Below are 115029 nucleotides of genomic sequence, written 5' to 3'. Positions count from 1 at the left end.
CGCGGCCCGCCGAGCACCAGCAGCTCGGCGTCGGCGGCCAGCTCGCCGAGTACTTCGGCCGGGTCCCCGAATGGCATGTCGTTGCGCACCTCGAGCTCCGCGTCGATCTCCCGGCACTCGTCCCGGAGTTCCGCGAGTTCCTGACGCAGGATCTTCTGGAGCGGTTCCAGCACATCGCCTTCGCCCGGCACCTTGATCGGGGTGTGTTCCTCGAACGGCCAGGTGAGGACGTGGACGAGCAGCAGTGGCCGGCGTCGGCTGGACGCCTCGCGCGCTGCCCACCGGACTGCCCGGCGGGAGGGCTCGGTCAGATCGAACCCCACTACGACCGCCTTGCGGATTGCCTCTGCCATCCGAATCGCCTCCCTGCCGCGCGCTGCGCCTTCATGATGGGCCGCCCGTCGTCGCACGGCATTAGATCCGAGCGCGTCCTAGCCCAGCACGGGGTCGATGTCGGCCACGCCGTCCTGCTTGTTCCACTCGACCCGTTCCGGCATTCCCTTGGGGACGACCACCACCGGGCATCGTGCCTTGTGGATGCACCGCAGTGCCGTGCTACCCAGGACCGCGTCGGCGACCCGGCCGCGCCCGCGATCGCCCAGGACGAGCATGGCGGCGTGCGCCGACCGTTCGGTCAGCACCTCGGCGGCGTTGCCTTCGACGAGCTCGGTGTGGACTTCCGGCGTCGTGGACTCGCCCAGGCTGGCGCGCACGACACGGTTCAGGTCCTGCCAGTGCTGTTCCCGGGCGTGGTGCGGCGCCAGGTCGGGGTACATCAGCAGAGGGCCCGGACCGGAGAGGACTGCGTGCGATTCCCACACCATGATCGCGTGCACCGGGATGCAGCGGCGTTGTCCTTCGTCCAGGGCCCAGCGCAGCGCTCGCGCGCTGGCGTCCGATCCGTCCACGCCCACCACAAGAACCTCATGATGTCTCATGAGTCCCACCCCATACTCCTGCCACAGCCCTCACCGCCGGAAGTGAGTCCACTTCGGTTCGACGATCTCCCACTCCCGGTGCCAGGCCCGCTCCGCGAGCGCGTCGGTGGCCACCCGGGTGACGAAAATCAGTGCGGCGCACAGGGCCTGCCAGGCGACCAGGGCGAACACCGCGGACGTGACGGCACCGGCCATCACCTTTGCATTGCTGTCCGGGGGCTGCGTGACGTGCTCGGCAGAGTCCACCCACACCGGCACCGTGCTGCCCACCTCGGTGCTCGGCTGCACGCGAACGGTGTCCGTGTGCGGGAGGCCGTACAGCCCGCGCCACTGAACGTCCGACCACCAGGTGAGGGTCTGGATCTCCCGGTTTTCGCCGGAATACCGCGCCTCCGGCGGTTTCATGACGACGGCCGCCACCGAGCGAGTGCTGGCAGCCGCAGTCGCTGCCTCGGCCGTTTCCCGCGCGTGAACGCCGATCCCGAACCACACGGCGACCGGCACCCCGAGCAGCGCGGCAGCCAGCAGCACGACCATGATCGTGGCCGCGGCGCGATCGGTCCAGCGGCGCAACGGGTTCGGCGTCGGTCGCAGTGCGTTGACCAGCCACCGCAGGTTATCTCGCGGCGAACCATCCATTGCGGCTCCCCGAGTGGGTTGGCGTTGATTCCAAGGTTGCGGCATGCGTTCGACCGGAAATTAGGGCACTTCGTCACTCGTGCCCCGGGTGCGGGTTAGAGGTCGTTGGACTCTCGCCGGGCGAGCACAGCGCCGTCACAGTGACGACATCGAACGTGCGGGTGAGGAGTCGCGCATGCGAACGTTTCCCACGGCCTTCGAACTGACGACCGATCAGATGGAGCAGATCATCCGGCGGGCCGGGATGGCGCCGTCGCTGCACAACAGCCAGCCCTGGCGCTTCCGGATCCTGCCCCACCTGATCGAACTGCACGCCGACCCGAAGCGGCGCCTGCCCGCGGCCGACCCCGAAGACCGGGAGCTGCGGTTGGCCTGCGGGGCGGCGCTGTTCAACCTGCGCCTCGCCCTGGAGCACGCAGGAATCCGGGCGGTGGTGACCTTGCTCCCGCACCTGGCCGCCCCGACCGCGCTCGCCGAGGTGCGCAGCGGCGGCCAGGCACATCCACGCCCCGAGGACACCCGGCTCTACGAGGCGATCGCCGAACGGCACAGCCACCGCCAGCCCTTCCGGAGTACCTCAGTGTCCACAGAGGATCGGCATCTGCTGATGCATGCTGCCCACGAGGAGCACGCCTGGTTGCACGTGGTGCAGCCAGGCCAACACGGCACCCTTGAAGGGTTGGTGCATCGCGCGCACCGGGTGCAGATGGCCAATGCCCGTTTCCGGGCGGAGCTGGACGCCTGGGTCGGGCGCACCGGTGACACCACCGAGGGGGTGCCGGTGTCGGCGGCCGGGCCCAAGCCGGAGCCCGGGGACCAGTGGGTGCACCGCGATTTCACCGCCGGCCAGGCACCGCGATCGCCGGGCACCGAATTCGAAGCGCATCCGCTGCTGGTGGTGCTCTGCTCGCGGCACGGCAGCCGGGAAGCCGATCTGCAGGCCGGGCAGGCGCTGCAACGGCTGTGGCTGACCGCGACCGCACAGGGCCTCGCCGCCTCGATGATCTCGCAGGTCGTCGAGGTACGCGAGACCCGCGAGGAGCTTCGGGAGCTGCTGGGCGGGAACGTCACCCCACAAGCACTGCTGCGCATCGGCCACGGCACACCATCGGTACCCTCACCCCGCCGCAATGTCGAGGACATGCTCGTCAACGGCGTCGCCGAACCCTTCCAGTCCTAAGCTCCGGCGCGAACCCGGTAGCGGTAGAACTCGTCGGCACCCCACACCAGCACTGGGAAGAGCACCATGCCCGCGAATACCCAAGACGGTGGTGGCGCGGTGCCGAACACCACCTGCAACGGGGGCAGGTAGACGATGGCGGCGGCGAAAAGAAGCTCGAAAGCGCATCCTGCCAGCAGCAGCCGATTGGTCCCCAGTCCGATCTCGCGCAATGCGGCGTGGTCGGTGCGCGAGGCGAACGCGGTGCCGAGTTGGCAGAACACGATGGCCAGAAACGTCGCCGTCGTCGCCTGCAGGTAGACGTGGTGCAGGCCGGGATCGGCGGCGATGTCGGTGTCTGGTCGCCATCCGCCGCCGATCAGCACCGCGAAAAAGGCGGCGAGGGCGAGGATTGCGGACACGCTTCCCATGATTCCCCATGCCCGCAGCAGCATGCGGCGGGTGACCACGCTTTGCTTGCGCTCGCGGGGCGGTTGCCGCATCGCGCCTGGCTCCGGGCGTTCGCGTCCCAACGCCAGTGCGGGCAGGGTTTCGGTGCCCAGGTCGATCGCCAGGATCTGCAGCACGGTCAACGGCAACGGGATCACGCCGCCGGAGAGTGCGAACAGCAGGAACGGCAGGACTTCCGGTGTCAGGTGGGCGAAGATGTAGACGATGAACTTGCGGACGTTGGCATAGACCCGGCGGCCTTCCTCAATGCCACCCACGATGGTGGCGAAGTTGTCGTCGGTGAGCACGATCGTGGCGGCCTCCCGGGCCACGTCGGTGCCACTTGCACCCATGGCCACGCCGAGGTCCGCCCGGCGCAACGCGGGGGCGTCGTTGACGCCGTCGCCGGTCATGGCGACCACGTGCCCGCAGTGGTGCAGCGCGTCGGCGATGCGCAGTTTGCTTTCCGGTGCCGCCCGGCAGAAGACGATCTCCTGCTCACTGGTTAGCAGCCCGTCCAGCTCGGCCTCCGGCATGGCGTCCAACGCCGGTCCGTCGACGACGTTATCGGCCCCGATACCGACCTGCCGGGCGATCGCCGCGGCGGTGCGCCCGTTGTCCCCGGTCACAACGTGCACCCGGATCCCGGCCGAATGACAGGCGCTGACTGCCTCGGCCACCTCCGGCCGGGGCGGGTCGATCAACCCAACAAGGCCGAGCAGGCACAACTCCGACTCCGCAGTACCCCGATCGTCCGGTAATGCGGTGAAATCTCGCTTGGCCACCGCGAGAACGCGCAGCCCGCGATCGGCCATGTCGTCGACAACACCGGCCAACGCGGCCCGCGCCGCCCCGGTCAGCGGCTGGGTACCACCACGGGCGGGCAGCGTGCTGGTGCACCGGGCGAGCACTTCCTCCGGCGCGCCTTTGACATGAGCGACGAACCCGCTCGGAGACGGGTCCACAGTGGTCATTCGTTTGAAGTGCGGATCGAACCGAAACAGCCGCACCCGCTCCTGATCGCGGGTTTCCGCATCAACGGACACGCCAGAAGAGCGCGCGAAATCCAGTAATGCCAACTCCATCGGATCCCCGGACGAAGTGCGCTCATCCGCAGTTGCGCAGCTGGCCAGGGCCGTTGCGAACTTGAACCCGGGGGACGTCTTCTCCCCGGCTCCGTCCCGTGCCTCCACGACCCGCATGACGTTGCGGGTCAACGTGCCCGTCTTGTCTGTGCAGATCACCGTCGTCGAACCCAAGGTCTCCACCGCCGACAGGCGCTTGACCAACGCCCCGCGTCGCGCCATGCCACGCACCCCGGCCGCCAGCGCGAGAGTGATCGTCGGCAGCAAACCCTCGGGCACGTTGGCCACGATCAACCCGATTGCGAACAGGAACGCCTGCGCCCAGCTCAACCCCGCCAGCACACCCAGCGGCAGAAACGCCACGGCCACGGCGACCGCCACCGCGGCGATCAGCCAGGCGACCCGACGCACTTGCCGCTCCAGCGGGCTTTCCGCGATCCGCACCCGCACCGACAACGCCGCGATGCGCCCCAACTCGGTGTGACGACCGGTCGCGTGCACCACCGCCTCCGCCGCACCACCCGTGCACACCGTGCCGGAGAACACCAGCACCGCGGAATCCAACCGCCGCAACGCGGTATCCGGCAGATCCGCGGCACGCTCCACCGGAGACGATTCACCGGTCAGCGCGGAGGCGTCGATCTCCACCGCGCCACTGAGCAACCGCGCATCGGCCGGCACCCGGTCGCCCTCGTCCAGGAGCAGGACATCGCCGGGGACGAGCTCGGTGACCAGCACCGACCGGGCATGGCCGTCGCGTCGCACCCGGCAGTGCTGGGGCAGGTACTCGCCCAGCGACTCCACCGCCTGCTCGGCCTGCTCCTCCTGCCAGAACGCCAGCACCGCGTTGAGCACGATCACCGCCACGATCGCCCACGCCAGCTCCCGAGTCCCGGCAATCCACGCCAGCGCCGCGGCCACCCACAACAGCAGCGCCAGCGGGTGGGTGAACTGCCGCAACAGCGCCGCAGGCCACTGCCGCGCCCGATGCCGGGGCAACTCGTTGGGCCCATGCACCTCCAGCCGCCGTCGAGCCTCCCGCTCGGTGAGCCCCTCCACGCGCGTCCGCAAATCGCGCAGGAGCCGCCCGGCCGACTCACGCGGGTCGACCGCCATCGACTCGCCATTCCGTTCAGCAGTTCGAACGTGATGTGGATGCGCCACCGGCCCTCCTCCCATCCAGGGCCGACACGAGCGCCAGTGTGCGACCGCCGAACCACGCGCGCAGCCGACGCCGGGAAGTACTCAGCAGGGGCGAACCGGGCAGGCGAGGCACGCCGGGGAGCGCCCTTCCCGCATCAACGGAGAACCAGCAAGCCCCGGCGCCGGGCTGGTAGTGCGATCGCTAGCGGACGACTGCCACCGGACTGCGGGCGTGGTGGAGTACGCCCGCGGCCACCGAACCCAGCAGCAGCCCGGTGAACCCACCGCGTCCGCGGTGCCCGACGACCAGCAACCGCGCTTCGTCGGCCGCGGCGGCGAGCTCGGCGACCGGGTGTCCGCGCTGCGCGACGTTGCGGACGGCGACGTTCGGGTAGGACTCGGCCCAGCCCGCGAGTTGCTCGGCGAGACCGCGCAGCGCCTCGTCGCGCAGGTCGATCAGCTCGTCCTCCATCCGCGGCACGACCGGGGCGTACTCAACGTCCGCCCACACCTGCACCGCCACGAGCTCGCTGTCGTACCGGGACGCGGCGGCGTAGGCGAACTCCAGCGCCGAGCGGCTGTACGGAGAGTTGTCCAGCCCCACGACGACCGGGCCGCTGTCGTGGTGGTCCTTGACCACGACGACCGGGCAGTGTGCGTGGGTGGCCACCTGGGCGCTGACCGACCCCAGAAGCGTCGCGCTCAGCGTGCTTCGTCCTCGTGAACCGACCACGACGAGCTGGGCGTCGGTGGAGAGGTGGCACAGCACGTCGGCCGGATGCCCGTGGACGACGTCCAGTGAGATGTCCAGGTTCGGGTACCGGACAGCGAGCTGATCCACCACCGGCCCGGTGCTCTCCCACGCCTCGTCGTCGTGCAGGGGGTCCTCGGTGACCGCTACGGCACGCACGCGTTTCGCACCACGCAGGTCTGCTTCCCCGGTGGCCCAGGCAGCGGCCCACCACGACCGTTCGGAGCCGTCCACCCCCACGACCACCGGCCCATTCGCCGTCATCTCAGCCCCCTGCCAGGCGAACCCGGGCGACGTTGCCGCGCCCAGAATGCGGGAGCGCCGACAACGCCGCACGGCCACAGACCGCACGGCCACGACGCTCGGTGTGCCACGTCATCGGTTCGGCGCCCGTTCGAGGTGGTGCCTGGCCGCGAGGGACCGATGCAAGGCCTCGGTGGACTGCACCAGCACGGGTGTCCACGTCACGTCGACCGGTATGGGGCCGGTGAGCAGCCGGGCCGGGACTGGTAGCCATCGCAGGTCGTGTTCGAACCGCTGCTGCGCGTCCGGGATCGACTCCGGCTGGGTCAGCCGCACGCCGCCGCACATGACCGGGTGCAGGAGTGGTTCTCGTTCCGCTGGGGGTTTTTCGGTGCGCAGCGCGAGCACGTCTGGTTGTCCGGGTTCGCCGCGGTAGACCTGCTTGGCGCCGGGTGCGGTCAGTTTTCCCGTGGACAGTTTCATCACCGGCGCTCAGTCGTATTCGACCAGCTTGTAGGCGCTGTCCAGGGACGGCGCGTCGGCGGAGACGCCCATGCGGGTTCCCACGCCGAACAGGTCGATCGGCGCCTCGGCGAGCTCTGCGAGCGCGTGTTCGTCGAACCCGCCGCTGGCCATGATCCGCGCGCTCGTGAGTCCTGCGTCGTCGAGCAGTCGACGGGCCTGCACCGCGAGGTCGCCGAGGTCGCCGGAGTCCAGCCGGATCCCGATCTGGCTGCCGACGGGCAGGTCCTGGGCGACCTCGATCGCCGTGCACACCCCGTGCAGGGTGTCGTAGGTATCGACTAGGAACACCGTGGCGTCCGGGAAATCGTCGGCGAAGGCGCGGAACGCGGTGCTCTCGTCGGGGAAGGCCTCGATGTAGGAGTGCGCCATCGTCCCGACGGCCTGCAGCCCGAACTCGCGCGCAGCCGCCACGTAGCTGGTGCCCGTGAAGCCGGTGATGGCTGAAGCGCGAGCGACCGCCCGGGCGGCCTCCAGACCGTGGGTGCGGCGCGCGGCGAAATCGACCAGATCCGCCTGCGGTGCGGCGAGGCGGCACCGCGCCGCCTTGGCCGCCACCGACGACTGGAACGTCACAAAGTTCAGCAACGCCGTCTCCACCAGCTGTGCCTGCGGAAGCGGTGCCGTGACCTCCAGGAACGGTTGGCCGGCGAAGACCACCCGGCCTTCCGGTACGGCCCACACGTCACCGGTGAACCGCATGTTCCCCAGTGCGGCCAGATCCCCGTGGGGCAGGTGCACCACGTCACCGAGATAAGCCAACTCGTCGGCACCGAAATGCAGCCGTTCCAGGAAATCCAGGCAATCGGCCAGGCCCGCAGCCACCAGGAAACCCCGCTCGCGCGGCAATTTTCGGGCGAACAGGCTAAAGGTCGCCGGTGCGGTCATGCCCCGGCGCAAGTAACTGGCCGCCATCCGGATCTCGTAGAGATCTGTGCACAAACCCGTCATGGCCGTCGCCGCCTCTTCTCGGGGTCGAACTCGCATTTCCCGACTCGAACGTCGCCACCTGGGCAGTGCTACTCGACGGCGAAAAGCTCGAAGAAGCTGGGAAAGGTGCCCAGCACGCCGAGGCCGATGAGGATGAGCGCGATGGTCAGGGCAGGCCGTGTCTCGGTGGGCCTATTGCGCAGTGCGACATGCAGCAGAGCCCACGACACCAACCAACAGAGCACCGCCACGGTGGTCTTGCCCGACAGCGGCCCAACGGCTGCACTCCACTGCAACCACCCCGCCGCGCTCGTGCTCGCCGCCGCGAGCACCGTGACGATCCCGAGCGCGGTCGCGCCCACGCCGGCGGCCAGGATGGCCGCTGAGATCGCGCCTTCTGGCTTATCGGCAGTCCGCTCGTCGGTGCCGGGCTCTTCGTTCCCCGTCATGGCGCGCACCTCCTAGCTGACGGGCGCGACTTTGGTGATGAACGCGCCGAACACCCCGCCCACCGCGGCGAAGACGAAAGCGAGGACGAACAAGGTCATCGCCGTGCGTCGCACGCGCTCGTGCCGGATCAACTCATCGCCGTAATACACGACGATGAACGCCACCGCGGTGGCCAGGATCGGGCTCAACCAGGCCACGTGTTCCTTCCACTCCATGCCGAACTCGTGCCAGGCCGCGGTGGACGGGTCGGCCAGCAACCGCGACCGAGGGCTGGTAGGCGTCTTCGCCCTGTACCACGGATACACCAGCCAAGTCCCGGTGATCACGGTCAACCAGGCGACCACGGCCATCGCGGTCACCCCGATCCTCAGCCGACGCATCCGCTCAGTGACCCCCACGTCGGTGACCAACGCGCGCTTGAGGCCGTAGAGATCTGCCAGCCCACCAGCGAACGCGAGCAGGAACAACGCGCCCAAGCCCATCCCGTGGACCAAGGCCCACCACTCGTGGCCGGTGAACCGCATCCCCGTTACCTCCCCACGAACACCCGTGAGTGAGAATTCCGGTTGTTACCCATCCGACACTGGGGCGCGAAGTGCCTCCTTGGGTGTGGCGGTCGGGTGCCGGGTGGGGCACTCACGATGTTTCGTGCGCCTGCTTGGCCGCGGCGCGCAGGGTGGCGCGCATGATGGCTTTGACGAAAGGCGACACCGTTCGCCAGTACAGCATGAAGATCCGGCGCGTGATCGGGTCGTCGAGCGTGGTGCGGATGTCGTAGGTGGCCAGGCTGCCGCCGCGGCCGTAGGGGCGCACCGACAACGAGGTCACGATCTTTCCCCGGCCCGGCTTGCCGTACATCGCGAAGTCCTCGGCCGCGACCTCTTCCCAGCGCACGATCGGCGTCCAGAACCTGCCTACCGCGCCGAAAACCACTTCCCGGCCAGGTTGCTCGCCGAGCAGGACCCAGTCACCGCCGGCGCAGAGGTCGTCGAAGGTCAGGCGGGTCGGCACCCGTGGTGGCACACGGCGCTTGAGCCGCTCCGGCAGCCCCCGCACCCACATGGCCAGATCGGCGATGCGCGAGCGGATAGTGAGCAGGTCCAGGTGGCGCAGTGCCCGGTACATCGCCTCCGGCGGGGCGTCGACCACCAGGTGCTCGACCACGCCGACATCGCAGCGCGCCGCGAAGTCATCGACGGTCACCGAGTGCCCGGTGACCTCCCAAGGCGCCGCAGCGACATCAGGGCGCTGGGTCCGCGTCTCGTCGGTCTTGTCGTTCATCAACCTTTCTCCCTTCATAGAAGGAAAAGACGTTCTCGCTGAAGTGGTTCTCGGGTACCACCGTCGGCGAACACCCAAGCCACTTGTCACGTCCGGCGTCTGCGCTCGGCCAGCGCGGTCAGCCTGCGTCGGTACTCTTCTTCGTCGATTTCCCCGCGAGCGAAGCGTTCGGCCAGCAGTTCTTCGGCGGTGACGGTGCCGTGCTCGACCCGCCCGCTGCGCTGGAGGTAGCGGACCAACGCGACGATGGCCGCGATGACGAGCGCCCAGAACAGCACCATGCTCACTGTCATCATCGTCAATCCCCAGACACCCATGCCGTAGCCGTCCCAATAGGGCATCGTGCTCTCCTCCCCGAGTTCGTTCAGCGCGCCACGATGAGTGGGCACGGCGCGTGCTGCACCAACTGCTGGCTCGTCGAACCCAGCACCAGACCGGTGAAGGCTCCGCGCCCGCGGGATCCCACAACCACCAGTTGCGCGTGCTGTGCGTGGTCGAGCAGCACTCGCGCCGGTTTGTTGTGCGCCACGATGCGGCGCACCTCGACGTCGGGGCACTTCTCGCTCCAGCCCGCCAGGGTTTCGGCGAGGATCCGCTCCTCCTCGCTTTGGATGGCCGCCCCGCGCCCCTCGCTGTGGAAGCCGTACCAGGCCTGCTCGGTGCCGACCGTGTGCCAGGCGTGTACGGCCTCGAGCGCGACACCGCGCATCCCGGCCTCCGCAAATGCCGTCTTGAGCACCGTGTCCTTGTCGGGCGAGTCGTCCACGCCGACGACGACTGGGGCATCGGAGCCGGCCGTCGGTGGCTGTCGCACCACCGCAACCGAGCAATGGCCATGCGCGCACAGGGCGACGGCGACCGAGCCCACGAGCAGGCCGGTGAAACCGCCGAGGCCGCTGCTGCCGACCACGCCGAGTTGCGCGTGCCGCGACTCGGCGACGAGCACGGGTATGGCGCCGCCGGTGCCCACGAAGGTCCGCACCTCCAGGCCCGGGGCGACGGCGATCGCCTCCTGTTTGGCTCGGTGCAGCCATTGCTCGGCTTGCCGCGCCATGGCGTTGGCGTAGGTCTCGGGAACCGGCATGGTCGGCAGGTTCGGCACGTACCCCAGTGCGAAGACGTCGGCGAAAACCACGCGTAGCCAAGTACCGCGCCGGTGGGCCTCGGCGGCGGCCCAGCGCGCGGCGTCGAGTGCCGATGAGGACCCGTCGATGCCGACAACGACCGGCTTCGTCCGCGCGGCGGTCATGAATCCCCCAGCTCCCGTTCCGTGGGATAGCCGAACCGCATCAGCACCTGCGGCACCGCTGTCATCCCGAGCCGGTCCGCCAGCCCGGCCCGGACTTCCTCCAGGTGCAGCGGTTGCGTCATCACCGAAGCAGCCAGGCCGCGGCTGGTGGCCTCCAGCCATGCCTGCTCCACGGCCTCACCGGCATGGACGTGGTCGTGCGGTTCGTCGGCGCGGGTGCCGACGACGAGTAGCGCTTCCCGCCTGATTCTGGCGGCGAGCAGGGACTCGTCGGGAAGCCGGGTGCGGGAGGTGGTCAGCCCGACCGCCGCCAGCCCTTCTGCGCCGAACGCGTCCCGATGCAACCCGCTTCCGCGCAGGCTTGTCCACAGGGTCAGTTCACGTTGGTATTCGGCGTTGTCATGGAAAACGCGGGCCGCGTAGTCCAACAACCGGGCGACGGCCAAGGCATCGTCGGCGCCCGAGATCCACCGACCGGTCACGTCTGAAGCCACCGTGAGGGCATCCAGCACAGCGTCGCGGGTGCCTTCGGGGAGTCCCGGCAAGGCGAAGGCGTGCCGGTGGCTTCGGCGGTCGGAGAGGGCACCGCGTCGGCGGTCCTCCGTTTCGGTCGGCTGGGCTCGCCGGGTTCCGGTGACGGTGGCGGTCACCAGTCCGCCGGTGACATCGATCTCCACGTCAGCGGTCCATCCCAGGCTCCGAGTCGCCAGCATCAGGTTCGTCAGCGCTGCTCCGCAGGAGATGCGCCGGTCTCGTCCGTGCGGGTCGTGCTGCGCCAACTGCACCGGCCGTTCCCGGAGCACGGCAGTCCGGTCGTGGATCGTCAGCGTCCACGGGCGGGTGTTGTGCACTGACGGTGCACAGTGGACCGCTTCATCGAGCACGGCGGATTCGCCGGCCGACCACGCGTCCTGGTCGTGACTGCTGTCCTGTTCGGCCCTGGCGACGCTCATCGAGATCCTTCTTTCTCCGGCGGCTTGCCGGCGATGCTGCGGACGAGGTCGACGGCGGTGAGCACGCCGCACACCTGTCCGTGCCGCATGACCAGGACCGCGTCGGCGTGGGCGTCGATCATGCGCTCCGCGGCGACACCGATGCCCTCGTCCGCGTCCACCCGCGGTCCCGGCGTGGGACACAGCGAGCCGACAGAAGTGGTGGTCTTCGGGTATTGGGCGGCGATGCCCTGCAGCAGGTCTGCCGCACTCACCAGTCCCACGGTGTCGTCGTCGGTGACCACGGCGAGGTGGTGGACGTCGCGGCGGTACATCTCGTACAGGGCGGTCATCGCGTCCAGCTCTGGTCGGACCGCGACCACGGGGGTGCTGGCGAGGTCGAGCGCGCTTGCTTGGTCGGTCATGTTCCACCTCGAAAGGCCGTAACCCTGCCCGACGGTCGCGCACCCGCCGCTGGCCCAGCTAGGGGAGATGGTCACCAAGCTCATACGCGTAGCTTGCGGATGAAGGGATCTTCGGGTTCGCGGGGCTCCAGGCGGATGCGCGCGTCGGGAATGCGCACGCCGTGTTCGGTGACGATCAGGGGGTTGAGGTCGGCCTCGGCGACCTCCGGGAGCAGTTCGGCCATCCGCGCGGTCCGCAGGAGCACGTCGATCACGGCGTTAGTGTCCAGCGGCCGGTCGGCTCCGGGGTCGAACAGCCGGGGCGCGGCCAGCTCGTGCAGCATGTCGTGGGCGTCGCGGGTGGTGAGAGGGACGAGGCGGCGGCTGCGGTCGGCGATCAGGTCGGTGTCGGTGCCGCCCATGCCAAAGACGATCATCGGGCCGAACGCTGGCTCGCTGAGCACGCCGACCAGGAACTCCCGCCCCGGCTCGACCATGGGTTGCATCACGACCCCGCGGAAGCCGGTGCCGAAGCGGTCCCGCAGCCGTGCCCATCCGGCGCGTAGGTCGGCGACGGTGGACACGGCGAGCACCACGCCGCCGGCCTGGCCTTTGTGCAGGAGTCCTTCGGCCTGTGCCTTGAGCACGACGCTGCCGCCCAGGGTGCGGAACGCGGCGAGGGCCTCGGTCTCGGTGGTGCACAGCGTCGAGGGCACGATCGGGAGGCCGAAGGCCGCGAGGAGGTTCTGCACCGCATCGGGTTCCAGCCAGCCTCCCTTGGGCGCTTGGCAGAGCGCATTGGCCACGAGAGTGCGTGCAGTGGCCGTATCGATGTGCGCGAGGTCGGGCACCGTGCCGTGCGGCCGGGCCAGCCAGCGGGCGTATCCGGTGACATCGGCCAGCGCGCGGGCAGCGAGTGTGGGGTCGGCGAACACCGGGACCCGGATCTCGCCGGCGGTAAGCGTGGTCAGCGACTCCCGCTGGCCTGCGTGCACGGCGAGTACCGGTTTGTCGCATCCGTCCGCGCGGGCCCGGGCGATGGTTTCGGCGAGTACCGTAGCCGGGTCGCTGACCGCGGTCTGCAAGATCGGAACGATCATCGACTCGACCGCCGGGTCCCGCAGCATGATTTCCACGCTACGACCGAAGGTGACGGCATCGATGGCGGCGGTGGTGTCAACCGGATTCCGCACGCTGGCCTGGTCGGGCAACAACGCCGCGAGTTCTTGTTCTGCGTGTGTTAGCACCGAAAACTCGAGTCCGGCTTGCGCGCAGGCGTCAGCAGCGAGCACACCCAGTCCCCCAGCATTGCTGACCACTGCTACGTGCGGGCCGGCCGGGAGGTTCTGCCAGCTGAGCACGCCGAGCACCGCGACGAGTTCCTCCAGGTCATCGACACCGATGGCCCCGGTCTGCCGCAGCAACGCATCTCGGGTGCTGCTCGGGGTCGCGGTCGCTGCGGTGTGCGAGAGGGCGGCCTGCTGGGCGATCGGGCTGGCGCCGCTGCGCAGCACGATCAGCGGCTTGCTCCGGCCGAACCGTCGTGCCAACCACGAGAACTTGCGGGGATTGCCGAAGGATTCCAGGTACAGCACACCGATGCGGGTGCTCGCGTCGCGCTCCCACCACAACAGCATGTCGTTGCCGCTCACATCATATTTGTCCCCTGTGGACACCATGGTGGACACGCCGAGCTCAAGCCCGTCGAGCCGCTCCAGCAGGGTGATCCCCACACCCCCGGACTGCGTCGCGATACCCACATCGCCTTCTGGAATCCCCGCTGCGCTGAAGGTCGCGTCCAGCCGCACGTCAGGATCGGAGTTGACCACCCCCAGGCAGTTCGGCCCCACCAGTCGCATCCCCCAGCGGCGAACAGCAGTCAGCAGCCCGTCGGCAACAGCGGGATGACCGGTGACGCCCGCCGTCACCACCACCAGCGTCCGCGCCCCGCACCGCCCACATTCCTCCGCCACCTCCGGAATGCTCTCGGCAGGCACGCACAGCACCGCCAGCTCCGGCGGTTCCGGAAGTTCGGCCACCGACCGGAAGGCGGTCAAGCCGTGAATGTCGCCGCCGTGGCGATTGACCGGATAGACGGCACCGGTGTACCCGCCGTGAATGATGTTGCGCAGCAAGGTGTTTCCGACTGCTGACGCCCGGCTGCTCGCACCGACCACCGCTACCGAGGACGGGCACAACACCCCCCGCAAACTCGCGACATCCGCGACCCGCTCACGGTCACTGATCCTGGCGTAATACGGCTCGCCGGAATCGAGAGCGACCTTCACCTGGTACGACGAACCCTCCAGCTGGGCGTCATATTGCAGGCCGCTGTCGTGCAACACCCGCAGCATCGCCGAGTTCTCCGCCAACACCTCGGCCAGGAACGCCCGCACCCCGCGTTGCCGTGCCGCCGCGACCAAGTGCTCCAGCAGCAAGGTCGCCACCCCGCGGGCATGCCGCGCGTGCTCGACCACGAAGGCCACCTCGGCCACCTCCGGGATCAGCACCTCGAAGTGACCGACCCCGATCAAGTGCTGCCCCGCGAACACCCCCAACGCCACCACATGCGCATCGGCAGGCCTCACCAGCCCCAGCAAGAAACGACTGACGGACGTTTGCGACGGCGAACCGAAGAACCGGAGATAACGATCCTCCGTCGAGAGCGTGCTGTGCAAGCGTTCGAGCTCGGCGAGATCATCGGGCACCAGCGACCGGACAGTGACGACGCTGCCATCGGTCAGCACCGCGCGTACGGCCTGCACGCTCGGGCTGGAATCAGGACGGTGGTCCGCCCCGCTGTCCGCCGCTGGCACCGGACCGGCTCCTCTCCCAGTTCTCCGCACTCGTGAGAAGGACACTCCGCGGCCTCGATGGCGACGATAGGGCCCATCGGCCCTATCAGCACGACCGCCGTGGTTGCCAGCGTGGTGCACGTTGCCGGCATCGTGGGAGCGCGAGACATGACGCGAACGAAGCAGTCCGTCGTGGTCGGCGTGGACGGCTCCGAATCGTCCTTGCAAGCGGCGCTGTGGGCAGCGGCCGAAGCGGACCGCCTGTCCGTTCCGCTGCACCTGATCGTGATCAACAACGACCCCAGCCGCGACCCGTATGCCAAGAAAGTGGTCGCCGACTTCAGCAACCGCTGCCGGCACGCCGCGGGAGGGATAGAGATCACCGAAGAGGTCGTCTACGGCCACCCCGCGGAGGAATTGGTGCACCGGTCGGCCTCCGCACGGCTGGTCGTGGTGGGCTCCCGCGGGCAAGGCGCATTCCGGGAAACACTGCTCGGCTCGACCAGCGCGGCAGTCGCCACGCACGCCTCCTCCCCAGTGGTCGTGGTGCCGGGTGGCGGCACAGCCACCTCGGGTCCGGTCGTCGCCGGAGTCGACGACTCCCCCGGGTGCCGACCCGCGCTGCAGTACGCATTCGACGCCGCGAAGCACCGCCACAGTGAGCTGGTGGCGGTACAGGCCCTGCCGAACGCCTACTTCATCCCCGGCCCCTACGAGCACCCGGACCGCGACGAACTCCTGGACCTCGCCCAGCGGGGCCTCGCCGAACAGGTGTCCACCTTCACCGGGGACTACCCGGAGGTGGCCGTGCGCCAGGTCGTGTCCAACATCGCGCCGGTGCAGGCCCTGCTCGAAGCCGCCCAGCATGCGCAGCTGCTGGTGGTCGGCCACCGTGGACGCGGCGGTTTCGCCGGGCTGCTGGTCGGATCGGTGGCCAGAGGAGTCTTGCACCACGCGCCGTGTCCGGTCGCCGTGGTCCCAGGGTGACCGCGCGATTGCTAGGGGGAATCCGTGGGGCGAGACGCGTTCGTCGAATGGGAACAGCGGTTCGGGCACAACGAGACCGGGATGCTCGACCGGTTGCAGGCTGCGGCAGCCCGCCGGGAGCGGATCACCCGGGATGATCTGCACGCCATCGCGGAAGAGTACGGGCGGCCGGTGGCCGCCGTTGCCGGCGCGGCGGGGTTCTACGCCGATTTCGCCGGTGCGCACGGCACCCGTCATGTGCGGATCTGCGCGGGCACCTCATGTTTCGTCTCCGCCGGCGACCACACCGTTCCGCTGGCCGAAGCGGCTCTCGGTGTCCAGCCCGGGCACGCTAGCGCTGATGGCTCGGTGTCCCTGGCCGCGGCCTATTGCCTGGGCTACTGCTACGCCTCGCCCACCGCACTCGACGGGCACACCCCGATCACCGGGCCCGATCTCGGCGACCGGCTGCTCTCCCCCGAGCACCCGGTCGCGGCGGCACCCCAAATCCCGTACCACAACGCCAGCCGCCAAGCCGTGACCCTCGCCGGACTGACCGGAGCGGAGGACTCCTGGCAGGTGTGGCCCCAGATCGTCACCACCGGGTCCCCGCACGCGGTCCGTGCCGAGGTCGCGCTCGCCGGTCTGCGAGGACGGGGTGGCGCCGAATTCCCGGTGGCGGACAAATGGCAGGCGGCATGTCGTAACCCTGCCCCGAGGTTCGTGGTCGCCAACGGCGACGAGGGCGATCCGGGTTCGTTCTGCGACCGGCTGCTACTGGAGAGCGACCCGGACCGGGTCCTGGAAGGGCTCGCCCTGGCCGGGTTCGCCACCGGCGCGAACCGGGGCGTGGTGTTCGTGCGCTCGGAATACCCGATAGCTGTGGGGAGAATGCAGGCCGCGGTGGAAGCCGCGCGCGCCGCCGGGCACCTCGGGACCGGCGTGCACGGCTCGTCGTTCGACTTCGACGTCGAGGTCGTACAGGGCGCAGGCTCCTACGTCGCCGGGGAGGAAACCGCGCTGCTGCATGCCGTCCAGGGGCTTCGCGGCAGCGTCCGGCCCCGCCCGCCGTACCCGACCGAATCCGGCCTCGCCGGCCACCCCACCGTGGTGAACAACATCGAAACGCTCACCGCAGTGCCGTGGGTACTGCGACACGGGGGCAACACCTACGCGCAACTCGGAAACAAGGTCGAAACCGGCACCAAACTGGTGTGTTTGAGCCAGCGTTTCCGCCATCCCGGGGTGTACGAGGTCGAATTCGGCGTCCCGCTGCGCTATATCGTCGACACCCTCGGCGGCGGCCTCAAACCCGGATACACACTGAGGGCCCTGCAAGTCGGCGGACCGCTCGGGGGTTTCCTCTCTCCCGACGATCTGGACACCCCGCTGCTCGCCGAGGCGCTGGCCGAGGCCGGGGTGTCGCTCGGGCACGGCAGTCTCGTGGCCATCGACGACCGCGTCACCGCACGGGAACTGCTCCGGCACGTCTGGAGTTTCGCCGCCGCCGAAAGCTGCGGCACCTGCACCCCTTGCCGCGTCGGCACACGCCGGGGCCGGGAACTGGTCGACCTCTTGCCGGCCGATGCGGAGAACACGCTGTCACAGCAGGAAAATCTGCTCGACGTGATGGGGGCCGGCAGCTTGTGCGCCTTCGGCCGAGGCGTATCGGCGGCGGTACGCAGCCTGGTGCGTGTCTACCAGGACGAACTCCGCACCGGAGGACGCTGATGCGCGTGACCATTGATTCCACCACTGTGGACGTTGCAGACGGCGCCACGGTCCTCGACGCCGTACGCGCCTACGGCGCTGACGTACCGACGCTGTGCCATGACGACCGGCTGTCCCCGCGCGGGTCCTGCCGCACCTGCCTAGTCCGGGCCGCGGGCCGGATCGTCGCCGCATGCACCACGCCCGCGACCGAGGGCATGCACGTCGAGCTCGACGACCCCACGGCCTGGCAAGCGGCCAAAGGCGCGGCCGAACTGATCGTCTCCGAACTTCCCGCACGAGCGCTGGAAATCCCGGCCGAGCGCAGCGAACTCGTCCGCGCCTGCACCCACTTCGGCATCACCACCAGCAGCTTCACCGGCACCAAGCACAACCGCGGGGTCGATCACTCGCACCCCTACGTCAAGCTCGACCGCGACCTGTGCATCGCCTGCGGACGGTGCGTGGCCATGTGCGCCGAAGTCCAGGGCACCTTCGCGCTCGAACTCACCGGCCGCGGCTTCAACACCGTCGTCACCCCCGGTGACGGCGGACCGTGGGTCTCCTCCCCCTGCGTAGGATGCGGCGGCTGCGTCGACAGCTGCCCCACCGGTGCCCTGTCCGAACCCGGCCTGCTCGACCTCCGCCCCATCACCGCGACGACCACGACCACCTGTGGGTACTGCGGAGTCGGCTGCACCCTCGACGTCCACGTCCGCGACGACACCGTCGCCGCGATCACCCCGACGCACGGCGCCCCGGTCAACCGCGGCCACGCCTGCGTCAAAGGCCGCTTCGCCCACACCTTCACCAGTGCCGGCGACAGGCTGACCACGCCCCTGGTTCGCCGCGACGGACAGCTCGTCGAAACGACCTGGGACGAGGCGCTCACCACGGTCGCACGGCGACTGGCCGATATCCGAGACCGGCACGGCCCGGACTCGATCGCCATGATCTCCTCCGCCCGCGCCACCAACGAGGAGAACTACCTGGCCCAGAAGTTCATCCGCACCGCCATCGGCACCAACAACATCGACAACTGCTCGCGGCTGTGCCACGCACCCTCGGCCGCCGGACTGACCGCTGCCTTCGGCCTGGCCGGCGGCACCAACCCGCTCGACGACCTCGACCACACCGACTGCATCCTGCTCGCCGGAGCCAACCCCACCGAAGCACACCCCGTCGTCGGAGCCCGCATCAAACAACGCGTACTCGCCGGGGCCCGGCTCATCGTCGTCGATCCACGACGCACCGAACTCGCCGCCCTCGCCGACGTCCACCTGCAGGCCCGACCAGGGTCCAATGTGGCCGTCTTCAACGGGATCGCGCACCAGCTGGTCGAAGAAGACCTCCTGGCCCACGATTTCCTCGACCGGCGCACGACGGGTTTCGACGATCTCGCGTCGCTCCTGGCCGACTATCCGCCCGAGGCTGTCGGAGCCATCGCCGACGTGCGTCCGGCAGACCTGGTGACCGCCGCCCGCCTCTTCGGGCAAGCAGAACACCCCATCATCTTCTACGGGCTCGGCGTCACCGAGCACGCCCACGGCACCGACGGCGTGCGCACCCTGGCCAACCTCGCCATCCTCCGCGGCGCCGTCGGAACTCCGGGCTGCTGCGGAATCCTCCCGCTGCGCGGGCAGAACAACGTCCAGGGCGCCTCGGACATGGGAGCCCTCCCCGACGTGCTACCCGGCTACCAGCACATCACCGATCCGACGACGCGTGCCCGCTTCGAGCACGTGTGGGGGTGTGCACTGCCCGAGCGTCCCGGTTTGCGCATTCCGCAGATGTTCGACGCCGCGATCGCCGGAGACCTGCGGGCTCTCTACGTCATCGGCGAGGACATCGCGCAAAGCGACCCGCACTCCAGCCATGTTCGCGCCGCGCTCGACGCCTGCGAACTCGTCGTCTGCCACGACATGTTCCGCTCCCGCACCGCCGAACACGCCGACGTCGTCCTACCCGCCGCCTCCTTCCTGGAGAAGGACGGCACCTTCGTCAACTTCGACCGCCGCTTTCAACGAGTCCGACCAGCCCTCGCCCCACTGGATCACACAGCGACCGACTTCGAGATACTGCAACGGCTCGCCACCACCCTGGACATCGACCTCGGTTGCCCAACCCCGGCGCAGGCGATGGCCGAATGCGCAGCACTGACACCGATGTTCGCGGGCCTGTCGCACCAACGGCTCGACGCCGAAGGCCCCCTGCACTGGCCCTGCCCCTCCGTCGATCGTCCTGGCGAAGCCGTGCTCTACCTGGACCAGTTCGCCACCCCGGACGGCCTCGCCGCGCTGGCTGCCCTCCCCTACCTACCGCCCGGCGAACAAGCCGACGCCGACTTCCCGTTCCTCCTGGTCACCGGAAGGCGACTCGTGCACTACAACACCGGCTCCATGACCCGCCGCACCGCCAATCTCGAACTGCTGCCCACCGAAACCCTGGAACTCCACCCCTCGGACGCAGCGCGCCTCGGCATCCCCGGCGGAGCCGAGGTGACCATCACCAGCCGCTGGGGCCAGGCAACCCTGACCGCACATCCCACCACCGATGTCGCACCCGGCCAGGTATTCGCTGCCTTCCACTTCCCCAGCGCACCGATCAATGAGCTCACTTCACCGCACACCGACGCCGCCACTGACTGCCCCGAATACAAAGTGACCGCGGTGCACATCCGGTCGGCAGTCGATTGGAAATTCACCGCCGGCCACCGTTCATCGTTTCCGGCCACGGCCGACCAAGGCCCATCAGCCCTACCAGACGACCACTGATCCTCGGCACAGTGAGCATCGGACCAGCCGACCGAGATTCAACCCTGGTCGAGCGTGCGGCTTACGGGAGAGTCCGGGAGGAACGATGCAAGCCGAAGACATCATGTCGCGCCCGGTCACCACCGTCCGCGAGTACGACTCGATCAAAACGGCTGCCGGGCTGCTGGCCGAATACGGCTTCACCGCCGCACCGATGGTCAACACCGACGGCATCCTTGTCGGAATCGTCACGGAGGCGGATCTGATCCGGGACGCGATCCCCCGCGACCCATCCCTCGTCTCCCCGGTCATGACCAAAAAGGGGCGCACCGCGGCACGGGACACGGATTGTGCGGAGATCGCAGCGACGATGCTGAACCACCACTTGCGTGCAGTCCCGGTCGTGCAGAACCGCGAGGTCGTGGGCATCGTGACCCGACGCGACCTGCTGCACGGCCTGGCCCGCGACGATGCGCTGATCAGGACCGATGTCCAACGCAACCTCGATCGTTATGGCGGCTTCGAGCAGTGGGCGATTTCCGTGCTCGACGGCGCGGTCAAGATCACCGATCCCGTCGGTGACCCGGCCGGCCGCGACTTCGCCCGCGTGTTGGCACTCGCGTCACCTGGCACGCGCCAGGTGACGGTGCTCGAGCCAAAGCCGCAACAGGCGCACGCCTAGCGCATGGAGGAAGCCATGCAAGTCGAAGAAGTTTTCCATCCGGGAACACTGACCTGCGACGCGTCCGATCCACTCGAAGAAGTCGCGGCAAAAATGGCCGTAGACCACATCGGCGCGCTCGCCGTGCTCGACAACGACCGGATCATCGGCATCATCTCGGAACGAGACATCGTTCGAGCCGTCGCGGAAAAGGTCGACCTTCGAACCGCAACCGCGACCCTGTACGCGTCGCACCAACTCCAGACCGCCGCCTTCGGCGAGGACACCCGGGACGCCGCGCGGCGGATGCTCGACGCGGGAATCCGCCACCTGCCGGTGAAGCAGGGACCGGTAGTGGTCGGCGTGATCTCCATGCGCGATCTACTGGCCGTCGAAACCTGGCTGTGAACTATGAAATCCACAGGTGATCAAGCGGTTTCCGCACGGCACTGAGTCTGGTACCCCTGAGCATCTGCGGTGCTCAAGGGACCGATGGGGCCGGCGCGAGAGCCCCGCTTAAGCTTCCGGTAACAGAGGACCTTCGGCCCCATGACAACGTGCCTGCCGACCGCAACTGTCGATACAAATCTTGCCCATGTAGGACTTGTGCGGAGGATACGATGAGTGTGAGTGAAGGCCACGAGATGCGCTGGGGCGGGCTCGCCGGCCTCGCTTCACTCATGCTGGCCATCATCGCCGGCATCTTGCTACGCGGTGCGCCGAGCATCACCGACTCCACCGACACGATCGCCATGTATCTGGTCACCTCACGTGGCGTGATCATGACTGCGGTCGTGCTCTCGGCCGCCGCCGTGGCATTGTTCCTGTGGTTCGGCGCCACCTTGGCCACTGCGTTCCGGCTTGCCGACCCCAACAGCGAGGCCCCCTCCGTGGTGCTGGCGGGGTTCGCCCTCACCGCCACGATCGGATTCGTCGCCACGGCCGTCTTCGGCGGCATGGCCTACACGCTGGCCACCCACCCGATGCTGCTCGCACTCGCCTCCGTGCCCTACACCGCGCTCACCGTCGTGGGCACCGTCGCCGGATTGGCCATCGCCCTGCCGCTGGCCGCGTGCACCGTGGCCATGGCACGCACCGATGTGTTCCCGCAGTGGATGGCGTGGTTCACCGGGTTCGTTGCCGTCATCCGGGTCCTCGGCGCCCTCGCCGTCCTCGGCGGCGGTGGCGTGTTGCTGCCCGGCGGTGTGCTGGCCGCTTACATCCCCGGAGCGCTGACCGGACTGTGGATGCTGGTGCTCAGCGGCTACCTCGTCCGCGAACACCTGCCCAGCATTTCCCCACAGCGCCAGCAGGCACCCGGACCGGCCTGACCAGCCAGCCGGTGCAGCCGCCCTTCCACCAGGCCGCACCGGCTTCCTCCGCACCGCCCGATGACACGCAGTAGTTCTTCGTGGAGCGATTCCATGAGCGAGCAGAGCAAATATGCGATCGTCGTCGGCGTCGACGGCTCGCCCTCATCTCAAGACGCTCTGCGGTGGGCGGTTCGCCAAGCACACCGGACCGACGGCAACATCACCGCGGTGATGGCATGGGACACGCCCGCTCTCTACGACTGGCCCTTGCCGACCGCGGAACAACTCGACCGCGCCACCGACGAAACGCTCCGCAAGATCGTCCACGACACCGTCGATGAAGCCGACCTCGCCAGAATCCGCACGCAGGTCGCCCGTGGTCACCCTGCCAAAGCACTGCTGCACGCCGCCGAGTCAGCTGACCTCCTTGTTGTCGGCCGCCGTGGCCAAGGCAGCTTCTCCCATGCCCTGCTCGGCTCGATCAGCCAGTACTGCGTCAGCCACGCACCGTGCCCGGTGGTCGTCGTGCGTGATCATCGGCCGTGATCCCATGGCGAGGTCAGAAGGCTGATCGCTTCTTCCGACATCTCACTTCGCTGGCAGGGAACAGAAGCGGCTTCCTCAGTCCGGGTGTCGGTCGACCAGGTCTTGGAGCAGTTCGCGAACGGGACGCCGGGGAGTCTGCGGAGGCCGCCCGGAAACTGACGGCCAGCCGACTCGGATGGCCAACTGCGGATACCCCGCGTCATGCAGCACCGCCCGACGGACGAAGGCGCGTGTCTCCGGGACCTCGAACGCCTCGCTGAGCGGGCAGCTCGCCAGCCCCTCCAGCTCCGCCTGGCACAACACGGCACTGGTCGCCTCGCCTGCTGCCAGATGTGCGGCGACGTCATCATTCGCCGTGCTGATGAGCAGCAAACTTCCTGCTGTGCGGGGCGATCCGGCCTCCTTGTGGGCGACCGAAACGCGGCCGTAGTCGCGCACGACGAGATCTCCGTACTGCCGTCCGTGCAGCGGGGAGCTGTACTCGGGCATGCCCTCGGTCTCCACCGAGCTCAGCCCCGTCCACGCGGCCAGTTCCCGGCGGTACCTTTCCGACGCGCCATGGACCACGGACGCTTTCATGAACGCCTGGGCCAACGCATACCGCTGATCGCCCTCGGCGACCAGCACGTCCGCACCCGCTGCTTCACCTGCCAACACCAACTCGCGAAGGAGCGGTGCCGGCACAGGTTCCGGCTGGTACTGGCGGCGATCGGCCTGCCGCACGCATGCCGCCCCCGCCAACGCAAGGTCGATTTCACCGGGCTCAGCAGCGGCAACCACGTCGATGCGGGCCAGCAGATCGGCCTCCTCGTCAGGATTCGGTAACCGATGAACCCGCGCCGGCCAGCCCAGTGCCCGCAGCGCCAGCACTGCGTGGTGCAACGCCGCCCCATTGCTGAGGGCCAATTCCCGGCCGGTCGGGTCGGTCTCCGGAAGCGCCCGCGAGCGATCGAGCACCAACTCCAACGAGCCCGCCACTGCCCGCCACCGCCACGGCTGCACGTTGAACAGCGACGGGGCGCGGCTTGCCAGCGCGACCGCCTCGCGCAACGTGTTGCTGCTGAGATGCGCCTCAGTCATGACGCCCCCTGGATCGAGATACACGCAGCATCCAGTGCCAGGTCCGCCCGTGACCAGGGCCTACCGGACTTCATTCACAGGGCGCCGTGCCGCCACAACTCACGTCAGAGCGAACTCAAGCATCATCCAGTGTCAGCAGTTTTCACCAGTACTGGTTGGCTCACTGCTTACTGCTACAGCTTCCCGCCCGCCACGCTGGGGGCCATCGATTCGTTCCTGCTGTCGCCGACAGGGTCTCGCTTGAGGTAGTCCTCCATATCGAACATGTTGCCCTGGGAACGGTCCATGACGTTGAGCATCGTGGTCATTTCCGAGACCTCTTCGACCTGCTCGGTCAAGAACCACCGCATGAACTGCTCGCCGAGGTAGTCGCCTTCCTCGCGGACCGCCCGGGACAACGTCGTGACTTCTTCGGTCACGTTGCGTTCCTGTTCCAGGGCCAGGGCGATGAGCTCGCGAGGATCTGAGAAGTCGTTGCAGACGGCCGGCACTCCCGGAATCTCGACCTCGATGTTGTTGTCCAGCATGTACTGAACGATCCGCATCGCATCGTTGCGTTTCTTCACCGCGTGCCGGTAGAAGTACGAAGCCAACCGGGGCAGGTCCCGCTGGTCGTACCACACGGCGGCGGCCAGGTACTGCTGCGACACGGTCAGCTCGTTGCCCACCTGATTTTCGAGGAGGTTCTGGGCACGCGACGTGCGCGGCTCGATCTTTTTCACAATGCCAGTCATGTAGAAACGCTACGACGCGCCGCCGACGGCCATGCACCCGTCTTCCCGCATTCACACCAATCGAGCGATACCAAGCCCGGCGCACCAAATCTGACTTCGGTGAGGCATTCCTAATCCTTCGAACTCGAGGAACTCAGGATTTGCGGGGAGCGCGAGGAATCCGGGAATTAATGACCAAGGTAGACATTAGTCTTGTCGCGGCCGAGGGAGCCGAACAACGCGTGGGGCGGCGCGTGTTGCCTGGCATTGGCAGCTGGCTTGCTGGACGTCGCAGGGTCGGCCGGACCGAACCCACAGCCGGTGCAACAGGTATGCCAGCAGCAGTGTGGCCGCCATGGACACCAGCGGTGCGCCCCGGGCAAGGTTCATCGCGAGGGTGAAGCCGACCACGACGGCTCCGGCCGCGTTCACCGCCAGCGACGCACGGCGCCTTTCTCGATAGGACAAGCGCGCCATCGCCAGCAGGCCGGCGAGGAAGCTGAGGAACACCGCCACCGCGTAGAACAGGACCAAGCGCTGGTCCTGTCCACCGGCGGCGATGATGAGCGCCGCCGCCGCGAGCGCGAAGACCAGCACGCCCCAATACGGCGTGTAGTGGCTGTTGGTGTGGCCCAGCGACGGCGGCAGGATCCCGATCGACGCCGCGTCGGGCTGGCCCCGGACGGCGAGTGCCTTGAGCAGTCCAGGCCCGGCTTGCAGCGACGAGCTTGCCGCCGACAGCAGCAACAACGCCGTGACGAACTGGAAGGCGGCGAACACCGGTGCCGGTGCCGCGATGCGCGCCAACTCCGCGATCTGCGTGCTGTCGGAGTGGGGGACGCCGACGCGCAGGTGAACAGCCTCGGCAGTCAGCCCCAGCGTGAGGGCGCCGACGATGCCGAGGGTGAGCCACAGCGTGATGCGCCCGAACCTGCGGCGCCCGGTGTCATCGAGCTGCCCCAACTGCGCAATGGCCGACGAGGGCGCTTCGACACCGGTCGCCAACGCCATGGCCACAGGAAAGGCCAGCGCCACCGCCCATACTGCCGATGGCCCGGCAACCGGAACAGTCGGCTCCGCAGGCTGTGGCTGGGCCGCCAAACCCGAGAGCAGCACGACAGTGGCCAGCCCGACGAAGGCGATGGTCATCGTCGCGAACACCGCGCGGCCGAGATGGCCGAACCAGGTCAGACCGGCCACTCCAGCAACCAGGACGAGCGCCAGCAGGATCCGCCAGGAGGCCAGCATCGGGAGGTAGGCGATAACCGCCGAGGCACCAGCGGCGGCACTGATCGCGATCGTGAGGGCGAAGTCCACGACCAGGGCACCGATCGGCACGAAGGCCCAGCCCTGCCCGAACGCCTCCCCCACCGCCGCCGCGGCACCTCCACCGGCGGGATAGCGCGCCACGATCTGGTGGTAGTTGGTGGTCACCAGCGCCACCACGACGATCACCACGGTCATCGTCGGCAGCAGCAATCCGAGATCCCCGTGCAACGCCCGCAATGCGGCCTCGATCGCATAGGCCACCGAGGACACCGGATCGGCCATCACCGCGAACGCGAACGCGACCAGCAGCACCGGTCGTGCCTGCATGGCGCGTGGCCGCCCCATATCGACCACCACCCAACGGGCCGGTCAGCGGGTGGAGCCGCCCAGCATCTGCTGCATCTCGGCGATCTCCGCTGTCTGGCTGGTCTCGATGTTGCGGGCCAGCTGCTTGGCGTCAGGGTATTGGCCTTGGGCCTGCTCGGTTTTGGCCATCTGGACCGCGCCTTCGTGGTGCGCGATCATCATCTGCAGGAACATCCGGTCGAAATCCGGCCCTGACGTGCCCATCATGCGTGACATGTCTTCCATCGAGGGCATGCCCGGCTGGTGCTGCATCATCCCCGGACCCATGGTCGGCACGGGCTTGCCCCAGGATTGCAGCCACCCAGTCATGGTTTGGATTTCCGGCTGCTGCGCGGCTTCGATCCTGCCTGCCAGTTCCTTGACCTGCGGGTTCTGGGAACGTGCCTGCACCATCTGGGACATCTGGATCGCTTGCTGGTGGTGCGGAATCATCTGCTGGGCAAACGTCACGTCCGCGTCGTTGAACACCTGCGTGGCCGGGGGCGGTTGAGGTGTTGTCGGGGCACCACCGGTACCGGGCTGCCCCGTGCCACAGCCGGCCAGCACCAGCGCTGCTGCCGACGCAACGAGCACGATGTATCCGAAGAATCCATGATGGACGGTTTTCATCGGATGTCTCCTTGCACTAGGGTTTCGGGTTTTTTGGGGTGGTGGTCGGTGTGGCGGCGTGACTTGAGGTGATCATGAAAGGAGCATCGGCGGTTCCTACCACGTCTCCGAGAAGAGAGTGCCGCCGATGCTCCAGCCCGTGACCTTACCTGCCTCGCTGGCCGTTGTGGTGGAGGCGTTCCGGGGCTGTTTCACCGCTCCGTCGTTTCAGACCTTCACCATGCTGGTGGCGGGGTTGATCACGCAGACCGGGCGTGGCACGGTGTGCGGGATGCTCACCGCGGCCGGGATGGCCGGGCGGCGTCACCATGACTGGGCGCACCGGTTTTTCGCCGAGGCCCGCTGGTCGGCCGACCGGCTGGGGCTGACGCTGGCCGCCCTGCTCGTCGACCGGCTGCTGGATACCGATGCGGTGATCGAGATAGCGGTGGACGACACGCTGTTTCGCCGGTCGGGCCGCAAGATCCACGCTGCCGCCTGGCATCACGACCCCACCAGTCCCAGCCCGGTCAAGACCACCGGCTGGGGGCATTGCTGGGTCGTGGCCGGCCTTGTCCTGCACCCCTCATGGAGCCGCAGGCCGGTGTGCCTGCCCGTGCTGGCGCGGCTGTGGCGCCCGGGCGGGACGCCGAAACCGCAGCAGGCTCGTGAGTTGATCGAGCTACTCGCCGCCCGGTTACCCGGGCGCCGGTTTCATGTCGTCGCTGACGCTTTCTACGGCACCCGCCACTGGCGCGGGCTGCCCGCACACCTGAGCTTGACCACCCGGCCGAGATCGAACGCGGCCCTGCACGAGATCCACGAACCCCTCCCGGGTGTGGTCGGCCGGCCCCGCTACAAAGGCCCCAAGACCACCCTCGCCGAGATCGCCGAACACCAGCACTGGCGCACGGTCACGGTGACCCGCTACGGCCGCACCGAGACCACCCGCCTGCTGGAACACCGCTGCCTGTGGCCGCACATCCTGCTGCGCCAGCACGCGCGCGTCATCCTCGTCCACGACGGCCGGCCCCGCCGCGACGGACGCGCCTGGGACCTGGCATTGATCACCACCGACCTCGACACCCCCGCCGAGCAGATCATCGAACGCTACGCAGCCCGCTGGGCCATCGAAGTCACCTTCCACCAAGCCAAACACGACCTCGGTGCCGGTCAGGCCCGCAACCGCACCCCCCACGCCGTGGAACGCACCGTGCCCTTCGGACTCGTCTGCTACAGCCTGGTCTACCTCTGGTACGCCCTAGCAGGACACGACCCCACCGACGTCACCGACCGGCGCCGCACCGCACCCTGGTACACCACCAAAACCGAACCCTCCTACCAAGACATGCTCATCAAACTCCGACGAGTCCTCATCGCCGAACAATTTCGACCCACACCACCCCGACCACCAACCCCACAAGAAACCCTCCAAGTCCACCACGCCTGGGCAACAGCCACCGCATAACCCCGAAACCCCAGTCCTTGCAGGTTTCAGGCGACGCCGACTTCACATGTGCTTCGACGAGCGGCTTGTTCAAGTGTCCTTCTGGTCTCACGCGGGCGCACAAGATAGAGCCGCCCGCCGGCCCCGGGTCAGTGTGCGAAGACGGTACGTACGACGCCCGCCCGGTCGACTTCCGGACGGGCCAGCATCACGACCGAGGCAACGCCGACCCACAGAGCGAACGCAAGGCCCGCCGCGACCATCAGCACGGTCATCATCGCTGCTACCCACCTGCCCCTCCTGAATCAGAGGGCAGCACCAGCACATCGAGGCGGGCGCGCCCACCTCGACATTGATGGGCTGCCTCAGCGGTCTGCCAGGACAAGTAGAAGCCCTTCGGCCCTAGCCGACCTTGCCACAGCACACCACGCTTCATCCCCCACGGCCAACGGTCCCGAACCGGAACCGCGGCGCCGGGCCACCAGCAACGGCAGAGGCAGGCGCACCATGAACGTCATCCAACCCGAGCCCTGGGTCCTCACCGGGGCCGTCGTCGGCGCAGGAGTGTCGATCGAAGCCCTTGCCTCAGAATCCAGGGACACCGCGCCGTGGCTGCTCGCTAGTACCGTCCTGCTCGTCGCCGGGATCGCCCTGTTCGTCGTCCTACTCCTGGCGACCCCGATACGGGACGACACGCGAGAGGACACCGCGCCGCACGAATCGGACCCCCGCTACACCCCACCACGCCAAACCGCAGCCGCCGTCAGGCGACGCGCCCTCGCCGGGATCATCGCCCTCACCACCGTCAGCCTGCTCGCATGGTCGGCGGGCACACCCGCGGCCACTCTGATCCCAGCCGGACTCATGGTCGGCGGGGCGCTGACGATGCTCGTCGTGCGCGGTGCGTGGTAACGCTGAGCTCGGCGTCGAAGTGGTCATGTCACCGGCGATCCACCGCCAGGCAAATCGCACAGCAAACCCGACATCGACCGTCCACAAAGCAACGGCGCTCCGCGCCAGATGGCGTCTGCTACCTGGATGGCGATCTCGGTCAGGTCTGTTCGTGGGGCAAGGTGGCGAGGTGTTCTGCGGCTTGGTGCTGCGCCAGTGGCACGAGGTGGTCGGTCACCGTCGCACCGGCTGAAAGGTCGTCGTAGCAGCGCCGGAGGCATCCCGCGATGGTGTCGCGGTGCAGGTGTGGGAATCGGACGGCCAGGGCGTCGACGCATCGTTCCAGTGTCTGGTCGAGCGAGATGATTGACCTCGGGATTCGATATCGAGCTACGATGTCGTTGGACGATATCGGTAGTCGAGTGCATGCGACGAGAGACATGAGGGCGGCCAGGAGATGAACACAACGCGACCGCCACACCCGCGATGACCGATGACCGAGCTTGGCCTACGTCCGCAACCGCTCACCAAGCCCGTAGGCACCCGACCTGCGGAGACCGTCAAGCGGACGCAGCCCGTAGTATCGGTCTCCGATATCGGCTGTGCGAGCAACCTGGGCCGGGGCTGGAGCGGCTCGGGCCGGGCGAAGGGGTCGGGATGCGGGAGTTCTTGCGCGGTGCAATCCGGCTGCACATCCTGCATCACGCGGCCGAGGAGCCCATCCATGGTGCGTGGATGGCCCGGGAGCTGGCCGAGCACGGCTACGAGATCAGTCCGGGCACGCTGTATCCCACGCTGCACCGGCTGGAAGCCGAGGGCTTACTGGTCTCCGAGCATCAGCTCGTCGAGGGGCGCCAGCGGCGGGTCTATCGAGCCACCGAAGCTGGCCGCCAAGCCCTGGAAGCCGACAAAGCGGCGTTGCGGGAGCTGGCCGAGGAGGTTCTCGGCACTGGTCCGCACACCGGCTCCCCGCAGTCACGCCGCAGGAGGAAGCCATGACCACTCGAACGTTCCCCGCGCGTGTCCGACTGCTGGGCTCCGAGGCGCCCAAGGCCGTGATCCTCATCCGGATCGTGGTGGGAGGGATCTTTCTGTCGGAAGGGATCCAGAAGTTCCTGTTTCCCGTCACGCTCGGCCCGGGCCGGTTCGCCAAGGAAACGCCGCTGCCGGTACCGGAGTTCTTCGCCTACGTCGACGGGATCTTCGAGATCGGCTGCGGGCTGCTGCTCATCCTCGGGCTGTTCACCCGGCTGGCCGCTATCCCCATGATCATCAACATGATCGGGGCCGAGATCTTCACCAAGCTCCCGATCCTGCTCGGCGACGGGATCTGGGACTACCTGCACGAGGCCCGCACCGAACTCGGCCAGCTGTTCGGCGCAGTCTTCCTGCTGATCGTCGGTGCCGGCCCCTGGTCCCTCGACGCCCGCCTAGCCACCCGACGCTCCCCACAGGCGCACACAGACACCACAGGCGAATGACCGCCGCCCACAACGCACCGAATCGAGCTGCACAGTGAACTCTTCGGCACCGTCCAACGTGGGCACCCTGGCGCGACGGCTGGGCACTCTCGATGCCACCGTGATCGGGCTCGGCTCGATGCTCGGCGCCGGGGTGTTCGCCGTGTTCGGCCCCGCCGCCGCGGCGGCTGGCAGCGGCCTGCTTGTCGGGCTGGGGATCGCGGGCGTGATCGCCTACTGCAACGCGGCCAGCTCCGCCCAGCTTGCGGCGGTGTATCCAACCTCGGGCGGCACCTACATCTACGGCCGGGAACGCCTGGGCCACTGGTGGGGTTTCGCCGCGGGGTGGGGTTTCGTCATAGGCAAGACCGCCAGCTGCGCGGCCATGGCGCTGACCTTCGCCGCCTACGCCGCCCCCGGCTACGAGAAACCCGCTGCGGTGGCCGCAGTGGTGCTGCTGGCGGCGGTGAACTACATCGGCATCACCCGCACCGCCGCCCTGACCCGGATCCTGATGGGCGTCGCCGTGGTCGTGCTCGCCTTGGTCGCGGTCCTCGCGTTCCCGGCAGCCGACCCCAGCCGACTGGCCACCGACCCGGGATGGTGGCCGAACGGCCCACTCGGCGTGCTGCAAGCCGCCGGACTGCTGTTCTTCGCCTTCGCCGGATACGCCCGCATCGCCACCCTCGGCGAAGAAGTCCACAATCCAGCCCTCACCATCCCCCGCGCCATCCTCATCGCACTCCCGGTCGCGGCGGTGGTGTACGCGGTCATCGGGCTCGCGGTCCTGCTCGTGCTGGGCCCGCAGCAGCTGGCCACCAGCACCGCACCGCTGGCACAGGCACTCACGGCCTCGGGCCACGGTTCGCTGACCGAGATCGTCCGCATCGGCGCCGCGGCGGCCAGCCTCGGGGCTTTGCTGGCGCTGATCGCCGGCGTCGGACGCACCAGCCTGGCCATGGCCCGCCACGGCGACCTGCCCCGCTTCCTGGCCGGAGTCCACCCACGTTTCCAGGTGCCCCACCGCGCCGAACTCACCCTCGCCGCCATCGTGATCGCCCTGGTGCTCACCACCGATCTCCGCGGCGCGATTGGGTTCTCCAGCTTCGGCGTGCTGGTCTACTACGCCATCGCCAACGCCTCGGCCTTCACCCAAAGCGCCGAGGACCGCCGCTGGCCCCGCACGATCAACATCCTCGGCATCACCGGATGCCTGATTCTCGCGGCCACCCTGCCGCTGACCTCCGTGATCACCGGCCTTGCGGTATTCGCCATCGGCCTCACCGGCCGAGCCCTCCGCCAACAACACCGCACCCCCGCACGTACGGACCGCTGAGAACAGGTTGAACCAGGTTCACGCCGATCACTGAGGTCAATGCAGGACGAATTTCAGCCCGGCGCGGATGTGACGGCTCGCCCGCGTCAGGGCGTGTGGCTGGCTCGGACGATGATCACCGGGCACTCGGCATGGTGCAGTACGCCGTAGGCCACCGAGCCCAGCAGCAGGCGCTCGAACCCTCCCCGCCCGCGGTGTCCGACGACGAGCAACTGAGCATGCGAGGCCGCCGCTGTCAGTTCTTCGACAGGGTGCCCGAAACGCGCCTCCTCGTGGACCTCGACATTCGGGTAGCTCGCACGCCACCGTCCCAGCTGCGCGGCCAACTCCCGCTGCGCATCGTCCAAACTGAACCAGGCTGCGCCCGACGGAGCCTCGATCCAGGAGTACTCGGCAAGGACCGGCCGCCAGACGTGCAGCGCGACCAGGTCCGTCCGCCGCGCGGCGGCCGCGTCAAAGGCCGTTTGTAGTGCTACCTGACTGGGCGCAGAGTCGTCCACTCCGACCACAACGGGACCGACAGCAAAGCTGGTGCGGCGGTCCCGGATAACGGCGACCGGGCAGCGAGCATGCATAGCCACCGCCGTGCTCACCGAGCCGAGCACCGCCTCCGCGACACGGCCGAGGCCGCGCGATCCGACCACGACCAGCTGCGCCTCCGCGGACGACCAGATCAGCTCTTCGATCGGACGCCCATGCCTTATCTCCTCGAAGACCTCCACCCGAGGACGCTCGTTGCGGCACTGCTCTGCCGCGTCCGAGAGGGTTTCCCACACCTCGCCGTCCCGGCTCGGATCGTCACCGACGATGACCAGGCGCAGCGGGGCATTCCGGAAGTCGGCTTCCTCCGCCGCCCACGACGCAGCAGCCAACGACTGCTCCGAGCCGTCCACCCCCACCAGCACCGGCATCTCGGTCTTCGTTGCCATGACGCGACACCTCACTGTCGAGCACGCACGTGACACCAGGTCATCGGAGTCTTCTCAGTGTGCCCTTCCGAAGCCCGGCGCACAGGGATGGCCAACGGCGGACTGTGCGAGTGCGCGGGCCGGTGCTTCGACCTATCTGGCGACGCAGTCCTTGTCCTGCACGCAACTCCCGAGGACTAGCGCGGTGTTCCTGACTGCTAATCAGCTCCGTGGGGCGCCCCAGTAACCGTCAGCGACACCTCGACGCCAAACTCCCTTCAGCGGACGGGCGCGGTCCACAGCAGTCGAGTCCCGCCGCTCTCAAGTGGCTCCACCACGCTGTGCCCGCCGAATTGCGTGGCGCGTTCGGCAAGGTTGCGCAGACCGCTGCGCGTGACGGTCTCCGGGATACCAATGCCGTTGTCGGTCACGTCGACGACCAGATCCCCGTCCAACGAGACCGTGACTGACAAGTCGGATGCATGGGCGTGGCGGACGGTGTTGCTCACCGCCTCTCGAACGACCGCCTCGGCGTGCTCGGCCAACGTCGGGGGCAGGACGTCCAAGGGACCCGACATCCGCACGGTGATGCGCATCGGGGAATCGCCGACCAAGTCGTTGATGATCTCCTGGACCCGTGCCCGGAACCGGGTCGACCCCGCGGTACTGGTGTGCAGGTCGAAGATGGCTGCCCGAACGTCCTGGATGACCTCGTGCAACTGGTCGATGTGCTCGGCCAACCGGTCAGCCACCGTGGGGGACTTCACGCGGCGGTGGGTGCTCTGCATGGCCATGCCGATCGAGAACAGCCGCTGGATGACATGGTCGTGCAGATCCCGGGCGATCCGATCGCGGTCGGCCAGCACGTCGCGCTCCCGGCGCGCCGCCAGCGCTTCGGCCCGCTGCAACGCCAGCGCGGCTTGATCGGCGAACGACGACACCACCTGAAGCTCGCGCTCATCGAACACCGCATCACCGCTGTCGCGCACCACCAGCAACACCCCGGAGATCACCTCACCGGCGCGCATCGGCACCGCCAGCGCCGGACCGAACCTGGCGTCAAGGCCGCCGATGGGGTCGTCCGCCAGGCAGGCAACGTTGCGCGGTACCCGTTCGCGAAATACCTGGCCGGAGGTGGACCCGGTTACCGGGATCTTCCGGCCCACAAGGGTGTCGATGCCGCCTCCGGCGCACACGGCGATGGTGAGCTCGCTGATCTCCGCGGGATCCTCCTCCGCTTCCTCGGGCACCAGTAGGACCGCGTAATCAGCCGCGGTCAACTCCAACGCGCGCTCGGCGATCAAGTGCAAGGCGTCCAGCGGGTCCGTGCCCCCGAGTAGTTCCGCGGTGATCTCACCGCTGGCATCCAGCCACCGTTCTCGGCGGCGCACCTCGTCGAACAGGCGCGCGTTGTCCACCGCCGTCCCCGCCGCGGCCGCCAGTGCCTGCACCACGGCCTCGTCGTCCTCGGTGAAGCTCCCGCCGCCGAGCTTCTCGGTCAGGTAGAGCCGCCCGAACGTCTCGTGCCGCGCCCGGATCGGCACCCCGAGGAAACTGCGCATCGGAGGGTGATGAGGCGGGAACCCCACCGACGCGGGGTGGTCTGCGACGTCGTCGAGGCGTAGCGGCTTGTTCTCCTCGATGACCACCCCCAGCACTCCCCGCCCGGTAGGCAACGGCCCGATCTTCCGCCGGGTGGCCTCATCGATGCCGTCGAACACGAACTTGTTCAACGTCCCGTCTGCGCCGAGCACCCCGATCGCGCCGTAACGGGCATCGACCAGTCTCATGGCCGAGCGCACGATCTGCCGCAGCGCGGCATCCAGCTCCAGCTCCGAGGAGACCGCCAGCACCGCCTCCAGCAGAGCGTCCATCTCCCCCGCCGATGAGATCGAGCCATCCCGGGGACTTGGCAAGTCTGCCCTGCTCACACGGCCACTGTCGCACGGCGGGCCGGTGCTCACACACCCGATGGCCCCGCTGGTATTCCGCGTCTCGGAAGGTGCCGATCGGCTCTACTCCGCTCGCCCACCCCCCCACAGGCTGTAGCTCACCGACGGCGAACGAGCGAAGAGGTTGCAATGAATCCGCACATCTTGCCCATCGGGAGCTTGACGGCGGATCAGGTCCGAAAGGCCCTGCTCGCGGCGATCGCCGCGCCGTCGCTGTGCAACAGCCAGCCCTGGCGGTTCCACTGCACCCCCAGCGTCATCGAACTGCACGCGGACCGCTCACGCACGATCCACGCGGCCGACCCCGAACACCGGGAGCTCGTGCTCGCCTGCGGGGCCGCCCTGCTCAACCTGCGCCTGACGATCCGAGTGACTGGGGTGCACCCGGACGTTCGCATCCTTCCGGACCGCACTCAGCCGGATCTGCTCGCGACCGTGCGGCCCGCGGGACCACGCCCGGCCACGCCCCTCGACCATGCGCTGGTGGCGGCGATCCCGCGGCGGCACACCAACCGCCGCCCCTTCCTGCCGAGCCCGGTCCCGACGCCGCTGCGAAGTCAGCTGCGGCAGGCCGCCGAAGCTGAGCGCGGGTGGCTGGCCTTCCTGGACCAGCCGCGCTTGGCCGTGTTGCAGAACCTGGTGCACCGGGCGCATCAAGCGCAGCTGGCCGACGAAGCCTTCGTGGCGGAATGGCGGCAGTGGATCGGGCGCGACGGCGATACCCGCGACGGGGTGCCCGCCCGTACCAGCGGCCCGCGACCCGAGCCGCAGGATGAATGGGTGCTCCGCGATTACAGCGCGGGGCAGGCAGCTCGCCGTGTGGCTGGGAAGGATTTCGAGCCCGAGCCGTTGATCTGCGTCCTCGGATCATTCCAGGACTCGCCGGCGGCTCAGCTGCAAGCCGGGCTTGCGATGCAACGCGTGCTGCTCACCGCGACCGGTGGCGGGCTGTCGTCCTCGTTCCTGTCCCAGGTCGTAGAGGTCCCCACGGCTCGGGCAGACTTGCGTGCCCTGCTCGGCGGCGGGCTGTGGCCGCAAGCCGTGCTGCGCATCGGCTACGGATCACCGGTCCCGGCCACCCCGCGGCGGCCTCTTGAAGATGTGGTCACCTGCGAACCCACACCTGCCCACGCCAGCCACGGGCATGGCTAGGTGATCACTCACGGCGCTGGCCAGAGCGGGAACGCGCCTGCGCGGCCAGGACCGCGGCCTGCGTTCGGCGCTCCACTCCGAGCTTGGCCAACAGCCGCGACACGTAGTTCTTGACCGTCTTCTCCGCCAAGAACATCCGCTCGGCTATCTGCCGGTTGGTCAGGCCCTCCCGGATGTGCCCTAACAGGATGCGCTCCTGCCTGGTCAGCCCCGGGAACGCCGCTGAGCTGTCGAGCTTGGCGCGCAGCTCATCCACCAACGCGGCCGTGGCCCGATCACCCAGCAAGGGCTTGCCCGACCCCACCGCACGCACCGCCGGCACCAACTCCATGCCCTTAATGTTCTTGACCACGTACCCTGCGGCCCCGGCCAGAATCGCGTCCAGCATGGCCTGCTCATCGGCGAACGACGTCAAAATCAGGCAATGCAACTCCGGCAGTCTGGCCCGCAACTCCCGGCACAACTCCACGCCGTTGCCATCCGGCAGCCGCACATCCAACACCACGACGTCCGGACGCAGCGCGGGAATGCGCGCCAACGCCTCACTCACCGAAGACGCCTGCCCGATCATCTTCAGGTCGTACTCCGCATTCAGCAGCTCGGCCAGTCCGACGCGTACGACCTCGTGGTCGTCCACCAGGACCACCGTGATCACACCATGATTCGGCCCGATGCCGCTCATACATCCACAGTACGACCGCCCGCACCCCGTTCGAGCTGGCAAAGGTCCCAATCAGTCCCAAACGGCGGTCTCACCGCGCTATCCGGGAAGCGCTGTCCGCGTGGAAGGCTCAACGCGTTGCGCGGATCTCGTCGCCGTCGGCTAACTCGACGAAGCCATGGAGAACATGGCGAACCGACCGCACTCCGCGACCACAAGCCCTCGGCATCTTGAGCAACATCGGCGAACTACCAGGTTCGGTGCGTCGCACCGGTTCCATGGTTCGAACCCCCAAGTCACACGCATCCACAGACCAGCTGTTCACGCTCCTGGACGGAGCTCGGGGTCAGGTCCTCGCAGCGGTGTACCAGACCTCGGGTGGCACCTACATCTACCGCCGGGAACGCCTTGCCCTCTGGCGGGGCTTCGCCGCCGGGTAGGGCTTCGTCACCGGCAAGACCGCCAGCTGCGCGGCCGTGGCGCTAACCTTCGCCCCCTACCCCGCCCCCCGGCTACGAGAAACCCGCCGCCAGCACCACCACCGCGGCCACGGCGGCGGTGGTGGTGCTGGCGGCGGTAAACTACCTCGGCATCACCCGCGCCGCCGCCCTGACCCACGGCCTGCTCGCCGTTGTCGTGGTCGTGCTCACCCTCGTCGCGGTGCTCGCATTCCCGGCCGCCGACCCCCTCGACTGGCGACGGGTCTAGATGGTGGCCGCACGACCGCTCGGACAGCTCGAAGCGCAGCTCGCGCGATGCAGGCTCGGTCCCAGACTCGGCAGCACCGTCAACCGACGCGGCCCCGGTCTGTCATCCGCCAAACGCAGCTGCAGGAACGCCTGGGCCACGGACCGACTCGACCTCCCACCGACGGTCACGTAGACGCACCCGCATCCCGCGCTCGAACACTCACGCTCCCTCGATCCACCTCACACGGAACCAAATAGGCTCGTGACAGGCTATCGAGACGCCCTCCCGCGCCTCGGTGCCACATCAATTCCAACCGACCAATCGGCCTCGAACGGCCTACTCCTGCCGGCGCTCGACGCACCCTGACAGGAATGGTGTGGCCGCGTGCTTCCCGAGGGGGAAGCGGGCGCACGCGGCCAGCAGACTGCGAATCTAGCTCTTTTCGCCGTCTCCTTCTGGAGGGCGCGGGGGCTTGCCTTCCTGGGCTTGAGCGGACCAGTCGCCGAACACACCGGCGGTGCGGTTTTGGCAGGCCGAGCTCGTCCTACGCGTCCTTGGTGGGCTCGGCGTACTTGTTGGTGTGCCCCTTGTCATCGTCCTCACGCTGGCCACGCCCAGCGGCGCCGACACCCGCAGCGACGCCGCTGGCCCCGCCACGTGCGCCTGCCGAGCTGGAGCTGCCGCCAGCGGTCGCTGCCGTTGACAACGCCGGACGAGCCGCCTGGCCCCAGCACGGCGGTTACCACTACCGATGCACACTCGACCGATGCCGGTTCCGGTGCCTCCGCCAACTCGGCCGCCAACGCCCGGCCCGCTGGTGCTGCCGGGTGGGATCGCCCCCGACGAACCCTCCTCCAGCGGGCACGATCCGGATCTGTCCGGTATGGACCTGTTCGGAGCACCACGTGCACATCGGGCGATCGTCCTGATCGGATACGTCGTGTGGTCGTGTTAGAACGCCGCACAGCGCGGTGAGTTTGCCGTCTTTGCCTCGCGGAACCTCGGTGGGCAGGACGTGATTGTGGTAGCCGAACGCAACCCAGTACCCAGTGGGCAGGTCGTCTATGGGCTGATCATCTGCCATAACGCTCTCTTCCGTGCTCCCGATGCAAAGGCATGCAGTACTCCTCGCCCTGACACGAGCGCGACATCGACGACTGGGCTGTGCGTCGGCGCTGTCGTGTAGTAGCAGGTGGGGCCTGCTCGGCGCCTCGCCGGACGACCTTTCGAGCAGGTACTCGGCGAGATCTGCGAGCAGCCCTCCGAGGTCGAGTCTTTCGGCGTCGATCGCTGCCATCGTCTGACTTCCGTCTCTCTTCTGCTCCGGTAGTGGTGTCGGCCGGTTCGGTGGGTACTGGGGGCACGCACCGAACCGGCCGAGGGCCCAATGTCGGTCGGGGGTCACGACATCGGACCTGGCTATTTGAGGTGGCCGCTGGAGTCCAGTACTTGGATGGCGACATTCGTCCTGTATGGACTGTCAGTTGAGGACACTGTTTCGCCATCGACGACATCGACTGCCGCGTCGGTGCCGAGCTGTGCATGGGATCGACCGACAAACTTGCGGCCGATCGCGATCAACTCCGTACCGAGCCAGTGACTATCGGTAGCGTCCAGGGTTCCGTTGATGAGAGGTAGCGCGCAGGCAGCAAGGGCCTGATTGATGCGAGCCACGCGCGCCAGGAACTCGCGATCCTCCCGAGCGACCATCATCCACCACCGCCCGTGGTCGTGGGGGAAGCCGCAACCGTCCAGCCCGCGGTACCCCGCGTACAGAACTGCTCGTTCGCACGCCGGACGGCGTCGATGAACTCCGACCATGGTGGCAAGGGCTGCCGGGGCCGCGGCGACTCGATCCACGCTTCGCTGTCGGTTCGGAGCGGAAGGGGCAGGTGAGAACTGCGGGGAACGGAGTGAACCTTCAGCCGGTGCAGTGTGGACGAGAGCTCAGGTCCTGCAGTGCTGGGCTGGGTAAGGAAGGTCCACGCTCGGCCGGCCAGTTCCCCGATGACCGGCACGGTCCACATAGCGAGCTGCAGTTCGGTGAATGTTCTCCGACCGAGTGGCTCTGGCATCGTGAGCGCATCGAACACTTCGCCCACGGCGAGGACGAGCGTGCGCTGTTCAACCTCCATGGTGACCGGCCACCCGAACTGTTCCTCGTAGTGAGTCCGAGCGTCGGCAAGGTCACGCAGCGACGGACGTTCCACCACTGAGTTGGTGGTCTGACTTGTCATCGTGATGGCCACGCTTGACCTCCAGTTCAGGCGGCTGTGTCTGGGCAACGCGGGAAGCGATCTCGTCAACCGACGGCCGGGTGATCAGTCCGAGCTCGACTCGCCGGCGTGGAAGGGGAACGCCTAATGGCTGTGGCGACGGAAATTCCGTGGACCTGGAATCAATCTCGATTCCGCCATCCTCAGAGCTGGCGAGTCGATCTAGGCTGAACAGCGCATCGCGCAGTGCCGAACGAAGGCGACCGACTTCCAACGGCGTCAGCACCCACGGGCCCGGCGAGGAGGATGTAAGCCTGATCCCCTCGCTGGCCAGATGGATGGTGAGCTGCGCTCGTCGCCCGTGTTGATCGCGACAACGCGCTGTCCAGAGGTCGGGGTTGCGCTGCCAACCCAAGCGAGCCAGGAGATTCAGCAGCGGGTTAGTGCGCGCATGCCTGGCCATCGTCGGTTCACCTCGATCTCGGTCTGTGGGCCGGCCCGCACGACCTCAGCGGCTGGACGCCTTGGTCGTGCGGACCGGCGGGTGCGGGCAGGTGGGCTCATCGCGGGGGTACGCGATGCGGACGTAGCCCACCTAGCGCTCGCCTCACACCGGGCTGGTCACGCGGCGGTCGAGAGCGCCGTCGACGCGGCAGCCGTTGCCGCACGCTCGCCGCGTAGGCCGAAACCCGGTCTGAGTGCCGGTCGTGCGGGGTGCCCGGTGGGCAAGTCCAGGTCGGGGGGTTTCTGGTCCTGCCCACCGGGCGGCCTGTGGGTGGCGCGGTACTGGCCTCCGCCCGGCGCGGGTAAACCGCGGCGGGCGGCGGCCGGTTGAACGCACTCCAGGCGACTCGTCGATCACCGCATGCCAGCGAGGCCGCTGCACCTCGGAGCCGGTGGCAAAGGTGGGCTGCTGGCGTTCTCGATCGCGCCTACCGGGACCTGGTAGGCGGTCGATCGGGCCTTGGCAGCCGCAGTAGCCTGGACTCAACATAGGATTCCTGTTCGATCAGTAGCAGTGGTAGAAAATCTAAACGTAGGAATCCTATATTTGAATACCCCGACTAGGTGATCTCGTGTGTGGGGTCGATGATCGATACTGATCGGCGATCCGCCCGACCCTCGGAGGCAGCGTCAGATGGCAACGACCCCAACCGTGCGCCGGTTGCTCCTATCCAACGAGCTCAAGCGCCTGCGCGAAGAAGCGGAAGTGGAGACGGACCAGGCGGCGAAGCACCTCGGCTGCAGGGTCAGCAAGATCAGTCGAATCGAACTGGCTCAGAACAACATCCAGGCCGGTGACGTCAAGCTGCTCACCGAGCTCTACGGCGCGACGCCGGAGCACACCGAGATCCTGCTCAACCTCGCGCGCGGGCAGAACCAACGTGGCCGGTGGGCTGGCCACCGCGCCGTCTACCCCGAATGGTTCCGGATGTTCGTGGATCTGGAACGCGACGCCGCGAGCATGCGGTCGGCTGAAGTCGAGATCATTCCAGGGTTGCTCCAGACGGAGAGCTACATCCGCGCACTACACGATGATGGGCAGCCAATCGGACCGGACGACGACGTGGAAAGCAGCGTCAAAGCTCGCAAGGAGCGGCAAGCAATCTTCACCAGGGACGATCCGCCCGAGGTGTCGTTCATCCTGTCCGAGTCCTGCCTGCGTCGCCTCGTCGGCGACACCGACGTGATGCGCGAGCAACTGCGCTACCTCGCCGACGTTGCACGCTTGCACAACGTGCAAATCCAGGTCCTGCCCTTCAACGCCAAGACCTATGCCGGAAGGATCGTCTACCGCTTCACCATGCTGAACATCCCGGCACCAGGCATCACTGCCCCGTTGGAGTTCGTCTACGTCGAGGCGCACGATGACGCTCGCTACCTCGACGACAAGGCCGCCGTGTCCTCCTACGCTAGCTTGTGGGGTCGGCTGCAGGCCGCCGCGCTGGGTCCGGTGGAGTCTCGCGACTTCATTTCGGAAGCGGCGGAGCAGCTGGGGTAGCAACATGGGAAGGACGATCCCGATGGGAAACAAGGTGCCCGATCACTCGGGCGCACGGTGGTTCAAGAGCAGCTACAGCGCAGGCAACGCGCAGTGCGTCGAGGCGGCCTTCGTGCCTGGTCACAGGCTGGTGCGCGACAGCAAGCTGGGTGAGAGCAGCCCGTTGCTGGAGTTCAGCGTCCGCAGCTGGCAGGCGCTTATCTTAGAGATTAAATCCGGGAAGCTCGACCTGGGTTAGCACGCCCAACAGCGAGTGGTGGGTCGCTCATGTTCATGAGCGACCCACCACTCGCTGTGAATCCCACTGCTCCGCGCCGCTTCCCTGTTGCAGATCACCGCGAGACGCACCACCGATCCAGTCTCACCGGTGGTCTCGCTGGGAGTCTCGGCCCGACAGTGCTTTTCTTTGTCCATGCTGTACCGGTGCTGGACGCCCTACCTATCCCCAGGGCAGCCCATCCGCGACTGATGATCCGGAATCACCTCTCTGGCGTCGCAGTCCGGCGACAGCGCAACTGAACCAGACCGACATACGTGCTGGACCAGTCGGAGGCTGCGGGCCGATTCGCCCAATGGGAGCAGACGTTACCGCCACTGGCCGTCCTGCATGACGGCCTGCACTCGACGCAGTGCGCCCAGATCTTCGCGTGGGTCGCCTTCGACGACGAGAATGTCGGCGGCCAGGTCCGGGGCGAGCGTTCCGGTAGTGGCGGCGAGTCCCAGTGCGCGGGCGGCGCCGGCGGTGGCGTAGTCGAGAACGATCTCGCGCGGTACTCCTGCCCACTCGTATGCCTCCAGTGCGGAGACGAGGTCGTTGCTCTGGGAGTTGGCGGTCCCTGCGCGGCTTCCGGGAACCTGCGGGACCCCGGCCTCGTAGAGCCAGCTCAGCTTGCCGTAGAACAGCGCGTGAGCGCGGTCAGCGCCCATCTGGGCGACGATGCGCCGCCAGTTCAGACTGGCGGTGATGCACACAGCGATGCCGCGCTCAGCCATCTCCCGGACGCACTTCTCGTCATAGTTGACCTCGTGGGGACCGGTGGTGAAGGTTGCGTGTTCGATCACGTCGACGCCGGCAGAGACGGAGTCCACGATCGCCTGCGTTCCGTGGGCGTGGGCGGTCACCGGGAGGCCCACGTCGTGGGCCGCGGCGACGATGGTCTCGATCTCCTCGTGGCTGAACTGCGACTCGTAGGGGGCAGGAGCATCGTCCGGGCTGAGGTGGCCTCCGGAGGCCATCAGGCTGATGAAGTCGACGCCGGCCTCGGCGCGCTCGGTGACCGCGCTTCGCAGGTCACCGCGGTCGACGGCACCGCCGAAGAAGCTCGCGTCGCCGCCGGGGATGGTGAGGGGAGCACCGGCCGTCAGCAGTCGCGGCAGGCGGCGGGTCGTGGCGTCGGCGTCGCGGAGTCGGGCGACCAGGCCGCGGCTGTCGCCGACGTCGCGCAGTGTGGTGATCCCGGCTCGTTGGGCGGCGGCGGCGCGGGTGTGCATGTCTTCCAGCAGCAGCTCGTCGTCGCGTTCGCGGAATCGGCGGATGATGTCTTGTTGGTCGGCTCCGGCGTCGAGGACCAGGTGCACGTGGCCGTCGACGAGTCCGGGCAGGATCGTTCCGCTGGGGAACCGTCGAACCTCGGCATCGGCGTGCTGAAGAAGTTCGTCGGTGGGCCCGACCGCGGCGATGGCGCCGTCGCGCACGAGCACGCCTCCGTCAACGATGGCCTGCCCAGCGGGGCCTGGCAGAACCCGGTCGGCGGTAAGAAGGGTGTCGGTCATCCTTGGTTCCCTTTCTGCGGGTCGGTGGGTACGTCGAGCTGGCGAGCCACGGCTCGGGACAGCCGGACCAACTGGCGTGCGTCGTTAGTCATCACGGAGGTGAGGGTTTCGGTGTCCTCGGGGCGCTGGTCGGCGACTATCGCCGGGTAGTACTCGCGGCTGAGGGCGGCGAGTTCGGTTGCTAGCCCGGTCTGTGGGGGCGCGCCTGCTAGGCGGGCTAGTCCGTCGGCGCATTCGGTAAGGCGACGGCGTGCCCGGAAGCTCCGCATGTCCGCGGACCCGATGCCGCGCTGCGCTGGAACGTTGAGTACCAGCTCGGGGTACAACGCTTGCACGGCGTGCCACAAGGGTGCTAGTTGCCGGTGGAGCCACCAGGCGCGCATCCACACCACGAGCGCCTGGATTCGGCCCAGCAGGACGGGCAGCAAGATGCCCGCCACTAGGCCGATAGCGCCGAGCGTGTCGGAGGCTGCGACGTAGCCGTGCGTGTCCGGCACGCGGAAACCCAGCAAGGATATCAACGCGGCGGCTGAGTCGATGGCGGTACTGAGCGCGAGGATCAGCGATCCCGCGGCGACGAGGACCAGTCCGATCTTGGTGATCAGGGTGGTGTGGCGCAGCCAGCGGATTGCCCAGATGCCGGTCTCACCGAACACCCAGGTCATGTACAACCGGCCCGTCAAAGCGAAGATCCCGGCTGGCGCGCTGATGTCGGGCGTGTTGTACATCTCCATCGGGTCGCCGATGGCATATGCCCACGCCGTACACGCACAGAACACTGCCGTGGCCACGGCTGCGACGGCGAGGGGACGCCGAAGGCGGCGTCGGATGGCGGCTGGATCCGTATAGCCCTCGATGTAGAGGCGGAACAGGACCAACCCGATGAGGCTAACCACGATCATGATGTTGGTGAACAGCACGATCAGCCGCGGATCGATGCTCTCCCACGGTCCGCCTGGTTTGGCGCCGCGCCGGATGATGCTGGAAACGAGGTTCGCGCCGACGACCAGTACCAACGCCCATGTTCCCGCGGTCACCGAGCGTCGGTACCAGCGGTAGAGCAGCCACGCAGCGAGCAGGGCCGCGATCAGCCCGACCCGCAGGATTCCGCCTGGTTCCATCAGATGTCCCCCAGGGTGAGTCGCAGCCGAGCGTCAGTGGGCGAGACCGGATAGACCGACCTGTCGGTCAGCCAGGACAGCATGATCGTGCCCATCGTCTCGGCCTCCCACTCGGCGATGTCGTCGTACAGGGACGCACCGGCCACCTGCTCCGGGTGAACCGACAGGGCTTCGCTGCTCGAGCCTTCTGCGGAGGCTCGAAGCTCATCGAGCAGGCCGGGCCTGGCTTGCTGGAGTTCGTCGCTGACGGCTGTGGCTCCGGCCGGGCCGGTCCCGAGCACCAGGTGAAGCATCGCCTCGGGCAGCATGTTCAGGTCCTCACGGACGTCAGCGACCGAGGGTTGGATCGTTTTCCTGGGATGCTGGGCGAGGATGTGCGCCAGCTCGTGCAACACGATGACCAGCTGATGGCTGGCAGTGGTGTTGCGCTGGTAAACCACGACTTCGCCGCTGTCGTCGGTGCCGGTGGCGCCGAAGGGCGCGTCCACCGGAAGGTCTGCCGGAACCAACGTGATCGGTCGCCCGTGTGCTCGGGCGACCGCTTGGACGAGCATCCGCAGCGGGACAGGCGGACGGACATCCAGCCGCGCAAGGATCTCGCGGCAGCGTTGGTGCATCGCGTCGTAGTTAGTCATGTCCCCCCAGTCACTATGAGTTGACAGACGACCCCAACAGTAACGCGGCGTAGAGGGCCAGGTAGTCCTGAGCGGAAACGGACCCGCACCGGCAGGGCCCGACCAGCTGCATATTTCGTTGTTGCAGTGCCGCGGTCAATACCAGGACCGCGTCCACGAGCGCGGTGGTCCGCGGGTCTGCAAAGTACTCCAGCGGCACTCGCAAGACCTGTGCCAGGGCACGCTGCTCCAAGTCGGACGCGAACACCGCGCCTGCGGCAACCCCTTCCAACCACTCAGCAGTGGCACCGAGCAGACCGAGTTGCCGCAAGCGAGCGGCGACGTCCTCGGCGCTCTCCGCTTGGTAGCGCAGCACGAAGGACAAGGTCTCCGCGAACGTCCGTGGCATACCGCCCGCCCTCTTCAGTCACTGGCTATCGGCCGCTGTTGTCGTCCCCGCGAGTTCCCTCCTCGCGGGAGGGCATCGTGTCAACCATCTGCAATAGCCACTTTTGGGTGGCGGGATCCAGGGAGGCCGCTCTGGTGGCGATCCCGTGCACCGTGGCGTTGCGCAGCAACGCCAGTTTGTGCAGCTGCTCGTGCATCTGCTGGGTCTTCTCGTCCTCGGTCAACAAGTAACCGGGATCCACGTCGAAGAAGCGGGCGATGGCGCGCAACTGCTGGGCGCCGGGGTTCATGCGCTCCGCGCGCCGGAGGTAGCGCAGGTAGTTCGCCGAGATCGTGGGCCCCTGGTCCTTGGTCTTCATGAGGTGGTCCTCGACCTCGTTGTTGCTGTAGGGGCCCCGGTCCGGCGGATGCACCGCCTCGAACAATTTATTGATCTTCTCGGCAAGCCGCTGCGCGGCCTGCCGCTCGTAGTCGTAGTCCTCACTCATCTCCACCCCCGCCACTGGTGTGCGTTTGATCAGCATGACCTGCGCATACTCGTGTTGACAACGGCCAAACGGACGAGCACTATTCACTAGTGTGCGCCAATGGTAACGCCGGAGACGCACATCAGTTAGCACAAACAGCGCCGAACGTGCGGGCGCCGCAGCCACTCAGAGGAGTTGGCCGTGCTCCGCGAGGAGGGCATGTCGGGGCGGGGCCGTGCGGCCGTCGCCTGGCGTTACGGCCGGCGAGGGCCGGTCGCTTGGGACATGGCTGTAGGGCCAGTCCTCGCCACACTGGGGAGCCGATCCAGCTTCACACGGAGGTGCTGATGAACCATTCCCGCACCGAATTACTGCACTGACCTGAGTGCCCTACAGCCTCGGCCAGTAAGGACAGCGACAAATCCCAAACAGGCAGTCCGCGGCAGAATCGGCAATCCCTCTCCGTCTCGCTCCGCCCGCGGCTTCCCGTGATGTTGCAGCTCATCATCGTGCGCCGTCTCGCGCCTCGGACCAGTGCACGTCCGAGACCGTCGATCAACGCGCTTCATAACTGGCCCCACCGGCGGGGCCGGGAAAGGAGACAAATTCGTGGCCACTTCAGGAACAAACACTTTGGGACGCAAAGGATTCCGCGAGGCCGCGACTTTGCAGCTCTCGCAGACCATCACCGGCCGCCGCAGGCTGCGGCCCGCCTCGCCAGTACCACATAGAACTGATTTCTCAGCACGCAAACCGACCACTGTGGACTTCTACGGCAACTACAACGACTTCCTCGTTCCGCGACACCACCACCCCGGAGACGACAATGGCGCTCATCACGATGCTTTCAGCGAAAGGCTCCCCCGGAGTGACCACCGCGATCGCCGGACTGGCCAGCACCTGGCCGAGCCCGGTGCTGGTTGTCGACGCCGACCCCTCTGGGGGAGATCTGGTGCCGGGTTGGCTCGGTTCCTGGTCAGCAAACGGCTGGATCCAGCCCGATAAGGGTGTCGTCAGCTTCGCACGGGCTACCCGCCAACTCGTCTCGGTACCTTCCGAAGGATTCGCCGGACACGTGCAGCCCGTTCCCGGGATCGGCCATGCCCGGCTCCTCGCCGGGGTCACGAGCCGGGCTCAGGCTGCGGCCATCGGCGACGACGGGTGGCACCGCATCGCCTCCGCCGCCCGAGATCTCACCCGCGACGACGGACCCGACGTGCTCATCGATGCTGGCCGGTGGGTGCCCGGCACACCCTGGCCCTTGATCACTGAAGCCGACCTGGTGCTGCTGACCGTGCGCCCCAGCCTGCGGCACGTTCAAGCCGCGCTGCCCATAGCCCGAACGCTGCACGAAACCGTCCCACCTGACCGCTTGGGGTTAGCGGTGTGCGCCACCGCCCACCGCTCGGCACATTTCGTCGCTCGCGTCCTGGGATCACCGCTGGTCTTGGAGCTCCCCGACGAACCCGACGGGGCACGGGTATTCAGCGAGGGCGCGCGACGCCACCACGACCCAGAGCAATGCCAGCTGCACCAGGCCACACACAAGGCTGCTCGCCGATTCCACACGTGGCTCAGCCCTCACGCACGACACAACTCCCCGGACCGTGGACCGCTTTCCATACTTCGCTCCCAAGGAGGTGCTGCGTGATGATTCGCCCACCCACTGCGCCAACCACGGTCGACAAGCTCACCGGTCTGCCCGACCGCTGGGCATGGGAAACCCACGCCGCCCACCTGCTGAACAATGCGCGGAACACCGGTGACCACGTGGCCCTGCTCCTTGTTGACCTCGATCACTTCAAAGCGATCAACGACACCTGGGGGCACCTCGCCGGCGACGCGGTCCTCGCTGGCGTCGCCCGTGTGCTACGCACTGTCGTTTCCTTTGGGAACGGCGTCATCGGCCGTTACGGCGGCGACGAGTTCCTGGTGATGCTCGCCCATGGCGATATCCAGCGCCCGATTCAGGTTGCGGAAAGCCTCCTCCGGCACATCGCCGATCTCGCAGTCACGGTGACCGCCACCTCCGGAAACCAGGTGCTGCTGACCGACATCTCCGCCTCCATCGGCCTCACCACGACACCACCGGACAAACTCGGGTGCATCGGGCGGTTGGTCTTGGCCGCGGACGCCGCTTTGCTGCATGCCAAGCAGAACGGGCGAAATCAGGTCCGCGCAGGCGACGAAAGGCTCGCCATCGCTCAGCAGTCCGTCCCGCAGGCACAGCTGATCCAGCAGCACTTCCCGGAGAGCCCGGTGCAAGCACTCGACCACAATGCCTGTCTGCAACATCTACGGAACTTCTTCCACATGGTCGCATGTTTTTGCCGGTGTTTTCTGGACCCGTTGGTCCGGGTTGTTCAGGCTCCGGTGCCGGGTGTGTCCGGCGGGCTGGGCCGCCGGGGGCTGACGGTGTCCGGCGAGTTTTGGCCCCGCCCCTGGATGGGTGAAACTTCGCGGGTGCCGAGTGGTGTGCGCTCCGGTGAACGGGGTGGAGAGCTAGCGTTCTGCTCGCCGGGTGTTCATGGCTCCGCCTCCGACAAGGCTGGATCCGTGAGCAGTCGGCCCTTTTTCGTTTAGGGCCTTGGCTGAGCGGCGGCGGTGAGGGCCAGCTGGTCGAGGAACGCGGGCAGCCCGGCGATGGCGTGATCTCCGCGGGCGATGAGGAACACGCGCAGCTCGTGGTGCACCGCGGGGCTGGCGGTGCCGAGGAAGTCCGCGCAGACGCCGAGGAGCTCGAGCAGGTGCGACCGGCTCGGCCCCTCGGCCGGGTCAGCGACGGACAGGTCGTCGGGTGGTTCGTCGCCGATCCAGAGTTGCGGCATCAGCGGGTCAGCCGCGCGGGCGTTGCTGGGTGGCGCGCAGCCGGTAGGACTCGGCGCCGGTCTCGATGATGTTGCCGTTGAAGGTGAGCCGATCGACGATCGCGGAGCAGAGCCGTTTGTCGGTGAAGGTCTGGTCCCATTCGGAGAACGGGGCGTTGGAGGCGATGGCGATCGCGCTGCGTTCCTCTCGGTCGGTGAAGACCTGGAACAGCAGCTTCGCGCCGGCCTTGTCCAGGTCGAGGTAGCCGAATTCGTCCAAGCAGAGCAGGTCGACCTTGCTGTAGCGGTTGAGCACGCGGGTCAGCTGCCGGTCGTCGGCGGCCTCGGCGAGCTCGTTGACCAGGTTCGCTGTCGTGGTGTAGCGGACTTTCAGCCCGGATTCGGCGATCGCGGTGCCGATGCCGATCAGCAGATGCGACTTGCCGGTGCCGGACTGGCCGATCAGGCAGAGCGGCTGCCCGGCGTTGACCCAGCCTGGGGTGGTGAGGGTGTTGATGACCTCGGGAACGACGTTCGGGTTGGCGGCGAAGTCGAAGTCGTCGAGCCGCTTCGAGCGGGGGAAGTTCGCCTCGCGGACGCGGCGGATCTTGCGGCGTTCGTCGCGGTGCTCGCATTCGGCGTCGAGCAGGGTGAGCAGGAACGCCTTGTAGGACGCCTGTTCCCGCAATGCCGCGGCGGCGAGTTCCTCGAACCGGGAGCCGATGGTGGGCAACCGCAGCGTGCGGCAGGCCTGGTCGATCAGGGCGTCCATGCTGTCGACGCCGGGCGCGACGGCCGGAACGGTCGCCGCGGTGGCAGAGGTGGTGGGCGCGGGCAGGGTGGCGGTCATGCGGAGGTGCCTTTCGTGCGGCGAAGCAGCTGGTCGTAGATCGCCACCGAGGGCAGCGGGGTCGAGGTCGCGGGCAGTTCCCGGCGCGAACGCAGGGAGATCACCGGTGCAGCGGTGCTCACCGGCGTGGGTGGGGCGTGCTCGCGGGGATCAGGGGTGTCGTCGATGATCTTCGGGATCACCGTGGTGTCGATGCCGAGGTCGGACAGGTCGGCATCGTCGAGCAGCGGCTGGTCGCGGGCGGTGCTGGCGGCGGCCTTGCGGGCTTCGATCGCGACCAGCTCCGGGCTGGTCGACCCGGCGTCCAGCGCGGTGGTGATGCCGGTGATCACCGCCTCGGCGGGCAGGCGGCGGTGCAGCAGCAGGACCTCGATCAGCGCACGGGTCCCGTCGCCGTTGCCGTGCGCGGCGCGAGCGGCCGACCAGAACGCCTCGTGCGCCGAGGTGAAGGTGCCCTCGGCGCGGGCGGTGGCCAGCGCGGTGGACCCCGCCAGCGCGCCGGGCTTGCCGAGCAGGATCTCCAGGTAGTGATCCAGCTCGTCATGCGACTCGCCGCGGCGGGTGAGCCGGACGTGCCGGGCGATGATCGTGGTGCGGTCGAACACCAGCACCTCGTTGGCGCGCAACGAGACTCGCACTTTCCGGCCGATGAACCGCGCCGGCACCGAGTACTGCGACTGCCGCACGGTGATCCGCGAATCCCGGCCGACCTTCGGGGTCAGCGTGCTGCCGGTGTCGAACTCCTCGAACGGGACCGGCGCGAGCAGCTCGGCCTCGTGGGCGAAGTTGAACCCGATGCTGACCCGTTGTCCGTGCAGGATCCGCTCGTCCTCGGCCAGGTCGATCGCGGCGATCTTCTCATTCAGCTCGGTCAGGCTGGCGACCTCCGGGACCGGGACCAGATGCGTGCGGCGGAACCGGCCGCCTTCCTGCTCGACGCCGCCTTTTTCGTGCGCGCCGTCTTTGCCCGGGATGCAGTAGAAGGCATCGAAACCGAAGTGTGAACGGAATTTGACCCAGTTCTGGGACTCGACGCGAGAGCGGCCGAAGCAGACCCGCTGGACCGCGGGTCGCAGGTTGTCGTAGCGGATGTGGCGGGTCGGGATCCCGCCCAGCGCCCGGAACGCCTCGACGTGGCCTTCCATGAACGCCTCCTGCCCTTCGGACAGGAACACGCGGTGCACCGCGCGACCGCTGAAACTGAGCCGCAGCGTGAACAGGTGACACTTCAGCACCGTGCCCGCGACGCGGACCCACACGTCGGCGAAGTCGACCTCGGCTTCCTCGCCGGGCTGATGCTGCTGGGGCACCATGCCCTGCAGGTGCCGCTGTTCCTCGCGCAGCTCGGCCACCAGCTCCGGCCGCCGCCGGGCGACGTACTCGTAGACCACGGTCCGGCCCGCTGCGGTGAACCCATGCTCTGTGATCAGCCGCTGGTAGATCCGCGCGGTCGTGTGCTTCTGCTTGCGCGGCGCCGACAGATCCGCGCGCAGCATCTCGTCGATCAACCCATAAGCCGGCTCCAGCACCGAGCGGCGCGGCGGCGGCTTCTTCCGTTCCTTGGGCACCGCAGACTCCAGCGCTTCCCGCACCGTCCGGCGGTGCACCCCATACCGCTCGGCCAACGCCCGGACCGACAGGTCCGGCTCCAACCGCCGATCACGGCGTATGCGTGCGAACAACTCAACGCGCGACAACGACAACTCCGGCCTCCGACACGACCGCTTGGATTCAAGGCGCACATCGTTGCCCGTACCAACGGGGGAAGACCGGTCCTTCACACCATCGTGGGCGTGTCCACATCGGACACGGTGGGGCCAAAACCCACCGGACGAACTCAGCCGGGGCCAGAACTCACCGGACAACCGGGGCCGGAACTACCCGGCATAAACAGTCGCAAGTGGACACTGGAACATAGATGTGCTGCTGGCACTGTCGACCGGCCCTCGCCGCTACACCGAACTACTTGAGACCATCCGTACCTCTTCTGCAGTCGACGCCTGGACAGGACGAAAACGTCACATCCACGACAGCATCCTGCATCGCACCCTGCGACGCCTCGAACGCGACGGGCTCATACACCGCACCGAAGAATCCGGCGTCTGGCCCCGCTCCGTCTCCTACGAACTCACACCAGCCGCCCACAAACTCCTCCAAGCAGCCATGCCCGGCGTGCTGTGGAGCCACCAACACCAAGAACTCATCACACAAGCACAGCAGCGCGCCCTGACACGCGCCGGATAGGCCGCCGGGACGAAGGGGGCGGACAACAGGTCCAGCAGCCGACTCGAGCAGCCCGCCCCCGAACGAGTCGGCTGCCCCGAGGCTGTGGGAGGTCGATCCCGCCCCAGGTCGGCCTCCCACAGCCGCCTTCTCGTAAACGGCATCTGCCACCGGGGACTGCGTCCCGCAGCCGACCCGTCGTCACCGCCCGCGAATGGGGCGGCTGCCCACCGGCCGCGGGGAGGTCGAGTGCCCCACCTCCCCTCGACCTCCCCCTGGTGACTAGCAGTGGCTATTTCCGGGTGTGCCAGGGACGGTCGCGATGTTGCATGCGCTCGAGGAGCCCCTCGTAGTAGCTGTCCTCGCGGGTGGCCCCGTAGCCGTGCTGGGAAACGACGCGGTTGGACAACAACGCCCACCCTGCGCTTGCTGCCTGACGGACACCCTCGTCATCCCCGTGGCCTTGGGCGACATCGGAGAGCAGGGCGAGGAGCGCCTCCGTCTCGTCGCCGCTGAGAAGCGCGTCCGAGTCCAACGGTCTCTTGCTTGCCATGTCCTCTCCCTTCCTGCCACATCCCACGACAGCCTCATCGTCACCGCTGATCGGGTCGGCTCGCTCACCGGTGAGCCGATGCAAGCTCGACAGATGATCAATCGAACGGGATCAGCAGCGCAGTGAAGGCCCCCGCGATCAGGGCCGGGCCGAATGGGATAGGGGTGTGTCGAGACGCTCGCCGCAGCGCGATCAGGACTGCACCGACGAGGGCGCCGTAGAACAGGCCGAGGATGGCTCCTGCGGCCAGGATTGTCCATCCCCGCCAGGCCAGCGCCAGTCCCAGCAGTCCTGCGAGCAGCACGTCGGCCGCGCCCATCGAACCAGTGGCAACCAACGCAATGACCAGGTAGAAGACGAACAGACTGGCCATACCCAGCAGCGAGCGCACCATAGCCGCTGCGTCGTGGTCGATCACCGCCGCAAGCGCGAACAGCAACGCCAACGCGGGGTAAGCGGGCAACAGCAGCTTGGTCGGCATGCGCTGTTCCACGAGATCGATGGCGGCCAGCGGCACGCACACGGCGGCCAAGGCGCTGTAGGCGAGCAGTTCGACGTGAAGGCCCAGGCGCCAGGCGAGTAGTCCAAAAAGGACAGCCATCGCGGGCACGAAGACCGTGGTCGCAACCAGCGGATGCCCCTCTACTCGGACTGCGAGCAGTCGACGGATTGGCCCGCTCATCACAGCACCAACGGCACCGCCGAGCAGACTCCACGCTGCGATCACCCACCACTCATTCACGGTTGCGACCCCGTCGCGCATCTAACTGTCGCCGTACGGGAAAACTACAGGGGGTATCGATCACGGCACCTCCCGCGGTGATGATGCGGCCGTTGGAGTGCCCTCCAGTCTTACCTGCCAGTGTCTTTTGCCCCGCAATCACTAGCCCATTCGGGTGATCTTTGCCCAAATAGCCCATACGCACCTCAAGAGGCGTTCATGCGCACCTTGAAGTCGGCAATGGGGAACGGTGTAGACCTGAAACCCAGATCGCCTACCAGCGAAAATGATCTCCTCTCCTGATCTGGGGGTGAAGTCGTGATCAAGGGCAAAGTCCCTACGCCCGTCGGCGTCCAAGCAGTCGGGGCAGCGACAGCGGCGTTCTTCGTTCTGGCTCTGACAGGCTGCAGTTCGGGCGGTTCTTCGGGCCCGGATTCGCCAACGCTCGACTCGCCAGCGCCAACCATCGAAGCGCCACCATCGTCGACCTCACCAGCCGATGCAGCGCGAGAACAAGCAGTCGCTGCCTATCTGGGAATGTGGCGAAATTTCGCCAATGCCGCCACCACGTCGGATTGGCAGTCTCCCCAGCTGGCGCAGAACGCGACCGGAAACGCACTCTCCACGCTCTCTCGCGGGCTGTACGCCGACCACTACAACGGGCTTGTGTCTCGCGGACAGCCTGTTCTCAATCCTCAAGTGTCCTCAACGGACCCTGCGAGCGCGCCAACCAAGGTCGTGATCTCGGACTGCGGCGACTCCACGAACTGGACGAGAGTCCGCGCCGACAACGGGCAACCGGCCAACGACGGCCCCAGCGGCAGACGACAGATCAACGCGATCGTGAAAAAGGCCGTGGACGGCTCGTGGAAGGTGACGGAATTCGGCGTTTTGGCGGTCGGGACATGTTAAGGCGATTGATCACCACTGCCGGAGGCGTTGTCCTTCTCGCCTTCGCGAGCACCGTGCCGGCCGTCGCAGATCCTTGGGGCAGCGTGGATTGCAGCCAAAACCCCAACCCCACATGCGACCTGGGCGCGGGCCAAGGCGGAACCAACCCTGGCGGCGGCAACCCGGGCCGCCCACAGGATAGTGGCCAGCACTCCGGCGGTGATGGTTCGGCTGAGGGCGGCGAGGACGGCGGCGGCGATGCCATCGTCGGCGGCGATAACCCTGGGTCCCATTGCTCGTACGTTCGTAGTGATTACCGGCCTCCGGTCGACGGGGTGGCCACGGTCGCCTACCGGCCGCCGCAGGAGTCGGGCGCGATCACGGTTCAGCCTGCGGTGTTCCTGCGCAAGCCTGCTCGGCCGACGGTGTTGACGCAGGCTCCGGCGCCGTCGGGTGCGTGGTACGTCTATCGATGCGACAAACCGGGTTTCGCGGACGCCTTGTACCGGCCGCCGGTGTGGATCCCCGATGGGCAGCCCGGCGCGCCCTTGCCATCACCGGCGGAGTTGGCGGAGCAGGCTCGCAATCAGCTCCGACTGCCGTCGCCGCGGATCGAGGCCAATCCGGCGGGGGATCAGCTGGTGCACCTGCCGACCTGGTTGTGGCTGAATCAGGCCAGTTGGGGTCAGCGGTCGGCGACCGCGTCGGTTCCCGGGGTCTCGGTGACAGCGGTCGCGACGCCGACGTCGGTGTCGTGGTCGATGGGCGACGGCCGGACGGTGACCTGCACAGGCCCGGGAACCCCGTTCTCTACGGGCAGCGACCCGAAAGCAGCCTCCCCGGATTGCGGCCACATCTACCGCACTTCGTCAGCAGGCCAGCCAAATCAGGCGTTCCCGGTGATCGCCACGGTGCACTGGACGATCACCTGGTCCGGCGCCGGTCAGTCCGGTGTCTTCCCGGACATGACCACCAGCTCGACAGCGGCGTTCCGGGTCGCCGAGTCCCAGGCACTGGGCACCGGCGGCTGAACCACGGGTATTCGCCTCGGACTCGGAGCCGAGGTCGAACCCACAACACACACGCAGTCAGTCTTGTCCGCTCGTTGATCAACTCCAGCGACGCGGCGTAGGACCCCTATGTCTGGAGGCACCCGGTGAACCCATCCAGCACCACCTCACCTGACACCGAGCGCCCTGTGACGCCACCGCCGAGCGGATCATGGGTGACCAACCGGAAGACGCCGGGTACTGGTTCGCGGCTGCGGGGCGGTGGCCGACGGCGCAGCATTCCGCACCTGCTGCTCGGGGCGCTGTTGGTGCTGGCCTGCGCGGCGGGGGTGGTGATGTGGTCGCTGAACGTCGGTGACCGTCGCCCCGTGCTGGCGCTGGCCCGCCCCGTGGCGGTCGGTCATGTCCTGTCACCCCAGGATGTGCGTGAGGTGAGCATCGCCACCGATCCCGGTGTGGCCACGATGCCTGCTGCACAAGCGTCCACTGTGGTCGGTCAGACGATGGCGACCAGCCTGCCCGCCGGGTCGCTGCTGACCCCCGACGTTCTCGGGGCAGGGCGGGTTCCCGGCCCGGGGCAAGCCCTCGCGTCGCTGGCGTTGAAGGCGGGCCAGTTCCCGCCCGAACTGGCACCCGGGGCGCGGGTGGCGGTGGTGTTCGTGCCCGGCTCGACCACGGGCTCGGCCAGCACGCCCCCGTCGGCGCAGGACGCTTCCTCGGGGTGGCCGGCCACCGTCACCAGCGTGGCCGCACGAGCAAATGAGCAGACCACGGTCGTGTCGGTGCAACTTGGTGAGGCCGCCGCCCGCCAGGTCGCCGCGGTGCCGGCGGGGCAGCTGTCCGTAGTGATGCTCTCCGGGGGAGGTGGACGGTGATGTTGGTGGCCGTCTGCAGTCTCAAGGGATCCCCTGGGGTGACGACTTTCTCGGTCGCGCTGGCGGCGCGCTGGCCCGGCGAAGCGCGGTGTGTGCTCATCGAGTGCGACCCTTCTGGCGGGGACATCGCGACCCGGTTCTCGCTGGCCTCCTCGCCCGGGGTGGTGAGCCTGGCCGCGGCGGCACGACGCAGCACCGAGGCGGGGTTGCTGTGGCAGCACACGCAGCCGTTGCCGGGCGGGTTGCCGGTGGTGGCCGCTCCGCCGGGCGCGGACCATGCGCGAGCCGCATTAGCGGCACTGGCCCCTGGACGCGCCGACGAGGGCGTGCTGCAGCTCGCGGCAGGAGCACCGGACACGGTGGTGATTGCCGACTGCGGGCGGGTCGATCCCGGATCTGTGGTACTGCCGATCGTGCGGTCGGCGGACGTGCTGCTGGTGTTGAGCAGAGCGCACGCCGACGACTTGGCGCACGTGGCCACCCGCCTGAACACGGTGAGCCGATGGTCGGCTCGCCCGGGGCTGTTGCTGGTCGGCGAGGGCTACTCGACCGCTGAGGTCTCCCGTGAGCTGGGTGTGCCGGCAATGGGCCGGATTCCCGAGGACCGTCGCGGTGCGGCGGTGCTGTGCGGTCGACCCGGCGGTCGACGCGGCCCGTCGCGGTCCGCGTTGGGCCGCACCGCACGCGGCGTGGCGCGGGCCGTGCTGGCGCACCGGCCCGCTGCACCCTCCGGCGACGCGGCGAGTCCTCCCGTGCCGGTGCTGCGTGCGGTCTCCGGGGAGGCCACCCAGCCTGCGACGCCGAACGGGCACCGGGCCGGGTCACCGAGCACACCGCCGACGAACGCGCCGTCCTCGGAGGACACATCGCGAACTGGAGGCATGCCATGACTTTTCCGAACAACGGCTCCCCGCAACCGATCCCGCTGCCGCAGCCCGGTGGACAGCCCATCACGCCGTCCGAGCCAGGGCAGGAATCGCCCTGGCAACACCGCAGTCCGTCTGCCTCCGCCTTACAGCCATCCAGCGAAACGTCGTCCGAGGCGACGGCGGCGCTAGCCCGGCTGCGACAACATCTCCGCGACGCGCTGGCCACCGAACTACCCAATGCCGCGGATGCCCAGCAGCGACGCACCGGCACAGCGGTGACCCGCGAGGGACGCCGCGAGCTGGCGCGAGCCATCCTCGACGAGGCGGTGCGCTCCCACAGCGAAACCGAGCTGATGGCCAACCGCATGCTCGTCACCAAAGACATCGAGCAACAAGCGATCACCGAAGTCATCAACGAAGTGTTCGGCATGGCGGGTCTGCAACCGTTGTTGGACGACCCGACGGTGGAGACCATCAACGCCAACCGGTTCGACCGGGTCTTCGTCCAGTACAACGACGGACGCCGCACGCAGGTCGCACCGATCGCCGCCTCGAATGAGGAATTGACCGATCTGGTGCGGATGCTCGCTGCCCGGGCGTCGTCGGAAGAACGGCGGTTCGACCGGGGTTCCCCGGCGGTGAACCTGCAACTTCCCGGCGGGGAGCGGTTGTTCGCGGTGATGGGGTTGACCTCGGGTGGGGTGACGTCGCTGTCGATCCGCCGGCACGCCTACCTCACCGTGACCCTGGCCCAGCTGCGCGCCCAGGGCACCATCGACCCCGGCTTGGAGCCGTTCCTGCGCGCATTGGTGCGGGCACGCAAGAACATTCTCATCACCGGCGGTACCGGCATCGGCAAGACCACCATGCTGCGAGCGTTGGCCTCGGAGATGGACCCGATGGAACGCCTGGTGACCATCGAGGACGCCTTCGAGCTCGGCCTGGAGATCGACCCGGAACTGCACGCGGACGTCACCGCCTTCCAGGCCCGCGAGGCCAACGTCGAAGGCGAGGGCGCGATCTCCCAGGCCGAACTCGTCCGCTGGGGCCTGCGCATGAGTCCGGACCGGGTCATTGTCGGCGAGATCCGCGGACCCGAAGTGATCCCGATGTGCAACGCCATGTCCCAAGGCAACGATGGATCGATGGCCACCCTGCATGCCTCGTCATCGCGGATCGCGTTCACCCGCCTGGCCTCCTACGCCGCCCAAGGCCCCGAACGTCTTCCGGTGGAAGCCACGAACCTGTTGGTCGCTTCCGCCGTGCATTTCGTGGTGCACCTGGCCAAAGCCACCGACCGCACCACCCGGGTGGTCTCCTCGGTCCGCGAAGTCGTCGGTGCCGACGGAGCGCAGGTCATCTCCAACGAGGTCTACAGGCCCGGCCCCGACCGCCGCGCGCTGCCGGTGCCTGGGGCGCTGCGCACCGACACCCTTGACGACCTCATCGACGCCGGCTTCGACCCGGACCTGCTCGAAGCCCCCGAGGGCTGGTGGCCGCGATGACACCGGCGATCAATACCACCACGGTGGTGGCCGCCGTGCTCGGACTTGGGATCGGCGTGGGCCTGCTGCTGGTGATCAGCGGCTGGCGCGGCGTGCCTGCGCACCGGCCCCGAAGGTTCGCGCGCTGGCACCGCGGCAACCGCAACCAGCAACGGCTTCTGCTGCGCGTGACCGGCGTCCTGACGGTCGGCCTGCTCGCGGGGGTCGTGACCGGATGGGTCGTCGGTGCGCTGTTGGCCGGGTTGGCGTGCTGGGCCTTGCCGCGCGTGCTCGGGCGAGATCCGGAGCACGCCCGGCGCATCGCCCGGATCGAGGCCATCGCCACGTGGACGGAAATGCTGCGCGACACCCTCGCCTCCGCAGCCGGCTTGGAACAAGCGATTCTCGCCACCGCACCCCTGTCACCCACGGCGATCCGGCCTGAGATCACCGAACTCGCCGCACGGTTGGAAAACGGCGAACGCCTGGCGCCGTCCCTGCGCGTGCTGGCCGACCAACTGGCCGATCCCACCGGGGACTTGGTGATCGCCTCGCTGGTGCTGGCCTCCGAACAACGAGCCCGCCAGCTCGGCGAACTCCTCGGATCACTGGCCAAGGCAGCGCGGGACCAGGCATCGATGCGGATGCGGGTGGAGGCCGGTCGCGCTCGCACCCGCACCTCCGTGCGGGTCATCGTCGGCACCACCTGCGCGTTCGCCGTCGGGATCGTGCTGCTCAACCGCTCCTACCTGGCCGCCTACGACTCACCCACCGGGCAGCTGATGCTGCTGGCCGTCGGCGGGCTATTCGCGTTGGGCTTCGCCTGGCTGGCCCGCATCGCCACGGTGTCCGAGCCAACGCGGTTCTTGGCAGCAGCAGCGCCTGGCATTGCTGGAGGCCAAGGGGAGGACGTCTCGGGAAGGCAGGTGTCGCCGTGATCACCGTGCTGCTGCTTGGAATGGGGCTCGGTGTCGGGTTGTGGTCGCTGAGCGTGTGGCTGTTCCCGCCCCGTCCCGCATTGGGTGAGGTGCTGGCCCGAGCGACCAGACCGGTGGCGCCTCCGCCTATCCTGGCGACCGACGCCGAAGGCTGGGCGGCGCGGCTGGGCCGCCCGTTCGTTAGCCCTTTGCGAGCACTCGGGTTGCCCAGTGCTCGGCTTCGCCGGGACCTGGCGGTGTTCGGCCGTCCGATCTCCACCCATCTGGCGGAAAAGGCCACGGTGGCGCTGATCGGGCTGCTTCTACCCGTGGCCGTGCAACTGGTGTTGGCCCTCGGCGGGGTCTGGCTGGGGCTGGAGGTACCGGTAATCGCCGGGCTCGTGCTGGCCGGACTCGGATTCCTCCTCCCCGATCTGCGCTCCCGCTCCGAAGCGGCGAAGCTGCGTACCGGATTCCGGCATGCGCTCTCGGCCTACCTCGATCTGGTGTGGATCACCCTGGCCGGCGGCGCCGGCGTGGACAGCGCACTCGGCGACTCCGTCGCCGTCGGCCGCGGCTGGGCCTTCGCACAGATCCGCCGCGCGTTGTCCACCGCGCGGCTCACACGCACCACGCCCTGGGCCACCCTGCGGCAACTCGGCGACGAACTCGACGTCACCGAACTATCCGAACTCGCCGCCTCCGTCTCGCTGGCCGGCACCGAAGGCGCCAAGGTCCGCGCGTCGTTGGCGGCAAAGGCCGCAGCACTGCGAACCCACCAGATCACCGACGCCGAAGCCGAAGCCCAGGCAGCCACCGAACGCATGTCCCTACCGGTGGTGGCCTTGTTCCTCGGGTTCCTCGTATTCATCGGATATCCGGCACTGACACAGGTCCTCAATGGACTGTGATCCGCCCTGCGCAGGAGAAGAGGCAAGAAGATGATGTGGACCTACCTGACCCTGCTGTTCGGCACGGTGCGCGCCAGGATCGACGAGCTGCGCCGCCACCCCGACGCGGGCTACACCACCGAAACGGTCGTCGTCACGGCGGTGCTGATCGCGGCTGCTCTGGTGGTAGTCGGGATTGTGGTGGCCAAGGCCGTGTCCAAGGCCAACGAGATCAACCTCGGAATGTGACATGAGCCCCCGGCTCACGACGCGACCGAACCTGTAGGGAGGCAACGAAGATGCCCTCTGAGCACCTTACTTGTCCTTCCCGTGTCCGAGACGCTGGCTACTTGTCCTTCCACGAACGGACATCGGTTGCCGATTCTGCTGGTGACACGGCGATATCGCACAGACCGCAAGCACAGCGTCTGCCCTGTCAGCGGACGGCAGAGGGCAGCCACGGTCAAGGAAAAGGACAACTGCAATGCTCCGCCACGGACAAGCACGCCGAAAGTTCACACCGTTTCCGCAGGAACCGATGGACAGGACGCCGTCCCGAGCGGACAACTCCACGGAATCCCTACAGAACCGCTACCGATCACGGCCAGCCATCTGGCACGCGGCCAGGCTGCCACAGCTGCGCAAGGTGCTGGGCGGGGATCGGGGATCGGTCAGCGCCGAGCTCGTGATCGCTACCCCTTTGTTACTGCTCATGCTGCTGGCGATCGTACAGTTCGCGCTGTGGTCGCACGCCACCCACATCGCCCAAGCCGCCGCCTCGCAGGGATTGGCTGCCGCACGGGTACAAACCGGCACGGCGGCCGACGGCAGCGCGGAGGCCCAGCAGGTGCTCGATCAGCTTGGCCGTGGCCCGCTGACCAACACCCACATCGCGGCCACGCGTGGTGCCGATGCCGCCTCGATCCGCGTGACCGGTGAAGCCTCCGCGGTGATCCCATTGCTCGCTTTGCCAGTCCACGCCGAAGCCGCAGGGCCCGTGGAGAGGTTCGTACCCAACGTTGACGGGTTCGCGAATTCTGAAGCGGTCTCTTCTGGCGGGAATCCGAGTGCTGGAGGAACCGGATGACGGTATCAGTGCGTTCCGGTTCGACTCGGACGGTTGGCGTCGCCTCAGCTTGCGCGGTGTGCGGTGACCAACTGCGTCAAGTATCGCTTGGTGATCTGTCCGCCGTAGTTGGTGTCGATCAGGTTCGCGATGCAGCTCAGCAGGCGTTGTTGGCGGTCTGGGTGCAGGGCGCGGTGTCCCGAGTAGGTCAGCAACAGGTCGATGTATTCCTGGGTGCTGTAGGTCTGTTCCCACTCGTAGCGACGGAACTCGACGGGACCAAAGCGGTTCGATTGATCGATCTCGGTGGAATCGGTGGGCACAGCATCAGTTGCTGGCAGGCGCAAGCCTGGTGGTGTGTTGGGGTCGAAGCGCTCGTAACAGCTCTGGACTTCGGCGAAGAATGCCTCGGTGCCACCGGCGATGTGGTGGGTCGAGATCAGTGCCAAGGTGCCGTCAGGGTGGAGGGCGTCGGCGGCCTTGTTCATCCGGATGTCGGGGTCGATCCAGTGGAAGGCCGTCGCCGAGAGCACGACGTCGAACTTCGTAGCGGGCAACGGCCACTCCTCGAAAGCCGACACCACCACCTGTGCTGCGGGAAATCCGGAGAGATGCCGCCGTGCGATGTCAGTCATGTCAGCGCTGAGTTCGACCGCGACAACCGCGCATCCAAGCCGGGCCAACGGAAGCGTTGCTTGGCCGGTGCCGCAGCCAATTTCCAGCGCGCGAGATCGAGAGTGAATGGGGGCGAGGCTTACGAGATCGTCGAACAGCTCGGACGGATAGCCAGGCCGGCAACGATCGTATCGGTCGGCGTCTTCGCCGAAGGTCGTTCGCAGCAGTTCCCGGTCCAGCTCCGTCACGATCCCAGGCTACTGCCGGGCGCCGGTGAGCCCAGTGGTGTACCGGCTGGCGCCGACGGCGGCCAGCAGGTACTGGTCGACCCACTCTTGCTCGAAGTCCTCCAACTCCTACGGCGTCCGCAGCCGCCGCCCGCTACCCAGCGACCGCACCACCGCGACCGACATGAGCACCTCACTTCGCCAGGCACGACCATCCGTCGCGTAGATCGACGATCTATCAGGAATCTCGAACGAACGTCAACTTTCCATCGCGATCGTACGAACCCACGGCTACCGGCAAGAAGCGATGACCAGGGCTTCGTCAGACCAAGGGAACTCGTGAGTGTTCTGACAGATCTCGCCGCGAGCGGGAGGTGAACCGGCCATGACAGCCCCGACACCGTCGAGGAACCGCCGAATACGCGCCTACGACGCCCCAGCGCGCCGCGACCGGCGCGGCGATCGACAGGGTAACTGGGGCGCGTGGTGGCGGGACGATCACGGCTCCGTGGCCGCCGAAGTCACCCTCCTCACGCCATTTTTGGTCATGCTCCTGGTGTTCGTCGCGGTCGTGATCCATCGCGGTGTCGATGCGCGGCTGCGGCTGGACGACGCCGCGCACCAGGCCGCCCGCGCGGCCAGTATCGAACGCTCCGCACCCGCCGCCATCACCGCCGCGCAGGCCACCGCCAGCAGCGCCCTGTCGACCGCGGGCGTGGTGTGCGAGTCGCTGGGAGTGGACACCGACACCTCCGGCATGGTGGCCGGCGGTGCGGTCACGGTGACCGTGACATGCGCGGTCGACTTCAGCGATGCCCTGATCCTCGCCGTGCCCGGGCAGAAAGAGTTGTCCGCCACCGCAAGCGAACCCGTGGACGTCTGGCGTTCAATCCTGACCAACGGCGGTGGGAGCAGTTCATGACCGGACACGCACCGCCCTCCTGCACCGGCAGGGTGGGCTCGTGGCTGCGAGGGCGGCGACAGTGGTGGGGCACCGAGGAGGGCCGGGTCTCGGCGTTCGTCGTAACCCTGGTGGTCGCGATCGTCGCCATGGCCGGGCTGACCTTGGACGGCGGCCTGGCCCTGGCGGCGAAAGTCCGCGCAGGTGGCCACGCCGAAGCCGCCGCACGCGCCGGCGCCCAAGCCCTCGACCTCAACGCCTACCGCGCCAGCGGCACGATGCGGCTGGTGCCGGACCAGGCCGTCGCCGAGGCCCAAAGCTACCTCGCTCGGGTGGGCGCGACCGGCACGGTGTCGGTGTCCGGCGACACCGTGACCGTCGCCGTCACCAGCACTCAGCGCACCCAACTTCTGGGCCTGGTGGGGATTTCGTCGCTGCCGGTGCACGGCAGCGGCAGCGCGCACCCACAGCGCGGGGTGGTGGGCATTTCCCGTGGGTTCGCCAATTCTGAAGTGGACGGTGGCGGGAACTCACGTGAGGCTGGTGCTGGATGAGGCTAGTCGGATGCTTCGGTTCAGAAACCGGCGGCCCCGTCTGGGAGTCCGGCCGACTGAGCATGTTCCTGGACGTCGGCAAAGGGGTGGCTTGCGGCGAATTCGTCGATAGTCAGTCCCATTACCACGAGGTCGTGGTGGTGTCCTGCGAAGTATTCGTGGTCACGCAGCCGCCCTTCGGTCTGGAAGCCGATCTTTCGGTGCAGCGCGATCGATGCTTCGTTGAAGGCGTAGATGCTGACTTCGCACTTGTGGTAACGACGTTCGCCGAACATGTAGGTCAGCAGCAGGCGGATGGCGTCGGTGGCGTAGCCAAGCCGGTGGTGGTCGTGGCCAATGCTGATTCCGTAGCTGAAGCGGCCTGCGCGCTGATCGATGTTTCCTGTGGAGAGTGTGCCGACGAGGGTCTGGTCGGCACGCGTTTCGATGGCGAGCAGGAGCTCGTCGCCCGCACTCTGCTTGGCGGCCTGGGTTGCTGCCCATTCGCGGTAGCCGGCGGCCGAGCGGGGTGGGTGGATCATGTCGCCGTTGCGCATGTCCGTCGAGTGCTCGTCGAAGCGTTGGAAGGCTTGCCAGTCCTCGGGCTCGATGCCGCGCAGGCGGACCTTGCTACCAGTCCAGATCGAGGTCATGGGTGCGATCAAACCAGTGAGGTTTCGCGGTGGCGAGGGAATTGTTGCTGTTCAGGCTGGTCCTGTGGGGTCGGTGCGGCTGGCCGCCTGGCTGTTGGTGCTGTTGATGGCAGGGTGGTCGAGCACTGTGGTGTAGCGCTCGGCGCCGCCGACGGACAGGCCGAACAGGTCGCAGAGGCGGCGGATGTCGCCGCCGGTGGCGTGGACTTCGTGGAGGATGCGGTCCTCGCGCAGGGCTTGGGTGGAAAGGCCCAGCCGGTGGGCCAGCCATTCGATCTGGACGGGGCCGAGGTGGTTGGCGCTGCGGTAGTGGATGAACAGGTGTGGGTTGGCCGTGGCCGGCCAGCGGGCGGCGCGGTAGTCGAGGTAAGCCCGCAGCCGCTCATGCACCGGTCGGGCGAGCGGGATGCTGCGGTCGCCCAGGTGCAGGCGGGCGTCGTAGATGTCGGTGAGCTGCAGGTTGCGCAGCTGCCCGGGGGACAAGGCGTGGAAGGCGACCAGCGCGGCGATGGCAGCGCGGGTGTGGTCGTCGCTGCCCAACGCCTCGCGGATTCGCTTCACCGGGGTGGGCAGCGGGACGCGGCCGGTGAGCCTGCCGACCGGAATGCGTGCGGTCGGGTTGAGGAACACGCGCTTGTGGGCTTTAAGCAGCCGGAAGATGGACCGCAGTCCCGAGAGCATGGTGTGCCGGGCCGTTCCGGAGGCGGGCAGTACGGCGAGTACCTCGTCGCGGGTGATCTCCCGCAGATGCTCGTGCCCGGCCGCGGCCCACGTGTGCAGGGCGGGCAGCGCCCGCCGCAGTTGCGCTTGGACCGTTCTCGGGGCGCGGGGTTTGCTGCGTGGCGGGCTGGTGCGGCCGTGACGCATCACCTCGAACCACAACTGCAGGTCAATCACCATCGCGGCGGGCAGGTCGGCGGTCTTGGCGGCGAACCACAGGTCGATGGTGGGGACCCGGTCGTCACGGAGGAACCCGGCGACGGCCAGGACGTCGAGGATCGGGCGCACGGGAACTTCCAAACAGGACAGCGCGATCACGTCGCTGGCGTTGATGGCCGCGCCTGGGGTGTCCTGCAGCCCGAGCAGGATGTGCAGCCCCATCCTTGCGCGGGTGGCGACCTTTGCCTCCCAGCCATGCCGGGTTGCGTGGTCGGTGACGCACGCGTCCAGGTAGGTAACCAGTCCACGATCGCGGGGCTGAGGAAAGCCACGCTCGCGGCCAGTGTGCAGGTCTCGGGGAAGGGTGAAGGCGACCAGCTGCTGGTGGCGGACCGGGCGCCGGGGCGGGATCGGTTGCGCAGCCAGGAGCCGGTTCCGCTCGGCAGCGGCGGCGCGAGCGGCACGCACGCCGAGCCCGGCGAACATGTCCGCGAAGAACAACTGGTGTCCCCAACTCCGGATGTGCGCCGCAAGCTCTGCTGCGCCATTGGGCAGCCACAGCGCCTGTTTGCGGCACAACCGGCATACGCCGTCGTCGTTGACGTGCCGCGTTCGGTCACAGATGTGGCAGGCGGCGACGTTGGAGTGGTAGCGGCGCCAGCTGCGGCAGCCCTCGCACAGCCAGTTGTTGGTTCGCCGTGTACCCCATGCGTGGCAGTCCGGGCAGGAGTCCACCGTCAGTGGCGAGAACCGGTGGCAGCGGATGCACTGGCCGGCGGTGTAGTAGTCGGTGGTCGAGCCGCACTTTCGGCACGGCGGCGGAGTCACGGGCCCACCGGGCTGGCAGGGATAGCAGTAGTCGGACTGGGCGGACTTGACCGGCCGCTGGCCGCACCGAGTGCATGGCCGTGGAGTAGTGACTTTGTTCGGCCGCAGCGCGTCAAAGATGGTCCACTGCAGCACTTTCCGCGACGGTGCTCCAGTTGCGGCGAACTGCGGTGTCGGTCCCGGACGGCGACCCTGTGGACCGGGGCGAGTGGCCTTTCCTCTGCGGCTGCGGAACAGCTCGGCGAAGAACAACTGATGCCCGTGCTCAACAGCGGCGGCGATGTCGTCGGTGCCCAGCAGTTCGGCCTGACGCCAGCACAACCGGCATACGTCGAGGACGGGGTCGACGGCCACGTGCCGACCGCAGGTGCGACAGTCGGCGACCGGGCGGCGACGCCGCCAGCTGCGGCAGCCCTGGCACAGCCACTTGTTCGTGCGGGTCGCGCCCCACGCGTAGCAGTCGTCGCACGAGTCGATGGTCAGCGGGGAGAACCGGTGGCAGCGCGCGCACAAGCCTGCGCTGTAGTAGTTCTGCGTGGAGCCGCAGCGCAGGCAGGGCGGCGGGGTCACCGGTCCGCCGGGCTGACACGTGTAGCAGTAATCAGACTGGCGGTGCTTGACCGGTCGCTGACCGCACACACGGCAGGGCCGCGGCCACGGGCGTCCACTCACGCTGGGGGCACCGACCGGTGCCGGCCAAACCGTGGGGTGACCACCGTGCCGCCGGTGGCCTCCGCCGCCTTCCGCGGCCTGCGGGCGGCCACCTTCTCCTGCTCGCGGATCAGCAGATCGGTGGGTTCACATTTCAGCACCGCGCAGATCACGTCCAAGTCGTCCAACCGGATCGTGGTGGGAGTCCCGGTCCACAGCGCCGACATCTTGCCCGCGCTGATCTCCAACCCGGCCTCGGCCAGCCGTCGGCGCATCTCGGTGGACTTCCAGATCCCGGCCTCAGCCGCCTTCATACGCAGATTCCACCGCATCAGTTCATCTCCGCTACTGTCCGAGCCGGGAGGCCACCCGCTGATTGGCCGTCTCCCAGGCGTGTTCGACGTGGTTGGCGTGGACATGGATGTACCGCGTCGTGGTGGACAGCCACTCGTGCCCCAAAATCTCTTGTATAGCTTTAAGATCCATGCCACGCGTGTACAACGACGAGGCGCAAAAGTGCCGCAACCCATGCGGCGTCAACCGACCCACCCACGCCGGAAGCCACCGGCCCACCGCCCCAGCCAGACCCGAGCGCAACGCATCATCACCAACACGCACACACAAACCGGTATCCCGGTCGCGCCGCTCGCTCGGCAGCAGCGGAGCATCCGGGTCCGACCAGTCCGGGCCGAACTGGTGGCGCACATCAATCAGCCACCACTCCACCAACGCGTCGACATCGTTGATAGCCGACACCAGGCGAGGCTTGTGGCCGCGCCCCCGGCTCCCCTTGCCGAACCGAACGTGCAGCTTGCCGCGCTCCCCCAAATCAGGCCGCCAATCACGAATGTCCAACATCACCGTCTCGGTGATCCGCAAACCCGCCCGGCGCCACAACGAGGCGGCCATATAGTCCCGCGCCGCCGGCAGGAACTTCCGGGCATGCGGCAACGCCTCACGCCACGCGGTGAACAGGATGTCGACCTCGTCCTGCGACGGAGGCACCCGCAGCGCCACGCAGTCCGGGTTGGACGGGCGGTTGAACTCATCGACCGGCTGTTCAACCACATAACTCGTCACTGCGTGGATATCACCCTGATACCGCACAACGAGGAAGTCGAAGAACGCCGCCAACGTTCCCGCCTTTTTATACACAGTGGACGCTGCCCGGCCCCTCTTGCGCTGATCAGTCAGAAACCGGTCGACATCCTCGGCGCGCGTCGTCCACACCGGGCGGCCAAGGAACCGCACGAACTCGAACACCACCGACCGATAGGACCCCACCACGCCGTCGGTCAAACCCGCACCCGCCTGCGCCAACGCGAACTGATCCACCAGCTCCTGCTCGAAGTCCTCCAACTCCTCAGCAGTGCGCAACCGCCGCGCGGTCCCCAACGACCGCACCTCAGCCAGTACCACGGACACCTCTGTTCATCAGGAGACCGAATGCGCCAAGAACATCGGCATACTGTCGGAAATCTCGACCAAATGTCGGAATCTCCATGCAATCGAGTGAACCCATTTCCACCAGGACAAAGGCTCGACCTCGGACCGAGGCTTCCGAGCGAACCCACGACAGTTCAGACAATCGAACCGTAAGACCAGAAGGACCCCGGCCATGACCGCCTCGCCACCGCGCCATCGACACCGCCGACATCGCCGTCGCATCGGCGCGCCGACCCTGGTGTGGCCGATTGTCGTGGCTGTGGCCAGGATCGCGGCTCGCCTGGTTCTGGGTGTGCTGGCCTCGGTGTTGTTGGTCGCGTTGGTGGCCGGGTTGCCGTGGGCGCTGTGGCACTACCTCGGCTGGCCGCTGCCCGACCATCTCCCCGACGTCGGCGAAATGGAGGCGGTGCTGCTGGGCCCGATGTCAACGTCGGTTGTGCTGAACGTGCTGGCGTGCCTGTGCTGGATCACCTGGGCGGCGTTCGTCGTCGACGTCGCCCGTTGCACCGTCGCTGCCTTGCAGGGCCTGCGGTGGCCGCACCCGCAGCCTGGCGGGCCAGTGCATGCCGTGGCCGCGATCCTCGTCGGCGTCCTGGTTGCCGCAGTGCTGGGCAACCGCGCCGTTGCCACCGCCGCCGGCATCTCCGACGGCGCCGGCGGACGCAGTGCTGCGATCACAGCGACCGCCCCCGCATGGGACCCAACGCCACCCTGTCTCCACTCAATCACGACGGTCCAGCGCACCATTCACGGTTCGACCGTTCACCCTTCCGCCGAGATCCCGGCGGCCGTGGCGACGACCGTAATCGTGCGCGGGCCGGAAGACGGTGTGCACGATTCGTTGTCGCGCATCGCGGCACGCACCCTGGGCGATGGCACCCGCTGGCCCGAGATCTTCGAGGCGAACAAAGGAAAACCCCAACCCGGCGGAGGCAGACTCACCAACCCGAATCTGATCTATCCCGGCGAAGAACTCGCCCTGCCACCCACCACCTCTCCCGCAACCTCCCCACCGCGCAACGATGATCAGGACGGCACGCTCACGATGCCGCCTCCGCTGGCCTCGATGCCGCCCTACCTGTCCCCCGTACCTGCTCCTTCAACCATGCTTTCGCCGTCCCCGTCCCAGAAACAGGCCACTCCCGCCCGCCCGGCGGCACCGGACCCGCCGACCGGCACCCGCCCGCAAGGTGATCCGGGTATCGCCCTGAGCCCGGAGATATTCGTCGGCGTGGGTCTGGCCACAGCGATCAGTACCGCGCTGCTGATCGCCCGCCGCCGCTCTCGCCGCACCTACCAGCCCGGCAGCCGGCGCCGCGACGACCTGCCTGTCGCCCCGGTGGTCTACCAGCTGCGGCTGGCGCACCTGCGCGCCGAACACGAGGACACCGACCAGAACCAGAACCCGGACACCGATACCGGGAGCCCTATCGGTCGGCGTCATTCCGCAAAACCCCTTGTCGTGGGCACGCATTCCGACCCGAATGCCGCGGCCGACGCCCGGGCTCGTCTCGATGGGGATACGGCAGCGGGGATCGGCGTGCGCGAGGGACGTGACATCGCGCTGGAGCTGGCCACCGCACACGGACTGGGATTAGTCGGCGCGGGTGCGCCAGCCGCGGCCCGTGCGCTGCTGATCAGCATGCTGGCCACCGAGAACACGTCCGCCGGGAAAGCCCCACGCCCGTCACAGGCCGGGGCCATGGTGATAATCCCAGCCGAGCACTTGCAGTTCCTGCTGGGACAGCAGCACACCCGCACCCAATGGCCCACCACGCTGCGGGTCGTGGCCGATCTGGACACCGCACTCGACGAGCTGGAGGCCGAGATCCTGCGCCGCACCCGCGACGACCACCGCTCCCACCATCAGGAATGGCCGGTCCTGGCCCTGGTCGCCCGGAGCCCGCAGCAGGACACCCAGCGGTTGCAGTCGGTTTTGGACAACGGTGTCCACCTTGGGCTCGTCGGCCTCCTGCTGGGCCAATGGCGACCCGGCATCACCGCCTACATCCGCTCGGAGGGCACCATCTCGACCACCAGCCCCGGCCCCGGCGAAGCACTCCGCGGCACCCGCGTTTTCCGGCTCCCCGAAGCCGCCGCCGCTGACCTGATGAACCTCTTACACCAAGCCCAGTTAGATAACGCCCCCGAAACACCGGGGAACACGCAGGACTCGTCGACACACCCGCCTGAGGCCACCCCTGCCGGCGACGACGCCGAGTTAGAGGTCACCGCGATCACCGAAGGAACGCCGGCCAACACCGGCGCGTCTTTGGTGACCGACTCCGCGGTCTCCCCGGGCGGATACGGCGTCGAGGCACCCGAGCAGGAACTCGCCTGTGATCGCCCGGTCACGCCGATCGTGTTGACCGTGCTGGGCTCGCCCCGGGTGCGCTGGCGCCGCGATGGTCACGACGAGGACAGCCTGGAATGCGATGTCACCGCCGTGTTTCCGCCCCGGCAACGCCAGCTGCTGGTGTTTTTGGCACTGCACCCCGACGGTGTGCACCGCGACGCACTCGTGGCCGCGCTCTGGGAAGCCAACCCTCCCGACCGGCCCACCAACGCCCTCAACACCGCACTGTCACGGCTGCGGCGCTGCGTGCGCGAGGCCACCGACGGCGCCCTGTCCGACATCACCCTCACCGAACAAGGCCGCTACCACCTCGACCCCACCCTGGTCGATACCGACTACTGGCACTTCCACCACGCCATCGCGGCGCGACGCACGGCCACCACCGACACCGAACGCATCACCGCACTGCGACACATCGTCGCCCACTACGGCGGACAACTCGCCGACGGGATGGACACCGAATGGATCGACGCCGCCCGCGAAGCCGCCCGACGCGACGCCATCGACGCCGTGGCCGCACTGGCGAGAGCCCACGTCGACACCGACCCGCAATATACGCTCGACCTGCTGGAAACCGCGCGGGAATTCGACCCCCACAACGAACTGCTCTACCGCGACATCATGCGCCTGCAAGACCGCCTGGACCACCACGACGCGATCCCCCGCACCCTCACCCTGCTCTCGGCCCGCATGGCCGAGATCGGCGAGCAGCCCACACCCCAGGCCCTCACACTCGCCGCCCGCCTGCAACACCGCCCCGAGTCCACCACATCCCCCATCCGCCAGCAGCATGCAGGAAATCACCGTGGAACGGCCGCAGCGAAGTGACACGAGCCAGCCGACAGTTCGCTCGGCCCTCGGCCCATCCGCAGTGGCAACGGCCGTTCGACCACACCTGTCGGATTCACCCCACAGCGGCACAACCGTTGACAGAGCACCCTCACCGAAGCGTCCATACAACATATCCGTACAGACCACACGACCACACCGCGACAAGGAGAAACCACTCATGTCCTCAGTAGACCGTTCCGTGATGCATACTCCACCCACACGGCAACTCCGCGCCCCAGGGCCGCGAACGCACCAAAGAACACCCGCAGCGCCTCCCCCGGGAGCCCTGCGCAGCCGGGTGGCATGCACGCTCGGTCCCCCGCCGCCCATGCGGATGCCCCGCAACACCGGCGGCATCGTCATCACCTCCGCCGACACCGACCCCGCCCACGCCCTGACCGGATTCACCGGGACCTGGAATCCGCACCTGAGCCCGGGCATCCTGCCCACCGGGACCGTTGTCCTACAACTACTCCCGCCCACCGGCGGGGACGACCCCGACCTGGCCGACGTGTGGCTGTGGATCACCCGTGGCGGTCGCTGGCTGCGGGTGGGCTGCTGGAAGAACTCCGGGCCCGGCTGGACCTACCGCGCCGCACCGCTGATCCATGCCGCCCTGACCGCACGACACACCCGCTCTGCTCGCCAGGACGCGGGCACCCTCCCGACCAGGCTGCGTGCGGTGTCTTCCCAGCGATGACAGGCACTCCGGCGTCTGACTACGCCGATGAGAACTGCGGAGCCAACTCCGAGGCAGGCGCGGGTTTCTTGGCTTCTTTCGTGCTTCGCGGTGCGGCCGCCGGCATCGTCGCCTGTACGGCCGGTCCGGGATCGGTGCGCGGGGTTCGCTGGGCTGCGGCCTGGGCGGTCAGGTGGTCGCGGGTGCGCTGCGCGGCGGCGCGGATCTGTGCAGTCAGATCGTTGTTGGTCTCGCGGGCCCGGCGTTCGGCGCGCTCGGCGTCACGGGCGGTTTTCCTGCGGCCGTGTTTGGTGTGGTGTTCCAGCACGGATCGCAGGTGCTGCGCGTGCCGGGCGTTGAGGTCGATCTCGTAGGTCACCCCGTCCAAAGCGAACGTGATGGTCTGCTGGGCCGGCGAGCCGTCGATGTCGTCAACGAACTCAACCATGGTCTTTTCAGCCAAAGCGCCACCTCAACTACGGGAAGGGAAACTCACGCCAGGACACGCACTTTTGTGCGACGCGCCTGCATTTTGCGAGCATAGAACATTTCCACCCGAAAAGCCAGTCCGCGCGGTTCATACCGGAAATCGAAGACCATGATCTGCTCGATGCATGATCGGCTATTGATACCTCGGGCGATCCTATGGCCGGTATCCGCGCGAGAAACCGAGCAGACAAACCCCTGAAAAAGCGAAGGAAAGCACATGGCTCAGAAAGTCACTGTCCGGCTCGTCGACGACCTCGACGGCACACCAACTGCGGAGACCATCGATTTCGAGTTGGACGGAATCAGCTACGCCATCGATCTCTCCCCTAACAACGCCACCGGACTGCGAGACACCCTCGCGGCCTACGTGGCCCATGCCCGCCGCACAAGCGGCCGTCACCACCCCACCACACCGTCGGCACCGCCGGCCACGAATAAGAAACGTAACCAGGACATCCGGGAATGGGCCCGCGAGCACGGCATGCGGGTATCCGGCCGCGGCCGTATCCCCGCCGGGATCACCCATGCCTACGACCAAGCCCGATGACACCCCCGACGGCACCCACCCCCGGCCAGCCACAGGCGCAGAGGGCGGTGTCATCGGGGGTGCATACCGAGGATCATCAGGAGGATCCGCAGGGGGCACCGGCTAAAGCGCCACCCCCGCCAGGCTGCGCAGGTGCTGCTCGGCGCGGGCTGAGAGGGATCCGGAGGTGTCCCAGACTGGCTTGCCCGCAAGCCGGAAAGACACATCGGGGGGCGGCGCGACGGCAAGGCCCCAACATGATCCTCCCGGCACAGGCTCCCCATCCACACACACTCCTCACACAAACTCACATTCCCCCATTAATTACCCATTCCCTTTCTTTGTTTTTCCTGGCTCCCTTTTCTTTCCCTTGGTTCACCGGAATACCAACCAGCAACAGGATTCCCATTAAATACAGGCCCTTTTTTGTTTCGTTTACGCATTGCCTATTCGGGTGATCCGTAAAGAGTCTTGAAAATGGGGGTGTTATTTGTTGCTGCGGGCGCGTGGTCGAGTTACCTTTAAATGGTCACCGAGAATCCCGGAAATCAAGTGAATTCCACGCCCGGCGTGAGCTATGCCTATCAGAGGAGCCACCGTGACCGCCGCAATTCGCATCACCGACCAGATCCACGCAGTGCCCGACGACGCCGAGATCGTATGGCCGCCCCGTATGCAAGGAACACTGACCATGGCCACACCCCCCACGGCGACACCTGAGGCCACCAGTACGCCCGGCACCGGCACCGCGACGGGGGGACGGTTGCGCAGCGGCGAATTGCGTCGGCAGGTGGCGCAACGGCTAGCCGACCAGCCCGGCCGGGAAATCACCCCGCGTGAGATAGCGGGCGAGCTGGGCCGGTCTTCCGGCGCGGTCGGCAACGCGTTGGCTGTGCTGGCCGGGCGGGGCGAGGCCGAGCAAACATCGACCGCACCGATCCGCTACCGGGCGAGCACGACCACAACGACCGCCGCGACGGCCCCAGCCGCGACCGCGTCCCCGGCGCGCACGTCCGGCCGTTCCCGGAAAACCACACCACCCACCACCGCCCCGAGTAGTCCAGAAAGGACAGTTCCGGTCAGTGAGAAGGAGCCGGTGTCCGGGCCGGTGACACGCCCCAACGGCCAGACCTACCACCCGAGGCTACTGTCGGGATTGCCGGATGTGACCGCGCTACGCAAACTGCGCACGGCCGGGATTTCCTCCCTGCTCTACGGCCCGCCCGGCACCGGCAAAACCTCAGTGGTCGAGGCCGCCTTCCCGGATCTGATCACCGTACAGGGCGACGGAGACACCACGGTCGCCGATTTCGTCGGCGAGTACACCCAAACCCCCGACGGCCGGTATGTGTTCGTGCACGGCCCGCTGGTCACCGCGATGCGTGAGGGCCGGTGTCTGTTCATCGACGACGCCACGCTGATCCCGCCCACCGTGCTGGCGGTGGTCTACCCCGCCATGGACGGACGCCGCCAGATCGTGGTGAAAGCCAACGGCGGCGAGATCGTCACCGCCGAGCCCGGCTTCTACGTCGTGGCCGGACACAACCCGGGCGTGCACGGCGCGGTGCTCACCGACGCCCTCTCCTCGCGGTTTGCCGCCCAGATACAGGTCTCCACCAACTTCGACCTCGCCAAACAACTCAAAATAGACCGGCGGGCCGTGCGCGTGGCACGCAATCTCGCCACCCGGCAACGCAAAGGCGAGATCGGCTGGGCGCCGCAGTTGCGGGAGCTGATCGCCTTCGAGCGGATCTCGGCCGTACTCGGGCCGGACGCCGCCGCCGGGAACCTCGTGGGCATCGCCCCGGAAGAGGACCGCGACACCGTCGCCACTGTCGTACGCGACGCCTTCGGCACCACAGTGCAACCACTCGCCCTCGGCAGCCGCATCTAACCCTCACCCCACCAGTCCAACTGTCCAGAAAGGACACGGCCCAGATGAACGCGCACCTGATCTCCGACGACACCACCGCCACCACCCTCGACGCGGCCCGCGATGCCGCCTGGCTGGCGCTGTCGGCCCGTATCACCGACGAAGTCCCCACTATCGCCGATAGGGAAGATCTGCTGGTCACCATCGCGCCCGGTGCCGGTCACGGCTCGCCCGCGTGTTTTCTGCCCCACCACGCCACCATCGAAATCGACGGCACCCACCTCGGCGGCGTGGACCCGGCCACCCTCACCCCGCATCTGGCCGGTGACCGCGCCCGCTACGCCATAGCGTGGGGACTGCTCACCCACGAATGCGCCCACGCCCGCCACAGCACCTGGGAACCACCACGCGGCGCGCCGCCCGGCGCCCTCGAAGCCGCCATGCTGCTGGAAGAAACCCGCATCGAAGCCGCCCAGATCCACCGCCGCCCCGACGACCGGCACTGGCTGCGAGCCTCGGCCACCCACCTCATTCTCGCCGACACCCACGCCGAGGACCCCGCCCGCGCCCCGGCCATGACCCCGCACGAGGCCGCCCGCGCCGCCGCCCTATTGATGGGCCGCGCCGACGCTGGAATCCTCACCCCCACCGAAACCGCACCCCTGGCCCGCACCGTCGAGACCATCTTCGGTACCGCGACTCTCCAGCGACTACAGGAGATCTGGCAGAACGCCCTCCACGTGGACGACGACGACGCCCAGACCATGCTCGACCTCGGCCACCGCTGGTGCGACGCCCTCGGCGCCGACCCCGGCACACCACCCCCCAGCATTGAGGCCGCCCACGGTTGCGGGACACCATCACCGCTGGCCGAGGCGATCAGCGCTGCGGTCGCCGAGATCACGGCCAACAGCGCCGGTGAACCCGCACCCACCGACCCGGCCACCGAAGCGGCCCAAGCCAGCGCCGCCGAACAACAAGCACAACAGGCCGCCGCGAAAGCCGCGCGCACCGTGTTCACCCCCAGCGGCCCACGCACCGGCCGCACCGCGATCGCCGGTACCCGCCCACCCACACACCACGAACGCAACGCCGCACGACACCTGGCCCGCGCGCTGAGCACCGCCGGAATCCGCGACCGGGTCGCGACGAAAACCACCTCGGCCACACCACCCGGACGCCTACGGATGCGCGGCGCGCTGGCCGCCGACGCGCAACGCGCCGCCGGAGCACTGCCCACCGCCGAACCCTTCACCCGCACCACCCGCCGCACCGTCCCCACGCCACCGCTGCGGCTGGCGATCGCCTGCGACGTCTCCGGCTCCATGGGCGAATTCGCCGGGCCGGTGGCCTCCGCCGCCTGGATCCTCGCCCACGCCGCCCACCACGCCCACATCCCCGCCACCACCGCCACCGTCATCTACGGACGCCGAGTCCGGGCCATCACCCACCCCGGCACCACCCCCAGCGAGGTCACCGAATTCGACGCCAAGGACAACGACGAGAACATCCCCCGCGCGATCGACGCCCTCGACGGCGCCCTGCACCTCTACCGCCCCGGTGCCGCGCGGCTGCTGGTCATCGTCTCCGACGGCAATTACCGCCCCGACGCCCGCCACGACGGGCAGAAACGCCTCGACCGGTTGCGCGCCAACGGATGCGCCGTGCTCTGGCTCGCCCCCGACACCCCCTACACCCGCCCGATGCGCGGCGTCACCGTGCACACCCTGACCGACCCCACCACCACCGCGCAGGCCATCGGCCGCGCCGCCACCACAGCCCTGCGCGCCACCCCCTGACCACACACCCCCGGGGCGGCCCCCAGAGCTCACCCAGGGCCGCCCCCGGACCACCACACCCGCACCTCACCCACAACAAAGGAATCCACAATGGACACCGTTGTTCTCGGTACCGGACGCCTATATTGGGACAGTGACGAACGGCGCACCGACCGCTACGGCACCGTATGCCTCACCCGCGCCACCCGTGACCACACACCCGACCTCGTGACATTCGATGCCGCCCCAGTCGGCATGCACGGGCACCTGGTCGCCGTTGTTCTGGCCACCCGGCCCTCTCCGCACAGCGGCGACTGGGCCCGGGGCCTGTATCCCAGCACGCCGACCGTAGGCGAGGAAATCAGCCTGGGCCCCGGACGTCTGTTCCTCGCTGCCTCCCACCACGGAAACACCAATATCGGCGTGAAACCCGACGACGGGCGCGACCGTGACTGGCTCAACCCCACCGCCCTGTACCGCTGCCACAGCCAAACCGTACGGCTGGAACTCCCTCCCACCACACAGACAACGCCCGCAACCTGACCGGCCCCCGAGCGCCACCAACACGCCCATTTCACCACACCACACCACACTTCCGCATCGGGACAAGGGTCTGCTCGACGCTGCCTTCACCAGCACAACAGCACCGCGCCGCCGAATGGGAACCCGATCCTCGCCACCGGTTAACGCGACCACACCGGAAAAGCCCCGCAAGCAACGCGGCGATCAGGACCACCCCAACGACTCCGAACCGCCGCAACTCCCGCCGCCCGGTAACAGCGACCACCGGGTAACGCCCTGCCCGCAATGCCCCCACAGGCACGCCTCAAAACCTCACAGCCCGGAAACCACCTGAATAGTCACGGAGGAAATCCATGCCTGCCCCGGACATCAATGAAATCGACGAAAGCGTCGGAATCACCCCGCACAGCTACCACTACATCCGGGTCGTCCAGATCAACGGGCGCACCGTGCGAGTCCGCATTCGACGCGACATCTCCGCCCATCACAGCTTCGCAGTCAGCGAAGTACTCACCGAGAAAAGGACCTGGACCCACCTCACCGAGGACTGCCCCGCGAACTGGATCACCACCACCCCACCACCGAGCCCTGCGATCATCGCCCCCACCGTACTCGGCGGACTGGCGCAGCGGCTGATCCACCGCAGCGCCGAAATCCTTACCGTGCCACCCGACAACGACCAGCCACCCACCGCGCGGCAGAGCCACCATTGAATCGCCACCAGAAAACCTGGAAATACATTTCCCTACCTGACGCACGCCATCCACCACGAGCCGAAAGCACATCATGAATTCCGTGATCACCGACGAGACAACAACGGGCAACAACCACACCTACGTCTACATCCGAACAGTGCGGACACCAACCGGGAGCACAGTACGCGCCACGGTGCACCGCGACTTCTACCCACACCAAAGCTTCGCGCTCGCACAAGTCCTCACCCACGACATGACCTGGACCGATCTGACCTTCGAGCCGCCGGAACAATGGTGGGACACGACACCGGTGCCACGCGACAAACACCTCGACACCGTTGCCGAACTGGCACCCATCGCCGAAAAACTGATCGATCGCGCCCTGATCATCATCGGTGACCCGCCCCATCCGGCGCAACACTGACCACACCAAAATCCACGGCGTTCCATGGCGCCACGCTGACCAGAGCACCCTCGCCGGTCAGCATCGCCGCCACCATCGTTACACCGCGAAGCACCCGCCAGCCCAACAACCAATTGAACATCAAACCCTTCTGTCTATTGTGACTCTCTGGAGGTCTGTGATGGGAATCGAGACCGTCGGCGACTTGCTCGCCGCTCTAAAAGACCACGACTCCGAAACCCCGATCCGGTGGGCCGCGCAACCGGGGCGGCCATTCGAATACACCATCGGCGCCGTCGTGCAAACCCCGGCCAACACCGACCGCGACGGCACACCCCCAACGCAGGAGCCGGTGGTGTGGCTGGGCGAAGGCGAGCAGGTCGGCTACCTGTCCGACAGCGCCGCCGACGCGTTGGGTTGGCAGCGGTGACCACCACCAGCCTCCAACGGCTTGCCCGACGTACGATCAACGCCGCCTGCCGCTACCGCACGGCCGAACCCGACGCCCTACACCATCGCCACCACAAATGACCACAGTGGACTCCGAGCTGTCGCGCGGCGCGCACCATCGCCGACGCGCTGGGGGTGCCGGTTGATCACGTGCTCATCACCGACGACCTCGCACCGGGCAATCGCCACGCCCACCATGTGCACTCGGACCTGATCAACCCGAGCACCGGGCACACCTGGCAGTTCTTTCCCGACCCGGCCACGTCCGACGACGAGTGGACGCCACTGGACGAATACCCCGGCAGCGGCGGAACCATATGGCACGCGTCGCCACGCTCGCCGACCTCGGCGACTGGCTCGCCCCCGACAACGACGAACGCTAGAACCACCTGCCCGCCGAACAACACGGCGCCCCGGGCCACCGCCCACACTGCGCCATCACGACCACCTGACACTGTGGCCGAACACCCACACACCCCACCACCGCGTGGAAAAGAGCGTACCGCCTGCCTAACAACGACTTCCGATTCGAAAACCCCCACACGGCACTGATTACACGGTGATGACCAATGACATATACCAGCACACCAGCCACACACCACGCCACAGGGCTCGCCGGACGAGCACTCAACGCCGCACACGCCCACCGAGCCACCGACCCCGGCGGTTTCACACACCGCCACGACAACTCGCCACAATGGACACGATGGAAGCGTCGCGCACGCGTCGCCCGCACCATCGCCGCCGCACTCCAGATCCCCATCAGCCGGGTGACCATCACCGACGACACCCAACGCGACTACCGCGCCCGCAGCGGAGAAGTCCCCGGCGACCTCATCACCATCACGGATAGGCCTGCCGCGCGCAGGTGGCACTTCATTCCCGACCTCGCCACCCCTGGCGACGGGTGGCTAATGATCGACTCCTGCCCCGGATGCGGCGCCGCCGTGCCCAGGACGCGCATCGCCACACTCGCCGACCTCGGCGACTACCTCAACCCCCACCACCCCATCCAGCACCCCGAGGAATTCCACAGCGACCCCGCCCACCTCGCGGGCTGCAACGCCATACAACCTCCGCCGAAGCACAACACATAACGACAGACACACCACAGGGCGAAAACCCGTTCATACACACGAGAAAGGACACCGGCGATGCCCGTTGACAAGCCCCTCGAATACAACGAGTTCCCCCACCCACGGCCACATGGTGGTCGTCACGGGACACCCTGTACTGGCTGGCCGATCACCACGCCGTGATCAAAGGCGGCTGTCGAACTGGAGGGACCCGGTTCTCGACTACTGGAAGCCCGCGCCACAGAGCGAATCACCAGTTCGAAACAGTCTGGGAATACACCACCACCGAGGTGGATAAAGACACCAACGCAGGCAGGGCGCTGCCAACTCTGACCGATCACACCCACGTCGAGCGAGCGCTCTGCCCGCCCTATGTCAGCGACGTCGACGCCCGCCCGCTACAACCCTATCCCCAGCATCCAGGTGGCTTAGAGTGGGGCGACGCCGTCGTACTGGACCGCCCAGAGGCGGTTTCTGTCCTGGCTGCTGGAGGCTCGATCGTCACCGCACGGGGAGCGAATGAGGTGTCACGGCATTGGATACCGTGGTGAACGGCCCAGCGGTGTGCTGGGCCGTTCACGCCTGGATCGAGCCGCCGAGTTCTTACGCGGCGGAGCCGTCGGTGGGAGGCTTGATACCAAATTTCTTCGGTTGGTCCTGGGTTTTCACGGCGTAACCTTCATCCACGAGCTTCTCCGAGGCGTTGCGCACCCGCGCCTGGCGAGCGATGCAGCGCTTTACCGATCGTATTCGGGCCGAACTGTTCTCCAGGATGCTCGGTCAGGAAATCCTCGACCATCCCACGCAGCTCTCCCTTCTTGAGCCGGTCAGACGCTGCGGTCACCGGCTCCTGCGTCAAAGCCTCACAGCGATCCCGGGCCGTTTCTGGCCGCGACACCATGTGGCTCGCCGTCATCGGTTGGGCCGGACTCGGTAACGGTGCTGTCGTCGTTGTTTTGGTGCTGCTCGGCTGTTGGGATCCCGGGTCCCGTGCTCACCGCAGTGGTGGCGGAGTCGCAGATCATCCATCGATGGGCGGCGCGTCGCTCGCCTTCGGCGGTACCGGGGAGGCGGGTGACGGTGCCGTCCTTGTCCCAGGACGCCAGGATCTTTCCAGCGGTGGACTTGCCCACCTCTGCTGCCACGGCCAGCTCGGAGGTGGTGGCGCCGGGTTGGGCACACAGCGCCGTCCACACCTTGTCCTTCGCCGCGGTGCGTACTGATCCATCAGCGGCAGCGCCGGCCGGGGGCACGGCCCGCAGCGTGCGGGGCCTGGCCTGCCTTCGAGCCTTGTCGTTCTTTCTGGGCACGACAATCCTCCCCTTTTCCGGAGTCAAGCGACACGTTGATGTTCATGCCCCGGGGCTGTAGCCGACGGTGCGCGGCCGTTGTTCGGGCTACACGGATATGGACGCTCTGTTGCACCGCAACAGTCAAGTGATATCGCCGAAAAGGACGTGGACCACCCGGATCGAGAACTCGGCCGCTCGGGCAGACTGACACAGATGACAGCATTGTTGAGATTCCCCTTCACGACAGGTTGGCAGAATCCCTTGTTGGCACCGACCAAGGGCCCGGAGTTCACGCTGAGGCAACAAATCGGTGGCATCCTTAGACGTGTGCCGACTATTCGGCTATCCATCCCAGTAAACGTTTGAGTACCCCAGGCGCCCCGGCAAGCCACGAGAGCCGGCCTCGCCTCGCGCGCAACGACCACACCCATTCGGCGGACACTGATCTCCGACACACTCGGTTCCGCCGTCTTGAACCAAACCGTCCTCAGCACCATTGAGCAGCCGAACTCCGCCGGAGTGTCCGCCCAGCATCGTCACCAGCAGTACCCGCCGGACATCGTCGACGCCCCGCAGCAAACCATCCTCGTCCAACAGCACAGCTCCCCCCGCAACAGCTCGCCGTCACGCAGCAGCCCCGAACCCGCACCCAACCCTGGCCACAGCGCTCATGACGCAACCAACAGCACCCGGCCCTCCAGCGACAACTCCACCAGCAACCTGCCCCGGACTGTTCAGCCCCGCAACGGCGCACAATGCCCCAGTATGCCGAACCTCCGCACCCGCAGCCCGTGAACGTCGGTATCCACACCGCCCGATCAACCCCATCACCTGCAATCCACGACCGCCCATGCGCGTGATTACGGGACGCATTCCTAGACAAATTCTTGACTTCGCGCCACGACAATGTGTTCATCTATTGTAGATCGTTCAATCCTAGCCACAACGCCGAGCAATGGAGGCTCATATGGAACAGATCGCATGGAAGCCCGGCCAACGAGTAGCCACCACAACGTACCACCGAGCGGGTACAGGGACCACGACAGGGCGCACTACTGTCAACGAATTCCCTGAAGGCCAGCTGCGCGTCGAGGTACGTATGGACGACGGCCGGGTTCTGTGGTCACTCGAACGCGTGCTGCGCCTCGTCAACGAATGATACCCGAACCACCATTCCACCAGGTGCGACCGCTTGACCCCATGGTCGGTTGAAACCGCTCAACGCTGCAACCACACCGCCGGCCCTGCGGAGTTACCTTCGGGCCGCGAAAAGTCTCATACTCAGCGTATGATCCACACTCGGCCGGGTCCTAACCGTGTAGCGCCCCTTCGAGTTCAGCATGCGCCACACCCCCTTTACGCCGTGGTCTCTAACTGCGCCCCAGTGGCCGCAAGCGGCTGGTGCAAGCACTACTTGATCACTCGCCGCATTGCAGAATGCCCGTCCACTCATAAGACCTTGGCTGCGAGAGGCCGAGCGCTGGGAGCCTTTTCGCGACCACCCACTTGCAGCGATGGGGCCACACCGCCCCCGAATTCAATGGGTTCTTTCGGGTTCCTTGGTCGCGGGTGCCTGGGTGTCCGGGGCCGGTACGCCTGCGCTTGTTTTTCGGTCCCACACCTGGCCAGATGCCTGAGTGGCTGGGACTGGTGAAGGCGATTTGCGAAGCGGCGTGTGGGAATGTGCGGCGCCATTCCAGGGCCCAGCACACGCCGGGGCAGGGGAACGAAATCTCCGAGCAGTGCATTGATGTCGTGCTGGTTGCGGCAGATGACTGGGCTGGCCGAGGCGTCATAGCGGCGTTTGAGTTCGACGACTGTGGGATGGAGTGCTTCAGGGATGCCGTCATCGGTGATGTGCGAGATCGACAGGAAGGCCCTGGTCGGTCAACTTCGTCACAAAGACCCGCTCGGCGCTCATCAACTCGACGAGCACGGCCGAACGGCGGCGTGGTAGCTGACCGCCCTGAGCCGGACGTCCTCTACGCTCGCGGTCCCCGCGATCAGTTTGCGCCACATCTCGCTACCGCACTCCCTCCCGCTACCCACGACCAGGGCGACCCAGTCCGACAGCAGTAGCCCGACGCGCCCAGTCGCTTGAATGCGGCTTCCCCACCGTCGGTGGGCGCCATGACTTCTGGAACACGAACACATCCACGTCGAGCGTCTGGATCACCTGGTAAAACCCAGGTCGTAGGGTCTGCTACTCCGCAGCATCGTCGTAGAGCTTCAAAAGGGTGTAGGTGCCGATCCGCGAAATTCCCGGGCCCGGTGTGGACCTGGACCTTCAGGACGCTCCCTTCTCCCCGTCTGTGAGGTAGGGCGGCAGCGACGGCTTGTCCAGCCACCACAGCCGAACCCCCAACCGGTTCGCGATGTCGTTTAGCGGCCCCGGATCCACGAACGGCGAGACAGCGCCGTTGTCGCCGATGACCTCGCCCAGCGCGTCATCATCGATGTACCTGGCCAGCGCATCATGGGCTTCTTCGCGGCGGGCCTGCCATGCAGCGGGATCCGCAAGCAGCGTCTCAAACGCGGCCACGTCCTCCCGGGGCAGAGTGCCTACCTCATCCTTTGGTCGCTGGACATGCTCATAGTTACTGTGTAGCCGGTAGAAACCACCTGAGGGACGAATCTGCGCGAGCATGCGCGATGACTCATCGTCGGCGAGAAATCGCCGGGCCACTGACATACAGGGCGAGAGATACAGGTTGTAAGAGGAATGGGCGGGATCGAAAGGTGCCTCCATCCGCGCTGCCTGGAACAACGCCAGAGCCACGAGCATCACCGTCGGCCGCGGCACCTCAAGATGTCCGACTTCAATGCCGGAACGCCGGCGGACGAATTAGGCGACCAACGGCAGGGCGAGGTCCGCCGCCGCAGTGAACGGCGGGGCACCGATCACACCAGACGCCGTCCATTCCCACCCATCGGTCTCCAGCTGTGATCACTCATTGTCCGACGGCCTCCGCTCCCGCATCCGTTGATCGATACCAGTTACCTCTAGCTCAGTGTGCAGCACACCGCCGCCGCCAAGCGCAAGCTCGTCCTCCCCGTGCCGGACCGCCATCTGACCGGCGTGGTCGAGCAGCCGGTCGAATGCGGCCCCATCCCGCCGCGCTAGCTCCCGCACCAGGTCCTCGACCTGATCACGGGCACCATCGGCGAGGGCATACACATCAAATCCTCGTGGCCGCCGACCGTCAACGACACCAACGACACCCCGCCTCAGGCGGTTAGATCACGATGCCCTCCGCCCTCCGCCCGAGGCGCATGGGCCAGGACCATGACCGTGCGCTCACGCAGATGATCGATGGACACGGACAGCTCGGCCCACGCACCAGATGCGCCGCCCGAACGCATACGCAGAGGCCATCGACCATATGCAGCGGCACCGACCAGTCCCAGCAACGAGGCTCGGCCAGCAGCCGCTGCTTCGCCTTGAACTCTCGTCGGCTCTGCACCCGCTGCGCTTCCGGCACCAACGCCCCAGCCGTCATCGGCGCCCGAAAACGCACTCCGCTGAACCGGCCGCCGCCTCGGCCTCCGAGTCCCGTGTAACGAGTTCCGGCCCCAGCCGCGCGTGCCACCGCCATCCTCGCCCATGCCAAACGACCATACCGGAGCAGCACGGGGCACACCGCGATGTCGGCGACATAAGGCTGCGCCAATGCCCCGACACTCCTCCGCAGTTCGGGCAGGGCAGATCGGTGACGCACATGACGACCCTCCCTTCGGCCATAATGGGAGCGGATCTTCCCGGGACTCGCCCCACCCGGATGCCGATTAGCGCCAAGTGGCGTGGTGGTGTCCCAGCCGGGCGATCGGCTGGAACACCACCACGCCACGCCGCCGCATCCGCACCACCGGGTTAGGCGCCGGGCTCGTCGAGCTTGGCGGCGAAACGCTTGGGCGAGTTCTGGGTCTTGAGGGCGTAGCCGTCGGCGACCAGCTTCTCCAGCGCGTTGTTCACCGCGCCCGCAGACCGGTTTAGGGCCTTACCGATCGCGTTCGGGCTGAACTGCTCGCCCGCGTGCTCGGTCAGGAAGTCCTCAACCATGCCCCGCAGCTCCCCCTTGCCCAACCGGCCAGCCTTCGCCGACGGCGGCTTCCCGGAGGAGTTGTTCGCCCCGGTGTCCGGCTGCGTGGGCAAATCCGGGACCGGCTCGAGCGGGGAGCAGTCCACGCTGGACACGGTGTCCTCGGTGGGGATCTCCTCCGTCGTTGCGGTGTCGGCCCCCGGCTCGTCGAGGACATCCGCGGGGGTGCTGGCCTCATTGGCGTTCGACGGCTCGTCGACCGTTTCCGCCTCCGGGATCGCGGTATCCGCGGCGTCGTTGACCGTCCACCGGTCGGCGGCGCGGCGACCGCCTTCGGCGATACCGCAGATGCGGGTGACGGTGCCGTCCTTGTCCCAGGCGGCGAGGACCTTCCCGGCAGTGGACCGACCCACCTTGGCGGCCTCGGCCAGCTCGGCGGTAGTCGAGTTGGGGTGGGCGTACAGCGCGGCCCACACCTTGTCCTCGGCGTCGGTGCGCACCGGTACGGCCGGGCTGCTGGCAGGCAGGGCCTGCAGGGCGCGGGGCTTGGTCGGCTTGTGGGCGTTGTTGTTCTTCCTGGGCATGACAACCCTCTCCTTCACGGGTGAAGCGGGATGGTGATGGTCATGCCCCCGGGGGCGGTGTAGCCCCCGGTGCGCTGCCGGTCGTGCGGGCTACACGGATATGAACGCTTCCTTTGCCTCGTGACGTCAAGGTATTTCGACAACAAGATGACTGTCTTGTGTGGACGTGGTCCGGAGAATCATTGGCTTTGGGCCATTCCGGTTCTTCAGCTGCCAGCGACCCGAATCGGCGTTGACACTACCGCCGGGACGAAGCGTCCATATCCATGGTCAGTACCGATCACCACGACAAACCCCGAGAGGTGCACGATGATGACCAACCAGCACACCACCCCGGAAACGCGCGCGGCGGGCCCTAGCGTCTCCGCTGACCCGCCTGCACCGGTGACCGCACCAGATCCGCCGACCCCGCCGGTCGACGCGCCGGCCCGGGCGAGAAGGCGTCGCTGCGCCAACGGGAAGGCTTGCCTGACGACGTGGTCCTCCTCGCCGCACCGATCGCGACCACCCCGCCGATGGGATGCCCGCTGACGCGTGGGCGATGCTGGTCGTGGCGGTTGACATCGCCGACAGCGAGAGCGTCACCTTGTTCGCCGGATGCAGGGAACCCCAGCACCACGCCGCCGACATCGTCGACGGCGCCCTCGTGCTCCGGCTTGGCCCGCCCCCACACATCGACGACCCCGACGACCCGACGCGAGCGGACATCGAATTGCTGCTGGCCTATCAAGGCCGCTAGAGCCAGGTCGGTTGTGGACCGGTGTCAGCCCAGAATGGCCCCACCTCATCGCCTCCATCCCAGCAGCCGTGATGGGCCTAGTCGCCGCCCTGGGGCCGGCCACGGGCCAACTGCGCGAGGCCCTCGTGGCACGTAAACCACCGCAAGCAAGCAACTCGGTCCCGACCCGATTGGCATCGTGCTAGAGCAGATCGTGGTCAGTTCAGTGGTGTGCGGACTTAGCGCCGTCGCCGTAGCGTGGCTCACTCCGGAGGCGTCCTGGCGCTACGACCACCGCAACATCCCGAAGTCCGGACCTCGCATCAGGCACGCGCACGAACGCTACTGGCGGAAAGTCGGAGAGCTGAAAGGCTTCGACCACCTCGACCGGCCTCTGTTCGCTCTCGACGCTCTGGCCTACACGTCGTCGCACGTGCGGCAGCTCTGCGCACTTTACAGAATCGGGCCGAACCAGACACGTCAATGCGCTGCGCCGGGATGCGATGAGACTTGGCCGGAGTGTGGAACGGACGGCGCCCCGCGCTGAGCCGCCTTGCGCCGACACCGACCGAGCGAGCATGTAATCTGTCTAGCCGGTTGTCGGCTGACCTCACCGTGAGGCGGAACGGCGCCGCTAGGAGAGTTCGGCATGGCGCAAGGCAGCGTGAAGTGGTTCAACGGCGAGAAGGGCTTCGGGTTCATCGCCCAAGACGGCGGCGGACCTGACGTCTTCGTTCACTTTTCGGAGATCCAGGGCAGCGGCTTCAAGTCCCTCGACGAGGGCCAGCGGGTCGAGTTCGAGATCGGCCAGGGGCAGAAGGGACCGCAGGCCCAGGGCGTGCGCGTCATCTGAGTGCTGAGGCACCGACGTGCCCGTGCCCGTCATCGACGGGCACGGGCACGTCTCGTCGGTGTGGCCGTGCGGCTTCGGACCCTCGGCGTGCGAGCGTTGCTCTAGACGCATGGCCGTGTAGTTACGTGGTTACGGTGAAGACCTTCCGCCTTACTTGAGCACTTGCTCGCCCAGTGCTCAAGTACACGCGGAAATGCTCATCTTGCTGCGGAAAGTACAGCAATTGTACGTTCCGGACGAACATGATCAGGTCAGCTCACGCGACCTGCTGTTTTCGTACGACTTGATCACGTCGGGCATGACTGGTTTTCATGCGATCTGATCACCCACGTGTCTTGGCTACTGCCGCTCGCTCAGCAGCATGCCAGCGTGTGCCGTGTAGTAGTGAGGGCCCTGGTCCTCGGCCGACTGTTGGATCAATCGGTGGTCGTCCACGCCTCGTTGGTGCGCGTTCCACTACCGTTGTTCGCCTATGGATCACCACACACGAGCGTCTCGTCGCGCCGCAGCATCAACAAAGAAGACCTGCGTGTTCTGTGACGCACCAGGTCGGTTGACCCAGGAGCACATCTTCGGTGACTGGCTTCGCAAGCTCGGTTACAACGGCGTTGGTCTTCGAGAGATCGGTGACCCTCCAATCGTCCAGCGTGGTGGCGTGTTCAGCAAGAAACTCCAGATCGTCTGTGCGTCCTGCAACAACGGGTGGATGAGTCGGCTAGAACAGGATGCGAAGCCGCTGCTTATCCACTTGTTCAGGTCGCATGGCAGGTCGATCCCACTCGAAGAGGATGCCCAGCTCACCCTGGCGCGGTGGGCCTTCAAGACCGCTGTGGTGTGTGCCTACGCTGACAAAAATCAGCAGGTGGAGCCCTTTCCCAAAGAGCATCGCCGCGAGTTCTACGAGAACGACCAGCCGCCTAACCAAGCATGGATCCGGATCGGTATGTGCGAGATCCCCTCGGACCCATCGAAGGGTGAGCACCTCGCCGCGTACTTGTTAGAGCCCAGCCTGGGCGTCCTGATTAGCGGTGACAGCAGCACCAACATCCGGATGTACCGCGCCACCATCCGGCTGCTGAACGTCGTGTTCTGCATCCTCGGCTATGTGACAACCGCGACCACGATGAAGGATCAGCCCAGCAAGGAGTTCCGAACGATTACTCTGCCGCTCTGGCCAGCGCAGCGGCCCACGATCTGGTGGCCACCGGTCGCAGCATGGCGCGCCTCCGTGGATGTTCCCCGGATACCTGGGGCCTGACCTGAGCCAGGCAGCGGAGAACTGGGCCTTACGCAAGTGGCTAGGCTGACGCGCCGCCGTGTCACCGGTGATCGGTGGTATGGCCGAGTGCAACTCTTTCCGCGGTAACTGATCAAAAGATCGGACAACTATCATCGGCATGCGGAAACTGTCATTCTTGCGCGGAAAATACAGCAATAGTCAATTCGTTGGTCGGGTGGCTCCGGCGTAGTCGTCGCCGGGCCAGCGGATGTTGTTGACTTGGACGGGTTGGCCGAAGTCAGGTGTGTTGATCATTTGTCCGGCTCCGATGTAGAGGCCGACGTGGTGGATGTTGTGTGGGGTGCCGTAGAAGACGAGGTCTCCGGGTTGCAGGGATGCGTCGGCTGGCAGCAGCGGGCCAGCGTCGTATTGCCATTGTGCTTTGCGGGGTAAGGAGATTCCGGCTGCTTGGTAGGCGGCGGTGGTCAGTCCGCTGCAGTCGAATCCGGCGTGGCCGGCTTCGGGTCCGTTGCCACCCTGGACATACGGGAGTCCTTGTTGTCCGCAGGCGTAGTTGATCGCGGCGAGCGCGGTTGGGTTGGGTGCTTGGATGTTGTCGCAGTCGCCGGTTTCGGGGGTGGTGCACGTAGCACCGCTCACTGCGGCGACGACGGTGCGCGCGGCGGGCTCGTGTTGTGCGTAGGCGTAGGGGAGTCCTGATTGTTGGACGGCCTGCGCGGCGTCGTTGACGCTCATGTCTTGCCAGCCGGGGAGCGCGAGCAGGTGTCGGTAGAACTGGGTGGCGGCGTAGGTGGGGTCGGTGATCTGTGTGGGGGTGCCCCAGCCTTGGGAGGGGCGTTGTTGGAAGAGCCCGAGGCTGTCGCGGTCGCCGTGGTCGAGGTTGCGCAGGCCGGATTCCTGCAGTGCGGTGGCGATCGCGATCACCCAGCCCTCTTCGGGAACGTTCATCTTCTTGCCCACCGCGACGATGGTGGCGGCGTTGGCCATCTGCTCGGGACCGTATCCGGCCACGCCTTCGGACGTGGCGCCGGTGGGTATGCAGGCCGCGTCTGCGCTGGAGCTGTTGCCGGAGAGCGCAGAGAACGCTCCCGTGACGGCGAAGGCGAGGAAGAGGGGGAACCCGATGATAACGCCGAGCACGGCAACCATGAGCTTGGTCATTCGGGTGTCACCTCCGGCCCCTGGTTCCGCGCGGAGGTGTGCCGTGGGGCGTGGGCCTTCGGAGGCATCGGTGCCGGTGGCGGCAGCATGGCCGGTGAGGACACCGAGTTCGTGGTGGGTTCGGGTGAGACGGTCGGTGGCGGGAGATGCGGCCAGGCGTCGGGCAACTCGTGCAGACCTCGCCGAGTCGAGGCGGCCCTGGTGGTGCTGGCGGCCAGTAGGAGCCAGACCGGTTCGGCGGGGCTGGGCTCCGGTACGTCGGGGTTAAGCAGGTCGGCTGCGGCTGTAGCGATGGGAACGCGGTGGGGTTCATCGAGGTCGCGCCACGTGCGGGTGAGCAGCCGGCGGGTGGCGGTTTCACGGCGTGCGGTGGGCAGCCACACCAGGACCGGGGTGGTGATGCCGGTGGCGGCGGCAAGTTGGGCGTAGCCGTGGAGTTTGGCTGCCACACGCGCCTGCGCTTCGGTGGCGAGGTCGAACTCGAGGAAGAACTCGAACTCCCGTCCGCTGTGCTGCCAGCGGCCGTAGGCGTCGGGGCGCACCAGATCACCGAAATGCTTCGCGCAGCGAGTCTCCGACCACCACGCCCCGACCGTTTCCTCCGGGTGTCCGTGGGCGTGGGCGATCAGCGTGGTGAACCATTCGTTGACGCCGACGGTATGGGCAAGGCGCAGGTTGTGGGCGATTCCCATCGCCCGGTCCCGGCGATAGCCGAGGTCTTTGACATCCAGGCCCTCTTCACCGGCCAGCACCGCGGCGCCGGCGGGTCCGAGGACGTAGTGCATGGGCGCGGTGCCCAGGACGATCGAGGGCTGGAAGCGGTCGAGGACTGACCATTGGAATAACTCCCGCAGTCGTTGCCGTCCGGAGCGAAACGACGGGAACGCGCACAGGGTGATCTGGCTGGCGGTGAGCACGCGGTGCTCGTGCAGCATCCGGATGATCCACTTATCCCGTGGGGTCAGCCGCCACGCGAGCGTGGCTTGATGCTCGATCGAGTTCGCCACGCGCGGGGTGGGGCGTGCGGGCCTGAGGCCACGCAGCGCACGTTGGCGGACAGGCTGGTTGATCACGATGACAGACCTCCAAGCGCCGGGGGCAGGACAGGGACCGCCGCACCGCGACCGCGGCAGGCGAAAGACCAGGGGGAGCCGAGTTCAGTGGCCTGCTTCGGTGGTCAGCCGTGACGACGCGGATCGGTGCTGCGGGGCCGCCGGGCAGACCGAGGTGAACTGCCAGGCGCTGCTTGGGGACGTGGACGCGCAGCGGTGGCCGTCGACTGACGGGAGTCTGCGTCGCACCGGTCCGATGTGGACGTTTTCGGTGCGTTTGGTCCTCGTGTGTGGGTGGACTGTCGGGCGGTCCGGCGGATGTCGCGGGCGCGTCCAGGAATCGCCGGTGGCAGGGGCTGGGTGGTGAGGGTGAAGGGTTCGGCTTCTTCGCCGCGCAGGACGAGTCGGGCGGCGGCGTGGTAGACGCCCAGGTGCGCCAGGTCGTGGTCGGAGAGCCGGGGTGCGGTGTGGCGGGCGAGTTCGCGGGCGTCTTCGGGGCTGGCATTGAAGAAGATCTTCGACCGGGCGTTGGTCGAAATACCCGCCCTGAGTTCGCGGGGGAGCTGTCCGAGGTGCTGGTGCGCCAGAGTCATCGCGACCCGGAACCCGCGGGCTTCGGCGAGCATGTCTTCCAGCGGATACGGGAGATTGAGGAAGTTATGACACTCGTCGATCACCATCGAGGCATCCCGGCGCTGGCGCTGCGGGATACTGGCGCGGGCGGTGGTGGCCTGCCAGGTGCGGGCCACCACCAGTGAGCCGACCAGCCGGGTGGTCTCCTCCCCCAATGAGCCTTTCGGAACACGCACCAGGCAGATCCCGCCGTCAAGCACCCTACCCATGTCCACCGTGGAGCGTCCTGCTGCGATGGCGTCGCGGACGAAGGGCCGCAGCAGAAAAGCCCGGAGTTTGTTCATCAGGGGTGAGATGACCTGGGAGCGGGCGGAGTCGGTGAGTTCGTCATACCAGGACCAGAAGCCCTTCAACACCGGATCGGTGAGACCCGCGGTGACGCGGGAGCGGAAGGCGGGTTCCGCCAGCAACTTCGGCAGGTCCGCGAGCGTGGCGACGCCGTCCTGCACGCGCAGGGTCAGACACGCTGCCCGCATGACGTCGTCGGTGCGGGGTCCCCAGAACGCCGAGTACACCCGCCGGAACACCGACACGAGGTTGTCGACGGTGAGATCGGTTTCCCCACCGTCAAGGGGGTTGAGGCAGGGCGGGCGGTGCCGCGAGTCGGCGTCGAAGAGCACCACCCGGTCCGCCGCCCAGCGGGGTAGTCGGGAGAGCACGTCGGTGACGAGGTCTCCCTTGGGGTCGATCACCACGGTGCCGCGGCCCGCTTCGGCATCCGCGAGAATCATGGTGCCCAGCAACGTGGATTTACCCGAGCCAGTGGCTCCGAGGACATGCAGGTGATGCCGGGCATCCGGCACCCGCAGCGCCACCGGCCGTGGGTGGCCGGTGTCGGTCACCCCCAGTGGCTTGGCTTCCCGTCCGGGGGTCGCGATTCCCGGTGGTGGGGCGATCGCTTTCGCTCCGGCTCGTTGCACACCGGGAATCGCTTCATCGGTGGGCAGGTGAGCGAGCGCGGCCAGCTCGGGCACCGACAGCAGATCCCCGCGGCCAAGCCTCCGGTCGGCGAAGGTGGCGCCCGGGTGAGGCAGCCGATGGCGGGTGTAGTGGTTGTGTTCGGTGTAGGAGGCAAAGGATGCCGCAAGCGCGTGTGCGCGGCCTCGCGCGACCTCCCGCGCCCGGCGCAACTCGGCATCGCTCGCCTTGTCCGGGAGTACGGTGGCCACGGCGTAGCGGATCACGGTCTCGTACTGGGAACCGCGTTGTTTGCCGACGATCGCCCGGTTCGCTGCGCTGTGTTCCAGTGCGGTTTGCGGATCACGACCCGAGGTCGCCGAGCCGGTGGTGGGCTTGCGGTGGGTGCGGGCGCCGGGGGTGATGTGGTCCAGCAGCCTGCCGACGAGGTGAGCGGAGTTACCGGTGTGGACTCGGCGGGCCGCGCGGCGGGCCTTGGCGACCCGGTGACCGGTCACGGGGCGGGCCAGGACTTGCACGCAGGCATGTTCGTTGCGGCCGAGGCCGACCGGTGCGCCGATCAACGCCCGGATGGGGTCGGCGTCGAAGTCGGTACGGATCGGCAGCGCCTCCGCACGGGCCAGCCGGAGCTCGCCCCCCACGACCACGCGCCGCTGCGCCGACCCAGCCTCGGGCAAGGGTGGCTCGGCGGTGCTGGTGCGGGTGTGGGCGCCGGGCCACGCGGCCTCGACCGCCCGCTCGACCAACCCCGGAGGGATCACTGCGGGCACCCACAACCGGATCGCAACGCCTGTTTCGGAGAAGACGTACTCGCAGCCCACATGCGGCTGACCGGTGAACCAGCGCTTCCAGGCCGGGCGCAGCAGCCCGACGAGGTGGGACCACAACGCCGCCCCGCCCGCCGGATCCACCCTCGGCGGGGCCAGCACCGTCACCATCCGCGCATCGGCCGCCAGGCGCTGGTGGCAGTGGCGGCGCCACCACCGCCGCACCCCGATCAGCAAGCCGAGCCCGACTGCCAGCAGCGGGCCGACGATCGGGCCGAAGGTGATCGCCCACTCGGCAAGGGAGGCAAGGACGTGGTGGAGCGCGCCGCCGGGGTCACGCAGGTAGTCGCCGATCCATCCGCCAGTCTCGTTGGTGGCGTGGACATCACCGGTCAGGGTCGCCGTGGTCGTTATTGACGCGGACGTGACAGCAGACGTGGCGCAACCTCCAAGAAATTGAGGAGAGACGGAAGGAGCCGAGGTACGCACTACCGTGGAGACGCGAGGCTCCAGCAGGGCCTGGTCTCACGCGTCGAGGTCGAGCTGGACTTCGCCGGGGCCGAATTCGTCGCCCTCGATCAGGGCGTTGTCCTCGGCCAAGGCCCCGAGGTCGAGATAGGATCCGTCAGCGCCGGGGTCGGTGAGGTCTGCATCGGCGGCATAGTCGGCGAGTTCGGCCGGGTCGCTGGTGACCAGGTAGTGCTCGGTGGGCGAGGCAATACTCTGAAAGGCCACGCGCTGCGTCCCCGCGGACAGCAGGCCCTGGCCCCGCTCCGCTGAGAGTAAGAATTGCCTTTCCCCGGCGGATAAATCGAAGGTGCGGGTGATCTCGTCCATGGCCTGCGACGCCTGCCGCAGCAGGATCTGCGTGGCGGCGTTGGCGACCACGGCTTTCCCGAGATCGCTGCCCAGCACGTCCGCGGTGTCCTGCGTCGCGACGGTGAGTCCGGCCCAGTGTTTGCGGGAGGCTTTGGCCATCCGGAACAGGAACTGCGCACCGGCGTGTTGTTGCATCAACAGCCACGCTTCGTCGACCACGACCAGCCGCGGCCTGCGGATCGCCGGATTGGACACCCGCCGCCAGACCGCGTCCAGCGTCAGCAGCGTGCCGATCGCTTTGAGCTCGTCGGGCAGATCACGCAGCGAGAAGACCACGAGGTGCCCATCCGGACGGGTAGTGGTAGGGCCGTCGAAGAGGTGCTTGAACGCACCATCGACATAGGGATGAAGCCGCGCGGCCAACTCCCCCGCCGCCGCGTCACCACTGTTGCCCGCGTCGGCGAGGGTGTCGCGGAGATCCCCCAAGATGGGGGCGGGTCGGCTCCAGGTGCGGGCATCGGCGGTGATCCCCACGCGGTGGTAGGTGGCGGCGATCGCCCGATCCAGCGCCGCCCGCTCGGCAGCGCCCGGCTCAGCGCCGATCAGCACGCTGATCACGGTGTGCAGGAACAAGCTTCGGCGGATCAGGGCGTCCTTCGGGGCGGTGCGCCGCCCATCCGGCCCGAGAGTGATGGGCAGGTCGAACGGGTTGAGCCGCACGCCCGCTGCGCCGAGGTGGACGTAGGTGCCGCCGACCGCTGCCGCCAGCCGCGCATATTCGTCTTCGGGATCGACGACATAGATCTCGATCCCCCGATACAGGCTGCGCAAAAGCTCAAGCTTGACCAGGTAGGACTTTCCCGCGCCGGAGCGCCCCAGGACCACGCTGTTGTGGTTGTCCAGTGCGAAGCGGTCCCAGTGCACCAGTCCTTGCGACTGGGCGTTGTAGCCGTAGAGCACCCCGGACGGCGCGGCCACGCTGGTCGGGTCGGTCGGCGGTAAGTCCGGGCTGGTGAACGGGAACGCCGCCGACAGGGCGCTGGTGTCGAAGGTGCGGCGCATGCCCACCACATCGAGGCCCATGGGCAGTGTCGACACCCACCCCTGCAGGCTGCGGTAGGTGGTGTGTTTGGCGTCCAGCAACAACGACGCGGCCAGAGACCGGATCGCGGCGACCTCATCAGCCAGCGCCTCCTGCGACGGGGCGTGGATGGTCAGATACAGACCGAGGCGGAACAGTTTGCCCTCGCCGCGCGCAATACGGGCCGAGAGATCGTAGGCGTCCTCGGTGGCCGCTTCCACGTGCGGGTCGGCCAGTCTGCCGTGCTCGGCGGTGTGCCGCCGACCACTCTCCAGTTTGGCCAGCTGCCGTTTGAGACGGGTGGCGGCGGTGGCGGGGTCGATCGGCTCGATGTGCAGCGACACATCCAACCTGCCGGGATAGGTCAGCAGGGGCTGCAGCCAGCCGGGATGGACCTCACGCGGATAGCCCACGATGGCGAAGGAGGCGACCCACTCGCCGCCGACTTCCAAATGCCGGGCACCCACGCTCACCGCATCCGGCGTGAACGCACTGGCGGTCGGCGCTGCGACCGAAGCCTGGCTGGCGCGATGGCGTGTACGCAGCATCATGCGACTCGCCCCCTCTCTTCGAACTCGTCCTCGTCGTCTTCGGTGTCGTAGTCCCAGTCGTGCGCCTCGGCCGGGTCGCAGACCCCGGCCCGCAGGCCCGCCGTAGCGCTGAACCCGCCTCGGGAGTAGGGATCGAAGGGCTGCCCGCTAGGGCTGGTGATGACCTCGTCGGCGCCGGCCAGGCCGGTGGCCGGCGGCAGCACGGTGTCGGGGTTACAGCTGGAGGCGAGCACGGCGGTGGCCTGCCCGGCATCCAGTGGAGTCACCACGATTCCGGCCGGTGCCAGCAGCTCAACGGCCTCCCCGAGACGCCGCACCAGCCGTGACTCCGCAGCACGGCGAGCCGCGGAATCCCCACGTTTCTGCCGTGTGGCCTTGCGCCCACTCCCCGCAATCAGGGCCGCGAACGCCGACGAACCACCGACCGCAGCCGCGTCACCGGCCGGCCGCAGGCCCTCGCGAAGGATGAGGAGGATTTGGCGGCGCAGCAGGTCGGTGTGTTCTCCGAGTTGGGCGAGGTAGTCGGCGTGCTCCAGCGCCGCTTGTTCGAGCGCGGGGTGGGGCAGGCCGCCGGCGCGTTCGCGGAGTTCGGTGATCTGGGCGGACACATCGAGGCGTTCGGTGCGGACGAGTACCTGCACTGGTGTGGTCAAGCTGTGGAGGTAGCGGCCGAAAGTGGCGACCAGACCTTCCTGTTCCGCCGGGGTGCGTAGGGCGAAGTTGACGGTGGAGGCCACGGCGAGGACGGCGAGGCCATCGCTGCCGAGGTCGATGACCCCGGTGTCGGTGATGGCTTCGGCGGGCAGCCGCAGCGCCGACGGGCACACCCCGGACCCACCCCGGGTGGCTGGTGTGTCGCCGGTCGTGGTGGCGTGAGTGGTGAGCCAGTCCGGGACGGGGCAGATGCCTTCGGGGGCGGCGACCCGGTGTCGGGGACCGAGGCGTTGGCGGATCGCCGAAAGCAGCAGCCGGTCCAGGGTGATGCCGTCGCGCTGGCCCAGTGCGAGGATCGCCGCCGTCGCGCCGATCGGGATCGCCGGGATCAGAAACACCGGCAACGGGATGAGGGCGCGGGTCACGGTCCATGCGGCGTAGAGCACGATGCCGGTCACGGCGAGGATCACCACCTGGCGCGCGGTCAGGCCCGCCACGATGCGGTCTTCTCTGTCCACATCAGCCGGAATCCGATATGGCTCGGTCATCGCGTTCGACCTCCTCGGGGTGTCGTGCGGGGTTGGGGTGGTCGGGTTGCCGGTAGGTTCAGGGGAAGTTCGGGCTGCTCCGGATGCCGCGCGGGGCTCGGAGGGCCGGGTTCCTCGGCAGCCGGTCGCCGACCGCGGTGCCGGGCCGGTTTCTTCGGCACGTTCAGCGGCAGCCGGTATTGGCCGTCCCGGTCCGGGCGAATGCCCTTGTAGGCCGGGGGCACCACCGGGCTCGGGCGCGCGGGGCGTCGGGCGCGGGCCTGCGGGCGAACCTCTCCGGTGGTGCTCAGCAGGGCCTGTTGCCCCGGCGGGCGGGCCGGTCTCGGTGGGGGCTGGTCGGCGGGGACGGTTGGTTTGGGTCCCGGTGGAGGGGTGGCCTGGCTGGTGAAGGGGCCGACCAGTGGCAGGTAGTGCTGCTCACCAGGCCGGATACGGACGGGCATCGCCCCGGGGTTGCCCGGCTGGGGTGGTCGGGCAGCCGGTCGCGGGCGGCCTGTGCGGGTGAACAGCGTCGGCTGCTGCGGGTTTGGTGTCGTGCGGGTCGGTCGGGGGCTGGTCAGGTCCTCGTGCAGGCTGCGGCGGCTGGTGCGGTTTGGGTCGTGGTGGGTGGGGATGGGCAGCATGTGCTGCTCACCGGGCTGTGGATCGATCCGCGCGGCACCCGGGCCCAGGTTCGGCGGTCGTGCCCCGCGGGCGGGCGTGCCCTCGGCGGTGAACAGTGCACCTTGTTTCCCCGCTGCCCTCCGGTTGGGTTTCGACGAGCGGTTCGGCACAGACTGCGGACCAGGGGATCTGCGGGCGCGCCTCCGTGTGAGTCCTTCGAGAGGCAGCACGTATTGGCCACCCGAGGTCGAGCGGATGTTGGCGTACGGATCCGGCGACGACAGAGACGAACTACGAGAACCTCGGCGGCCACGAATCGCAGCGCCGGTTCCCTGAATCCACCCGAACGTTTTATACGCGATAAAGCCTCGGACGACGGAGCCAAGGAAGGACCGGCCGCCGCCACGGATCGAACCGAGAATCCAAAATGGGATCTTGAACAGGATGTAGCACATCGCGATCGCGATCAGAAAGCTAGTCACCACACACCCCTTGTGTTGTGGGCGCGGTCAGAACAGGGTGATGCCGCCGGGAAGATAGAACAGTTTGATGGCCGCGATGAACGCCAAGGATTGGCAGACCTGAATGGCCAGCATCCCGCCGAAGGCTTTCCACCACCAGAACGCGATCGCCTCGGTTTGCGGAAGCGCGTGACACATCAGCAACAGTGGTGCACCCGCGAGCAGAATCACCGTCAGGGCGACACGGACGATGTAAGTCAGCAGAACCGCGATAATCATCACAACCAGCACTAGCACGGTAAAGATCGCGTACAAATCAGTGTATCCGGCGTCCTCCGCCGGAACATTTCCCCGCACACTGTCAGTGAATGCCCGCGCCGTTTGCTCGACTCCCGCCTGATCGCCACCCACCAGGGAATACGACAGGGCATTGGCGAACTCGATTGCTTTGCCACCGAAAAACAGCGACAGATTCGCCGCAAGAAACCCCACCGCCAGCCGCGGAAGGATTTCCTTGACCGAACTGCGGGTCTGCAAGGTGTGGTAGGCCATCACGACCAGGCCCGCGAGGATGACCACCACGACGGAGCAGGCGATCACGATGCGTTGCGAACCGCCCCAGATCTGCCCCATCACCGGCAGCCGGTCCAGTTGCGGTGTCGCGAGTAACGACGTGCCGAGCAGATCCAGCACACCGCCCAGTGCGGAGGTCGCAAGGCCGGTGAAGAAATCCCAGATGCAGTCGGTCAGCCAGTGAGCCAGCCAACTCCCGTGATCCTCGCTTTCGCCGGGGTTCGGCAGCACGGGGGTGGTGGGCACCTGCGGAATGCAGTACGGCCCCGTACACGGTGGCGGCGGCAACGACGGTGACTCTTCGCTGGGCGGTGCTGTGGGTGGCGGCGGTGGGGTGCCGCAGTCGGGCGCTGATCCCGGCGGGCATTCCGGCGGCGGGGTTCCCGGCAGCGTCGGGATCGGGGTGGGGGTGGGTGCGGGTTGGGCCACGGCGATGCCACCGGTAGTACCGAGGACTGCGGCCAGCGCGAGGGCGGCGGCCGCCACGGCGCGGCTGAGCACACGGAAAGTGCCCGAGGCGGTGGCCGGCATCGGTGATCACACCCCCACGATTCCGCGGAGGATCGTCACAACCAGCGGCGCCAACGCCGCCAGCCCATAGCCGATCCCGGCCGACTTGAACGCCTGCTTGGCCTTCTCGACCTCACCGGGCTCGCCGCCCGCCATGACATAGCGGACCCCACCGACCGTGAGGAACACCGTCGCCAGCCCCGCCAGGATCCCCATCAGCCAGTTGCGAATGTTGTTCAAGACCACATCCAGGCTGGGAGCCTGGGCCAACACGTGCGTGGTCTCGGCGTGCGCGCCGGCGGCGGTCAGCAGGAGTGCTAAGACGGCGATCTCGCCGGCCAGCAGCCACCCCGAGCGCCGCAGGCTCCCATGTGGGCATCGACCGCGCTCGGCATGGCGAGTCCTCGGATGACTGCACTGACACCCACATGCCGGGCGGGAAGGCAGGACTCGGTGCCGTGAGGCTCGTGCGGCGCATGCAGTGATCGTTCGAGTGGCTGGATCAGGTGCGGTCTTGGGTCGGTGTCGCCGCATGTGCGGCGGGCGTGACAGAAGGTTCAGGCGCATCGAGGGACCTCCGGAGTCGAGGTGGCCGGTGTCTGCGGCGCGGGGGTAGCCGGTTCTGCCCCGCATCCCTGAACTCCGGATTCCGGCCGCGTTGGGGACACCCGCGGCCGAGATTTCCTCGCCACCCCGGCCGCGGGTTCGATGACAGAGCGTGAATCCGCGGCAGGTTTGGCGGCCGCGCGAGCGGCTGCGGTGATGGTCACCGCGTCAGCGACATGAGCGGCCAGATCACCCTCGCCCGCACCGCCGTCGGCCTCGCCCGTGCCGTTCAGGAGATAGGCGGCCAGCCGGTTCTCGGCGCGCAGCCGGGTCTTCTTGACGGCTTGGTAATTCACCCCGCGCTGCTGCGCCGCGTCGGCGAGCGGGAGCCCCTCCAGGCGGGTGGAGCCGATCAACTCGGCCTCGTCGGAGGTGATCACGCCCTCGGCGACGGCGCGGGCGAGGACGAAGTCGGGGTGTCCCCACGGCCGGGTGGGCTCGGTCGAACGAAACCCGTTTCCGGAGGGAACCGGGGCATCGAGTGCTTCCCGGACGGCGGTGTGTCCGGCACGGTAGGCCGCCCACCGCAAGCGCAGCATGATGCGCGGCCTGCGCAGATCGATCCGGGCGATCTCGGTTAAAAAGCCGACGAGCACTGCGGCGTGGATGTCGGTGACATCCCCGGCGAACCGGGCCGAGAGCGTGGCGGCGATCCGGGTCAGCGCCGGCAGCGCCACCCCCACACAGCCGACCGTCCACGTGGCACCCTCGGTGCGCGAACGCAGCACCAGATGCGCCCACACCGCATCCCGGGCGGCCTGCCGGCAGCAACGGTGCAGCAGCCGGTCCCGGACCTCGTTCAACGGCACCCGACGCGACGGCATGCCGGGAAACAAACGGCCGTCAAGGGAGACCGGATGCGGCCCGGTCACCAGCAACTCGAAAGCGGCGCGCGCCGCATCCAGAGGCATGCAATCCCGTGCGGAATCCTCCGAATCCTGACCTCTGCGGGTGCGGCGGAATTCGTTCTTTGTGGCCATGAATGGCTCCTTGCGGCGATTCAGAACAGCGACGCCAAAAAGGAAGCCACAGGAGGTGCTACCAAACTGCTACGAAACTACTACCGACCTACTACCAGTTTACTACGGTTGATCTTGAAATGATCATTTTCGCCTGCACCGTTACTCGTCTACTCGTGATTGCGTCGATCACATTCACCGGTGTCGAGATCGCGTGATGATCCACCGTAGTAGTCGGCGAGCTGGGATTATGGGAAGGCGGTAGTAGTTTCGTAGTAGTTCGGTAGTAGCTGCGATTGAGCACACCCCGGATGTTGCCTCTCTTGGACAGGCCCGACGGGGCCGTCCGGAAGAATTGTTGTGATTGATCTTCTACCTCGCCGGTGGATCTGCGCGAGAGAGTGCTTCACGCGCGTGCGCGCACTTTTCTCTCCCGAATCCCCGGGGTACGGAAAATGTCTCAACCACGGCCGGGCCACGTCCATCAGAAAAGTTCGAGCCCGGTTGTCCCCCAGGGGCCTTTATTTCGGAGTTCAGGGATGTCACCAGCGCACAACGCGCAGCACCACCGCAGCGGAGGCATCTATGAACTCTCCCCATCAGGCCCCACCCCCCGGCCGACGGCGCCCCGAGGCGACACGCCCTGCGCGTCCACCTCGGCGCGGCGGACGCGCAGGGTCCCCCGACGGCTCCGCCCCGCCGTCGGCAACCCGGCCCAGCACGCGCCGCACCAGGACCGCGTCCCGGTCCCGGGCCGTCTCCGGTGCGCCGACCCCGGCAACGGTATGGGCATGCGGACCCCGGCCAGTCGACCCGGAGGCGGTGTGGCCGACCCCGGTCGTGAAGAAGATCGTCACCTCCTTCAGCCATCCCGGTGGACGGGTCGTGCTGTTGACCGGCCCCAGTGCCGCAGCGATCACCGACAAGCCCTCCACCCCTACCCCCGAAAGCCACCCGCACGGCGAGCCGGACAGAGAAGTGGAAGCGGCGCTGACCGCCATCCGGGATCTTGACCGGACCGCCCGGGTCGTCCCCCTCACGTGCAACCCGGCGGCGCACGCCCCGGCGTCCCGGCCTTACTGGGCCGATCTCGTGGACGGGCCACGGGGCCTCGACGACATCGAGCCCACAGTTCCCCCTGGGGCCGTGCCCGACGACCTCGGCGATCGCGCGGCGGGGGCGGATGTGGTTATCGCCAGCCTGCGCCCGGCACACAGCGGCGAGGCCACCAGTGATCACCTTGCGCGGGCCGCGGCCCGGCTGCTGCGCACCGGCGGCATCTTCGCCGTGCTCACCCACAGTGACAACACCACGGGGCAGCTCGTCGACCCAACCGGGCCGGTGGTGGCCGCCTGCCAGAACGCCGACCTGCTCTACCTCCAGCACATCGTCGTCCTGCTCACCCCGATCCGCGACGGCCGGTTCGTGCTCACCCCCGAGACCACCGGTACCGGCCGTTCGCAGCCTCATGCCGATGACCACCAGGGGCCCGCACCGCATCGGCGCATCCACGCGGATCTCGTGGTCTTCGCGCAGCCACACGAGGACCGAAGCCCGTCGCTGTCGCCGGCTGATGCCGTACGCGAGACCGGAGTCATCCGATGAATCACGCCCCCGACCGCTACTCCACCAACCTCGGCAGCTGCATCGAGAAAGGCGATCCCGTGCCCGACGCCAGCCGTGACCACACCACCGACGACACGCCGACCGTGCCGATCCCGCGCACGCTCATCGAGCAGGCCGACCAACCGACATCGTCCCCGGCTGTGTCGGTGTGGGCGACCGCGCAGCGCGCTCCCGCCGCCCAACGCAAGGGCCGCTACACTGCTGAGTCCACCGCCCATCCCGCCAAGATGCTCCCCGCCGTCGCCGCGCACGCCATCGCCCACTACACCCAGCCCGGCGATCTCGTCCTCGACCCGATGTGCGGAATCGGCACCACCCTCGTCGAAGCCCTCCACCTGGGGCGCCGCGCAATCGGCGTCGAATACGAACCGCACTGGGTGGAGGTCACCGAAGCCAACCTCGCCCTCGCCCACCACGCCGGCATCGACACCGACGGCCAGGTGATCCACGGCGATGCCCGGCAGCTGGCCACGCTGCTGCCGCCCGATCTAGCCGGTCAGGTCGCCCTGGTGGTCACCAGCCCGCCGTATGGGCCCTCCACCCACGGGCAGGTCAACGTCGTCCCCGGCGGCGGGGTCCACAAGTACCACCACCGCTACGGCAACACCCTCGACCGCGGCAACCTCGCCAACATCGGCCACCACCGACTGCTCTCCGGATTCACCAAAATCCTCACCAGCACCGCGGCGTTCCTCCGCCCCGGCGGGCACGTCGCGATCACCCTGCGACCCTGGCGCGAACACGCCGAACTGATCGACCTGCCCTCCCAGATCGCCACCTGCGGCCGGCAGGCTGGGCTGATCCCCGTCGAGCGCTGCGTGGCCCTGCTCGCCCGGGTCGCCGAAAACGATCTCGTCGCTCGCGGCAGCTTCTTCCAACGCGACTTCATCCGCAATCAACGCCAAGCCGGACTGCCCTTGCACCTGATCGCGCACGAAGATTTGCTCGTGTTCCGGCAAGGCACGTCCGAACTCAAGAATGCTCAGCTGGAAACCCGGGTTGTATTGAGCGCCGCCTAATGACTGGTCGAGAAGTTAGCCCGAAATGTCGAATCCAACATCAGCGCTCGCTCGGGGATTATCTTGCATCGACATTAACGATTGGCGAAGAGGAGACGCGACCCCGAACAAGTGGGCTGCCGGTGGCGAGTCTCCTCTCCCCCGTTCACGAGAGCAGCGTGTATTACGCCGTGACGGCGATCGATAACCGTGGACGGCTCGCCGACCGATCAGCGTTACGAGTCCTGGGCTGGCTGCCTCACTCCTCGATTTCGATCAACGTCCTGAACCGATTCTTTATCGTTGTCACTCGCTCTCATGGGCCGGACACCATTACTCTCCAAGGACATCTCCGCCTGCCAGCGGCCGTACGGCACTCCTGCCGCATCAAAGCCCGCGCACAACTTCTTGTCGCCGCGTATCCGGATTACGACCTGCTGACGGCCTACCCGACATCCGTGCTCGACAAGGTGCTGCTCGCGTACCACGAGTCTCAACCAAAGGAAGCGGGGCCATGAAAGGCGATGACATTGAGGCAGCGCGCCTCTTGCTCTCCCGCCTCGGAATCAGTCCCGAGCAACTTTTTAAGACACCTGTGGAAAGCGGGCCCGTTCCCACGATCCGGGACTACATCGGCCGCGTGTCAGACGCCGTCCCCGTGGGGACACGCCGCGTCTACGACACCTACTGGCGGCGCGTTGTCGAAGTCTGGGGCGACCGACGAGTCGATGAACCGACTCCGCTGGAGATCAAGCAACTTGCTGAGCACGTCAAGCTGAACGTCGTCGTACGAAAAAACTCGCGAGGCGGCCGAACCGCCGCCGAGCACCTGATCTCCGCACTCCGATGCGTGTATCGCCACGCGGTCGCAGACGGACTGATCTCAGAGAACGACAACCCCGCGACGCGCGTTGCCAAGCCCAGACGGCTTGCCAGTTCGCGACGAGCCCTACCGGACACACGCCTTGCTGAGATCAACAGAGTAGCGGGCTCGACCGGTAACGATCCTGAGCTCGACTCGATGCTGCTGCGCCTGCACATCGAGACAGCATGCCGCCGAGGCGGCGCGCTGGGACTCCGCCCCAAAGACCTCGATACCGAACAATGCCTCATACGCCTACAGGAGAAGGGCGAGACGCTGCGGTGGCAACCAGTGTCTCCAACCCTGATGCTGCACCTCGTCGCCCACGCCGAGCAACGCGGAGCCGCCGAAGCCGGCCAACTCTTGCGCTACCGCAACGGACGCGCCATCACCGCGCGCCGCTACGACTACCTATGGCAGCGCATAGGCAAACATCTTCCATGGGTTGCGACACAACAAGTCAGCACACATTGGCTCCGCCACACCACACTCACCTGGGTCGAGCGAAACTTCGGCTACGCCGTTGCACGCGCATACGCTGGCCACAACGGCAAGAGCGACGCAGGCACGACCTCCACCTACGTCCGCGCCGACCTCCAAGAGATCGCTACCGCGCTCGCCGCACTCACCGGAGAACCGCACCCACTCGCAACAGACAGGTAGCCATCCGCGGCGAGATGACGAACCACCTGACCGCGCCCCGTCTCCTCCGCCACAGTAGTTTCCCGCACACCGGCCCAACTGAAAGCAGCGCCGCTACCGATGTACACGGTGGCGGCAGTACCCGATTCCAGCCTTCTGGACACACCATCGGGCCTCGGCGGCAGTCAGCCGGTCCGGACCTTCCTTCAGTACAGAGACAAGTTGATCGACCTCAGCGCACCGATCGGGCCGGTCGGCCATGTCGGGATATCCGCCGATCTCCCAATGCGGATGCTTCGAATCGGCAAGTACAGTCTGTAAAGCGTGAACGGTGTCCGGCCAGGCAGGCGTGAGCCACCAGTTCTGGCTGCGACCCGCGATGGCTTTCATGTACAGGGCAGCGCGAAGTCCGTGCATCTCGACGATGTGAGCGAAGCCGTCCAGGACCTGGGCGATATGTTCATCCAGATCATCATAGAGTTCACCGGTCACTTCGGCAACCGTATAACCACACGGCAATACACGCCGGAGAAGCGCCAGATGTAGCGGGCGGAGCAGGTCCTCGACCAACAAGTCGATGTCATCGAACTCGTCGAGAACCGAACAGTCCTCGATCGAGAGGTCGCGATCACCAGTTGCCGCGTTGTCGGCCGTAAAATCCACATTGGCTGCCGGTGGTGGAACGTCCACATCGAGGACGCCGGCACTGAACTCTACGAAAAGCTCGCGCACCAAGCGGGTCGTCGCCGCATTCGCGCGCATCATTTCGCCGTCGGTCAGCGGGGACCACGCCGAGGCATGAGCATCCTCCAGCGGACTATTGCGCCACGCATGCAACACCATCCCAACCGAGGCAAGATCCACCAATTCGCGCACAGACCCCGCAGGCGCCGGCCGGTCCAGGACCCACCGAGCCATGTCTTCCAACGTCGGCAGCGTGTTGGTCATATCCCGAACCCCCGGGCCGTGGGCATTAGAGTTCTTCGACACTCGACAACTCTAGTAGCAGGACACGAATGGCGGCAGGTTACTGAGCTCAATCACAACACTGGGACTGATCTTCGTGCCAGAGGACGGCCTGGTTCCTTAACAGCGCCTTCCGCCGACCTGATCAACCCGACGGATATTCCTGAAGTCAGGACAGGATGTCCATGGTGAGGTCAGGGCTGTCCAGAGCAGCCCGTGTTCGACTTCGCTCTCGCTAGCGGTCGAGCGAAAGTCGGGCATGACGAGTCGGTGCGGTGACGGTCGGCGGCGAGTTGACACATGGTGTCCAGCTTCTGCTCGACGGCGGTGAGACTCGCTTGCAGGCCGACGTTTTCGCCCAACCTTCCGCAGTGTTTGGCTTCGGCGATGCGGGCCTTCGCGCTGCCGCCGTGTTCAAGTAGCAGGCGGAACGGATCGATGCCGAGGTACGCATCCAACTACACGAGCTACCCAAACTACGAAACCCGACGGCTACCGAGACTGGCACAAAGTCATGCCAGGCCGGGCGAGCGGGGCTCTTGATCAGAGCCACAAGCAAGGTAACGAGGGGACGACCATCTGCGCGCGTTGTCTCATACGTCAGTCGACCATTGGTGCAAGCCGGCGTCCTCGAGTTGAAGGCGGCTTCCGCGTTGGCGTAAGAACAGCCACACCGGTTCACGCTGAGATGTGGCCGCGGGAACCGACCCGTCCACGGCAATGGGATACTCCTCGTCCTGGGCGACGACGACGAGGCGGTGTTCGGGGTCGCCGGAAACCGATGCGCCATGTCTGCGCGCGCGGCGCGCAAGCTGAGCTTCAAGTTGATCTAGGGCTGTGGCAACGGTGATGGGCACTTGAAGGGCGGCGGTGGTCGTGGCGAGCCAGCCCTCGGGCTTCGTCCGTTGGACTTCATCAACAAACCGGCGTAGCCGCGGTGTGGTTTTGATCCGGGGCTTGTCGGCCACTGGACCATTCCCGGCGAGGCCGTCGTACCACGCGTCGAAAACTGCTTGACTGGGAGCGTGCAAGAGTTGACCATCTTCGGGTAACATCGCCAGTCTTGCCGAGAGGTCGACCTGGTAGAGGTAGAGGGCGAGCAAGTCGAATTCGTCAGCGACAACGAGACCAGGTTCGCCTGTCCATCGCTCGCGAAACTCCAGATATCCGATGAACTCGGCGGGCTTATCAAGGACGTCGATGACTGCGTTCAGGTCGGCGATCCCAACTATCCATGGCCTTGCGGTCTCGTCGAGCACACCAAGCGCTGCCAATCGCGGCAGCGCGGTACCGACATCACCGAGTCCGTCCAGGCACGGCAACATCTGATAACAACGCCGAACTGATGACCTCGCGATCTCCAGGACACAACGGCCCGAGGCGTCGTAGAAACGTGCGGGATCATTACCAAGCACGTGAGAACGATCGCGGTCGAGCTGCTTGCTGCCTTCTGTGACGAGTTCTCGGAGTTGACCGACGAGCTTGTCCACGCTGCCGCGAAGAGCTGCCACTCTCAGCGGCGCTCCCTTGCCCTCGATCACGATCACGACGTCGTCGTAGACGACGACACCGTCGACCTCCTGCCGGCCTTCGCGACCATCGATGAAAACGTTGGTCAACGCGAGACTTCCTGGAAGGACCCGCTGAAGAAGTTCCACGGCATAGGAATCCACAGCGCGGGCACGTGTTGCCGGCCACTTCGGAAAGGTCCGCGCGAGCAGCGCCTCTACGGTGAGATGGAGATCTGTTGTGAGGGCAGACAAGTTCACTGGGACCGCAATCTCTGGCCTGACCTCGTCATCGTCCTCGCCTAGTGGAGCCGGCACCAGCGCGAACGGCTTCGCCCTGTGCGGTGGATCGATCAGAACCGACTTCACCGGCTCCGTGGACCCGGGCATCAGCCCCAGCGCTCGCAGGATGGCGAGCTCGGTCTGACCGCGACTCGCGTCCAGCAAGTGGGGGCCACCGTCGATCGGTACGCCGAGTGCGTCGACCAGCAGCCCCATCGCGGCCTCGAGCCACTTCTCCTGGAATCGGAGGCTGCCCGCCTGCACGCAATCCGGCCGCTCACCGGTAACCAACGTGGTGTGGTCCCATGCTGCATCGAGTGCCGGGGTAATTGACATTTCGTGCTTATGGCGCAGGGCGATGGTGAAGTCAGCCAGGTCCGCGAAGCCGAAGCCGAGTCGAGCCCGCAGATTGTTGTGATGGCCGGAAGCGAGCGCGCCTGCAGCCGCCATCGCGTGCGGCGGGTAGGCGCTACCTCGCCAAGCCAGCCACCTCGTCAGCAGATCACCCCGAACACCCGCAGCGATGTCTGACTCCTGCGCGAAGGAATGGGCAAGGCCGACGGCGTGGGCCCAACACCGCACCTGACGGGCTGCCGAGGCAACAGTCAGGAGATCCTCGGCCGTGGCGCGACGGCGATCGCGGCACGGAAGGCTGGTGACTATTGCCGACACGAGTTCCAGGTCCAACGAGGTCGGCCGCGAAGCGGGCTCGAAATAGGTTCCCCACGGCTCGAGCTGGGTCAGTAGGACCATTCCGCAAAGCAGCGGAGCCGGATCAGCTCCTGACACCGCTTGCACGAGCACATCCAGCGCCTGGCGCTGGGCCGTCTCGTAGCGAGTCACCGCCTCTGGAGCGAGCTCGCGCAGCCGCGTTAACGCGGCTTCGTCGGGCACGACGAGCCTGTTCTCCTCCATCGTGCTGGGTTCGGGTGCGACCTGGAGGTAGACATCCCCGAAGGGATCGCGCAGCTCTGCCAGCCACCGGCTGAACCAAGTGAGGGGATCGACGTGCTTCCAGTGAGGTGCTCCGCGAGACTTGTGCTTCTGGACCGCTTCATCAAGCTGCTCAGGAGTCGGTCCGGGAAGTTCCGGCGCGCGCATCACCAATGGCCTGCGGAACGGAATCTGGCGGGTACGGGTTTTTCGGCGCCGCTTGGATCGAGCCACACCCGTTCATCGTGATCGCCGCCTCAACGGTTACCGCATGCGCCCCCTCAAGCCTGCCACGTCCCCAGCCGCGGGTGTTCCTGCCATGCTCGGGTTCCTCAGCGAGGCGTGGAACTTTCGGGGCGGCGAGCAAGCTGTCGGTTGACACAAGCCGCCCGCTGCTCGTGCACCACGCCCCGTTCCTAACCATCGAGACCCTCCAGATGGCGCTCACGGCCTGGGCCGACAACGGACAGTGCCGGGAAGCTGCGCAAATGTCCGACTGGCCGTAACGCTGTTCCGCAGCACCGCACACCTGGGCACGAACCAGGCCACGGCATTCGACACTTTCCTCGGCAAGGTCCAGACCCTGGCCAGCGATGGCGACAGCTACCGCTACCCAGCCTTGGAAAGCGCACTGCGCGCCGCTGCGCACCTCCCGCTCCTAGCGTTGCCGCAACGGTACCCGCATTCACTGCCCCCAGCTCAGTCGGCATGGCAGGCGGAGTCGTGCTCGACGCCACCGGCGCAGGAGCCGTGATCGGCAGCCCCGTGAACTACCTCGCCGTGGCAGGCATCGTCCCCGGCGGAGCCATGGCCGCGTCCTCGGTCGGAGGACTCGGCGCCGAAGCAGCATGCGACGACTCGGTCGAGGCCATCGACACCAGCGACGCGAACCAGCACCTACTCGCCGTTCGGCGACAGACCCGAGAATGTCGGAGGGGTGCTCTAGGGTCACGGCCATGCGAGACTCTGGGACCATGCTGTCGGAACTCCGGTCGCGATCGCTGCGCCGTTCGACGATTCGTTCTGAGACGGGCATTCGGAGCCCCGAGCATCATTCCATGAATGTCTCTCGGAATGCTCGCTCGACACCGTCGGCTGGCTTGCCAGCGTCCTCGCCGACTTCGCTGCAGAGACGGGGACGGCGAAGACGCTGTTGCTGACCGTTCGTCGAGCCGACACGGATCACTAGTCAGCGTTCAGTCCAGGTCCACATCACCCAGGTTTGCTGACTGGTTCATGCGTACGTGACGACCATCGGTTCTGGTGTCAGGTTGCCGAGGCATGACTTTCGTTGAGCGCCGGAAGCCACCGTTGACGCGTTGCGCGAGCGAGCGCGCCAGATTAGGAACGCGTCCAACCGTTGACTGCAGACCCGAAATCATCACCAGGAAAATGGTCTCCCCGGGGGGCGTGATGGCGACGTTGTACGACTTGCCCGAGTCCCGTCAGCGCAATTTCCTGTGGCTGTTAGCGTCGCGATTTCGGTTGGCGACCGACCTCGGTTTCGACCCACGGGCGACCACGTTCGGCAGCGAGCTGAGGGTGTCGTTGGTCGACGACGCGTGGATCGAGTTGTCGTGGAGTCACCCGTGCCGCACGGTCATTCCCGACTCGTTTTTGTGGCGCCACTATGCCACCGACGACCCCGCCCGTCCGTTCGGTCCGACGATGGGAGATCTGCTCGACGGAGCCCCGATGCCGGAGTCTCGCCTGTGCGCCATGCTGTCGACGGAAACATGGTCCGCCAGCCCTGCAGCACAGGCTGCGTTCGCACTTCGTGGACGCCCGTCGGAGGAGTTCACGAAGACTGAGTCAGCACGGTTGGAGGACTGGCGGGAGCGCGCCGAGGGCTACATCGAGAAGGTGAGACACCGTGGAATCCTCGGACCGCCGCGCCCCGGCGGGAGACGGATTGGCACTGGGCCGACGCCGACGGCCACATCCTGTGCTGCGATGATGTTGAGCCGATCGAGGGCGCCGTCGATCTGCTATCAGTCCCTAACGCCGACCGCTGCCCCAACACGACCAACGAGTGGCCGCCGTCGCTGATCCCCTGGCATTTCGCGCCGCGCAGCCAGCAAGTGCTCACCGTGCGCCGCGCGCTCGTTGACGAGACCGGCCCCCGATGCGCGATCTGCCGCGTCCGTTGGGCCACCGTGATCGACCACGACCACCTCACCGGACTGGTGCGCGGCTACGTGTGCACGCCATGCAATAACGTCGTGGATCACTGCACTCATGTCTCCGAATGCATGTTCTCCTATTACCTCAACAATCCTCCGGCCTCGCAGTTGGCGTTGCCGCACCCCAATCACACGGCCTTCCAGCGCCGGCGCGGCGAGTTCCACCTTCGTCGAGTGGAGCATTTCGACCGGCTGGTGGCTGAGATGGCGGGCACCCACCGCCGATAGCCGGGCGAGCCTGTGAGTGCACCGGGCGCGGTAGCGCGGAGCAACGCAGGTGGCACAGGAAGAGCACGCAACCACCTGGCAGGAACGGCTCGCCGATCTGCGTGTTAACGGCAGACCGCGACGTACAAATGCCAATAGACAGCAACCCCCCGGAGCATCGCTCGGGAAATATCGGACAAGCTCGGTGAGCCGAAGTAGAGCCTCGCCGCGCGCAGCTGCCGCGACCCCGTCGTCAACCCGTGAAGCGTCGCGCTATAGTGATGTTGGCGGGCGCGGTCCGCACGGTTAGGTCGCTACCTCCCGGCAATAGGTGGCAAGGACCTCAGAGGGTTGGTCCCACCGCGCAGAAGCTGGAATTTCACCGAATCATGCTGTGTGCTTCATCCTTGTCGGCTGGCCGGGCGGCTCAGAACGGGGATTTCCATGCGCATGAGTCATCTTTCAGACCGCCTGATCCGGCACCGCCAGGCTCGGACCGGCGAATCGCGTCAAGCACTTAGCCGCTGGACACGGAAACTCGAGCAGAGCTTGTCTCCGCGCGAACGGGAGGCTCTCTTTGAGGCTCTCCACTGTCGCGATCGCATCCTCGATCAAGCCCCCACAGCATCCCCGCTACCCCGCGCACTGCGCGAATGCGTGATTCCCGACGCGCAAGCGCACGACCAGCGCGAGCTGGAAACGGCTGTGCTTGCCGCATTGACACGCGGCATGGACCACCTGGTGTTCCACTCACGGGCGTGGGACTACCGGGTTGGCAGAGTTATCAAGAGTGTCCGCCCTGAACCTGATTCGGTCTCCCTTGAGCTCGATCCGCTCATTCTCGGCCCGATGCTGGGCGAGCTGCTACCGATTGGGCCCCACAAGGACGAGCAGAGCATCGAAATCGCCGGCACTGCCGGAGCACGGGCGCGGTGGCGCAAGTCTGGGCAGCTGGTGATCTCTCTAGCCGACCCCGCCTCGCACGCCGAGGTCATCGTGACCGGTGTGGGCAAACGGGAGTGGCATGCAGCGCAGGTATACGTCCGCGCAGAGAGGCCACTAGCTCTGACGCTCAATGACAGGTACCAAGACGTGCTGTCGCCAAACGAAGCAGATTTTCTGCTCATCTATCCGCGATTCCATCTGCCGATCCACTTCGTCAGCGGATTGCTACGCCGGGTCAAGATCTTCAGCACCGCATGGGCTCTCAGCATCCACGGTAGCCGCGAGTCAGCCAAACTCAGCTGGAGTGGTGCGCTGACTGTGGAGAGCGCGCTCACCGCTCTGTGCCATCCCGTCACCCAGATCACGCCCAACACGTTCACCGCAACGGAGTGGCCAGTCAGCCAAGAGGGCGAGATCAACGATCTCAACACCGCCGACCGATCGGCAAGCAGGCGGACGACTGGTTGCAGTCTCATCCTGCGAGGGGATCCGGAGACCCAGCAACGGCCGCGGGTCTCGCAACCTGGCTCAATGCCTAACTACTGGCAAGCCTGGGAGACCGCGTACGCGGGGCATCCACAGAAGCATCGCTCGTCGCAACGGCTCTCAGACCTGGTCGAATTGCGACGCGCTAACACCGGAGAAGAGCCATCACGGGCCAAGAACTGCATCGGGCCACTTGCGAACGAGACGGACGAGCGCGAGCTCCGAAACAGCCTCATTCCGGAAGCGCACTCGCTCCACCAGCGCGTGCTGGAGACCAGCCTGTTGCTGGCCATCCGTGATGGCGCTGTGCTGGTCTCGGACTTCAGGCACCGCTTTCACCAGGTCTTCCTATCCGTCAGTCCCCGGAAAGAGCGTCTAGTAGCCGAGCTCAACCCGGCAGTCAGCAATCCCTTCTTCAAAGCCTTGCTGGCAAATGAGGAGCCAAGCCCGAGCGGCGACGGAGTCCCCGGCCTACGCCTGGAATCCGGTCAAAACGGCATTGATCTCCGACTTCTTGACGAGACCGGCACGCTGACTGATGCCAAGCTCGAGATCAAGAACATCAACCTGGACGACTGGGACAAGATATGGAACGACATCAACCGCACCGTTGAGCACGAGTACCGACGCGTCGATCCGCTCCTCGACCGATCTCCACAGCTGAGCCGCGGCGAACGGGACGGGATGACTCATCAGCGAAAACGCTGTGGCCCAGTGGGACTTGGCAGCGCCATGCTGCGCAGGATCGGGCTACTAGCCGGCGCACGGGCCGTAGACGTTTGGCCTGGCCTCGGAAAGACTCAGATTCACGTCGAAATCGACAGCGGGCCGTCGATCAGCTCAATTGTCAGCGCGCTCCAACACCCAATCGCCGGAGTCACCAACTACGCCGAAGTCCTTGATGAGAACCAGACCCGGTTCGCTCAGCTACGCGAAATCCAGCCAACCGCAGACCGGTTCGTCGGCCCTACCTCAGACGCGGCTTCCCCACCTGCACTAATTCTCAGGCCTCTCACCCGGCAGGCGGCGCGGAGGCGAAATTCATGACAGCGCGTCCGTACCGTCGAGACACGTGGAAGCTCCTGGACACAGTATTGGCGTCCGACGACCGCACGCGACGCGCCAGATGGCTGATGGTCACGTCCGCCGGATGCCTCTTGCTGGTCAGCATCGGTGTCGCATTGCTGTTCTACGCTGTGCCGCTCGTCGGTACTGGGATTCTGAGCGCCCTTCTCGGTACTGCGGCATTGCGGAGACGAAAAAAACCATGATGCGCACGTGTGTCGCTTCCGGCTGAATACTGGCTCTGGCACGGTTTCACCCGTCGGCGACAACACGCTGCGCCCTGGCTGGAAACACCGGGCGAGCTGACGCCGCACACCACAACGTTCGGAAGTCTCAAGCGGACGATCCTGCCGCCTACCAACTCAGAAGAACCCATCGCAGATGCCGTACACCAGCTGCAGAACACGACTCGGCCCAAATGATTGTTCAGGGGCGACCTATAGATCATCTAGGCACTCTCGCGTGCGCGCAGTTCAACTGGAGCCCGAGCCCGACCACTCGTTCTCCGGATACAGTTCACCGACGAGCCGATAAGACGCACCGATGATCTCGTCGGCCATGCCGAAAGTCCAGACAGGCTGCCTTCCCTCGTGCACGAACCTATTGCGCAGTACTCGCCCAGTTTTGACGATATCCGCCACGTGGGCGCTGACCAGCCCTTCATCCAGCGCGATGTTGATAAGATCATTGAAGCTGCCGCCACGCTCCAGTCGCTGCTTGAGCGCCACCTCAACGGCAAAGATCGACTGCACACAGGCAACAGAAACCTGTTCATAGAGGTAGAACCCGAGCGCGAACATACCGCGCGCCGTACGCAACAACGTCGCAGGACCTTCTGGCGTTGTGGACGTGATGATCCACGACTCGGCGCACGCCTTAAGACGACCATAGGTCAAAGGACAAGACTGGCAGTGCTCGTCAACGCCGCCCCTGAGTTTGACCATTCGCGGATCGGGCTCCGGCAACGCGAACTCACCGAGCTCTGCTCCAGGTGGCGTCCACAGACTCATAGCGGTGCTCTCTCAGCTCGATGGAAGCGAACCGATGATCGTAAGCCGTGCTGCGTGAGCATGCGACCCAGTTGTCGTAGGGAGAAGAACGCCTCGGTCAACGCCACCCTCGAACCCTGCCCTTGCCGATAACTTCATCCGCCCTGGTGCGAGGCGGTGTCTGGGTAGGTCGACCGTAGTCGCTCGAACGGACGCTTTCGCTGCCGTCGAGCGCCACGGCATGGTGATCGACTGTGCTGTCGCGACTGGCCTACCTGGGTGTGACGAACGCGTTCGCCATGCTGCGCCTGCTGCCCATGAGCGACCGAGACAAGAACATCGAGATCCTCGCCTTGCGCCATCAGATCACGGTGCTCCATAGAAGGCGTCAACACGAAGATCAAAAGGATCAAGAGACAAATGTTCGGCCGCGCACAAACTTTCCCCTGCTCCGCAAACGAATCCTCCTGGTGATCCAAACAGATCCCGCCAGCAGGCCACTACTTGATCACGCAATCAGGGACAGAGCCGAAACATCGACACTCCCGCAAGGGGCACTCTTATGCGATCATGAACTCCGGAAAGGTGGCGATGCGACCGGCCGTGCAGCGTGACAGGGCGGCGGTGTGTCATCGAATGCTCGGCGGTATGGGAAGGGTTCCAGCGCTGTGCCTGAACTGATCGATACGCTGCGGCTGGACCGTCAGGGTGGCGTCGATGCGAGCGGGATGGAGTTCACCGCAATCGACGTGGAAACCACCGCGTTGCATCCCGGCAGAGTGATCGAGATCGGTGCGGTGCGGGTCAATGGCGAGGGTAGGGTTCTCGGTGAGTTCTCAACCCTGGTCAACCCCGGGCCGGGCGTGGATCCGGGCGCGACGTGGGTTCACCACATCACTCGCCGCGATCTAGATGACGCGCCCGCGCTGAGCGACGTAGCGGGATACCTGATCGAGCTGTGCACGAACAGCGTTCTGGTCGCCCACAATCTGCCGTTCGAATCGCGGTTCCTGACCGCCGAATTCGACCGGATTCGGCCACACGTTCCGCGGCTTCCCGGCGTGTGCACGTTATCGACCGCGAGATCGCTCCTACGCCTGCCGAACTACAAAC

At 67.1% G+C, this 115029-nt stretch carries 114 protein-coding genes and 1 pseudogene (2 of these 115 running past the window's edge); 56 read left to right on the top strand and 59 right to left on the bottom strand.

Annotated features, from left to right (window positions below; translation table 11 throughout):
• The 3 genes from BJ970_RS24835 to BJ970_RS24825 all read right to left on the bottom strand — a co-directional run.
• Positions 1-353: the 5' end (the start) of a universal stress protein gene (locus tag BJ970_RS24835; protein ID WP_184728427.1), read on the bottom strand. The gene continues 535 nt to the left of window position 1, outside the view; only the first 353 of its 888 coding nucleotides appear in the window; the start codon lies at positions 351-353; its stop codon lies beyond the left edge, outside the window.
• 78 nt (positions 354-431) lie between these two features.
• Positions 432-938 (bottom strand): universal stress protein, encoded by a 507-nt coding sequence (locus BJ970_RS24830; RefSeq protein ID WP_184728426.1) that lies wholly within the window; start codon positions 936-938, stop codon positions 432-434.
• A 30-nt stretch (positions 939-968) separates the two neighbouring features.
• Positions 969-1577 (bottom strand): Rv1733c family protein, encoded by a 609-nt coding sequence (locus BJ970_RS24825; RefSeq protein WP_184728425.1) that lies wholly within the window; start codon positions 1575-1577, stop codon positions 969-971.
• A gap of 175 nt (positions 1578-1752) precedes the next feature.
• Here BJ970_RS24825 and BJ970_RS24820 point away from each other — a divergent pair, with 175 nt between their 5' ends.
• Entirely contained in the window at positions 1753-2757 is a 1005-nt protein-coding gene (locus BJ970_RS24820) for an Acg family FMN-binding oxidoreductase (RefSeq protein WP_184728424.1), read from the top strand.
• Here the strand turns inward: BJ970_RS24820 and BJ970_RS24815 are convergent.
• The 12 genes from BJ970_RS24815 to BJ970_RS24765 form a co-directional block, all read right to left on the bottom strand.
• Positions 2754-5387 carry a cation-translocating P-type ATPase gene (locus BJ970_RS24815; protein WP_246471013.1) on the bottom strand — a complete coding sequence of 878 codons (2634 nt, stop codon included), beginning with the start codon at positions 5385-5387 and terminating at the stop codon, positions 2754-2756. The two genes, BJ970_RS24820 and BJ970_RS24815, sit on opposite strands and share 4 nt — an antisense overlap.
• A 229-nt stretch (positions 5388-5616) precedes the next feature.
• Positions 5617-6429, bottom strand: coding sequence for a universal stress protein (locus tag BJ970_RS24810; protein ID WP_184728422.1), 813 nt, complete (start codon positions 6427-6429; stop codon positions 5617-5619).
• A 111-nt stretch (positions 6430-6540) separates the two neighbouring features.
• Positions 6541-6891: a beta/alpha barrel domain-containing protein gene (locus BJ970_RS38225; protein WP_246471012.1), complete on the bottom strand. Its 351-nt coding sequence runs from the start codon at positions 6889-6891 to the stop codon at positions 6541-6543.
• 9 nt (positions 6892-6900) lie between these two features.
• Positions 6901-7917 carry a nicotinate phosphoribosyltransferase gene (locus BJ970_RS24805; protein ID WP_246471011.1) on the bottom strand — a complete coding sequence of 339 codons (1017 nt, stop codon included), beginning with the start codon at positions 7915-7917 and terminating at the stop codon, positions 6901-6903.
• 32 nt (positions 7918-7949) lie between these two features.
• Entirely contained in the window at positions 7950-8309 is a 360-nt protein-coding gene (locus tag BJ970_RS24800; protein ID WP_184728421.1) for a hypothetical protein, read from the bottom strand.
• A 12-nt stretch (positions 8310-8321) separates the two neighbouring features.
• Entirely contained in the window at positions 8322-8834 is a 513-nt protein-coding gene (locus tag BJ970_RS24795; protein WP_184728420.1) for a hypothetical protein, read from the bottom strand.
• Between the two features lie 112 nt (positions 8835-8946).
• Positions 8947-9591, bottom strand: coding sequence for a hypothetical protein (locus BJ970_RS24790; protein WP_246471010.1), 645 nt, complete (start codon positions 9589-9591; stop codon positions 8947-8949).
• 86 nt (positions 9592-9677) lie between these two features.
• Positions 9678-9932, bottom strand: a complete 255-nt coding sequence (locus BJ970_RS24785) for an SHOCT domain-containing protein (protein ID WP_184728419.1) — start codon at positions 9930-9932, stop codon at positions 9678-9680.
• Positions 9933-9955: 23 nt separating this feature from the next.
• Positions 9956-10840, bottom strand: coding sequence for a universal stress protein (locus tag BJ970_RS24780; RefSeq protein WP_184728418.1), 885 nt, complete (start codon positions 10838-10840; stop codon positions 9956-9958).
• On the bottom strand, positions 10837-11793 hold the full coding sequence (locus tag BJ970_RS24775; RefSeq protein ID WP_184728417.1) for a nitroreductase family protein: 957 nt from the start codon (positions 11791-11793) through the stop codon (positions 10837-10839). The genes BJ970_RS24780 and BJ970_RS24775 overlap by 4 nt, the downstream gene beginning before the upstream one ends.
• Complete coding sequence (locus BJ970_RS24770; protein ID WP_184728416.1) at positions 11790-12197, bottom strand: CBS domain-containing protein; 408 nt, start codon at positions 12195-12197, stop codon at positions 11790-11792. Before BJ970_RS24770 ends, BJ970_RS24775 begins: the two co-directional genes overlap by 4 nt.
• 80 nt (positions 12198-12277) lie before the next feature.
• The gene (locus tag BJ970_RS24765) at positions 12278-14992 is read right to left on the bottom strand and encodes a bifunctional acetate--CoA ligase family protein/GNAT family N-acetyltransferase (protein WP_312864394.1); all 2715 of its coding nucleotides are present in this window, start codon (positions 14990-14992) and stop codon (positions 12278-12280) included.
• 147 nt (positions 14993-15139) lie between these two features.
• Between BJ970_RS24765 and BJ970_RS24760 the strand changes: the two genes are divergently transcribed.
• From BJ970_RS24760 to BJ970_RS24730, 7 genes are all read left to right on the top strand, one after another.
• Entirely contained in the window at positions 15140-15958 is an 819-nt protein-coding gene (locus BJ970_RS24760; RefSeq protein ID WP_184728415.1) for a universal stress protein, read from the top strand.
• A 24-nt stretch (positions 15959-15982) separates the two neighbouring features.
• The gene (locus tag BJ970_RS39610; protein ID WP_184728414.1) at positions 15983-17668 is read left to right on the top strand and encodes an NAD(P)H-dependent oxidoreductase subunit E; all 1686 of its coding nucleotides are present in this window, start codon (positions 15983-15985) and stop codon (positions 17666-17668) included.
• Entirely contained in the window at positions 17668-20421 is a 2754-nt protein-coding gene (fdhF, locus tag BJ970_RS24750; RefSeq protein WP_184728413.1) for a formate dehydrogenase subunit alpha, read from the top strand. Before BJ970_RS39610 ends, fdhF begins: the two co-directional genes overlap by 1 nt.
• Positions 20422-20506: 85 nt before the next feature.
• Positions 20507-21082 carry a CBS domain-containing protein gene (locus BJ970_RS24745; RefSeq protein ID WP_246471008.1) on the top strand — a complete coding sequence of 192 codons (576 nt, stop codon included), beginning with the start codon at positions 20507-20509 and terminating at the stop codon, positions 21080-21082.
• Positions 21083-21097: 15 nt separating this feature from the next.
• Positions 21098-21469 carry a CBS domain-containing protein gene (locus BJ970_RS24740; protein ID WP_184728412.1) on the top strand — a complete coding sequence of 124 codons (372 nt, stop codon included), beginning with the start codon at positions 21098-21100 and terminating at the stop codon, positions 21467-21469.
• 212 nt (positions 21470-21681) lie between these two features.
• Positions 21682-22392 (top strand): hypothetical protein, encoded by a 711-nt coding sequence (locus BJ970_RS24735; RefSeq protein ID WP_221467305.1) that lies wholly within the window; start codon positions 21682-21684, stop codon positions 22390-22392.
• Between the two features lie 93 nt (positions 22393-22485).
• Complete coding sequence (locus tag BJ970_RS24730) at positions 22486-22920, top strand: universal stress protein (RefSeq protein WP_184728411.1); 435 nt, start codon at positions 22486-22488, stop codon at positions 22918-22920.
• Between the two features lie 75 nt (positions 22921-22995).
• Here BJ970_RS24730 and BJ970_RS24725 read toward each other — a convergent pair whose 3' ends face one another.
• From BJ970_RS24725 to BJ970_RS24710, 4 genes are all read right to left on the bottom strand, one after another.
• Positions 22996-24000, bottom strand: a complete 1005-nt coding sequence (locus BJ970_RS24725; protein ID WP_184728410.1) for an Acg family FMN-binding oxidoreductase — start codon at positions 23998-24000, stop codon at positions 22996-22998.
• A gap of 173 nt (positions 24001-24173) precedes the next feature.
• Positions 24174-24734 (bottom strand): ferritin, encoded by a 561-nt coding sequence (locus BJ970_RS24720; protein ID WP_184728409.1) that lies wholly within the window; start codon positions 24732-24734, stop codon positions 24174-24176.
• Between the two features lie 186 nt (positions 24735-24920).
• A complete protein-coding gene (locus BJ970_RS24715) occupies positions 24921-26327 on the bottom strand; it encodes an APC family permease (RefSeq protein ID WP_246471007.1) in 1407 nt (468 codons plus the stop codon).
• A gap of 24 nt (positions 26328-26351) precedes the next feature.
• Complete coding sequence (locus BJ970_RS24710) at positions 26352-26957, bottom strand: DUF305 domain-containing protein (protein WP_184728408.1); 606 nt, start codon at positions 26955-26957, stop codon at positions 26352-26354.
• Between the two features lie 139 nt (positions 26958-27096).
• Between BJ970_RS24710 and BJ970_RS24705 the strand changes: the two genes are divergently transcribed.
• Complete coding sequence (locus BJ970_RS24705) at positions 27097-28404, top strand: IS701 family transposase (RefSeq protein ID WP_184725761.1); 1308 nt, start codon at positions 27097-27099, stop codon at positions 28402-28404.
• A 128-nt stretch (positions 28405-28532) separates the two neighbouring features.
• On the opposite strand, the gene BJ970_RS39010 is transcribed toward BJ970_RS24705, so the two are convergent.
• A complete protein-coding gene (locus BJ970_RS39010; protein WP_281399482.1) occupies positions 28533-28661 on the bottom strand; it encodes a hypothetical protein in 129 nt (42 codons plus the stop codon).
• A 229-nt stretch (positions 28662-28890) separates the two neighbouring features.
• Here BJ970_RS39010 and BJ970_RS24700 point away from each other — a divergent pair, with 229 nt between their 5' ends.
• Entirely contained in the window at positions 28891-29295 is a 405-nt protein-coding gene (locus BJ970_RS24700; RefSeq protein WP_184728407.1) for a hypothetical protein, read from the top strand.
• 139 nt (positions 29296-29434) lie between these two features.
• On the opposite strand, the gene BJ970_RS40170 is transcribed toward BJ970_RS24700, so the two are convergent.
• Positions 29435-29716 carry a three-helix bundle dimerization domain-containing protein gene (locus BJ970_RS40170; protein ID WP_376775080.1) on the bottom strand — a complete coding sequence of 94 codons (282 nt, stop codon included), beginning with the start codon at positions 29714-29716 and terminating at the stop codon, positions 29435-29437.
• A 215-nt stretch (positions 29717-29931) separates the two neighbouring features.
• On the opposite strand from BJ970_RS40170, the gene BJ970_RS24695 reads away from it, so the two are divergent.
• From BJ970_RS24695 to BJ970_RS24685, 3 genes are read left to right on the top strand one after another with little or no spacing between them, the layout of a single operon-like run.
• Positions 29932-30273, top strand: a complete 342-nt coding sequence (locus BJ970_RS24695; RefSeq protein ID WP_184728406.1) for an Rv3488 family transcriptional regulator — start codon at positions 29932-29934, stop codon at positions 30271-30273.
• A complete protein-coding gene (locus BJ970_RS24690) occupies positions 30270-30755 on the top strand; it encodes a DoxX family protein (protein WP_221467304.1) in 486 nt (161 codons plus the stop codon). The genes BJ970_RS24695 and BJ970_RS24690 overlap by 4 nt, the downstream gene beginning before the upstream one ends.
• 34 nt (positions 30756-30789) lie before the next feature.
• Positions 30790-32070 (top strand): APC family permease, encoded by a 1281-nt coding sequence (locus BJ970_RS24685; protein ID WP_312864393.1) that lies wholly within the window; start codon positions 30790-30792, stop codon positions 32068-32070.
• An 86-nt stretch (positions 32071-32156) separates the two neighbouring features.
• Here the strand turns inward: BJ970_RS24685 and BJ970_RS24680 are convergent, their stop codons facing one another.
• Entirely contained in the window at positions 32157-32999 is an 843-nt protein-coding gene (locus BJ970_RS24680) for a universal stress protein (RefSeq protein ID WP_184728405.1), read from the bottom strand.
• A gap of 257 nt (positions 33000-33256) precedes the next feature.
• On the bottom strand, positions 33257-34909 hold the full coding sequence (locus tag BJ970_RS24675) for a sensor histidine kinase (protein ID WP_312864392.1): 1653 nt from the start codon (positions 34907-34909) through the stop codon (positions 33257-33259).
• A gap of 150 nt (positions 34910-35059) precedes the next feature.
• Between BJ970_RS24675 and BJ970_RS24670 the strand changes: the two genes are divergently transcribed.
• Positions 35060-36082: an Acg family FMN-binding oxidoreductase gene (locus tag BJ970_RS24670; protein WP_184728404.1), complete on the top strand. Its 1023-nt coding sequence runs from the start codon at positions 35060-35062 to the stop codon at positions 36080-36082.
• A 4-nt stretch (positions 36083-36086) separates the two neighbouring features.
• Here BJ970_RS24670 and BJ970_RS24665 read toward each other — a convergent pair whose 3' ends face one another.
• On the bottom strand, positions 36087-36737 hold the full coding sequence (locus BJ970_RS24665) for a response regulator (RefSeq protein WP_184729333.1): 651 nt from the start codon (positions 36735-36737) through the stop codon (positions 36087-36089).
• A gap of 284 nt (positions 36738-37021) precedes the next feature.
• Here BJ970_RS24665 and BJ970_RS24660 point away from each other — a divergent pair, with 284 nt between their 5' ends.
• Both BJ970_RS24660 and BJ970_RS24655 read left to right on the top strand, forming a co-directional pair.
• On the top strand, positions 37022-37183 hold the full coding sequence (locus tag BJ970_RS24660; RefSeq protein ID WP_184728403.1) for a hypothetical protein: 162 nt from the start codon (positions 37022-37024) through the stop codon (positions 37181-37183).
• Between the two features lie 124 nt (positions 37184-37307).
• On the top strand, positions 37308-37451 hold the full coding sequence (locus BJ970_RS24655; RefSeq protein WP_184728402.1) for a hypothetical protein: 144 nt from the start codon (positions 37308-37310) through the stop codon (positions 37449-37451).
• A gap of 526 nt (positions 37452-37977) precedes the next feature.
• Here the strand turns inward: BJ970_RS24655 and BJ970_RS24650 are convergent.
• The gene (locus tag BJ970_RS24650; protein WP_184728401.1) at positions 37978-38139 is read right to left on the bottom strand and encodes a hypothetical protein; all 162 of its coding nucleotides are present in this window, start codon (positions 38137-38139) and stop codon (positions 37978-37980) included.
• Positions 38140-38852: 713 nt separating this feature from the next.
• A complete protein-coding gene (locus BJ970_RS24645) occupies positions 38853-39146 on the bottom strand; it encodes a hypothetical protein (protein WP_184728400.1) in 294 nt (97 codons plus the stop codon).
• Between the two features lie 1641 nt (positions 39147-40787).
• Here BJ970_RS24645 and BJ970_RS24640 point away from each other — a divergent pair.
• Positions 40788-41651 (top strand): helix-turn-helix domain-containing protein, encoded by an 864-nt coding sequence (locus tag BJ970_RS24640; RefSeq protein ID WP_184728399.1) that lies wholly within the window; start codon positions 40788-40790, stop codon positions 41649-41651.
• Positions 41652-41673: 22 nt separating this feature from the next.
• Complete coding sequence (locus BJ970_RS24635; protein WP_184728398.1) at positions 41674-41889, top strand: DUF397 domain-containing protein; 216 nt, start codon at positions 41674-41676, stop codon at positions 41887-41889.
• A 347-nt stretch (positions 41890-42236) separates the two neighbouring features.
• Here BJ970_RS24635 and BJ970_RS24630 read toward each other — a convergent pair whose 3' ends face one another.
• Genes BJ970_RS24630 through BJ970_RS24610 form a run of 5 tightly spaced genes read right to left on the bottom strand, consistent with a single transcriptional unit; the run spans position 42237 to position 46091 of the window.
• The gene (locus BJ970_RS24630; protein WP_184728397.1) at positions 42237-43424 is read right to left on the bottom strand and encodes an amidohydrolase family protein; all 1188 of its coding nucleotides are present in this window, start codon (positions 43422-43424) and stop codon (positions 42237-42239) included.
• Complete coding sequence (locus BJ970_RS24625; RefSeq protein WP_184728396.1) at positions 43421-44545, bottom strand: MAB_1171c family putative transporter; 1125 nt, start codon at positions 44543-44545, stop codon at positions 43421-43423. Before BJ970_RS24625 ends, BJ970_RS24630 begins: the two co-directional genes overlap by 4 nt.
• A complete protein-coding gene (locus BJ970_RS24620) occupies positions 44545-45180 on the bottom strand; it encodes a hypothetical protein (protein WP_184728395.1) in 636 nt (211 codons plus the stop codon). Before BJ970_RS24620 ends, BJ970_RS24625 begins: the two co-directional genes overlap by 1 nt.
• 13 nt (positions 45181-45193) lie before the next feature.
• Positions 45194-45568, bottom strand: coding sequence for a hypothetical protein (locus tag BJ970_RS24615; protein ID WP_184728394.1), 375 nt, complete (start codon positions 45566-45568; stop codon positions 45194-45196).
• Positions 45569-45593: 25 nt separating this feature from the next.
• Positions 45594-46091 carry an XRE family transcriptional regulator gene (locus BJ970_RS24610; protein ID WP_184728393.1) on the bottom strand — a complete coding sequence of 166 codons (498 nt, stop codon included), beginning with the start codon at positions 46089-46091 and terminating at the stop codon, positions 45594-45596.
• A gap of 811 nt (positions 46092-46902) precedes the next feature.
• Here BJ970_RS24610 and BJ970_RS24605 point away from each other — a divergent pair.
• The gene (locus tag BJ970_RS24605) at positions 46903-47685 is read left to right on the top strand and encodes a CpaE/TadZ family protein (protein ID WP_184728392.1); all 783 of its coding nucleotides are present in this window, start codon (positions 46903-46905) and stop codon (positions 47683-47685) included.
• Positions 47685-48617, top strand: a complete 933-nt coding sequence (locus BJ970_RS24600) for a GGDEF domain-containing protein (protein WP_246471804.1) — start codon at positions 47685-47687, stop codon at positions 48615-48617. The genes BJ970_RS24605 and BJ970_RS24600 overlap by 1 nt, the downstream gene beginning before the upstream one ends.
• On the opposite strand, the gene BJ970_RS24595 is transcribed toward BJ970_RS24600, so the two are convergent.
• The 3 genes from BJ970_RS24595 to istA are packed head-to-tail and all read right to left on the bottom strand — an operon-like array spanning position 48614 to position 51388.
• Positions 48614-48862, bottom strand: coding sequence for a hypothetical protein (locus BJ970_RS24595; RefSeq protein ID WP_184727211.1), 249 nt, complete (start codon positions 48860-48862; stop codon positions 48614-48616). The genes BJ970_RS24600 and BJ970_RS24595 overlap by 4 nt on opposite strands.
• Positions 48863-48869: 7 nt before the next feature.
• Positions 48870-49691: an IS21-like element helper ATPase IstB gene (gene istB / locus BJ970_RS24590; RefSeq protein ID WP_184727212.1), complete on the bottom strand. Its 822-nt coding sequence runs from the start codon at positions 49689-49691 to the stop codon at positions 48870-48872.
• Positions 49688-51388, bottom strand: coding sequence for an IS21 family transposase (gene istA / locus BJ970_RS24585; RefSeq protein ID WP_184727213.1), 1701 nt, complete (start codon positions 51386-51388; stop codon positions 49688-49690). The genes istB and istA overlap by 4 nt, the downstream gene beginning before the upstream one ends.
• Positions 51389-51602: 214 nt before the next feature.
• Between istA and BJ970_RS24580 the strand changes: the two are divergent.
• Positions 51603-51935: pseudogene (locus tag BJ970_RS24580) on the top strand (winged helix-turn-helix transcriptional regulator); the annotation flags it as partial.
• 271 nt (positions 51936-52206) lie between these two features.
• Here BJ970_RS24580 and BJ970_RS24575 read toward each other — a convergent pair.
• Positions 52207-52467, bottom strand: coding sequence for a hypothetical protein (locus BJ970_RS24575; protein ID WP_184728389.1), 261 nt, complete (start codon positions 52465-52467; stop codon positions 52207-52209).
• A gap of 97 nt (positions 52468-52564) precedes the next feature.
• Positions 52565-53149, bottom strand: a complete 585-nt coding sequence (locus tag BJ970_RS24570; protein WP_184728388.1) for a prepilin peptidase — start codon at positions 53147-53149, stop codon at positions 52565-52567.
• A gap of 357 nt (positions 53150-53506) precedes the next feature.
• Between BJ970_RS24570 and BJ970_RS24565 the strand changes: the two genes are divergently transcribed.
• From BJ970_RS24565 to BJ970_RS24525, 9 genes are all read left to right on the top strand, one after another.
• Positions 53507-54100 carry a hypothetical protein gene (locus BJ970_RS24565; protein WP_312864391.1) on the top strand — a complete coding sequence of 198 codons (594 nt, stop codon included), beginning with the start codon at positions 53507-53509 and terminating at the stop codon, positions 54098-54100.
• An 83-nt stretch (positions 54101-54183) separates the two neighbouring features.
• Positions 54184-55110, top strand: coding sequence for a hypothetical protein (locus BJ970_RS24560; protein ID WP_312864390.1), 927 nt, complete (start codon positions 54184-54186; stop codon positions 55108-55110).
• A 194-nt stretch (positions 55111-55304) separates the two neighbouring features.
• Positions 55305-55964: an SAF domain-containing protein gene (locus BJ970_RS24555; RefSeq protein ID WP_312864389.1), complete on the top strand. Its 660-nt coding sequence runs from the start codon at positions 55305-55307 to the stop codon at positions 55962-55964.
• A 38-nt stretch (positions 55965-56002) separates the two neighbouring features.
• Positions 56003-56854 (top strand): CpaE/TadZ family protein, encoded by an 852-nt coding sequence (locus BJ970_RS24550; RefSeq protein WP_312864388.1) that lies wholly within the window; start codon positions 56003-56005, stop codon positions 56852-56854.
• Positions 56851-58338 (top strand): TadA family conjugal transfer-associated ATPase, encoded by a 1488-nt coding sequence (locus tag BJ970_RS24545; protein WP_184728385.1) that lies wholly within the window; start codon positions 56851-56853, stop codon positions 58336-58338. Before BJ970_RS24550 ends, BJ970_RS24545 begins: the two co-directional genes overlap by 4 nt.
• The gene (locus tag BJ970_RS24540) at positions 58335-59255 is read left to right on the top strand and encodes a type II secretion system F family protein (RefSeq protein WP_184728384.1); all 921 of its coding nucleotides are present in this window, start codon (positions 58335-58337) and stop codon (positions 59253-59255) included. The genes BJ970_RS24545 and BJ970_RS24540 overlap by 4 nt, the downstream gene beginning before the upstream one ends.
• Positions 59252-60145: a type II secretion system F family protein gene (locus tag BJ970_RS24535; RefSeq protein ID WP_312864386.1), complete on the top strand. Its 894-nt coding sequence runs from the start codon at positions 59252-59254 to the stop codon at positions 60143-60145. The genes BJ970_RS24540 and BJ970_RS24535 overlap by 4 nt, the downstream gene beginning before the upstream one ends.
• Before the next feature lie 30 nt (positions 60146-60175).
• The gene (locus BJ970_RS24530) at positions 60176-60373 is read left to right on the top strand and encodes a hypothetical protein (protein WP_246471003.1); all 198 of its coding nucleotides are present in this window, start codon (positions 60176-60178) and stop codon (positions 60371-60373) included.
• Between the two features lie 289 nt (positions 60374-60662).
• Positions 60663-61211: a TadE/TadG family type IV pilus assembly protein gene (locus BJ970_RS24525; protein ID WP_184728383.1), complete on the top strand. Its 549-nt coding sequence runs from the start codon at positions 60663-60665 to the stop codon at positions 61209-61211.
• A gap of 44 nt (positions 61212-61255) precedes the next feature.
• Here the strand turns inward: BJ970_RS24525 and BJ970_RS24520 are convergent, their stop codons facing one another.
• Positions 61256-62053, bottom strand: coding sequence for a class I SAM-dependent methyltransferase (locus BJ970_RS24520; RefSeq protein WP_184728382.1), 798 nt, complete (start codon positions 62051-62053; stop codon positions 61256-61258).
• Positions 62054-62540: 487 nt separating this feature from the next.
• On the opposite strand from BJ970_RS24520, the gene BJ970_RS24510 reads away from it, so the two are divergent.
• On the top strand, positions 62541-62954 hold the full coding sequence (locus BJ970_RS24510) for a pilus assembly protein TadE (RefSeq protein ID WP_312864385.1): 414 nt from the start codon (positions 62541-62543) through the stop codon (positions 62952-62954).
• Positions 62951-63487, top strand: a complete 537-nt coding sequence (locus BJ970_RS24505) for a pilus assembly protein TadG-related protein (RefSeq protein WP_312864384.1) — start codon at positions 62951-62953, stop codon at positions 63485-63487. The genes BJ970_RS24510 and BJ970_RS24505 overlap by 4 nt, the downstream gene beginning before the upstream one ends.
• Positions 63488-63507: 20 nt before the next feature.
• Here BJ970_RS24505 and BJ970_RS24500 read toward each other — a convergent pair whose 3' ends face one another.
• The 4 genes from BJ970_RS24500 to BJ970_RS24485 all read right to left on the bottom strand — a co-directional run bounded on the left by BJ970_RS24500 (position 63508) and on the right by BJ970_RS24485 (position 67902).
• Positions 63508-64119 (bottom strand): GNAT family N-acetyltransferase, encoded by a 612-nt coding sequence (locus BJ970_RS24500; protein ID WP_184728380.1) that lies wholly within the window; start codon positions 64117-64119, stop codon positions 63508-63510.
• A 51-nt stretch (positions 64120-64170) separates the two neighbouring features.
• Entirely contained in the window at positions 64171-66396 is a 2226-nt protein-coding gene (locus BJ970_RS24495; protein WP_184728379.1) for a site-specific integrase, read from the bottom strand.
• Positions 66397-66494: 98 nt separating this feature from the next.
• The gene (locus tag BJ970_RS24490) at positions 66495-66809 is read right to left on the bottom strand and encodes a helix-turn-helix domain-containing protein (RefSeq protein WP_184728378.1); all 315 of its coding nucleotides are present in this window, start codon (positions 66807-66809) and stop codon (positions 66495-66497) included.
• 13 nt (positions 66810-66822) lie between these two features.
• Positions 66823-67902, bottom strand: a complete 1080-nt coding sequence (locus BJ970_RS24485) for a tyrosine-type recombinase/integrase (RefSeq protein ID WP_312864383.1) — start codon at positions 67900-67902, stop codon at positions 66823-66825.
• Positions 67903-68095: 193 nt separating this feature from the next.
• On the opposite strand from BJ970_RS24485, the gene BJ970_RS24480 reads away from it, so the two are divergent.
• Positions 68096-71107, top strand: a complete 3012-nt coding sequence (locus BJ970_RS24480; protein ID WP_184728377.1) for a LysM peptidoglycan-binding domain-containing protein — start codon at positions 68096-68098, stop codon at positions 71105-71107.
• Between the two features lie 331 nt (positions 71108-71438).
• Positions 71439-71810: a hypothetical protein gene (locus BJ970_RS24475; RefSeq protein WP_184728376.1), complete on the top strand. Its 372-nt coding sequence runs from the start codon at positions 71439-71441 to the stop codon at positions 71808-71810.
• A 19-nt stretch (positions 71811-71829) separates the two neighbouring features.
• Here the strand turns inward: BJ970_RS24475 and BJ970_RS24470 are convergent, their stop codons facing one another.
• Positions 71830-72252, bottom strand: a complete 423-nt coding sequence (locus tag BJ970_RS24470) for a histone-like nucleoid-structuring protein Lsr2 (protein WP_184728375.1) — start codon at positions 72250-72252, stop codon at positions 71830-71832.
• Between the two features lie 243 nt (positions 72253-72495).
• Between BJ970_RS24470 and BJ970_RS24465 the strand changes: the two genes are divergently transcribed.
• The 8 genes from BJ970_RS24465 (at position 72496) to BJ970_RS24430 (ending at position 79622) form a co-directional block, all read left to right on the top strand.
• Positions 72496-72825 (top strand): histone-like nucleoid-structuring protein Lsr2, encoded by a 330-nt coding sequence (locus BJ970_RS24465; RefSeq protein ID WP_184728374.1) that lies wholly within the window; start codon positions 72496-72498, stop codon positions 72823-72825.
• Between the two features lie 670 nt (positions 72826-73495).
• Positions 73496-74698: an AAA family ATPase gene (locus BJ970_RS24460; RefSeq protein WP_246471797.1), complete on the top strand. Its 1203-nt coding sequence runs from the start codon at positions 73496-73498 to the stop codon at positions 74696-74698.
• Positions 74699-74742: 44 nt separating this feature from the next.
• Complete coding sequence (locus tag BJ970_RS24455) at positions 74743-76476, top strand: VWA domain-containing protein (protein WP_184728372.1); 1734 nt, start codon at positions 74743-74745, stop codon at positions 76474-76476.
• 90 nt (positions 76477-76566) lie between these two features.
• Positions 76567-76998 carry a hypothetical protein gene (locus BJ970_RS24450; protein ID WP_184728371.1) on the top strand — a complete coding sequence of 144 codons (432 nt, stop codon included), beginning with the start codon at positions 76567-76569 and terminating at the stop codon, positions 76996-76998.
• Positions 76999-77330: 332 nt separating this feature from the next.
• Positions 77331-77690, top strand: coding sequence for a hypothetical protein (locus BJ970_RS24445; RefSeq protein ID WP_184728370.1), 360 nt, complete (start codon positions 77331-77333; stop codon positions 77688-77690).
• A gap of 82 nt (positions 77691-77772) precedes the next feature.
• Positions 77773-78096, top strand: coding sequence for a hypothetical protein (locus BJ970_RS24440; RefSeq protein WP_184728369.1), 324 nt, complete (start codon positions 77773-77775; stop codon positions 78094-78096).
• A gap of 160 nt (positions 78097-78256) precedes the next feature.
• A complete protein-coding gene (locus tag BJ970_RS24435) occupies positions 78257-78505 on the top strand; it encodes a hypothetical protein (RefSeq protein WP_184728368.1) in 249 nt (82 codons plus the stop codon).
• A gap of 589 nt (positions 78506-79094) precedes the next feature.
• Positions 79095-79622 (top strand): hypothetical protein, encoded by a 528-nt coding sequence (locus BJ970_RS24430; RefSeq protein WP_184728367.1) that lies wholly within the window; start codon positions 79095-79097, stop codon positions 79620-79622.
• Positions 79623-80280: 658 nt separating this feature from the next.
• On the opposite strand, the gene BJ970_RS24425 is transcribed toward BJ970_RS24430, so the two are convergent.
• Both BJ970_RS24425 and BJ970_RS24420 read right to left on the bottom strand, forming a co-directional pair.
• The gene (locus tag BJ970_RS24425; protein WP_184728366.1) at positions 80281-80445 is read right to left on the bottom strand and encodes a hypothetical protein; all 165 of its coding nucleotides are present in this window, start codon (positions 80443-80445) and stop codon (positions 80281-80283) included.
• 19 nt (positions 80446-80464) lie between these two features.
• On the bottom strand, positions 80465-80911 hold the full coding sequence (locus BJ970_RS24420; protein WP_184728365.1) for a hypothetical protein: 447 nt from the start codon (positions 80909-80911) through the stop codon (positions 80465-80467).
• A gap of 453 nt (positions 80912-81364) precedes the next feature.
• Between BJ970_RS24420 and BJ970_RS24415 the strand changes: the two genes are divergently transcribed.
• Entirely contained in the window at positions 81365-81688 is a 324-nt protein-coding gene (locus BJ970_RS24415) for a hypothetical protein (protein ID WP_184728364.1), read from the top strand.
• A gap of 172 nt (positions 81689-81860) precedes the next feature.
• On the top strand, positions 81861-82052 hold the full coding sequence (locus tag BJ970_RS24410) for a hypothetical protein (RefSeq protein WP_184728363.1): 192 nt from the start codon (positions 81861-81863) through the stop codon (positions 82050-82052).
• A 1128-nt stretch (positions 82053-83180) separates the two neighbouring features.
• Here BJ970_RS24410 and BJ970_RS24405 read toward each other — a convergent pair.
• From BJ970_RS24405 to BJ970_RS24395, 3 genes are all read right to left on the bottom strand, one after another.
• The gene (locus BJ970_RS24405) at positions 83181-83672 is read right to left on the bottom strand and encodes a hypothetical protein (protein WP_184728362.1); all 492 of its coding nucleotides are present in this window, start codon (positions 83670-83672) and stop codon (positions 83181-83183) included.
• A 168-nt stretch (positions 83673-83840) separates the two neighbouring features.
• Entirely contained in the window at positions 83841-84071 is a 231-nt protein-coding gene (locus BJ970_RS24400; RefSeq protein WP_184728361.1) for a hypothetical protein, read from the bottom strand.
• A gap of 693 nt (positions 84072-84764) precedes the next feature.
• Positions 84765-85517 (bottom strand): helix-turn-helix domain-containing protein, encoded by a 753-nt coding sequence (locus tag BJ970_RS24395; RefSeq protein WP_184728360.1) that lies wholly within the window; start codon positions 85515-85517, stop codon positions 84765-84767.
• 520 nt (positions 85518-86037) lie between these two features.
• On the opposite strand from BJ970_RS24395, the gene BJ970_RS24390 reads away from it, so the two are divergent.
• From BJ970_RS24390 to BJ970_RS24380, 3 genes are all read left to right on the top strand, one after another.
• The gene (locus tag BJ970_RS24390) at positions 86038-86256 is read left to right on the top strand and encodes a hypothetical protein (protein WP_184728359.1); all 219 of its coding nucleotides are present in this window, start codon (positions 86038-86040) and stop codon (positions 86254-86256) included.
• Positions 86257-86884: 628 nt separating this feature from the next.
• Positions 86885-87088 (top strand): cold-shock protein, encoded by a 204-nt coding sequence (locus BJ970_RS24385; RefSeq protein WP_010310090.1) that lies wholly within the window; start codon positions 86885-86887, stop codon positions 87086-87088.
• Positions 87089-87617: 529 nt separating this feature from the next.
• The gene (locus BJ970_RS24380) at positions 87618-88346 is read left to right on the top strand and encodes a hypothetical protein (protein ID WP_184728358.1); all 729 of its coding nucleotides are present in this window, start codon (positions 87618-87620) and stop codon (positions 88344-88346) included.
• Between the two features lie 180 nt (positions 88347-88526).
• On the opposite strand, the gene BJ970_RS24375 is transcribed toward BJ970_RS24380, so the two are convergent.
• The 9 genes from BJ970_RS24375 to BJ970_RS24335 all read right to left on the bottom strand — a co-directional run bounded on the left by BJ970_RS24375 (position 88527) and on the right by BJ970_RS24335 (position 100245).
• A complete protein-coding gene (locus tag BJ970_RS24375) occupies positions 88527-89489 on the bottom strand; it encodes a C40 family peptidase (RefSeq protein ID WP_184728357.1) in 963 nt (320 codons plus the stop codon).
• Entirely contained in the window at positions 89486-90562 is a 1077-nt protein-coding gene (locus tag BJ970_RS24370; RefSeq protein ID WP_184728356.1) for a replication-relaxation family protein, read from the bottom strand. Before BJ970_RS24370 ends, BJ970_RS24375 begins: the two co-directional genes overlap by 4 nt.
• A gap of 104 nt (positions 90563-90666) precedes the next feature.
• Entirely contained in the window at positions 90667-93255 is a 2589-nt protein-coding gene (locus BJ970_RS24365; protein WP_184729327.1) for a type IV secretory system conjugative DNA transfer family protein, read from the bottom strand.
• Between the two features lie 129 nt (positions 93256-93384).
• Positions 93385-95307 carry a VirB4 family type IV secretion system protein gene (locus BJ970_RS24360; protein ID WP_184729326.1) on the bottom strand — a complete coding sequence of 641 codons (1923 nt, stop codon included), beginning with the start codon at positions 95305-95307 and terminating at the stop codon, positions 93385-93387.
• Entirely contained in the window at positions 95307-96512 is a 1206-nt protein-coding gene (locus BJ970_RS24355) for a PrgI family protein (protein WP_184728355.1), read from the bottom strand. The genes BJ970_RS24360 and BJ970_RS24355 overlap by 1 nt, the downstream gene beginning before the upstream one ends.
• A complete protein-coding gene (locus BJ970_RS24350; protein WP_184728354.1) occupies positions 96509-97135 on the bottom strand; it encodes a hypothetical protein in 627 nt (208 codons plus the stop codon). The genes BJ970_RS24355 and BJ970_RS24350 overlap by 4 nt, the downstream gene beginning before the upstream one ends.
• A 489-nt stretch (positions 97136-97624) precedes the next feature.
• Positions 97625-98395, bottom strand: a complete 771-nt coding sequence (locus BJ970_RS24345; protein WP_312864382.1) for a TrbL/VirB6 family protein — start codon at positions 98393-98395, stop codon at positions 97625-97627.
• Between the two features lie 291 nt (positions 98396-98686).
• Entirely contained in the window at positions 98687-99022 is a 336-nt protein-coding gene (locus BJ970_RS24340) for a pilin (protein ID WP_446689102.1), read from the bottom strand.
• Positions 99023-99216: 194 nt separating this feature from the next.
• On the bottom strand, positions 99217-100245 hold the full coding sequence (locus BJ970_RS24335; RefSeq protein WP_246471000.1) for a hypothetical protein: 1029 nt from the start codon (positions 100243-100245) through the stop codon (positions 99217-99219).
• An 801-nt stretch (positions 100246-101046) separates the two neighbouring features.
• Between BJ970_RS24335 and BJ970_RS24330 the strand changes: the two genes are divergently transcribed.
• The 4 genes from BJ970_RS24330 to BJ970_RS24315 all read left to right on the top strand — a co-directional run bounded on the left by BJ970_RS24330 (position 101047) and on the right by BJ970_RS24315 (position 104373).
• The gene (locus BJ970_RS24330; RefSeq protein ID WP_312864381.1) at positions 101047-101829 is read left to right on the top strand and encodes a hypothetical protein; all 783 of its coding nucleotides are present in this window, start codon (positions 101047-101049) and stop codon (positions 101827-101829) included.
• On the top strand, positions 101826-102869 hold the full coding sequence (locus BJ970_RS24325; RefSeq protein ID WP_184728353.1) for a TRM11 family SAM-dependent methyltransferase: 1044 nt from the start codon (positions 101826-101828) through the stop codon (positions 102867-102869). The genes BJ970_RS24330 and BJ970_RS24325 overlap by 4 nt, the downstream gene beginning before the upstream one ends.
• A 158-nt stretch (positions 102870-103027) precedes the next feature.
• Complete coding sequence (locus tag BJ970_RS24320; protein WP_184728352.1) at positions 103028-103366, top strand: hypothetical protein; 339 nt, start codon at positions 103028-103030, stop codon at positions 103364-103366.
• A complete protein-coding gene (locus tag BJ970_RS24315; RefSeq protein WP_184728351.1) occupies positions 103363-104373 on the top strand; it encodes a site-specific integrase in 1011 nt (336 codons plus the stop codon). Before BJ970_RS24320 ends, BJ970_RS24315 begins: the two co-directional genes overlap by 4 nt.
• A 93-nt stretch (positions 104374-104466) precedes the next feature.
• Here BJ970_RS24315 and BJ970_RS24310 read toward each other — a convergent pair whose 3' ends face one another.
• Positions 104467-105300, bottom strand: a complete 834-nt coding sequence (locus BJ970_RS24310) for a hypothetical protein (protein WP_184728350.1) — start codon at positions 105298-105300, stop codon at positions 104467-104469.
• A gap of 611 nt (positions 105301-105911) precedes the next feature.
• Positions 105912-108275: a hypothetical protein gene (locus BJ970_RS24305; RefSeq protein WP_184728349.1), complete on the bottom strand. Its 2364-nt coding sequence runs from the start codon at positions 108273-108275 to the stop codon at positions 105912-105914.
• A gap of 235 nt (positions 108276-108510) precedes the next feature.
• On the opposite strand from BJ970_RS24305, the gene BJ970_RS24300 reads away from it, so the two are divergent.
• The 3 genes from BJ970_RS24300 (at position 108511) to BJ970_RS24290 (ending at position 112909) form a co-directional block, all read left to right on the top strand.
• Positions 108511-108795 carry a hypothetical protein gene (locus BJ970_RS24300; protein ID WP_184728348.1) on the top strand — a complete coding sequence of 95 codons (285 nt, stop codon included), beginning with the start codon at positions 108511-108513 and terminating at the stop codon, positions 108793-108795.
• Between the two features lie 1327 nt (positions 108796-110122).
• Positions 110123-110452, top strand: a complete 330-nt coding sequence (locus BJ970_RS24295) for an endonuclease domain-containing protein (RefSeq protein WP_221467301.1) — start codon at positions 110123-110125, stop codon at positions 110450-110452.
• A gap of 636 nt (positions 110453-111088) precedes the next feature.
• The gene (locus tag BJ970_RS24290) at positions 111089-112909 is read left to right on the top strand and encodes a hypothetical protein (protein ID WP_184728347.1); all 1821 of its coding nucleotides are present in this window, start codon (positions 111089-111091) and stop codon (positions 112907-112909) included.
• Between the two features lie 491 nt (positions 112910-113400).
• Here BJ970_RS24290 and BJ970_RS24285 read toward each other — a convergent pair whose 3' ends face one another.
• Positions 113401-113937 carry a hypothetical protein gene (locus tag BJ970_RS24285; protein ID WP_184728346.1) on the bottom strand — a complete coding sequence of 179 codons (537 nt, stop codon included), beginning with the start codon at positions 113935-113937 and terminating at the stop codon, positions 113401-113403.
• 233 nt (positions 113938-114170) lie between these two features.
• On the opposite strand from BJ970_RS24285, the gene BJ970_RS38220 reads away from it, so the two are divergent.
• Entirely contained in the window at positions 114171-114530 is a 360-nt protein-coding gene (locus BJ970_RS38220; RefSeq protein ID WP_184729428.1) for a hypothetical protein, read from the top strand.
• Positions 114531-114584: 54 nt separating this feature from the next.
• Positions 114585-115029, top strand: the beginning of a protein-coding gene (locus tag BJ970_RS24275; protein ID WP_184728345.1) for a 3'-5' exonuclease. Its footprint extends 1229 nt past the window's final position; only the first 445 of its 1674 coding nucleotides appear in the window; its start codon is at positions 114585-114587; its stop codon lies off the right edge, out of view.

It is taken from the genome of Saccharopolyspora phatthalungensis (assembly GCF_014203395.1).
Lineage (GTDB): Bacteria > Actinomycetota > Actinomycetes > Mycobacteriales > Pseudonocardiaceae > Saccharopolyspora > Saccharopolyspora phatthalungensis.
This window is presented reverse-complemented; position numbering and strand designations above follow the sequence as displayed.

Coding starts and splice junctions, on each gene's coding strand:
- BJ970_RS24450 (WP_184728371.1), top strand. CDS start 76,567: ATGGACACCGTTGTTCTCGGTACCGGACGCCTATATTGGGACAGTGAC.
- BJ970_RS24645 (WP_184728400.1), bottom strand. CDS start 39,146: ATGATGGTCGCTCGGGAGGATCGCGAGTTCCTGGCGCGCGTGGCTCGC.
- BJ970_RS24770 (WP_184728416.1), bottom strand. CDS start 12,197: ATGACCGACCAAGCAAGCGCGCTCGACCTCGCCAGCACCCCCGTGGTC.
- BJ970_RS24355 (WP_184728355.1), bottom strand. CDS start 96,512: ATGACCGAGCCATATCGGATTCCGGCTGATGTGGACAGAGAAGACCGC.
- BJ970_RS24375 (WP_184728357.1), bottom strand. CDS start 89,489: ATGACCAAGCTCATGGTTGCCGTGCTCGGCGTTATCATCGGGTTCCCC.
- BJ970_RS24435 (WP_184728368.1), top strand. CDS start 78,257: ATGGGAATCGAGACCGTCGGCGACTTGCTCGCCGCTCTAAAAGACCAC.
- BJ970_RS24285 (WP_184728346.1), bottom strand. CDS start 113,937: ATGAGTCTGTGGACGCCACCTGGAGCAGAGCTCGGTGAGTTCGCGTTG.
- BJ970_RS24410 (WP_184728363.1), top strand. CDS start 81,861: ATGGAACAGATCGCATGGAAGCCCGGCCAACGAGTAGCCACCACAACG.
- BJ970_RS24820 (WP_184728424.1), top strand. CDS start 1,753: ATGCGAACGTTTCCCACGGCCTTCGAACTGACGACCGATCAGATGGAG.
- BJ970_RS24810 (WP_184728422.1), bottom strand. CDS start 6,429: ATGACGGCGAATGGGCCGGTGGTCGTGGGGGTGGACGGCTCCGAACGG.
- BJ970_RS24785 (WP_184728419.1), bottom strand. CDS start 9,932: ATGCCCTATTGGGACGGCTACGGCATGGGTGTCTGGGGATTGACGATG.
- BJ970_RS24505 (WP_312864384.1), top strand. CDS start 62,951: ATGACCGGACACGCACCGCCCTCCTGCACCGGCAGGGTGGGCTCGTGG.
- BJ970_RS24455 (WP_184728372.1), top strand. CDS start 74,743: ATGAACGCGCACCTGATCTCCGACGACACCACCGCCACCACCCTCGAC.
- BJ970_RS24540 (WP_184728384.1), top strand. CDS start 58,335: ATGACACCGGCGATCAATACCACCACGGTGGTGGCCGCCGTGCTCGGA.
- BJ970_RS24805 (WP_246471011.1), bottom strand. CDS start 7,917: ATGCGAGTTCGACCCCGAGAAGAGGCGGCGACGGCCATGACGGGTTTG.
- BJ970_RS24530 (WP_246471003.1), top strand. CDS start 60,176: ATGATGTGGACCTACCTGACCCTGCTGTTCGGCACGGTGCGCGCCAGG.
- BJ970_RS38225 (WP_246471012.1), bottom strand. CDS start 6,891: ATGAAACTGTCCACGGGAAAACTGACCGCACCCGGCGCCAAGCAGGTC.
- BJ970_RS40170 (WP_376775080.1), bottom strand. CDS start 29,716: ATGTCTCTCGTCGCATGCACTCGACTACCGATATCGTCCAACGACATC.
- BJ970_RS24625 (WP_184728396.1), bottom strand. CDS start 44,545: ATGGAACCAGGCGGAATCCTGCGGGTCGGGCTGATCGCGGCCCTGCTC.
- BJ970_RS24760 (WP_184728415.1), top strand. CDS start 15,140: ATGACGCGAACGAAGCAGTCCGTCGTGGTCGGCGTGGACGGCTCCGAA.
- BJ970_RS24490 (WP_184728378.1), bottom strand. CDS start 66,809: ATGCGGTGGAATCTGCGTATGAAGGCGGCTGAGGCCGGGATCTGGAAG.
- BJ970_RS24385 (WP_010310090.1), top strand. CDS start 86,885: ATGGCGCAAGGCAGCGTGAAGTGGTTCAACGGCGAGAAGGGCTTCGGG.
- istB (WP_184727212.1), bottom strand. CDS start 49,691: ATGACCGCCACCCTGCCCGCGCCCACCACCTCTGCCACCGCGGCGACC.
- BJ970_RS24315 (WP_184728351.1), top strand. CDS start 103,363: ATGAAAGGCGATGACATTGAGGCAGCGCGCCTCTTGCTCTCCCGCCTC.
- BJ970_RS24660 (WP_184728403.1), top strand. CDS start 37,022: ATGGTTCGAACCCCCAAGTCACACGCATCCACAGACCAGCTGTTCACG.
- BJ970_RS24430 (WP_184728367.1), top strand. CDS start 79,095: ATGACATATACCAGCACACCAGCCACACACCACGCCACAGGGCTCGCC.
- BJ970_RS24525 (WP_184728383.1), top strand. CDS start 60,663: ATGGACAGGACGCCGTCCCGAGCGGACAACTCCACGGAATCCCTACAG.
- BJ970_RS24360 (WP_184729326.1), bottom strand. CDS start 95,307: ATGCTGCGTACACGCCATCGCGCCAGCCAGGCTTCGGTCGCAGCGCCG.
- BJ970_RS24715 (WP_246471007.1), bottom strand. CDS start 26,327: ATGGGGCGGCCACGCGCCATGCAGGCACGACCGGTGCTGCTGGTCGCG.
- BJ970_RS24350 (WP_184728354.1), bottom strand. CDS start 97,135: ATGCTGCCCATCCCCACCCACCACGACCCAAACCGCACCAGCCGCCGC.
- fdhF (WP_184728413.1), top strand. CDS start 17,668: ATGCGCGTGACCATTGATTCCACCACTGTGGACGTTGCAGACGGCGCC.
- BJ970_RS24745 (WP_246471008.1), top strand. CDS start 20,507: ATGCAAGCCGAAGACATCATGTCGCGCCCGGTCACCACCGTCCGCGAG.
- BJ970_RS24815 (WP_246471013.1), bottom strand. CDS start 5,387: ATGGCGGTCGACCCGCGTGAGTCGGCCGGGCGGCTCCTGCGCGATTTG.
- BJ970_RS24630 (WP_184728397.1), bottom strand. CDS start 43,424: ATGACCGACACCCTTCTTACCGCCGACCGGGTTCTGCCAGGCCCCGCT.
- BJ970_RS24720 (WP_184728409.1), bottom strand. CDS start 24,734: ATGACTGGCATTGTGAAAAAGATCGAGCCGCGCACGTCGCGTGCCCAG.
- BJ970_RS24595 (WP_184727211.1), bottom strand. CDS start 48,862: ATGCCGCAACTCTGGATCGGCGACGAACCACCCGACGACCTGTCCGTC.
- BJ970_RS24730 (WP_184728411.1), top strand. CDS start 22,486: ATGAGCGAGCAGAGCAAATATGCGATCGTCGTCGGCGTCGACGGCTCG.
- BJ970_RS24710 (WP_184728408.1), bottom strand. CDS start 26,957: ATGAAAACCGTCCATCATGGATTCTTCGGATACATCGTGCTCGTTGCG.
- BJ970_RS24445 (WP_184728370.1), top strand. CDS start 77,331: ATGCCTGCCCCGGACATCAATGAAATCGACGAAAGCGTCGGAATCACC.
- BJ970_RS24680 (WP_184728405.1), bottom strand. CDS start 32,999: ATGGCAACGAAGACCGAGATGCCGGTGCTGGTGGGGGTGGACGGCTCG.
- BJ970_RS24635 (WP_184728398.1), top strand. CDS start 41,674: ATGGGAAACAAGGTGCCCGATCACTCGGGCGCACGGTGGTTCAAGAGC.
- BJ970_RS24620 (WP_184728395.1), bottom strand. CDS start 45,180: ATGACTAACTACGACGCGATGCACCAACGCTGCCGCGAGATCCTTGCG.
- BJ970_RS24570 (WP_184728388.1), bottom strand. CDS start 53,149: ATGAGCGGGCCAATCCGTCGACTGCTCGCAGTCCGAGTAGAGGGGCAT.
- BJ970_RS24735 (WP_221467305.1), top strand. CDS start 21,682: ATGAGTGTGAGTGAAGGCCACGAGATGCGCTGGGGCGGGCTCGCCGGC.
- BJ970_RS24795 (WP_184728420.1), bottom strand. CDS start 8,834: ATGCGGTTCACCGGCCACGAGTGGTGGGCCTTGGTCCACGGGATGGGC.
- BJ970_RS24800 (WP_184728421.1), bottom strand. CDS start 8,309: ATGACGGGGAACGAAGAGCCCGGCACCGACGAGCGGACTGCCGATAAG.
- BJ970_RS24615 (WP_184728394.1), bottom strand. CDS start 45,568: ATGCCACGGACGTTCGCGGAGACCTTGTCCTTCGTGCTGCGCTACCAA.
- BJ970_RS24670 (WP_184728404.1), top strand. CDS start 35,060: ATGAATCCGCACATCTTGCCCATCGGGAGCTTGACGGCGGATCAGGTC.
- BJ970_RS24640 (WP_184728399.1), top strand. CDS start 40,788: ATGGCAACGACCCCAACCGTGCGCCGGTTGCTCCTATCCAACGAGCTC.
- BJ970_RS24610 (WP_184728393.1), bottom strand. CDS start 46,091: ATGCTGATCAAACGCACACCAGTGGCGGGGGTGGAGATGAGTGAGGAC.
- BJ970_RS24480 (WP_184728377.1), top strand. CDS start 68,096: ATGACCGCCTCGCCACCGCGCCATCGACACCGCCGACATCGCCGTCGC.
- BJ970_RS24600 (WP_246471804.1), top strand. CDS start 47,685: ATGATTCGCCCACCCACTGCGCCAACCACGGTCGACAAGCTCACCGGT.
- BJ970_RS24465 (WP_184728374.1), top strand. CDS start 72,496: ATGGCTCAGAAAGTCACTGTCCGGCTCGTCGACGACCTCGACGGCACA.
- BJ970_RS24725 (WP_184728410.1), bottom strand. CDS start 24,000: ATGACTGAGGCGCATCTCAGCAGCAACACGTTGCGCGAGGCGGTCGCG.
- BJ970_RS24325 (WP_184728353.1), top strand. CDS start 101,826: ATGAATCACGCCCCCGACCGCTACTCCACCAACCTCGGCAGCTGCATC.
- BJ970_RS24780 (WP_184728418.1), bottom strand. CDS start 10,840: ATGACCGCCGCGCGGACGAAGCCGGTCGTTGTCGGCATCGACGGGTCC.
- BJ970_RS24775 (WP_184728417.1), bottom strand. CDS start 11,793: ATGAGCGTCGCCAGGGCCGAACAGGACAGCAGTCACGACCAGGACGCG.
- BJ970_RS24395 (WP_184728360.1), bottom strand. CDS start 85,517: ATGCCCAGGAAGAACAACAACGCCCACAAGCCGACCAAGCCCCGCGCC.
- BJ970_RS24575 (WP_184728389.1), bottom strand. CDS start 52,467: ATGGCAAGCAAGAGACCGTTGGACTCGGACGCGCTTCTCAGCGGCGAC.
- BJ970_RS24700 (WP_184728407.1), top strand. CDS start 28,891: ATGAACGTCATCCAACCCGAGCCCTGGGTCCTCACCGGGGCCGTCGTC.
- BJ970_RS24475 (WP_184728376.1), top strand. CDS start 71,439: ATGCGGATGCCCCGCAACACCGGCGGCATCGTCATCACCTCCGCCGAC.
- BJ970_RS24500 (WP_184728380.1), bottom strand. CDS start 64,119: ATGACCTCGATCTGGACTGGTAGCAAGGTCCGCCTGCGCGGCATCGAG.
- BJ970_RS24310 (WP_184728350.1), bottom strand. CDS start 105,300: ATGACCAACACGCTGCCGACGTTGGAAGACATGGCTCGGTGGGTCCTG.
- BJ970_RS24695 (WP_184728406.1), top strand. CDS start 29,932: ATGCGGGAGTTCTTGCGCGGTGCAATCCGGCTGCACATCCTGCATCAC.
- BJ970_RS24545 (WP_184728385.1), top strand. CDS start 56,851: ATGACTTTTCCGAACAACGGCTCCCCGCAACCGATCCCGCTGCCGCAG.
- BJ970_RS24460 (WP_246471797.1), top strand. CDS start 73,496: ATGGCCACACCCCCCACGGCGACACCTGAGGCCACCAGTACGCCCGGC.
- BJ970_RS24690 (WP_221467304.1), top strand. CDS start 30,270: ATGACCACTCGAACGTTCCCCGCGCGTGTCCGACTGCTGGGCTCCGAG.
- BJ970_RS39010 (WP_281399482.1), bottom strand. CDS start 28,661: ATGATGACCGTGCTGATGGTCGCGGCGGGCCTTGCGTTCGCTCTGTGG.
- BJ970_RS24390 (WP_184728359.1), top strand. CDS start 86,038: ATGCCCGCTGACGCGTGGGCGATGCTGGTCGTGGCGGTTGACATCGCC.
- BJ970_RS24335 (WP_246471000.1), bottom strand. CDS start 100,245: ATGGCCACAAAGAACGAATTCCGCCGCACCCGCAGAGGTCAGGATTCG.
- BJ970_RS24740 (WP_184728412.1), top strand. CDS start 21,098: ATGCAAGTCGAAGAAGTTTTCCATCCGGGAACACTGACCTGCGACGCG.
- BJ970_RS24790 (WP_246471010.1), bottom strand. CDS start 9,591: ATGAACGACAAGACCGACGAGACGCGGACCCAGCGCCCTGATGTCGCT.
- BJ970_RS24825 (WP_184728425.1), bottom strand. CDS start 1,577: ATGGATGGTTCGCCGCGAGATAACCTGCGGTGGCTGGTCAACGCACTG.
- BJ970_RS24830 (WP_184728426.1), bottom strand. CDS start 938: ATGAGACATCATGAGGTTCTTGTGGTGGGCGTGGACGGATCGGACGCC.